Origin of the sequence: Parabacteroides sp. AF48-14, from assembly GCF_003477465.1 — a bacterium.
Classification (GTDB): domain Bacteria; phylum Bacteroidota; class Bacteroidia; order Bacteroidales; family Tannerellaceae; genus Parabacteroides; species Parabacteroides acidifaciens.
Map to the genome: position 1 here is coordinate 1 of NZ_QUDI01000010.1, position 115,343 is coordinate 115,343.

Genomic DNA, 115,343 nt, shown 5'->3' on the forward strand with positions numbered 1-115,343 from the left:
AATATATTCATTCATTTTTCGCCCCTTGTTATGTGGAATAGAACCTTTCAGAAACCTGCCTGTAACCGGATTACGATTTATTTTGATAGGTTCGATATAAAGTTCCATAATATTCAGTTATTCTTATGTTATTCGTCAGACTCTTAACTACAAGTACAATCATCGCAACTTTCGCATAGATTGCCACATATATCACAATGTGTGCCAGAATAGGATAAATCAAACAACTCACCACATCTATCACATTTTTCTATTGTATCAGGGAATACAGGTAGATGTTCCTGTAAATAATATATCACAGAAAAAGCCTGTTCACTATTCAAATTTGGCAAATCATTACAATCAATTTGATCTGGACATTTACCTTTGAGAAAATCAAAGAACTTCTCGATTAACTCTAAAGATGATTTATCTTTCAAATCATCCCGTTTACCTTGAAAATTAATTCTGCTCATATTCGATTTTTTTATTCAAGAAGTTGTTAATAAAGTCATCCACACATTCCTTGGCTTCTTCATCGTCCATGCCGTTCTCATCGCAGTAGTCGAAGATGGCTTGCTTTATCTGGTCCTCGGTATAGGATTGTTGCTTCTGCCACTCGGCGCCGGCAACAAAAGTTTTTTGTAAATCTGACGCCAAACCCTTTCCTGTCCATATGTCATGTTCTTTTTCTTGATAAGCCTTTGCTGCTTGTTGTAATTTAATATCTTGCATGATTCGTTATTTTTTTAGTTTATAACTTCAATTTCACATTTAGGTAAAAAAGCAATGCTCTCAAGCTCTGCCTTTATCTTCTCTGCAGTGTTGTAATCTCTGAAAATTATCGCTTCATCTATGTCGCCAGTTTTTTCAATAGATACTTTTCCACCCCTAAAATGACGAGGAGAATATTTCATGAGATAGGTTCCGTTGAAGAACCTTATTCTATATTTTTCTTTGTTCATGATTCACTCTTACCGATTGAACATAGTGCCCTCATAGTGTCCTTAAAATCATTCATGAGCGTCGAATAACGCTCTTCTGTCACTTCTAATTGCAGGTAATTCCTGAGATACATATCAAAGGCTTTAATTGCTTTCTTCTCTGTTTCTTGCACTGCCAATTCGCAATCTTGTACTGTCGTGCAAAGAGGGATTTCTTTGACTTTTATAGGACCTAAATTTCCAGATGGCAATGTGACGCTGTTATAAACATTATTCTGTCTGTCTTTCACGGCCAGGAAATGAAGAATTTCCCGGTATATTTGATATGTATTCCCGATCATGTTCTTTCGAATGGGGTCCCTTTGACCGCCGCCATCATATCCGTAAGATGCGTGATCGGAAAGTTCAGGATAGATAATTTTCTTGATCGCCAGCAAATGCGCTTCTATCTCGTCTCGCTTTTCGCAGCTATCATCATGATTAGCCAGGAGAGTTTCTACTGTATGATGCAACTCCGGTTGACCAGCCGCAAACCGGCTGATATCCTCCAGGCATCTTGCTATTAATTCAAGTTGCCTTCTGTTTACGGTGATTTGATAAAGATTGTTCTGTTCCATTGTTTTAATATTTGATTGATTTTTAGAATAGCGGAAAGCCTTATTTTATTCTTTCGCCAGATTTTAAAATAAAGACTTCATGATTGGGAGCTCCCCAGGCGGGATTGCCTTTGCCAATAGAGATGCTATTGAGTTTAAATAGCATGGTGCGCTTAGTGTAGCCGTAGCGGAAACGTACAGCATCGTATCGAAGCTCAATGTTACCATCTGCTCTGTTTACCATGTTACAATTTTTCTGTTTGCATAAATCACAGAAGCCTAAGCTAATCCCATAACAACACAGTCTTTTAGCCCAATAGTCTGTTATTTCACGATACTCTTCTTTCTTTTCTCCGCTTTCGATCATGTCGTACCACTGAGCTTTGAGGACCAGATCAAGTATTTTCATCGTCCCCTCCTTTCTTTAACCCATCATCACAGGCTAAATCATCACACATAACCGGCTTCTGGAGGAAAGCACACCATCCGGAACCGGATATATCTTCATCCTCTATTAAGGAGCATTCACCGCAATGATATGGGATTGTTTTATCATGACTGTCTTTTTTTATTTTATAAATTTCTCTTCTAAGCCTTGCTGCCACATAGTGACAGTGTATGCGCTCATTAAATTCGACTCTCTCTTGCAAGTGCCGAATCTGCTCAAGTTGTTCTGTTGCCATAATTGTGTAAATTAAAATGGAGGTTCTTCTCCTCTATACATGTCGAATGGGAGTGTAACTTTTTCATATTCTTCATTTTGATCTGTAATTTTTTTTATCAAATGATTAGAATTATCCCATACCGGAATTTGAGACTCATAACAAGGGACATAACGTCCGTTATTTATGTTATATTTAAACATAGCGGAACCGGTTTCACCCAAGTGCTTGAATTTTACTTTTTGCACATACACTCCTACGGTACCGGCTTCTTTATTCCTTTGAACCGTAATGCCGTAGTCGGTCTTATTGTAAAAATTGGCAGAACCGTTTATGTCGTAAAGGGTCGGAACTTCGAATTGTCCACTGGAGTCCTTATTCATTTTCCTGGGATGAGCGACTAAAAATAGCAATATGTCATACTTTTGAGCGAAGTTTGTAAACTTGTCAAGAGTTTGACTTATATAGTTAGTCTCATTCATCCCAATTGGTATCTGATGTTCTAAACGATTCCAAGGGTCAATAACAAGGGCTTTTATCCCTTTTCTGCGTATCAGATACTTTGCTTTATCAAGTATAGTGTCTACGGAAAATCCTTCTTCCGGGAAAATGAAAAAGAAATTATCGCTCATGTATTGCTTCGCTTGCCTGTACTCGTTAAGTGGCAAACTGGAAGAGTCAAACTTCTTACCTGTGATTTTGCAAATCATTTTGGACGCATGATACTTCAATGGAAAATTTTCAGGAGAAAAATAAGCAAACTTCCAGCCATATAAGATATTAAGCCTCTCTGCTATCTCGTCTAAAAATTCCGACTTCCCATTTCCCGGTATACCGGTCACTATGCACATTCTCTTTGTCTCAAAAGAACATAAAGCGTCAAAGTTCTCAAATCCAATAGTCAGACCTTTTTGAAGACCTTTCTCGTAAAGGTTGTCAAGCTCATCCTCAAAGTCAAAAACAGTGAATACGCCATCTATCTTCAACTCGGATGAATTTTCGACAGCCTGTTTTAAGGCGTATGCGCCCTTTTTAACGAGTAATTCATTCGCATCCTTACAATCTTCTCCGTAAGTTATGATCTTGCATCTTTCAGCCCCAAAACGCCTCACAAGCTCATCTCTTAGTATTATTCCCTTTGCATCTGTATCTGAAGCGATGTAAACGGTCTCCTTGTTCTCGAAATACTCATCCCAATAGTCGTCGAGATAAGAAGTGTTTGCGCTCGCTCCGTTTGGGACACTGATAGTATGCGTAAAGCCACAAGAAATGAACGATAAACAATCAAATTCACCTTCCGTAATAATACACTCAGTCGAATTTTTGATGGCATCAAGGTTGTAGGGAATAAGTTCTGCATTTGGGATAAGTTTAAAATGCTTATTGCCAGTCCTGTATTTCACATTGACAAGCTGACCATTCAAGAAATAATTGAATTGGATCGTATTCATTTTGCAATTATCCTGTGGCATAAACTCCATTCCTTCAGATATTTTCATGATTCTCAAAATATCCTGCGGAATCCTTCTTCCTTCAAAGTACTTTACTGCCTTTTCCGATAATTTGGTCTCATTTTTCCAAGTAGGTCGCACATATTCTTTCTTGATTTTCTTCGGAAATTCTTTTGTGCAACCAGAGAAACCGCAATAATGACATTTGTACAATCCTTGGTCAAGATCAACAGACAATGACTTGTCTGCCTTGTCACTTCTTTTGCTATGGCAAGCAGGGCAAAATGTTTTTATCTTACCTGACGTTCTGCCATAGGGTATTTTGATATTCAATTCATCCCAAGTCATAATACTGTCCAGCTGTTTTTTTCTCGATCATAGGCATATTGTTTGCCAGGACGCTTAGGCGCTGATAGCGGAATTTCTCTTGGATTATTCTTGTCCCCATAGTATTTCTTTCCGTTTTCTATCCATACGCCTTCACCCAGATCATTGTTTTGATCTTGAACAGAGGTGAATATTTCGTCGTTCCAAGCCTCCTGATTGATGTATGTTTCAAGGTTTTTTCGGTATTTCTTTTCTGGGGTAGCCTGGACATACAAGGGAATATGTTTTAATGCCAGTTGTTTTTTTTTCTTTGGCAATTTATCCCATCTGCTACGGGCCACCTTTGACGTTCCCTTCTTTTCATACATCGCCCATACTGTTTCAAAGGCAAATTCGTCAAGAGAATCTTTAGATTCTATATTCTTCTCTACTCTACTCTTCTCTACTCTACGAGACTTTACCGGAATTTCTAAGTATTCTTCCATAATTTTGAGGTATTCTTCCGGAACAATTAGATATTCTTCCGGAATTTTGATGTCTTTTCTTTTTGCTCGTATACACATGTCTATATATCTTGATTGAATAGAGGGTGACGTAATAATCCTCTCACAAGAGAGCAGTTCTTTATCAAAAAGACCCACAGCACAGCAATAGGTTATTATCTCATTCACCACATTTTCTTTCAATCCCCAGTAATCGGCCACGTCAAAGGCAGTACATTCGTCCCACACAAGGAAACAACCTTTTACTCGGTAGATTTCGTTTAATATGTATTCATATACGGCAAATCCATTACATCCTAAATCCTTTTTCAACCTCTTTATTCTGATATCTTGAAATCTGTCGGTGTCGGCATTGTAAAAAGAGAATCCCGTTTTATTATTGTTACCCATCTTTATTGTTTTTATAAATCCATTTCAATATATCCACACAATCAGGGCATGAGCAAAAATAATTATTAGGATCTCCTTTGTTCATATTGTCTCTTTTTAGATAGGGCCTTATTGGCATCCCATCCATGATGGTAGAGAGGCATCTTTCGCATTGATACATGTGTCTCTCCAATATCTTATATTGGAAATCACTTATGTCAATATTTTTTATTGATATAGTAGGAGTATGCATATTCTATTTGATTTTACCACCAGGGAATCCACCCCGGTACTGACACTTCATGTTCTTGGTACTTCTTCTTGTGAGCTTCAACGTCTGCACCCTCTGGGACCATGATAATGGTATTCCGGTCCACTCTGACAGGTTTTGTTTTTCGTTTAGGCTCTGAAGGTATTCCTCCTTCTTGTTCGGGAATCCTAAATGTTTTCATCCTTTTCATCTTTTTCTATTTTTGTAGGCGAAATAAATTGCATAAACTAAATTTAGAGAAGAGCTGAAAAGCAGTATGTTTTGCACCCACTTATCGCAATTAGCTACACGGCTAACTAAATAGGCAATGAATGATAGCCAAAAAACAATTTCTTCAAATTGATATGCTTTCATATTTATATTGTTACTTCTTTTTAAATAGATTACATAGCCTAATAGAGTTCCCTACTAAATTGATTTTTTTCTGCGAACAGGTGATAACCAAATCGCAGAAAGGTGTAGAATGTATGCAATCGTTACACCTTGCTTGAACAATTACTTTCTTTGCCATATCATAATTTAATTGGTAATCCTGCATAAACCCATGCAATTAAACAGCTGTCACGCGCATCTTGATTTAGTCGTTTATCCAATCCGCCTACTATCTTTGAGAGTTCTTCCTGGGTGATCTTCCCGTCTTTCCCTTTCCAGCATTTTCGAAGCGGCTTGATTTCGTCTACTTCTAATCCGATATGTCTTGCCATCTCTGCAATTTTCCTTGCTACCTCATGGTTTCTGCCGGTATTCTGGCCTATTTTAGCGGCTGCTGCCGGTGAAGAGCGTGTAGCGTGCCAATTGCTTTCATTCTTCCATCCAGCTTCAATAACAACTACAACAGATTCTCCCATTTTATCGACAAACTCTGATTTCAGGAATCTTAAATAATCCATAAGCAAGGGAAAAGAAAGTGTTGTAACATTCAGACACCTTGATTTTACATGGAGTTCAGTTATCCCCGATCTGTCACAATCGGGGTCTATTCCTATTACTCTATCTCTTTTAATCATCGTAATTATAATTATCAAAATTATCCGGCTCATAATCCGGCTCCCATCCAAAGTCCATTACTTGCCGTTTAATAATGCTGCATGTTTATTTCGATATCCACCAGTCAGGGATGTAAGGATATTCATTCATCTTTGGTCTCGCTTTCTTTGTTAGCCTTAAAAGGGAATATATCCATTATTTGCGTTTCTGTAACAGAAGCAATGGTATAGTCGGCCAATGCGCCCTTCATCCCGTCTTCCAATACGGCAATGGCTTCTTTCAGGTTGGAGGCTTGAGCCAGCATTTGTACAGCGGTTTTCTTTTCAGCTCCGCTTTTTTCGTCGAGCGTGATGAAGTAGACTTTGATTTTATAGAAACGGTCACCGTTTTCATTGAAGAATATTTCCGATAGCTTTTTCCTCCCTACTGCGGAAACTGTAAATTCACCGGATATAAATGGTCTCATCTCTTCTATTATTCGGGCTTCTGCTTCAGTGAAACTTAACGCATCTACTAAATAGGATTCTGTAGTCCGTTTCTGTATTCCATTCTCCATTACTTTTTCAAAGGAGACTTTGCATTCAAACCAATTTTGCATAATGATTTATTTTTTAATTAAACATTCAATTTTCTTCAAATCTTTCCTTGCAAGCCGGACGGCATTAGCTACCCGGCTCTTGCCTTTATCGTCCACATGATCGATTATCGTTGACACATGACGGAGGAAGGATTTGATCAAGTAGTCGGGTAGCTCGTATTTCATATTATTCTACTTCTATAGGTTTACCATTGACGAGTTTATAAAATGTGTTAGACTTTATAATATCATCATCCACCTTAAATGCTTTAACGTCAAGTATAGGATAAGTTTGTCCATTCCATTCACCTCTTTCTGTCAATACAATCCAACATCCTATTTCTCCTTTTGCTTTGCTGTCATATCCTGTTATGATAGCTATACTGTCTTTGCCTTCTACGATTGCTGCTGACCGATCGCCGGTGTTGGTTGCTGCTGACAGATAGCCGGTGTTGGTCTCCTTGCAATTGTTCCAATCTACTTTATCAAGAATAAATTTTACGCCTGCTGATATTATTCCCTTTAAACCAATTTCTGTATGAATATGTAGTTTAGAACATGCAACTTTGCTATCATTATTATCTTTATCTATCTTCCCATCTCCATCCACTTCACAGTATCTGCTATCAGAAGGAGGATAGTAATTGAAAACATCAAGCGGATTTTCACAGAAATGAAAACCTTTACTGCAGGCTTTTATTTCTCCTTCTTCTTCAAATACATCATTTGTTTTATATTGAAAATTTCTACATTTTAGCTCTTTGTCGAACCCTTTGTATCCTTTAATCATATTCTTTCGTTTATAAGTTCAATAATTAATTCCTTACATTTTAAAAGGCTATCCAAATCTCCATTCCTTAGGAGCTGAATAGCCTTTTCTGTCTTATCATCACTAAGCCTGGTAGGGGCTTGAACGACGTATAAAATCTCAAATTTATCATCCATGATATTTACCTGTCATTTCTTCGTATCCGGGATCGCCAAAGTAGGGGAGATAACAGCCTAAATCTGTTTGCGCCCATATCTTCATTTTGTCCATCAATGAGGATAGTTCTGCGGTGGTCATCGCTGACGTCTGATAATCTACCTGCTGAATCTCCCCGGTTATCCGGTTAGCTTCTTCCCTTGTGCCTAATAAAATTCTTTTGATGTCTCTCTTGCAATCTTCAATGGAGGTGTAGCCGAGATGATCAGCGACAACTTGTACCCACATGTGGAAAAGGTTGTTCTGCGATGGTGTCCTCCGTTTGACTCTCTTTGTTATTTCGAACAGATCAGTGCCAGACATCAATTTTTTGTAATAGATGTCTGCACGTGCTCTGTCGAACTCATTTGTAGGATTGATCAGCATAAATTATTGATCAAAAAGGAGGTTCGTCTTGAGGAGGAGGGGGAAAGTCAGGAGGCATTGGAGGATTATACGCCGGCTGCTGATGCTGATAAACAACTTGCTGTTGCGGTGCCGGCTGCGGTATCCGCTGCTGTCTTGCTTCTATTTTGTACCCTCGTACAGAGTTTATATATTTGGTCTTACCTTCTGCATCAACCCATTTTCTTCCTTGTATGTCAAATGATACGGTTACAACATCGTTTACTTGAAAATTATCAAGATCAGCACATTTGTCACCGCTAAATTCGAACAAAGGGAAGTTTTCGAATTTATCCCGTTCTCCCGTGTATGGGTCAAAACGTGTAGAATCAATTACTATCTCACGTTTTACAAATGGGTTACCACCATTCTTAGATGGTATTTGCTGAATTGGTCCGATATATGCTATCTTACCGGTAATTGTATTTGCCATGATTATTATTTTGAAAATGTTATTGTGTATCCTTGTTTCGCCATCCTAAGAGCTGGGTGAATACTATAGACTTCTCCAGTTTCTTCATCCAGTATGGTTGTTCCGTCCGGTACTGTTTTAAGATAAGACTCTCTTTGTTTTATTTGAGAGTCTATGTCTGCTTTTGCTTTGATTAACCGGATGTATTCGGGATCATTGCAGCTATTGAAATCATACGAAACTCCAACTTCTTTAAGGGAGACCTCGCATCCGTTCCAAGATGCTTTTTTACCGTATTTTTCAGTCTCTGTAATGACCGCGTCTTTAATTCGATCATCATCTATAGCCTTTTTCAGGGCTTCGTATAAGCCCTTCATTTTTGCTATATGTTCTATGGGGTTTACTTCTCCCTCAATAACAGGATATATTAGCGAGTTGGCTAATTCCTGCTGGCCTGCTCTGTTAATTGGCCATATTCCGATCTTCTTTAATTGATTGTCCATTTACTGCATTTTTATATTGTAAATACATATCGATAACTGTCTGGAGCTCAACTTTCCCTATCTTGTAGATAGATTCCATGTAGCGAGCGACCGAGAAATTTGCTTTATTCTCTTTTGCCTCTTTCTCTTTCTTATCAAGATGCTCATAGAGAATTTTCATATTTGCTTCATTATTCAATGTATTCGGATTGAATAATTTTCTCGAATCGAGATTTGTTTTTGATTGTACATTAGAAGCATTGTTACCGTTACCGTCATCGTCGTCATCAATATTAAGATTCAATATTGCTCCGATAGCATATCTCCTTTGATAAGTAATACATGAACCAATTCCCTGTGGATCATTCTTTACAGGTCTCATGGTATAAGTTGAAGCCATCCATTCACCAGAGATGTGCATAAGGATAGTTTCAAGCTCGTTTTCTCCTGTTGGCATCTGTATTAACGATAATCCGCATTCTGAAAGAGGACCTTGCACAACATCTAATATATTTGCCAATGATGCGTATTTACTTTTAAAGAATGGATTGTTGCTTTCTTTCTTTATTTTTCCGACTTTTTGTTGAAATAGACAGAGAGCGCCGGCGATCTCTTTTATAGACTCTGATCTTTCCATATTGTAAATATTTAATTCGTGGACGTTAGGGAATCGAACCCCTTTCTTTCCCGTTTAGGAACGCTCTACCATTGAGCCATACGCCCGGTTGCCGGTCTTTCCCGGCTGTCATGTTTTACTTAATAAAAATACTGTATGAGTATTTGCCTGCTTCCCAGCGGTAATTGTGCCCGGATAGCCGGTCAAAGCATTCCGGGCTGTTAGCCGAAATAATAATAACAATCACTGGTCTTGCACCAGACGTCACCCTTTAATGACGGATTTAGTTAAACATTAATATTAAATACTTATCCTACCGTGCTCCTGCCTACCGGACCATTGCAAATGTCAAGGTCTACCACTTTCAAGATTTGCGGTTGCCGATATGAGGCGAGGGGTACACCTCGGATGTTTTTCTTGTTAATCAATATATTCGCTTAAGATGGCAGCTCCTACAATAGCTCCAACTATGACGGATAGTGTCCAGTGTATAAGATATAGCCAGTACAAAACAATACCAGCAATGGTTATACAACATATTATCATTAGGATGATAAGGATGATCTGTTTCATTTAATTAGTATTATTGCTATTATCGCAAATAAATACGCCCATATACATATCCCAAAAGATATTTCAATCCATCTTGGCAATGTTGTGTAAGACTTGAATGTTAACATTGCACTAATAGCTTCTAAGTATTGCTTCATGTTCTTTTTAGAGTTATTTGTTTACCATTTTCTTTAGCTTCTCGAAAGGAGGGACCCAGTTCAATGGAATTATTTCACAGCATCTAAGCCTGTTTATGCTGTTCTCGTATTCCAATTCCGCCTTTTGCTCAATTTCCCAAGCTACATTCTTGTTATAATTGGGATTATTCCCTGGAGGTCCTTCTCTGGTTTGTTTTGCGAGTTGGAGATTGCCTATAACATTTTGTAAGCCCTTGATCGCATTCGCCGACACCATGAGATTATATTTGTAATCTGATATTTCCATATTTTTGCCCATGATTATTTTTACCAATATAATGTTGAAGCCTCCCAATCCCTCTGATAAGCATCTTCGGGATCTTCCATTTCTTCTAATCCGTCGAAGTCATACTCTCCGTCGGGGTCTTTTAGATAGATGTCTTTCATGTCTTATTTCTTTATATGTTAAGTACGATAAGATTATACCGCACGCAAAAAAGAGACCCAGAAAGGGGTTGTAGAACATCCCGATTCCACTACCAATTGCCATTAATAGGGACATTGATAGGATGATTTTGTTTTCTATTTCCATATATCGTTGATTTTTAAATTTCAGAGTAAGACCGGGGCGATCTTCGCAGAGGGCTCCGGTTGATGTATCATATATATAATTCGTGATTAAACATTGAAACATCATTATATCCTCACGGACGAATGACGTTATACTAAAACCAATATTAAACTCTAAATACATTGTGGAGGACGTTGTATTGAACAACATAAGGCATGTATGAACGGCCATACATATATGCTTTACTACCTGTAGCCCTCCGTTCCCTTACATATCCTCCCGGACGGTAAGGATGAATAATTACAAACATTACAATTCTAATTGCAGTACCCGGAAGCTGATCCGATCAGCAGCATCACGCTATATTCCGGGCTATATTATTAAAGCAGCATTCGATAGATTGTTTAACACCGATCCGGGACAAGTCAACCGGACATCACAACCACGACGTAATATCCAATGCCGCCGACTTTATTACCTTCATTAATAAAGTAGATTGGTATCCTTTCGCTTCAACCCTCTTTCGACGGGTGCTAAGGTGGAAATAAGTAAAAGATCTCTTTTTGTGAGTATCCGGGATTCGAACCCGGTCAGGAACGCTTTCCTTCACCAGCCGAACGCTTTCAGCCTATACCCTTTATTTTGTTATTTTACCTTGCCCTGGCTTATTAGCCTATCGAGGTTTTCAAGTCGGTAAAATTTCTTATTACCACCTATGTTATACACCTCTACTCCTGGTATTACATCTAATTGATCACGGAGGAATCGTGTTGATACGCCAAGGTATGCTGCCGCTTCTTGGGTTGAGAGCCATATCTTGTGGACCGGCTCTATTTTCCCTATTGTTTTTCCTCTTGCCATATCATATATTTTTTACTGGAATATTAACAGGCTTTCTTTGCAACATACATCCGTATTCTGACAATGCTACTTTTCTGATTAAATCCGGCTGTTCTCCTTCTGTTGCGAATCTCAGAGCCAACCTAACTGTTGCCTCAGTAACTCCCACTTGAGTGGCAATTTTTTTAATCACTCCCTTTTCGTACAAAATTCTTGGCTTCGTTACCATATCCTTATTTTAATTATTATATTTGCAAACTGACATTTTCTTTTTCATTATGAAAACGTTTTTGTCATTGATTACGGTGCAAATATCGGGTAAAATATTCTCCAAAACAAGAGTATTGGGTAATATTTTCTCCAAATTAACTAATATTAATTGTTGACGCCATGAATGTGAAAGATAGAATTTTAGAATGCCTTAAATATAAGGGGGTTAGCATAACAAAGGCAGAGTCTTCGTTATGCTGGTCTAAAGGTGCATTGTTAAAGTCAAATAGCATTTCAAGCGACAGGCTTGGAGAATTTTATCTCCAATACCCTGATGTTTCTCCCGAATGGCTTCTTACCGGAGAAGGTCCTATGTTAAAGCAGCCATCTGCTCAAGCCGCATCCGATAATATTATATCTTTGTCTCACTCTAAATCCCCAGATAAAATATATCCCATGTCGGAATTTAACCTTTATGATATAGACGTATCAGCGGGGTTAAGCAGGTTGTTCTCTGAGGAAGGAGATAGAAATAAGGCTTATTTAGGCAGGATTTCTATTCCAAATATGCCTAAATGTGATGGCGCTGTTAAGGTTATAGGGGATTCCATGTATCCACTATTAAAATCGGGGGATATTATAGCATATAGAGAGGTTCACAATATTGAATCAGTGCAATATGGGGAAATATACATATTGCAGATAGAAAATGATTCCGATGTATCTGTCGTGGTTAAATACGTAAAGAAGTCAAGCGAGGGTAACGAATACTTGAATCTGGTGTCGTATAATAAGGAACATGACCCGAAGGACGTGAGGAAAGAAACAATAACTGCCATGGCTCGGGTTATCTTGTGCATACGGCAGTTCAGTATAATGTGATAAGATCGTTCGACATGGGGAACTGGGAGAGAAAACAAGAGAGAAAGATAGATGAGCGAGATAGAAAGAAAAGCGTTCGTGAGATCATAAGTAAGTATTTCTTGGATTTATCGAAGCTTTTTCTCACGGCTGTCTCTTTTGCTGCATTATCTCCAATGATAACAGGGAGCGACGCTCATGTAAATTGGATGATTGTAGTTATAGGTTTTATAGTAAGCTTTATATTTGCAATATCTGGATATAGAATTTTAAAATAGAATAGGAGGTTTTATATGAACGATTTTCTTTTATTATTGATATTGGCGGCATTAGTTGGAGGCGGTTTTTTAGCTTGGACTTTCACTAAGTCCGGAAAGAAATGGCTGGGGAGTCTTTGATATATGGGAAATTGGGAGAAGTTGCAGGATGAGAAACGTGAAGGAAGGGAGAAAGATAAGGTTAGGCGTGAGAAGCTTGCCTGTTTCTTTACGATTCCGCCAAGCTTATTTTGGGAGGTTTGGTTGTCGGCGGTATAAGTCCTTTGTTTATGGATTCATATCAAGAAACAAATCTTTATATTGTGGTGATAGGTACGGTTGCAACGTATATATTTGCAAGGATAGGAAATGAAATTTTAAAATAGCATGTTATGACTCAGTTAGGATTGACTTTTACAGTATTGGCTATTGTAGGGGCTGTTTTTTTGATTTGGTTAAAAACAAAGTCCGGTAAAAAGTGGTTAGAGGAGCTGTAATATGGACTTTATAGGTGGTTGCATTTGAAAACCCCTAAACCTAAGATTTAGGGGTAGTTTATCAGAGTGATTAACAATTTGAATCATGTTTAAAAACATGGTCTATTACTTTCCTGTTCGCTTCGTCTACTTTCTTATGATCGAATTTGATATATATAGATGTCACTTCTGATCCTATGCTATGGCCAAGCGCTTCACTGATCGTTTCTTTTGGGATATCAATTGACGCGGCTATCGTGGCCCATGTATGACGCGACCAATACGATGATAAATCTTTGAAAAGAGGCTCTCTTGCCTTTTTCCCGCCTCGGCCTACTCTTTCTACTTTGCCTATATCTTTCAATGCTATGCCCATCCTATGCAAGAAATTTTTGTAATCCTTGTATTCGTCCATTATATTTAGAAGATAGTTGCCCCCCTTATACCGGTCGATTATCTCCATAGCTTCCGGCTCTACCTTGATGGAATATAGTTTGCCAGTCTTTGCTCTCTTATATTCAAATCTCCCATTATCTATCGCTTCTGGCTTGGCGAGAAAAAGATCAGCAGCATTAACGCCTATCAGGTAGAACATGAGCATGAACATATCTCTGTATCTTACTTGATATTCCTCGCAGGGATAGTCCTTCAATACCCGGAGTTGTTCTACGCTAAGAGACCTCTTTCGTGTTTCCTCTTTCTTTATTTTGAATTTACGAAAAGGATATAGTGTTGTGTATTCATTATCTATGGCATAATTGAATACCGACCTGATATTTCTAAGGTGGATAGCATAAGCGTTTATTTTCATGCCGGATTTAGCCATCCACATTTCAAAACTTTCAAGCCATTTTTTATCAATAGTGTCGAATGTGGCTTTTGGGTCATATTTATAAATCTTGTTCCTTGTAGTGGTATATACGGTCTTGGTCCCTTCTTTCTGCTTTCTCGATATAAACTCGTCGAGGTAGTCGACAAAATATCTTTCTACTGTCTCCGGTATTTCTCTATGCTCTTTATTCAAGATTTCTTTGTTTATCAAATCCCGTAATCTTTTATCTGTTATTGGACCATTAATAGATATGAATAGTTTTTCAACCTGGTTAAGGATATCTGATAGAGCGATATTCTTCAGTTTGAAGTTGGATTCTTTTTTCGTGAATGCCCCGTCCTTGAATGTAGAATCAGTTCCGTAGTACCCTGTCCCTAAAAACAAGTAAGACTTATTGAAGATTCGTAATGCGATCGGATATTTACTGTCTTTCCGCTCTCTTCTCTTATCCAATATGATCGTAGCTTTCATGTGACTAAAAATTTGACTTATTATTTGACTTAGTTTTTAAGTCGTTTTACGCTACAAATGTATGTTTTTTCCAAGTAAAAACGGTTATTTGGAATAAAAAAGGTGTTACTTTTTATCGTAACACCTTGATTATCAGTTGGAGCGGTAGGCGAGGCTCGAACTCGTGACCCTCAGCTTGGGAAGCTGATGCTCTACCAACTGAGCTACTACCGCGTTGGATGGTGCAAAAGTATATAAATCTTTTATTTTTTAGTACCTTTGGCGCAAAAATTTTAAAAGAATTTAGAAGTATGGAGAAACTTACGCTGATTAAGGTGGGAGGTAAGATTGTCGAAGAAGAAGATACGCTTCGCAAATTGCTAAACGACTTTTCACAGGTGGAAGGCTATAAAGTGCTGGTACACGGAGGCGGACGCTCTGCCACCAAGCTGGCTGCGCAGTTGGGTATCGAGAGCAAGATGGTAGGTGGACGCCGGATTACGGATGCGGAAACGCTGAAAGTGGTCACGATGGTTTACGGAGGGCTTGTTAACAAGAATATCGTGGCCGGCCTGCAAGCTTTAGGCGTGAATGCGCTCGGACTGACTGGTGCGGATATGAACCTGATGCGTTCGGACAAACGTCCGGTGGGAGAGGTCGATTATGGTTTTGTCGGAGATGTCAAAGAGGTGAATGCCGATTTGCTGGCATCCCTTATTCATCAGGGGATTGTACCTGTCCTGGCACCTCTCACGCATGATAAACAAGGGCATATGTTGAATACGAATGCCGATACGATCGCCGGTGAAGCGGCAAAAGCTCTGGCGAAACATTTTGATGTAACCCTGATGTTCTGCTTTGAAAAGAAAGGAGTGCTGAGAGATGAGAATGATGACGAAAGCGTGATTCCGGAAATAGACCGTACGGCTTTCAAGCAGTTTGTGGAAGAAGGCGTTATTCAGGGCGGCATGATTCCCAAGCTGGAGAATTCGTTTCAGGCGATCGACGCCGGAGTCAAAGAGGTAATTATCACGCAGGCTTCGGAGATTCATTTGGGAAAAGGTACACGTGTCTTTTAATCTGTTACTATTTTTGTTGCATAAATTATGTTTTGCAACAAAAATAACGCGTGAAATGATAATAAGTAAAATTAATTATTATATTTGTAGCGTAAATAGTTTAAGTGTATTTTTGAAACGAACGTTGGGATAAGGTGCAGGTCTATTTTGAGTAACTAATTTGCGAAGGAATACATAAACATATAAACCTGTACAAAATAGGAAGGGGGAGCTTGTGAGAGTTCCCCCTTTTCTGTTACCTTTGCTACGTGTAATAGAAAGGCGATGGAAAATAGGAATATAATGGTAAACATCCGGAATGTAGTCACCCGCTTGCCGGAACTGCGTTTCGAAGAACCTCTTAACTGGACGATAGAAGAGGGAGAACAATGGGCTGTCATTGGCCCGAACGGTGCAGGCAAGACGCTGATAGCCGATGTCATGCAGCGTAAATTCGCATTAAAAGAAGGAGAAGTGACCTTCGGATATGAAGGGAATGTAAGCGATTTGGTGAAGAGCATTGCTTTCAAAGATATTTACTCCCTGGCCGATTGCCGTAATTCTTACTACCAGCAGCGTTGGCATTCGACGGAAACGGATGATATTCCCACGATAGAAGAGATATTAAGCGAACACGCCGGAACGGAAGATTTCCATAAAGTGTTATCTTTGTTCGGGATAGAAGAGTTTTTACCGAAGAAGCTGCTCTTCCTTTCCAGTGGGGAACTGCGGAAGTTCCTGATCGTGCGAACCTTGTTGAAACGGCCGCATGTGTTGATTCTGGATAACCCGTTTATCGGACTCGATGCGCCTTCGCGCGGAGTTTTGGTGGAAATGCTTCAGCAAATGACGAAGTTGGAGGGCGTACAGGTCATCTTGCTACTTTCTAATCCGGATGATATACCGGAAATGATCACCCATGTTTTGCCGGTCAAACAACGTAGATGCCTGCCGGTTTGCAGTCGTGAAGAGTTTCTACGGCAAACGGACCTAATTGCGGACCTGTTTCCTTCCGAAGGAAAAACGGATCCGGTCCGGATGGCACCGCTTTCGCTTCCGGTGGAGCAGCAGAAGGAGCCTTCCACGCATACCGTTACTTTCCGGATGGAGCATGTGTCTATTAAATATGGTAGCCGGACGATCCTGAAAGAGCTGGATTGGGAGGTGAAGAACGGTGAGAAATGGGCTTTGTTCGGTCCGAACGGGGCGGGCAAGTCAACGTTGCTTAGTCTGATTTATGCCGATAATCCACAATCGTATGCCAATACGCTATACTTGTTTGACCGGAAACGGGGTTCGGGAGAAAGCATCTGGGATATAAAGAAACGTATCGGCTATGTTTCGCCGGAGATGCATCTTTTCTATATGGAGAATGTGCCCACTCTGAATATTGTCGGTTCCGGCTTCTTCGATTCAATCGGGCTGTACCGGAAATGTACGGAGCAGCAACAGAAGGTTGCGCTGGACTGGATGCGCGTATTCGGTATCGAAGAGCTGAAAGACCGTTCTTTCCTCACGCTGTCTTCCGGCGAACAGCGTCTGGCGCTTCTGGCCCGTGCTTTTGTGAAAGATCCCGACTTGATTATCCTGGATGAACCGTTGCACGGACTGGATGTAAGCAATAAGAAGAAAGCGGCTGCTATTATCGAGCAGTTTTGTGCGCGTCCGGGTAAGACGTTGATCTATGTGACGCACTATCCGCATGAGTTGCCGGCTTCGGTGGATAAACATTTTCGATTGGTTAAACACGCTTAAGGTTTTGTCTGATGAAATATAAACTTGTTGCTTTTTGGTTGGTTGTTTTTGGAGCTTTGTTCGCTTTCCTGCAAACGAGTTTCGAGTATCACTTCTATTATATAGAACAGAGTCAGTTGTTCTTGTTCTCGAAAATGTATGCGATGGAGAAACTTGTTTTGCCAGGCGGTTTGTCCATGCTGGTGGCAGAGTTTTTGGTGCAGTTTTTCATCCTGCCTTATGCCGGGCCGGCGATTGTTGCGGCTTTGTTGACTGGTGTCGGTATTTGTACGGCTGGTATTGTCAAGCGGATTGCACCTTCTTCGGCGTTCTTCCTATTATATGTATTGCCCGTATTGGCTTTGCTTTTCATGCATTTTGATTTTAATTACCGGGTGCAGGGGACTGTCTGCTACTTGATGATGACAGCGGCGCTTTATGGGTATATGCGGATACGGAGGGATCTCTTTCGTCTGGTTGCCGGGTGCGTTTTGGTTCCGGTGCTGTTTTGGCTGGCAGGTTCCGTTGCACTGTTGTTTGCCGGGATGGTTTGCCTGTACGAATTGCTTCGTAAAACGCCTAAATGGTACATCTCTTTAATCGGGATGGCTGAAGTTTTGTTGCTGGGGCTTGGCGTGGTCTATTTCTCTTTGATGGGCGAATACCGGTGGGTTTTCGGACCGGATTTGTATTATCATAATACGCTTCATCCTAAAAGTGTTATTTATTATTCCTGGATTTGCATGCCTTTGGTGGTACTTGTCGCTTTCTTTCTTCGGAATAAAAAGGGGCTGCCGGCAAAGAAGCTGATTGCCGGAATCTGTTGCGTGGGACAACTGGCCGTGATTGGCGGTATTCTGTGGTGGGGAGTTCCCAAATTCAGTGACGCAAAGACATTAAGACTGAAAAAACTGGACTACTTTGCCCGTACGGAACAATGGGATAAGACGATAGAAGAATGTAAAGGCAAGCTGACCAATTTCTTGTATATGTGCCATTTGAACATGGCATTGGCAAATAGGGGAGAGCTGTCGGACAAGATGTTCAACTTCGACCAGCGAGGGCCGCAAGGGTTATTGGTCCAGTGGAATAAGTCGGAAAACATATCCTGTATGTTGAGTGATATCTACTTTACGATGGGAGCGACCGCTTCCGCCCAGGAGATGGCTTTTGAAGGATATGTCAGCGCTATGGATGACGGAAATCCCCGTATGCTGAAAAGGCTGGTACAGACAAACTTGATCTACGGCGCTTATCCGGTTGCGGAGAAATACATATCGATTTTGGAAAAGACGTTCGCTTACCGGGATTGGGCCGGTGCGCAGCGTAAATATCTGTATAACGACGAGGCTGTAGAGAATGATCCGGTGTTGGGGCTTCGCAGGCGGATGTTGCCAGAACAGAATACGCTGGCCATGATAGACGGGTTGAACGGAGACTTGGAGCGATTCTTGAAAAAAGGGCCGGCCAATTCTGCTGCTATGCAGTATTTGGGTGCCATGTACTTGCTGGCTAAAGACCTGGAAGGGCTTAAAGCGGTGGTGGAAAAATATTATGGAACGGAATTTCTGCCTGTTCTGCCTTTGCATTTCCAGGAAGCTGTGATCGTTATGTCAGAAAAGGAACCGGATTATTGGAAGCGTTTCAATATATCGGAAACGGTTGTCAACCGTTTTGCCGAGTATAAAAAACAGGTGCTTGCCAACCGGAATAACAGTGCAGCCCTTGCTGGTCTGCTGAACCGCTCGTATGGCAATACTTACTGGTTTTATTTTATGTTTAAATGATGTGTAAGAAGATGGAAAGAAAGAATCTATATGTGTTGATGTTAGCTGCGTTGTTGTCTTGTTCCGACTCGGTGAAAGTGGGGCGGACGTTGGATGAGGCGCCTGCTATTTTCCCTGATTATGCCGGTGTGGTTATTCCGCCTAATATCGCTCCTCTGAACTTCGCTTTGAAAGACATGGATACGGATGCCCGTGCCGTCTTTTCTTTTGAAGGACAGCAGTTCGAAGTGAAAGGAAAGAAGGGCAGCTTTGTGATTCCGGCTTCCAAATGGAAGAAACTGCTGGAATCGGCAGCCGGCAATTCGATCCGTGTAACTGTTCAGGCGAAGCAAGGAAACGAGTGGGTGGCGTATGCACCTTTCTCGATTCAGGTCGCACGGGAAAAGGTCGACTCTTACCTGGCTTACCGTTTGATCGATCCGGGATATGAGTTGTGGAACAAGATGGGAATCTATCAGCGGAATCTGGAAAACTATACGCAAAGCGCCATTATCGAGAATAAGATGAGCGGAAACAATTGTGTGAACTGCCATTCGTTTTGTATGCAGAATCCGGATAAGATGCTGTTTCATATGCGTGAGACTTTTCCCGGGACAATCCTGGTCGATGGCGGAAAGATCGAAAAGTTGAATACAAAGACGAAGGAGACGATGTCATCTTTGGTTTATCCTTCCTGGCATCCTTCCGGCAAATATGTAGCCTTTTCGGTGAACGCAACCAAGCAAGCGTTTCATCTGAACGACAAGAACAGGGTGGAGGTGTATGACGAGGCTTCCGATGTCGTTGTCTATGATGTGCAGAAACACGAGATTGTGACCACATCCAAGATATTCTCGAAAGATGCATATGAGACGTTCCCAACCTTCTCTCCTGACGGGAAGACCCTTTATTTTTGTACGGCGGAGGCTCGCCCGATTCCGCAGGAATATTCGGAAATCAAATATAATCTTTGCTCTGTCTCCTTTGATCCTGAAACACGTGCTTTCGGATCGCAGGTCGATACGCTCTATAATGCGAAAAGCGGCGGAATGAGCGCCTCTTTCCCGCGTGTTTCTCCCGATGGACGTTACCTGTTATATACATTGTCCGGTTATGGCAATTTCTCCATCTGGCATAAGGATGCCGATTTGTATCTGGCGGATCTTTCTACAGGCATAAGCCGTCCGTTGACGGAAGTGAACAGCGATGATGTGGATAGCTATCATTCCTGGAGCAGCAATAGCCGTTGGTTTGTTTTCAGTAGCCGGAGGATAGACGGTTTATACACGCGCCCGTATATCGCTTATGTCGGTGAAGACGGTAAGATTGGAAAGCCTTTCTTATTGCCCCAGAAAGAAACGGATTTTTATCAAGGCTTTATGAAGTCGTTCAATATTCCCGAGTTTATAACCGGCAAAGTGAAGGTACAAGGCCGTGCACTGGCAATTAAGGCAAAAGACGATAAAGGGACGGATGTCCGGTTTGCAAAGTGATCTTATATGAGGATATTCCAATCCTGTTAACATACAAAAGGTGTGTATGTCGAATCTGGCATACACACCTTTTGTTATTATAACTTGAAGTTGTTAGACATTCTTAAATTCTATTCGCCGAAGTCAGGTACAGGACTTGGTATCGGAGTAGCCTTATTGTTATCGTTATTACTCAATGCTTTGTTTGCCTGAATTTCCTTTTCAGGTAGACGCCACAATAAGATAGGATCTCCCGGCTGAATATTAAAGATAGAAGACGCATTCGGATAACCTGCACCACGACGGTCTACACCCTTGTTCAGACGCATAATATCAAACCAGGACATACCTTCGCCCCAAAGTTCGATGCGACGCTGGTGATATATTTCCTCCTGCATATCCTGAGGAGAAGTCGCTTTGCAAGTAAATTCCGGATCACGATATTCCTGAATAAAAGATTCAAGAGTAGTTTTGGCACCCGCCACGTTTCCACTCATTGCTTGTCCTTCAGCCTTTATCAAATACATTTCTTCAATACGCATCAAAGGAATGTCACTGGCATTAGTAGAAGTCCACAATTCACCCTTGTACGGTGCATATTTTACTTGTGTATAAGGGCCGTAGTATGTATTGATAACTTCCATATCATCTTCATTGAGATTAGGAGATTGAGTATTTTCATCTAACCACCAACCTTTACGGACATCTGTTGCAGGAATAGATTCAAACAACATTTTATTGATCTGGCGGCCGCCGCTATACCAGCAATAACCATAGTTGAAAGATCCCATGTGAGACGGGAAGTTACAAATACCAGTTGTTACGACTTCGTCTGTTTCAGCAATTTTGATACCCCACATCCAGGAGTTGTCATCAGCACTGTTGAATGCCGGTCTCTTCATTTGTTCAATTGTATAAGGAGAAGAGGAAGAAAGGCTGATTGCTTTATCCGCATCTTCAGCCGCTGCCGCCCAATTACCCATTGAAAGGTTAATACGTGCACGAATACCATAAGCGACATCTACACTGATATACCGCTTGTCTCTTCTTTTAAGAGGTGAATCTTCCAGAACAGAAATTGCTTTGTTGATATCTTCCATCATCTGTGCATAGACTTGCTCAACCGTAGCACGCGGGCAACCTTCATCCGTTACTGTCAGAGCATTCTTTTCGGTAATGATAGGCACACAAGGATCGGATTTATGATTTGTATAGTTAAACTGATACAACTGGGCCAATACCCAATAGTCAAATGCACGTGCGGCATGAGCCTGTGCTACATAATTCTGGTAGTCAGGATTTTCAGAATCTTCACCCAAGAATGAGATAACCGTATTGGCTGCGTAAATCTGATTGTAAAGAACGCCCCAGTTAATCCGGCTTTCGTAAGAAGTGAAAATACGGTCATCAAATGTCAAGCTATTTCCCATCCAGTTATAACCATTGTCATCACTCAAAAAGTCGGCTCCATTTGTATCCATGAATAACATCAGGGCCGGGTAACCGATATCGTTATGTCTTTCGGTTTCCGTAATGACTGTGGCGAAAAGGCTGAATTGTGTATAGATTGCATTCACACTGGCTTCTGCTTTAGAAGGATCGCTTTCCAGAATCTCATCTTTCTGGTCGGAAGTTACAATGTTTCCTTCCGGAATAGTATCCAAATCGACACAACCTGTAAACACCAATGCCGACACGGCGAGTACAGATAATATATTTTTCGTTTTCATACGCTAATAAATTTCTTCTATCAAATTAATTAAAATGTTAGACTGATACCACCGGAAATTGTACGAATCGGTGTGTAGAGTGCTGTTGTTGCAGAAGTGTAGCTCTGACGTGGATCAAGGCCTTTACGTGCAGAAAGCAAAGCAACATTATCCGCTGCGAAATAAACACGTAATCTGTCTACTAAGAATTTATTTGTGATATTCTTCGGTAGAGTATAACCAAATGTAATATTGTTCAGTGACAGATAGTTTGAGCTGGTGATCCAACGGTCGGACTGGGAGCTTGCATACTTGTCTTCTGCGTCCAGACGAGGAATGTTTGATCCTTTGTTTGTCTCACTCCATGCATTCCGGATATCTGTATGCCAGTTCGTGCCTGCATAAGATGAAGTGCCACCGTGCATGAAACGGGCATAACCGCTATCATAGATCTGGCCACCTAACTGATAAGACATTTGAATAGAAGCATCAAAACCATACAGGCTGACAGAAGTACCAAAACCTCCATAAACGGTAGGAAGTAAATTATCCGTAGCTTCTTTATAGTTTACAGCCATTGAATAATCGTCGGTTGTAATAGCCTTTCCGTCTTTGTCTTTAGCCCAGTATAAGGCTTTACCAGTTTCAGAATCAACGCCTGCATATTTTACCAGATACATACGGTACATGGATTCTCCTTCCGAATAAATACGTGTATTATCAATCAATTCACCTTCCAGGTCCTTATGCAATTTAATAATCTTATTATTGATGAAAGATGCATTCAAATTGACATCCCAGGAAATATTTTTATTTTTGATTATAGAATAAGCCAAGTCGATTTCCACACCTGAGTTCCGCATCGAACCGACATTCATCGGCAATTCCTGATAACCGGCTGACGGACCTACCGGTCTGTAATACAACATATCCGTAGACTGGCGCAAGAAATATTCAATGCTACCGTTTAAACGGTTATTAAGCATACTGAAGTCAAAACCCGCATTGAAAGATGTTGATGTTTCCCAAGTCAGATCGGGGTTACCTTTGTAGTCCAAAGTCCCATCAGCAAACAGACCGTTCGAACCGGTCATTTTGAACTGATCGATGTATGCATAATAATTACCGATCAGGTCATTACCTTGTTGTCCGAAAGATGCCTTAAGTTTCAGCATGTCGATCCAACTGATGTTTTCCATGAACTGTTCTTTCGACATAATCCAGGCAGCACTTGCCGACCAGAAATTACCCCAACGATGATCCGGGTGGAAGCGGGATGAACCGTCACGACGGAAAGACGCACTTACATAATAAGTGTTTTTGTAATCGTAGTTTACACGAGCAATATAACCCTCTGTTGCATATGAATTTCCATAACCGTAACCGATTAACTGGTTGATGGCGTTATTCACATGGAAATCTTCCGGATTATACAAATTCTGACCGGTTGCTTCAATAATTTCTTCGTTCCACTTGTAACCATCGTAACCGATCATAGCGTCAAAGTTGTGATCGTCATTGAAGGTTTTCCGGTAAGTTGCAAGATACTGTTGGTCCAACCCCCATGTACGGCTATGTCCCTGGTAAGCAGTACCTCCATAAGAAGCGCTCTGTCCGGAATAGGCATTACCTAAAAGGTTATAACGTTCGCTATCCAGATTCATACCATAACGGGCCGTGATTGTCAATCCTTCGATTGGGGTAAAATCAGCATACCATGTAGCATTCAGAATATCATGTAAATATTCATCTTTATTATAAATCAAGTCACCTGCCGGGTTTGAGATAGACATGAAAGAGCGGGAACGGTTAGTACTTTCGCCATCGCCATAGTCATACACTTTTCTTCCTTGGTTTGTCATAATCTGACCGTTAGTGTCGCGTACATATAAAGGATAAATAGGAGCAATCATATTTGCCATCAAAAAGGCATTACCGGAAGAAGCAGTAGCAGTCTGATCACCGGGAGAGCGGCTGTTTGAATAAACATAACTCATGTTTGCACCGACTTTCAACCATTCTTTAACCTGGTAATCGCCCTTTGCACGTGTTGAATAACGTGTAAAACCGGAACCATCGATAATACCCTGATCATCCAGGTAACCGAATGATACATAGTAGTTAGCCTTCTCTGTAGAACCTGATATATTAAGATTATACTCTTGACGTGTTTTATTGCTGAACATTTCGTCCGCCCAATTGTCTGGTGTATAATAGTAATCGCCATCGGAATAGCCTAAAGTAGCATTCGGATTCATTTTACCGTCCATACCATAAAGACTTTCTCCATCCGGAATAGTAAAGATTTGATAACCAAGACCACCTTTACTTTTAACCGGCAAGTAAGTATTAGCATATCTGTTGGCTTTTGCAGCATCATATCCCAGATTATAAACACCTGCGTTATAAAGGGATGTATATGCGTTATCCATATACTCAACAACATCAGTCAAAACATCATAGTTCTTAACCATACGTGAGTTTACGCCGATCTTGCCGTCAAAGTTAATCGTAGCCTTGCCGCTTTTACCTTTCTTTGTCGTGATCATAATTACACCATTGGCACCACGTGCACCATACAAAGCTGTAGATGCAGCATCTTTCAATACAGTCATCGACTCGATATCCTGTGAGTTTATGGAAGAAATATCTCCATCATAGGGAATACCGTCGACAACATAAAGAGGATCTGATTTGGCATTAATAGAGCCGACACCACGGATGTTTACTTTGGCAGACTGTCCCGGCTGACCGTTTGAACTTTGAATCTGCACACCGGCAACGGCACCAGCCAATGCATTCGTAACATCAGAAACCTGACGTCTCTCGATCTGCTCTGTTTTTACAACTCCGGCAGATCCTGTAAAAGCTCCTTTTTTTGCAGTACCATAAGCGACAACCACCACCTCATCAATCATTTGGTTATCATTAGATAATACAACTCGAAGGTTCGATTTTACACCGATTTCCTGAGATTTCATCCCTACGAAAGAAACTACCAGAGTCTTTGCAGAACTATGTTTTAATGTAATAAGCTAATAATCAGTTCATTATTAAAACTTACAATATTAATTTACTTCAAAATAGCAAAAACAATAAAAGCATGTAGATTTGATGCTATATTAATTGATTTTCAGTCGATTAGTCGGTGCCATGGAATTAATCGCTCCCATACAATAGTCTATATAAATTGAACTATTATTCTACCTGATTCTTGTTGAACGAGTCGTATAAAAAACTATTTTGCAGAAGCCTGATATCCATTTTTTAGCCAATATTCAAATGCAGGATCTTGGATTTCGATCACATTACCCGGTAAGATATCGATCAGGTCTTTTTCGAGTGTTGCTTTTCTTAGATTTTTGATATTGGCTGATGTGCCTAATTGATATTGTTTCAATACGTCTTTGGATGAAAAATTGACAATACCATCGGCAACTGCAATAAGAAAACTAATTTGACGGGAAGTTAATGAGTCGATTATATTGGTAAATAGCAGGCTTAACTGTCCTATCAAGCTGTTGAATGCTTCGGCTACTATTTCTTCCGAACAGACATCTAAAGTTCGCAACCAGGTCTGCTGGCTCAATTGTTGAGTATAATAAGGATGATTCTTCATTTTATCGGCAATCATACCGCATAATTCATCGGAAATTTGTTTACCTGTGTCTGCAAAGCGTTTAGAAATAAAGGTGATCCAATCTTCCCGTTTTATCTTTTGTAAAAAGAGAATATCTCCGAATTTATAAAATGGCATACTATAATCATTGAAAATATCTAATAACATATGCCGCTTGCTTCCATAAAGGCAATAACAAACAGATGTATGTGTCTGCCAGTGGGCACGAAGCTTACGTTGAAATGCGAGCGAATCCTCATATTCGTTGATATTTTGAAATTCATCGATACAAACAATTATCTTTTTACCTTTATCTTTAGCAATTTGTTGTGGCAGGTCTAATATTTCATCATAGGAGAGTCGGTTTTCTTTAAAGCTGATCCCAAACGACAGTTCATAACTTTGGCTGCCTTCTGAAAGAGAGACAACCGGAGCCATTCGTCCCAAATATTTTTTTACACCGGCAACAAATTCTTCCCAAGCAGAGGTCGATACCCGCATCAAGGCATTGGCATAGGCTGTGTAAAATTGTTCTTCTGTCCGGCAATTAAAGATATCAACCTGGCAAACCAGTATATCTTTATTTTTTTCAGATAAAAGTCTTGCACATTTATTCACCAGAGAAGTTTTACCCCAACGACGCGGGGATATGATGACAGTATTAATAAGACTACTGAAATTCTGGCTTAACAATGCAACTTCATCTTTTCTATCTGTGAAATTCTGCTTGTCGGCAATGCGTCCGTAAACAAATGGTGCTTCCATAGAACAATCATTTTATGTAGAAGCAAATGTAGGCACAAAACTTGAAAAGTGCAAAAATGAAATGAGTTAATTTGAAACCAATCTATTTCAAACTAACTTATTTCATATACTATATACATTAAGGAACAAAAAAGCCGGATTCTATCAGTTAGAACCCGGCTTTTTATGGATTATAATATTATATGTTTTTATGGAAGAGTAATAAGAATAGAACCACCTTCCCTGTATAGTCAAAACCGCCTTGTAAAGCTTCTATATAATAATAAGGCGCCAACTGGAATGTTTTGTCATCAAGCTGCTTGTTATTTGCAAGACTTATTCCTGAAAAAGAGCTTGGATGATAAGCATAAATTGCATTTGAAGGACTACCGTCATAGTTTATACCGATAAAGAACTTATTATAATAAATAATTCCGTCCTTTATCCAGAATTCAATATAGTCGCAAGAGGTAGCTGCAACCGCATTTCCCCATTGACCATCATCATTCTTCAAGCCTTGTTCATATGGTTTGATTACGCGGTAACGGTCAAAACCTTCAGCTTTCCGGATTTCTACATTGTAGGGCTTTTCTGTGAAAGCCAGAATATCTGCAAATGTACCGGTACCTAAAGATACCCAATTGTAATCTTTATTGACAGTTACAGTAACCGTATTACTACCACTAATAGGATCATTTGTGTTGTCCAATGTCAATGTAACTTCCAATTCTTTGCCGATTTCCAATGGAGAAACATTTACTGTTACTTTTGCCATGTTTTCACCGGCAGCAAAAGTGTAACCGGAAACAGTGCAACCAACCAGAGGTTCGTCTTCTACTGTCGCAGTTAGAGCAACAGTTCCGCTTTGTTCGCTACCGGCATTTGCACGTACGACATCTACTGTAAAAGTAGGATCGGCAGGCGAGACTGTAATATCAGCTAAAGATGCACTTACAAAAACTGCGGCGTTTGCTGCATCTGAATATATAGCACTTTCCTGTTCGCTATCGCAGGCCGTAAAAGCCAATGCGATTGATAGAAGAGCTATTGATGTTGATAATTTTGAGATATATTTCATCGCTTTATTCTTTTAATCAATAAATAGAATTTATTTAGTATCACCGACTGGATTCTGATCTTTAGTCTGATCCAGGCTGGCATTCCCGTCAAACTCGGTTTGAGGAATAGTTAATACCCACATATAGCTTTCAGGATCATTGGCATTACGATTAACGAGTAAAGCATCAATCGGCCAACCCATTTCTGCGGTTCGTTTGAAGCCTTGTTTCAAACGGCGGATATCGTAGATACGGCCAAATTCACCCCAAAGTTCTATACGGCGTTGTATGATAATTTCTTCCAATAAAGAACCTGTATAATCAGTGGTCAATTTACCCATAGCTGTTCCGGATTTATGATCACAACTGTATGAAGCATCACGTTTGCTCATCAGGTCCGTTAAGTATCCACGTGCACCTGCGTCATTACCCAAACGACATTCTGCTTCTGCTGCAATCAGATACATTTCTTCAATACGCATCCAAATATAATCACCCATCCAAGTTTGAATTTCAGAAAATTTGAATTTTTCTTGTTGGTATCCCCCAGCTTTATTATTCGCATCTTCGGGATTCCACCATATCAAACGGTCGTCAGTCGTCCCCATTTTTTCATATAATTCTTTGCTAATCTGTTTACGGGCTTTAGCTCCGTACTTATCGGCATCAGCATCCATATGTGTGAAAAAACCGGCATACATACCACTTTGATCAGAAAGAATTTCAGCTCCCCACATAACATTTGGAGCACTTGTACTATTCACACCTTTAAAATCCGAAACTTTAGCGATAGTACATTTACTTGTTGCAATCGCTTCTTCAGATGCTTTTTTAGCTGTATTCCAATCTTCCATTACTTGGGCAATGCGAGCTTGAAAACCTAAAGCTACACAATAATCAATATGGGAAATATGTTTACGAGTAGTACCATTTAGCAGCTCAACTGCTTTATTTATATCACCAACAATCAAATCGTACACCTCTTGCACGGTAGAGCGAGGCTTTCCTTCCGTACCGGCAACGGTCGGTTCTGTGTAAATCGGGCAACAAGGTTCGGATTCATGTCCTTTATAGGTACGTGCAAAACTCTGTGCCAACATAAAATATGAATAAGCGCGTATTGCATAAGCTTGTCCTATGACATAGTTAACTTCCGCTTCCGTACCGGCCATTGTTTCCTCTGCGGAAAGAATATAATTTGCATTGGAAATCCATGTATAATAGCAATTCCATAAATCATATGAACGCCATGTAGTAGAAGTATATCTGCTTTTTACATTATACAGGCAGTCATACCAGAACCAACCACTTCCCTTATCCGCCATAATAAGGTCTTCACCCATCACATCACCCATTAAATTATAAGCACTGATGCCGAAACATTGGTGTGTGTTATCTGTGGGAGACCATGCCGAATACATGGAACGGTAAAGGCCGTTCAGAGGTACTAAAGCTGCATTTGCATTAGCCAATAATCCTGTTCCGGACATTGAATCGGTCGGATTGGTATCGAGTGAACTCTCCAGACAGGATGACAGAGTAGTACAAGCCATCAGACCGACAAACATATATTTGAATATCTTTTTCATCTTGTTTCTTATAAAAATGTTTCTACTTTAGAAGTTAATTTCCACACCAAAAGAATAGGTCTTATTCGGTGCATAAGTATAATCAGTTTCGCCCTTGAAATTATACTGAGGATCCATACCTTGCAGGTGAGAGAATAATGCCAAATTATCGATAGAACCGAATACACGGATATTATTAAGTTTCGCTTTTCTCATCCAATCTTTAGGCAAAGAATAACCTAATGTGATATTTTTAATTGCAAAGTAAGATGCATTAATTAAAAAGCGATCAGTTGCTGTATAAGATCCATTAATTTCTACACGAGGTACATCTGTTATATCACCAGGCTGTTGCCAACGGCGCAATTGGTGTTTATTCCATGTATTTGTCGCATACTGTGCATTCATGGAACCTGTGTACAAACCATCATAAATCTTACCGCCAATAGAATAGGTTGTTAAGATTGCCAAATCGATGCCTTTATAAGAGAAATCTGTTCCGATGCTACCATAAAGATCAGGAATGCGATTCCCTTGATAATATTTACTGGTCGATGCCTTTGAATAATCATCGCTGATACGCTCATTTATGATATTCCCGTTTTCATCTTTGTCATAAACCCAATAAAGTTGAGCACCTGTTGCAGGATCTACGCCAGCTGATTTAGCCATGTAGAATGTATTAATAGGCATACCTTCTTTAATGCTGTAATTTCCTTTTATAATTTCAGGTGCAGTATTAGTCAGTTTCAATACTTTATTTTTTACCGTTGATCCCATGAAAGAAAGATTCCATCTGAAGTCTTCAGTCTGGATAGGTGTTCCTCTCAATTCAAATTCAAAACCTGTATTTCTCATATCTCCAACATTGGCATTGTAACCATTAAATCCAGTAGAAGTAGCCATCGGATAGCTCAATAGCATGTCAACAGTCTTGCGATTGTAATATTCGGCATTAACCGTTAAACGGCTATTTAATAAGGTTGCTTCAATACCTACGTTTAAATTTCCATTCTTTTCCCAAGACACTTCCCTGTTTTCCAAAGAGGAAACCATGCCACCGATTTGATTTGAATTAGGCCAACCTAAATCATATAAACTCTGCCATAAGTAATAATTACTTGTTGCATCGGAATGCAGGATATTATCGTTTCCTTGTTGTCCATAGCTTAACTTTAGGGACAAATTGTCTACCCATTTAATGTCTTCCATAAAGGCTTCTCTTGAAATACGCCAGTTACCGCCAATAGACCAGAATGTACCCCAACGATTATCTTTCTGAAAACGTGAGGAACCGTCTGTACGCAGAGATGCAGAAAAATAATATTTTTCATCATAGTTATAATTGAAACGTCCTAACCATGATTCAATACGATAATTATCGGTGTAAGAGTCTGCAGAGTTAAGTGTCGTACCTGGGCGCAATTCGAGAATGCCGTCGACCAGATTTGTTTTTCCGGCTTTCAGATATTCGTAGCTGTAAGCATAGAATTCGTGACCGACTAATACATCAAAAGAATGCAATCCAAAGGAACGGTTCCATGACAATAGTTGGTTGAAAGTATAGCTTTGCATACGAGTACTGTACTTAGTCAACAAACCTCCTGCTGTAGCTTGGTTGCCATGATACATATTCATATAACTCATTCGTGCTTGATTACGATAGTCAAGACCAAAGTTCACGTTAAGTTTTATTCCCTTGAAAACCCCGAAGTTGTCTTTGTCAGAACCGAAGGTAACACCTGTACGTAGACTTGCTACATCATTTTTTCTATTTGATTTGTCATCCGTCAAACCTCCGACTGGATTATAATCCGTATAACTGCCCGGACGTCCGTTTTCACCATAGTCCAACTGGGGTTTTCCGTCTTCTCCTAAAACATTTTTACCATCCAAGCCTTTTATGTAAACGGGAAATAATGGTGATACAAATTGTGCAGAATACCAAACGTTTGATGTAGAAGAGCCATCATAATCACTATAGTCTTGAACCGAGTTTGATAAAGATGCATTTACATTAGCCTTGAACCAGTCGGTTACATTCGAATTAACATTCACACGAGCATTATAACGCTGGAAACCTGTGTTTATAAGGATACCATCTTCATTCAAATATCCAAGAGAAAACATATATTTCGTTTTATCGGAGCCTCCATTCACTGACAATTGATGTTCCTGTCTGAACGCATTATCACGCTGAACAGCATCCATCCATCGTTCATCCCATGCCGAAGCAGCATCGGCTTGAACCATTCCGGTTTCAGGGTTGATCAAATCATCCCATGTGTAGTTTTTAAATGGATTGTATAATTCACCTCCTAAATTGGCACTCAAACCTGATCTTGCCATCTGTTGAGCCTGTTCCCATGAATAACCGGAGTTAAAAGCATAACCATTGCGCAAAGCTTCATAAGTCAATTGTACAAAGTCCTTTTGATCAACCATGTCATACGGTTGGATAGCACGTGAAGCCCAACCAACTGTTGATCGCCATGTTACTTGTGCTTTACCTTCTTTTCCTTGTTTCGTTGTGATCATAACAACACCATTAGCACCACGTGCACCATACAAGGCTCCGGCAGAAGCATCCTTCAATACGGTCATAGATTCGATATCAGAAGGATTGATAGAACTTAAAGAACCATCAAACGGAATACCATCCACGACATACAACGGATCTTGGGATGCATTAATTGAACCAAAACCGCGAATAACAATAGAGGCTGCCTCACCAGGCTGTCCGGATCCTGAAGTTGTCAACAAACCAGTGGCCTGTCCTTCCAAACCTTTTGTCAGATTTGTAATTGGACGAAGTTCCAACTTCTCATTGCTAATAGTTGAAGCTGATCCTGTGAAAGAACTTTTCTTTGCAGTACCATAAGCGACGACCATTACTTCATCAAGCATCTGATTATCAGATTCAAGAATGATTTTCAAATTAGATTTAACTCCGACTTCCTGGGGTTTCATGCCCACAAAAGAAACTACCAGAGTTTTTGCAGAACTTGGTACATCTAAAGAAAATGTACCGTTAAAATCTGTAACTGTACCTATAGTCGTACCTTTAACAACTATAGATGCACCAATGATGGGCTCATTGTCTTCTGCCGAAATAACAGTACCTGTCACTTTCGACGTCTGAGCGTTGGCCATCCCAATACCTAATAATAGGCAGAATAAAAGGAAAGTTAACCTTTTCATAGACACACTTTTTTTGTTTAACTTATAAATAACTAATTTGCACTATTCTATTTGTAATCTTATACACCAACTATGTATAAATCTTCCTAAGTGATGGCAAATGTAATAATAAATTTATTATAACAACTAAAAACTAACAGTATTTTATAAAAACAAGGTCGTTAATTAACAAAAGAGTGTGCAAAATCGGCATTTTAGGTTGTTTCGCCTCTGCTTATCCTCTATTTGCGGCTCATTTAAAATTATCTATTTTTAACCTCTACCCTCAACGCCAAAACTAAGGGATTTAGAAGCCTGAATATATGGTTGGGGTCTACATAGGTAGAAAATGAATTTGAGATTTGTTATCAAAGAAAGAAGATACGTCGATTTATATTTGCGGGAGCACAAATCTGTTTTTATAGAAATGTAGATATACAATTATAGAAATATGGGATTACGTAGTTACAAACATAAAACGATGCTTGGGGGAAAGTTAACAGAACGACCTATCTGGTCCGGAAAAATAATCTAAAAAATACAAGAACCCCCTTTTTGACCGTTTTTCTATTTCATCCGAAATCTTGATCAATTTTGAATTGACTTTTTTCACGGATTTAATCTTTTTGACTGACAGCAGGCGAAATAAGCTGCCGAGACCATCCCGAAAAGTGTGCAATTTGATTACCGAAAACCAGAAACACCAGCAAAGTGATAAAGCTTAACTCCCGGAGAATCGAATATTTGAAAATAAAACGGACGGCGTTCCAAATATCTCAAGGAAATTTAGGGGCTTTTTTGCCCTAAAGACGGTCCTCTTTTCAATTATGACCGTCCTAATCTCCATTACGACCGTTCTAATCTTCACGAGGTGCCGAGTGCACTACCTATCAGCACGGTCGTAATGGCAAAGAGGACGGTCGTAATTGCTGGAAACGCTCAAAAAAGAGGAAAAAGTCCCTTTTTGAGGTCTAAAAAGTGGATTAACATTTGTTTGGTTTCAGATCTCTTTTTTGCCGGAAAAATACGTTTTATACAATAACCCCCATTTAGGAATCGATATTTATTTAGTAGAACTTTTAAAAATTAAGGCTCATTCTGATATTGCAGGATATTAGATATTGTTTTATTAATTAGTCTTTTACACAAAACATAAAGCTTGATTATCGATCTAATACTACAGGTGTATTTGAAAGCCGCTAAAGAGGTATAATTCTGTAAATGAATAAGTTGGCTCAATTCGTAGTTCTGCAAAGACTCTGGTAATTTCCTTCGTAGGAATGAAGGCCTTGGAAATCGGTGTAAAACCGGTTTTGCACATCGAATTAAGTTCTGATGTGGAATTATTGGACGAAGTGGTGGTGACAGGTTATGGTAACTTTAAAAAATCATCATTTACAGGTGCCGCATCAAGTGTTACTACGGAGAAGTTACAAGATGTACCGTCATTAAGCGTACAGTCTAAATTGGCTGGTGCTGTTTCTGGTGTTCAGATCACTTCTACATCCGGACAGCCGGGTGCTGTGGAATCTGTCCGCATTCGTGGTATGGGTTCTATCAATGCAAGTAACGACCCTCTTTATGTTATTGACGGAGTTCCGATGATGACTGGTAACAGTAACGGCTTCAGCTACGACGATGCTGGAACAAGTATGCTTTCCAATTTGAATAGTAACGACATCGAATCGATGACGGTTATCAAGGATGCAGCAGCTGCTTCTCTTTATGGTTCACGTGCTGCAAATGGTGTAATCGTAATTGCTACTAAAAAAGGTATGGCCGGTAAAACTAAATTTACGGCCAGAGCTGACTGGGGTTTCTCAAACATGGCTATCGATTACCGTCCGATCTTGAATGGTGCCGACAGACGTGATATTCTGTATATGGGTTTCAAAAACTACGGATTAAACAGTGGTATGGATGAAACAGCCGCCACATCTTTGGCAGACAGGAATATCGATTCTTATGCCGCAGAGCCTTGGAGTGGATATACGAACTGGAAAGACGTTTTGTTCCGTAACGGTTCACATCAGAATTATGAAGTGAATGCTCAAGGAGGTAATGACAAAACGAAGTTCTATTCTTCATTATCTTATGCAAAACAAGATGGTATCACTCTGCAATCTGCTTATGAACGCGTAACAGGACGTGCAAACCTGACTCATAAGACAGGACGCATTACTCTGGAAGCTAATTCATTGTATTCATTGTCTACACAGGATGTAAATAATGAAGGAACCAGTTTCGCCAGCCCGATTATGTGTTTGGCTATGACGGCTTCACCTTCTACTTTCCCGTATAACGAAGATGGGACATGGTCTACTAAATTCCCGGCTCTGAACGGTGCTAACCCGCTGCAAACAGCCACTTATAACTATAACAAGAATAAAGTAAACCGCTTCTTAGGTTCGGTTGCTGCTACTTGGAATATTTGGGATAATCTGAATATCAAGGAAGTTTTGAGTTATGACTTCAACCAGAGTAACAGCCGTGCATGGTGGGATCCGCGTTCTAATGACGGACGTACTGCTAAAGGTGTTTACCAGCGCTATATGCAGAACCGTAGCAAGTTCAATACGCAGACTCAGTTGACTTATAACAAGACTATCGCAGAGAAACATAATCTGGATATTCTGTTAGGTTATGAGACGGAAGATTACGAATTGGATTATACTTACTCTAACGGTTCTCAATATCCTTCTTATAAAGAAGAGATTGCAAATGCAGGTCTGACTCGTTCTTCAAGCTTGAAAAAAGGGTATCGCATGGTTTCTTATCTGGGACGCCTCAATTATGATTTCGACAGCAGATATTATGCCAGCGCCAGCTACCGTCGTGACGGCAGTTCTCGTTTATCACGTGATAGCCGTTGGGGAGATTTCTGGTCTGTATCCGGATCATGGAGACTTTCACGTGAAGCGTTTATGGATCTTTGTCTGACATTATCAGCGATGCGAAGATTCGTGTGTCTTATGGTTTGAATGGTACTCAGCCTTCTGATTATTATGCATATATGGGTTTGTTCCAATATGGTTATAACTACAATGGTTTCGGTGGTTCTGCAGAATCTACATTCTTCAATAATGATTTGAAATGGGAAAAGAACCATGCTACAAACGTCGGTTTGGATGTGACTCTATTCAACAGGGTTTCAATTTCTGCAGAATGGTATAACCGCGATACCAAAGATTTGATCATGGATAAACCGATTTCCGCTGCTTTAGGTATTATAGACGGCAACGGCACTGCTTCTAAGCTGCTGAACGTCGGTTCTATGAGAAACCGTGGTTTCGAATTGGAAATCAAGTCTACCAACGTCCAGAATGGAGAGTTAACCTGGACAACTTCTTTGAACCTGGGACATAACAAAAATACGTTGACTAAGCTGAATGGCGAACAAGACCAGGTTATCAGTGGTCCATTGATTCACAAAGTGGGTGAACCTTACTATTCTTTCTATGCATACGAATACGCGGGTGTTGATTCTGAAACCGGTAAAGAATTGTATTATATAAATAAAGATGGTAGCCGTGAAACTACTACGAACTCGGCTCTGGCTAATAAAGTGATTATTGGTAACGTGGATCCGAAAGTACAGGGTGGTTTGACAAACTACATCGGCTGGAAGTTTATCGATTTCAATTTTACATTGACTTATGCTTTAGGTGGACATGCCTACGATTATGCAACTTGGTTGCAGAGCAATGGCGGTACATATAACTATTTAGGTAATGTTCCGTCTTATTATAAGATGGAAGATACATGGCAGAAACCGGGTGACAATGCAAAATTACCGCAGTTTGCTTATGGCAACAAAAACATTCAGTCTTCAAGATGGATGATGTCAACCAACCATCTGCGTCTGAAAAACATGACTGTTGGTTTTACTTTACCGCAGAATTGGATTAGAAAAGCAGGCATCGAAAAACTGAGAGCCTATATCTCCGGTAATAACCTGCTGACATGGAAATCCAAAGATCTTTATGTTGATCCTGAAGTTCCTGTAGACGGGCTTTGCACATTCGAAACTCCGTCTCTCAGAACCGTAACTTTTGGTATCGAACTTGGTTTCTAATTTTAAACAAATCATAAGAACAATATGAAAAAGATATATAAATCATTCACATTGGCACTGGCTGTTTTGACATTCACGGCCTGTGGAAACGATTGGCTGGATCGTGAGCCGTCTGACGGTATTGAAAGCTCTCAGGCTATAACAAACTATAGTGATGCTGTTACGGCTTACTTTGGTATGTATGACGCTTGCAGGGAAACTCCACATATAATAGTTACTATGCTGCCCGTATGTTCTATTACGGTGATGTTCGTGGAGACGATATGCAAGCCAGAGATCAGGGTATGCGCTCTTCTTCATGCTACGAAATGAGATATACGGTGGACAACGCTCCTAATATGTGGAACATTCCTTACAACGTTATCCGTCGTGCAAACCGTCTGATCGAAGCGATCGACAATAAGAAGGTAACTGATGCCAGTGAGGAAGAAATCGGCATGATCTATGCAGAAGCAAAAGTCGTTCGTGCCCTTGTACATTTCGACCTTGTCAGAATCTACGGTCTTCCTTATACGGCAGACGAAGGTGCTTCATTGGGTGTTCCGGTAATGTTGCAACCGTTAGAAAGCGATCAGTTGCCGACTCGTAACACTGTTGCTGAAGTATACACGCAGGTCGTTAAGGATATGACGGAAGCAATCGGAAGCGGCTTCATGGAAACAGGGAAAAATAACGGATATATTACGGTATGGACGGCAAAAGCTCTTCTTTCCAGAGTCTATCTGACCATGAACAAAAATAAGGAAGCTTTGGAACTGGCGGAAGATGTAATTAAGAATTCTCCGTACTCTTTATGGAAAAACACTGAATATGTCGATGCCTGGAACAAAGATAATGGTGCTCATACAAATGAGATGTTGTTCGAAATTATCAACGAAAGTTCTGATGACTGGGGCGATCGCGAAGGTATTGCTTACCTGTACAACGAAGATGGCTACGCTGATGCTATTGTTACAAAGACGTTCAGCGATATGCTGGGACAAGATCCGGACGACGTTCGTAACGGCGTTATCTTGCCTGTGCGGTTTGACGAAGATCTGGCCAAGATATACGGAGAAACGAGAGTATTCGTGAATAAGTTTCCGGCAGACAAATCGGGAGATATGCGTCTGAATAACCTGCCCGTCATCCGCTTGTCTGAAGTTTATCTGAATGCAGCAGAAGCAGCAGCCAAGACCGGCGATAACGCAACTGCCGCAAAATATCTGAATGAGATTGTAAAGAGAGCAAATCCGAATGCCGCAACAATTGCAGATGCTGACGCAACTCTGGCCCGTATCATTATCGAACGTCGCAAAGAGTTGGTTGGTGAAGGACAGCGTTTCTTCGATGCAATGAGAAATAACGAAACGATTGTTCGCTATACAAGCGAATCAGACAAAGGCTTCCACTATTCTCTGGACCCTGAATCTCAGAAATTTGACCGTACTTATTACCGTGCAATCCTGCCGATTCCGGTAAGTGAAACTAACGCAAACCCAAATATTGCCAAACAGCAGAATCCGGGTTATTGAGAATTTCTGGTTATGACAGCCCGACAGTAGGGCTGTCGACAGGGCAAAGTTGAAGATTAAATAATATTTAAAAATAGGAAGAAGAGGTGTGCCGATGACACGGTACGCCTCTTTTTTATGCCCTAATGTTAATTTAGTACTACTGTTTTTGACGAATATATATTCTATTGATACACAAAATATAACAAACTTTTAGTTTGTCTCATACGAAAGAAAGAACTTATTATTGTTCCTTCGTGTTCTCATTCAGAAAATAATGTGTATTATGGAAAAAGTTATTTACAATCTGGTGTTCAATCGGAAAAAAAGATTGAATGCGGAAGGAAAAGCTTTGATTCAGGTAGAAGCCTATCTGAACAGGCAAAAAAAGTATTTTTCAACAAAAATCTATGTGAAGCCCACTCAGTGGGATAGCAAGCGGAAAACTGTAAGAAATCATCCTAATATGGATGAACTTAATCAGTACATTAAAGATTATATTTCTTATTTGGAACGGATCGAATTGGACATGATCCAGAGCGGACGCCCGTTTTCTTTGAAATATTTGAGGGAAAGGGGTGATTATGATTCTTCTTCTTTTATTTCTTTTATGAAAAATGAGATTGAACATAGTAATCTCAGGTTGTCAACGTTGAAAAACCATCTCTCGACTTTACAGGTGTTATGCCAGTTTCAGCCGGAGGTGGCTTTTGATGATCTTACATTTAATTTTCTTTGTGACTTCGAGCATTTTCTTCTCGAACACAGCTACCACAGGAATACGATAGCCAAGCATATGAAGCATTTGAAAAGATATGTCAATCTGGCTATAAATAAGGATTTGTTTGATTTGCAGAGATACCCGTTTCGCAAGTATAAGATTAAATATATGGAAAGCAAGCGTGGTCATCTTACTCTGGAGGAGTTGGGATTGTTGGAGAAAGCTGCCTCTAAATTGCAACGAACACTCAGGCGGACACTCGATATGTTTCTGTTTAGTTGTTACACCGGGCTTCGTTTTTCCGATATCGTGAATATCACACCGGATAATTTTCATTTGATCGATGACAAATTATGGTTGGTTTATTCTTCTGTAAAAACAGACGTGAATGTCCGTTTGCCTTTATTCTTATTGTTTGACGGAAAGGCGCTTGCCATTTATGAACGCTACCGCAGGCGTTATTCCAAGACTCTGTTTGGCGTATCCGCTTCGGCTAACTCGAATGTGAATAAGCAATTGAAGCGTATCTGCCGATTGGCGGAAGTAGATAAAAACCTGTCTTTTCATATGGCGCGTCATACAAATGCGACCTTGTTATTGTATAATGGGGCGAATATCACGACGGTTCAGAAGCTGTTGGGACATAAAAGTGTAAGGACGACGGAGATTTATAGCGATATTATGGATATGACTGTAATCCGTGATCTGGAAAATATCAGTCTGAAGTAGCCTGTTCCCGTGCTTGAAGCGGGGTTGCATTAAGCTTGGCCGCATAATCACGAACTTGGATAAGGCTTGCTTTTTTGCTGTCTCACGTCAAGTGCGGGAACAAGGCGTTTTTAGCCTGAAATGGATCTTGTTTTTGACAAATTGATAGTATTTTGTGCTCGCGCACGTGGTGTGTTGCTGTGTGTGCTTACTTTTTATCATATTTTTCTGCTGTCAAACATCAAAATTATCTTGAATTTTTACGGCGTTTATACTTTGAAAAGTAAATAAAATATACGACTTTTGCCAACATGATGAGTCAACCGTTAGCAGAGAGGTTACGTCCGAAAACGTTGGACGATTATATTGGACAGAAACACCTGGTGGGTCCGGGGGCTGTTCTAAGAAAGATGATTGATGCGGGACGTGTCCCTTCTTTTATATTGTGGGGACCTCCGGGTGTTGGAAAGACAACGCTGGCGCAGATTATTTCAAATAAGCTGGAAGCACCGTTCTATACATTGAGCGCAATCAGTTCAGGCGTGAAGGATGTGCGTGAAGTGATAGAAAAAGCAAAGAGTAATCGTTTTTTCAATACCGTTTCACCGATCCTGTTTATAGATGAAATACATCGTTTCAGCAAGTCGCAGCAGGATTCCCTGCTGAATGCGGTAGAGACAGGGGTGGTCACATTGATCGGAGCTACAACGGAGAATCCTTCATTCGAGGTGATCCGTCCGCTGCTTTCACGTTGCCAGGTATATGTGTTGAAATCCTTGGAAAAGGACGATTTGCTGACTCTGTTAAATAAGGCGGTTACGGAGGATGTGGTACTGAAGGATATGAACATCGTGCTGACTGAAACGGACGCCGTGTTGCGCTATTCCGGAGGTGACGCCCGGAAATTGCTGAATATCCTGGAGCTTGTAGTAGCTGCGGAAGAAGGTAATGAAAAGATTGAAATAACGGATGAGAAGGTGGTGGAACGCTTGCAGGAGAATCCGGCGGCGTACGATAAAGGAGGAGAGATGCATTATGACATTATATCCGCTTTCATCAAATCCATCAGGGGAAGTGATCCGGATGCGGCTGTTTACTGGCTGGCACGTATGGTGGCCGGTGGGGAAGATCCGGAATTTATAGCCCGTCGTCTGGTTATTTCAGCATCGGAAGATATCGGATTAGCGAATCCGAATGCTCTATTGTTGGCAAATGCTTGTTTTGAAGCCTTAAAGAAAATCGGCTGGCCCGAAGGACGGATTATTTTAGCGGAAACGACCGTCTATCTGGCATGCAGCCCTAAAAGTAATTCGGCTTATATGGCGATCAATGACGCGTTGGAACTGGTGAATCGCACGGGAAACCTTCCCGTTCCCCTTCATTTGCGTAATGCGCCGACTAAACTGATGGCTGAATTGAATTACGGGAAAGACTACAAATATGCACATGATTATGAAAATCATTTTGTCAAGCAGGAGTTCCTTCCAAAAGAGATTTTGAACGAACGGCTGTGGAAAGGACAGGAAAATCCGGCCGAACACAAACTGATCGAACAGATGAGACGTTTGTGGGGTGATCGGTACTAAGGTTTTCAATTTAATTTGTACATTAGCCGTCTGTTTTTGGGAAATTAGTTACTTGAATTATATAACATTAAAAAGACATTGGTATGAAGAAGCACAATTTTTATGCAGGTCCCTCTATCTTGAGCGAGTTTACAATTAAAAATACGGCTGCAGCTGTAGAGAACTTTGCGGGTATGGATTTATCCCTTCTTGAAATCTCCCACAGAAGTAAAGAATTTGTTGCCGTAAATGACGAAGCGCGTGCATTAATCAAAGAGTTACTGGATGTTCCTGCCGGCTACGAAGTAGTCTTTTTGGGCGGTGGCGCCAGTCTGCAGTTCTGTATGGTGCCTTACAACCTTTTAAAGAAGAAAGCTTCTTACATTGATACCGGAACGTGGGCATCCAATGCGATCAAGGAAGCAAAGTTGTTCGGCGAAGTGGACGTAGTTGCCTCCTCAAAAGATGCAAACTATACGTATATTCCTAAAGATTATACGATTGCAGAAGATTCCGATTATTTCCATTATACATCCAATAATACCATTTACGGTACGGAAACACGTAAGGATCCGGACGTAAAGGTTCCATTGGTATGTGATATGTCGTCTGATATTTTCTCCCGTCCGATCGATGTCTCCAAGTATGACATTATTTATGCCGGTGCACAGAAGAATCTGGCTCCTGCCGGTGTAACGCTGGTGATCGTACGTCAGGATGCTTTGGGACATGTGGATCGTCCGATACCGACTATGCTGAATTACAACACGCATATTAAAAAGGATTCCATGTTCAACACTCCTCCCGTATTGCCTATCTACGCTGCTTTGCAGACATTGAAATGGTATAAGGAACAGGGCGGTATCGCTGCTATGGAAAAGAAAGATATGGAAAATGCAGCTATCCTGTATGACGAAATCGACCGTAATAAATTGTTCAAAGGTACGGTAGCCGTAGAAGACCGTTCCATCATGAACGTATGCTTCATCATGAACGACGAATACAAGGAACTGGAAGACGAATTCAGTAAGTTTGCAACTGCCGCCGGTATGGTCGGAATCAAGGGACACCGTTCTGTAGGCGGTTTCCGCGCTTCTTTGTATAACGCAATGCCGAAGAGCAGCGTTGAGGCTTTGATCGCATGTATGAAAGAATTTGAAAGAAAGCATTAATTATGGCAAAGATATTAGTAGCAACAGATAAACCTTTCGCAGCAGTAGCTGTGAAAGGTATCCGCGAAGTCGTGGAAGGTGCAGGTGACGAACTGATCCTGTTGGAGAAATACGGTGAAAAAGCAAAACTGCTGGAAGCTGTTAAAGATGTGGATGCCATCATTATCCGTAGTGATATTATCGATGCCGAAGTCTTGGACGCAGCAAAACAGTTGAAGATCGTGGTACGTGCCGGAGCCGGTTATGACAACGTGGACTTGGCTGCCGCAACAGCCCACAATGTTTGCGTGATGAATACACCAGGACAGAACTCGAATGCCGTAGCCGAATTGGCTTTCGGTATGATGGTAATGGCTGTCCGTAACTTCTATAACGGTACTTCCGGAACAGAATTGAAAGGAAAGAAATTAGGTATCCATGCGTATGGTAATGTAGGTCGCAATGTGGCTCGCATTGCGAAAGGTTTCGGTATGGAAATCTATGCTTTCGACGCTTTCTGTCCGGCATCTGCTATCGAAGCGGATGGAGTGAAGCCGGTTGCTTCCCAAGAGGAGCTTTATGCAACTTGTGATGTTGTCTCTTTGCATATCCCGGCAACAGCCGAGACAAAGAATTCCATCAATTATGCTCTGGTCGGCAAGATGCCGAAAGGCGGTTTATTAGTGAATACGGCCCGTAAGGAGGTGATCAACGAAGCTGAGTTGATCAAGCTGATGGAAGAACGTACAGACCTGAAATATATGACCGATATTATGCCGGCAGCCAACGAAGAGTTTGCCGCCAAGTTTGCCGGTCGCTATTTCTCCACTCCAAAGAAGATGGGTGCACAGACTGCCGAAGCCAATATCAATGCCGGTATTGCTGCCGCTAAGCAGATCGAAGGTTTCTTGAAAGAAGGATGTGAAAAGTTCCGCGTTAACAAGTAAAAGAAAGGAATCATACCATGGCACGAATCAAACCTTTTAAGGGTATCCGCCCTCCGAAAGATTTAATTGAACAGGTTGCATCCCGTCCTTATGATGTGTTGAACTCGGCAGAAGCACGTGAAGAAGCGAAAGGAAATGAGAAATCGCTCTATCATATCATCAAACCGGAAATAGATTTTCCGGTCGGAACGGATGAACATGATCCTGCCGTCTATCTGAAAGCCGCTGCAAATTTCAGCATGTTCCAGGAAAAAGGCTGGCTGGTTCAGGATAAGAAGGAGTGTTACTATGTATATGCCCAGACAATGAACGGTAAAACGCAATACGGTCTGGTTGTCGGCGCTTATGTGCCCGATTATATGAATGGCATTATTAAGAAACACGAACTGACGCGTCGCGACAAGGAGGAAGACCGCATGAAGCATGTCCGTGTGAACAATGCCAACATCGAACCGGTGTTCTTTGCTTATCCCGATAATGCCGAACTGGACAGGATTGTTGCTAAATATACATCCCGCGCTCCGGAATATGATTTCGTGGCAAAAGATGATGGTTTCGGACATACGTTCTGGATTATTGACGATGATGCCGATATCGCCCGCATTACAGAACTGTTCGGTGAGATGCCTTCCTTGTATATTGCCGATGGCCACCATCGTTCTGCCGCCGCCGCTCTGGTCGGTGCTGAAAAAGCAAAACAGAACCCGGCTCATAAGGGAGACGAAGAGTATAACTATTTTATGGCTGTCTGCTTCCCGGCAAACCAGTTGACCATTATCGACTATAATCGGGTGGTAAAAGACCTGAACGGCTTGTCGGAAGAAGAGTTCCTGGCTAAGTTGGGTAAGAACTTCATTGTGGAAGAGAAAGGCACGGATATTTATAAACCTGCTGCTTTGCATAACTTCTCGCTCTATTTGGGTGGAAAATGGTATTCGCTGACCGCTAAGCAGGGCACGTATAACGACAGTGATCCGATCGGAGTACTGGATGTAACGATCTCTTCCAATCTGATCCTGGATGAAATCTTAGGCATAAAAGACCTTCGTTCGGACAAGCGTATCGACTTCGTCGGTGGTATCCGCGGTCTGGGAGATTGAAACACCGTGTGGACAGTGGCGAGATGAAGGTGGCTTTGGCCCTTTATCCCGTTACGATGAAACAGTTGATGGATATTGCCGATACCGGTAATATCATGCCTCCTAAGACGACCTGGTTCGAACCTAAACTGCGTTCAGGTTTGGTTATCCACAATTTAGAATAAACAGGGTTCGGCTTACTGGTCTGTCTGGACCTTGTGAACGAACAAATTATACCGAGGCTGTATGCGACTCTTTGCATACAGCCTTTTTTATTTGCTCATCCGGAGGCTTTTGTGTAAGTTTGTGGAAATAAGAGGATGAATATGGGAACAATAAAAAATATAGTATTCGATTTGGGAGGCGTCTTGATCAACCTGGACCATAGCCAGGCTGTACAGCGCTTTAAGGAGATAGGAGTGGAGGATGCCGAACAATTGCTCGATCCTTATGAGCAAAAAGGTATTTTCCTGGAAGTGGAGAACGGAACGATCGATGCCGATGAGTTCTGCCGGAAACTTCGTGAACATACGGGAAAAGACCTTACCTATGAAGATATCAGGCATGGCTGGCTGGGGTTTATTGCCGATACGCCTCAGTATAAGCTTGATTATCTGTTGGCGCTCCGTGAGCGTTACAATGTCTATCTGTTGAGCAATACCAACCCTATTATCCAGGAAGGATGGGCACGGACAACCGGATTTACTCCCGCAGGCCGTCCGATCGGAGACTATTTTGACCGGATGTACACGTCATATGAAGTAGGGGTGACAAAACCCGACCGGAGAATCTTTGATATATGATCAAAGATTGCGGCCTCATCCCGTCGGAAACACTTTTTGTGGATGATGGTAAAAGTAATATTGAAGTAGGACGCTCACTCGGCTTTGCCACCTACCAACCCCGGAATGGGGAAGATTGGCGGGCGGCTGTCGATGCGCTGTTGAAATAACAGCTGGTCCGCATTAGCGAAACCATCTTCCCATGATGCTGTAGAGTCTTTCTATATCTATCGGTTTGGGGATATGTTCGTTCATGCCGGCTTCCAGGCTAAGCCGTACGTCTTCGGCAAAAGCGTTGGCAGACATGGCTATGATTGGTAAATTCCTTATATCCTTACGGTCGAGATGGCGGATTTGTTTCGTCGCCTCGAGTCCGTCCATGACAGGCATTTGTATATCCATGATGATGAAATCGTAATATCCTTCCGGGGAAGCGGCGACTTTGTCTACGGCTTCCTGGCCGTCGCAGGCTGTTTCGACTTCAGCATGGGTTTCCTTCAGCAATTCATAGGCGATCTCACGATTCAGTTCGTTGTCTTCCACTACCAATATCCGTTTACCGGGGAAAGAGGTGATGACAGAAGGGATAATAATCGTGGTCTCCTGTTCATCTTTCTTGTTCGTCGCAAACTTTTTCATCAGGTGGAACAGTTTGGATTTCATGATAGGTTTGCTGATGAAACCGTTGACCCCAGCCTTCAACGCTTCGATTTCGTAGCCGGAGTAATCGTAGGCCGATATGATAATGATGGGGACATCCGGTCCCACATATTCCCGTATTTTACAAGCCGTTTCAATACCGTTCATGCCGGGCATCATCAAATCTATGATAATAGCAAAATAGCTGTTCCCGTCAATGATCTTCTGTACGGCATCCTGTCCGGAAAGAACCCATTCCGGTTTCATTCCCAGCTCAGACAGATTTTCACAGGCTATCTCGCAGGAGATATCGTCGTCATCCACGACTAATACAGGCAAGTCGACCAATATGTCGTTAGTGTATTCATCTGCGCCTCCCAGTTTGATGTGAATATCCATGGTAAACGTGGAGCCTTTTCCATATTCGCTTTCCACATGGATATCTCCGTTCATCATCTGGCGATATGCCGGCTGATGGCCATGCCGAGGCCTGTACCTTGGATATTCCGGGTAGCTGTGTCGTTCGAGCGTTCGAATGGTTCGAATACTTTTTCCAGGAAATCGGGTTTCATACCTATGCCGTTATCCGAGACTGCTATTTCGAATTGTCCATAACCGTTATAGACGGAAGGTTTCTCTTTTACCGATAGTTGTATTTGCCCGCCTTCCGGGGTATATTTGATTGCGTTGGTCAACATGTTCAGTAAAGCCTGCTGTATGCGCTGTACGTCGCCTATCAGGCATTCATGCTTTACCTTGGTAACATGTATGAGTAATTTTTGATTCTTTTCCTCAAAGGCTTGCTGTACCATTATGAACAAGCTGTCCAGCAGTTCGTCGAGTTTGAATGACTCCTCCGTCAACATGATCTTGCCGCTTTCTAACTTCGACATGTCCAGGACTTCGTTAATCAGATTCAACAGAAGTTTGGAGGATATGGTTATTTTTTTCAAACAGTCGGCTATGCGGTTCTGGTCATCCATGTGCAGGCTGGCTATTGCCGTCATACCCACAATGGCATTAATGGGTGTGCGTACGTCGTGACTCATTCGTGACAGGAAATCGGATTTGGCACGATTGGCAGCCGTTGCGCTTTCCAAGGCTTCCTGCAGCAGTTGCTTCTGCTTTCTTTCTTCCTTGATTTCCGTTATGTCGGTCCGGGTCATCAGCCAGATGTTCTTTTCCTTGTCGAAATAGCTGAACCGCATTTTCTTTTCCCGGTTCACGCCGTTTTCTATCATGGTGCCGTAGACTGTGTATTCGCCGTATTGCCGTAGTATCGGATCCACATGGGCTATGCTTAGCTTTCGGGTCATTTCCTCACACAATTCCGGTGCCATATACTGGCGGTTGTATTCGGCTACCACACCGTCGTAATCGCTGCTGGCGATGGGAGGAGGGCTGTCGCTTCCCGAACCGGAAGTGTACATGACATAGTTGTTTTTCGAAGCTTCGATATAAATTACATAATCGTATTCCGATTGTACGGCTGTTTCAATGATTTGTGATTTTCTGAAATCGTTGACATTGCGACTGAGCAGGACAACCCTGTCCGGCACGCCTTCTTTGTCGACAAGGATATCGATAAAGGCTTCGCGCCATTCGAAACCGAAAAGCTCATTGCAGAAACGCATATCGAATGTCTTATGGAAGCATCCTTCTGTTATCATTTGATGAAAAGCATCCAGTGAAACCGTTTCGTCCCATAGGTTACGGTCTGGTGGATAGACGTCTTTTCTCAGTATGTTGATAAGGCTGGTGTAATCCTGTCTGGTGTTTTCCAGTTCAGGGTGCATGCAATCTTTCTGTGTTTCGACACTTCCGTCTTCCAGATAGATGGTCCGGATAGTGTTCATAAGATATTGGTGGTTTGCCAATGGGTTTGCACCGGCTTTTTTATCCTTGCTGTTTACTTGTCTCATTCTCCTTTGTGTTTCCTCAATTTATCTGTAATCAAAAACGTTACAAAGATAAATAAAAAATATGTGCGGTAGTGTAAAAGGCTTTATTATTCAATCGCATTAGCCGTCTTTCGATATATTCACCGTCCTTATAAGTTGCGACCTGTTTGATAGATAGTCCGTATCTAAGAATATTTGAATCAAAAGAGCAGGCTTCGTAGGGGCAGTTCGCGAACTGCCCGGGTAGCGACGATGGATATATTTGTTGACATGGAGGGCGGTTCGCGAACCGCCCCTACGAGGTCTGTTTGTTTCAGTTCTGTCAAATAATGCGCTTTCCCAATTTAGAAAAGGCTCCATGCTACTGTCAGCCCTGCCATGACGATGGCGACCATGCTCATCAATTTGATCAGGATGTTGAGGCTGGGGCCGGAGGTGTCTTTGAACGGGTCGCCGACCGTGTCGCCTACGACAGTTGCGCGGTGGGCGTCGCTGCCTTTACCGCCGTGGTTGCCTTCTTCTACGTGTTTCTTGGCATTGTCCCAGGCGCCGCCGGCATTTGCCATAAAGATAGCTAACACGAAACCTGTACTCAAGCCGCCGATCAACAGCCCTACCACTCCGGTAACGCCGAAAATCAGTCCTGTAATGATCGGAGCAATAATAGCCAACAGGGAAGGAACAACCATCTCTTTTTGTGCGCCTTTGGTTGAAATGGCAACGCAGCGGGCATAGTCCGGCTCTGCTTTCCCGGTCAGTATTCCCGGTATTTCGCAGAACTGGCGGCGTACTTCTTCCACCATATGCCCGGCGGCACGTCCGACTGCGTTCATCGTGAGCCCGCAGAACATGAATGCCATCATGGAACCTAAGAACATACCGGCCAGCACTTTCGGGTTCATCAGTGTGACATCGTAATAGACCATGAAATCGGAGAAAGAGGCTTTCGATACTTCGATAGCCCTGCCGTCTGCAAATTGCAGGACCGTTTCACCTAACCGGAGTAATCCTATTTTTATCTCTTCCACGTAGGATGCCAGCAAGGCCAGACCCGTTAAGGCTGCCGAGCCGATCGCGAATCCTTTGCCTGTTGCGGCGGTAGTGTTGCCCAACGAGTCGAGCGCATCCGTACGTTTGCGCACTTCTTTACCCAGGCCGGACATTTCCGCATTGCCTCCGGCATTGTCGGCGATAGGTCCGTAAGCGTCCGTAGCCAATGTGATTCCTAATGTCGAAAGCATACCTACAGCTGCGATACCGATGCCATACAGCCCCATGCCGATATTGTTGAAGTCGAATCCGGATGCGAAGAGGAAAGAACAGATAATACCTACAACTACGGCCAAAACCGGGATTGCTGTAGATAACATACCCAGTCCGAGCCCGGAGATGATAACGGTTGCCGGTCCGGTCAGTCCGGCTTCGGATACCCGTTGGGTAGGTTTATAAGATTGGGATGTATAGTATTCGGTCGATTGCCCGATCACGATGCCGACCAGTAGCCCGACGATAACCGAACAACTGATCCAGAACCAATTATCCAACCCTAACAGATAAAGAATCGCGAAAGTCGAAATGGCTATTAATACGGAGCTGAGGTTCGTGCCGATCGCCAATGCTTTCAACAGCTGACGGATGCTTGCGTTCTCATTCGTGCGGACGGCAAAGATTCCGATGATCGACAGTACGATCCCTACCGCTGCAATCAGCATCGGTGCCACGACCGCTTTGTATTGCATCTCCACATTCCCGGAAGCCACAAAAGCCGCAGCCCCCAAGGCGGCGGTAGCCAGGATGGAACCGCAATAGGATTCATAGAGGTCGGCGCCCATACCGGCTACGTCTCCCACATTATCCCCCACGTTGTCGGCAATAGTCGCCGGGTTGCGCGGGTCATCTTCCGGGATGCCGGCTTCCACTTTCCCGACCAGGTCGGCGCCTACATCGGCCGCTTTCGTATAGATACCGCCTCCGACGCGGGCAAAGAGCGCCTGTGTGGAAGCGCCCATCCCGAAGGTCAGCATGGTGGTTGTTATGATTGTCAGTTTATGCGTGGCATCCATCGCGTCTGCCGGAATACATATATTTAACAGTATATACCAGAACGAAATATCCAGCAGGCCGAGCCCTACGACTACCAATCCCATTACGGCACCACTACGGAAAGCGACTTGCAGACCGCTGTTCAACGAAGAACGGGCGGCATTAGCGGTACGGGCGGAAGCATAAGTCGCTGTCTTCATCCCCAAGAATCCGGCCAATCCGGAAAAGAAACCTCCGGTAAGGAAAGCAATCGGCACCCATTCATTCTGTACCCCGAATCCATACGCCATGATGGCGAATAAAACCACCAGGGCGAGAAATACCGAAGCGACAACCTTGTATTGCTGTTTCAGGTATGACATAGCCCCTTTGCGGACATGCTGGGCTATCTTTGCCATTAACTCGGTCCCTTCACTCTCTTTCATCATCTGCCTGAAAAAAAAGCAGGCAAATACCAGAGCAAGTATAGATGCTACCGGTATGATCCAAAAAATAGGTGTAATCATAGCAATGAGATTTAAATTTAATATGGTTTTAATCGTTTTGACACTTAGAGCCTTACGGTACTTTATTGTCCTCCCGTAAATATAACGAAAATAAAGAAGCGGAGAAACTTTTTCGGAAATAATAATGTTTCATTCTAAAAAAAACAGCATATTTGTCACAGAATAAGAATTAAAACGCAAATGACGGAAGAAACGAACCATAAGACCTATAAACTTGGCTTGGCTCTGAGTGGCGGAGGAGCGAAAGGTTTTGCCCACATCGGAGTTTTTAAATTGCTGGAGGAGTGCGGTCTGGAGCCGGATATCATTGTCGGGACAAGTGTCGGTTCGTTGATGGGGGCTTTATTCGCCGACGGCTATACGGCCGACGAGATAAAAGAACTGTTTACCGGCCGCGAGTTTTCGGAATTCGCCCAGTTGCAGATCCCGAAATCGGGACTGTTCGACAGCAAACGGTTCCGCCATTTCCTCCGGCGTCATTTGAGGGCTAAAACGTTTGAAGAACTGAAAACCCCTTTGGTTGTCATGGCTACCGATCTCGATAACGGGGAGAGCCATGAGTTCCGTAGCGGTCCCATCGTCGAGGCGGTGACGGCTTCTTGTAGTATTCCGATTATCTTCAGCCCGGTTGTGATAAACGGAGTGCATTATGTAGACGGAGGTCTTTTCCATAATTTCCCGGTTTCCATCATACGTGAGGAATGTGAGCGTATCATCGGCGTGAACGTCAGTCCGCTGATACCGCAAAAATATAAGCAGACGCTCTATCACATTGCCGAGCGTTCTTATCATTATATGTTCCGGGCCAATACACTGGAAGACCGTGAAATGTGTGATGTATTGATTGAAGCCGAAGAATTCGGCATGTATAAAACGTTTGACCTCGAGAATGTGGAACAGATCGCCAATATCGGATATGCGGCGGCTGTCCGGGCTTTCGAGATCGTGATAAAAGAAAATAAGTATGAAACCTTGGTAAACGCAATTATGGCGAGACGAAACAATGCCTTAATGCCGTAGTCGTTCCGGAACGTTCCTGTGTTTACCAAATTAAACTAAGTAGACAAATAGCGCAATGAAACAGACGAATAAGATAGTCATATATCAGGTCTTTCCACGTTGGTTTGGAAATCTGAAATCATCCTTGGTGAAGAACGGCAGTAAAGCCGAAAACGGAGTTGGAAAATTTTCAGACTTTACGCCTCTTGCTTTATCTAAAATAAAAGAATTGGGCACTACCCATGTGTGGTACACCGGAGTTATCGAACATGCGACGAAAACCGATTATACGGCTTATCAGATACAGAGAGACCATTCGGCTGTCGTTAAAGGAAATGCCGGTTCGCCTTATGCAATCAAAGACTATTACGATGTCGATCCCGACCTGGCAGGCCAGGTGCCTGACCGGATGGGGGAATTTGAGGCATTGGTCAAGAGGACGCATGATGCCGGCCTGAAGGTGATACTCGACTTTGTACCCAACCACGTAGCCCGCCAATATCATTCGGATGCTAAGATGGCGTATGTGGAAGATCTGGGACAGAAAGACAATACCTCGAAAGCGTTCGATCCGAACAATAACTTTTACTATGTACCGGGGCAGACTCTCTCGTTGCCGTTCGGAGCACAGCAGGAAGATTTCGAATACAGTGAATTTCCCGCCAAGGTGACAGGCAACGACCGTTTTGATGCTTGTCCGGGACGGAATGACTGGTATGAGACGGTCAAGTTGAATTATGGCATAGATTACCTGAACGGCCGTACTCCGCATTTTGATCCGGTACCCAACACCTGGGTGAAGATGCTCGATATCCTGTTGTTCTGGGCAGGAAAAGGTGTGGACGGTTTCCGTTGCGATATGGCGGAAATGGTCCCGGTGGAGTTCTGGAACTGGGTGATCCCGAAGGTGAAGCAAGCGCATGACGTCTGCTTTATCGCTGAAGTCTACAATCCGGCAGAATACCGTAATTATATCCAGAACGGGCATTTCGATTACCTCTATGACAAGGTCGGGCTTTATGATACGGTACGGGCCGTCATGTGTAACCAGGCTCCGGCAAGTAATATTTCCACTTGCTGGAAGTCGCTTGAAGGAATCCAGCAGAATATGCTGAATTTCCTCGAAAACCATGACGAACAGCGTGTCGCCTCTTATTTCTTCGCCGGCGATCCGCGTCCGGGTATCCCGGGAATGATCGTGTCGGCCATGATGAATACCAACCTGTGATGATCTATAGCGGGCAGGAATTGGGAGAGCCGGGTATGGATGACGAAGGGTTCAGCGGGCGTGACGGACGGACGACAATCTTTGATTACTGGAGTGTCGCCAGCCTGCGTAACTGGATCAATGAAGGCGCTTTCGACGGAGGAAAGCTGACTGCCGAGCAACGCCAATTGCGTGAAGCGTATGCCAAGATTTTAAATATTGCCAAATCGGAGCCGGCCATAACGGAAGGCGTTTTCTACGACCTGATGTATGCAAACCTGAGCAATCCGTATTTTAACCCGCATCGCCAGTTTGTTTTTATGCGTAAGTATAAGAATGAAGTCCTGTTGGTAGTCGTTAATTTCGACAAGGCGGAGCAGACGGTGCGCGTCCAGATTCCGAACGGGGCTTTTAAGGCTCTTGATTTCGAAGACAACAAGGCGGCAGTCCTGACCGATTTGATGACGGGAGAAAGCACTGTCAGTACGCTGACGGCAGCCTGGCCTTACCAGGTGGTCTTGCCGGCCTATTCAGGTCGTTTACTGAAATTTACATATTGAATTGATAATGGATAATTGACAATTGATAATTACTTTTTTGATAATTGTCAATTGTCCATTGTTCATTGTCAATTGTTTTGTACCTTTGCACCCACAATTCAAATCTATTTACTTAAGATAAATATTCGGAATAATGAGTGCACAAACTCCTTTCTTGGTGTTTTCGGGAACCAACTCCCGGTATCTTGCAGAGAAAATTTGCAAAAGTCTTGGTTGTCCACTGGGGCAGATGAACATTCAACATTTTGCCGATGGAGAGTTCTCCGTTTCTTACGAAGAGTCTATTCGTGGCCGCGATGTTTTCCTGGTACAATCAACGTTCCCTAACTCGGATAATCTGATGGAGCTTCTCCTGATGATTGATGCGGCTAAACGTGCTTCTGCACATTCTATCATCGCAGTAATTCCTTATTTCGGTTGGGCCCGTCAGGACAGAAAGGACAAACCGCGTGTATCTATCGGTGCGAAGCTGATTGCCGATATGTTGAGTACGGCCGGTATCAACCGTTTGATCACAATGGACTTGCATGCTGACCAGATTCAGGGATTCTTCAATGTCCCGGTGGATCACCTGTATGCATCTTCAGTATTCCTGGATTATATTAAGACATCTTTGCCGATGGATAACCTGTGTATCGCTACACCGGATGTCGGCGGTACGAAACGTGCCAGCAGCTACTCCAAGTATCTTGGTTTGCCGATGGTTATCTGCCACAAATCCCGTTTGCGCGCCAACGAAGTTGCAGAAATGCGTATCATCGGTGAAGTGGAAGGATTGGACGTTCTTTTGATTGATGACATGGTGGACACTGCCGGTACGATTACGAAAGCAGCGAACCTGATGATGGAAAACGGAGCTAAATCCGTACGCGCTATCGCCAGCCACGCTGTTATGTCTGACCCGGCTTCCACACGTGTAGACGAATCAGCTTTGACTGAAATGATCTTTACCGATTCTATTCCTTATGCAAAGAAGTGCGAAAAGGTAAAAGTCCTTTCAATAGCCGATATGTTTGCCGAAGCGATCCGTCGCGTATGCAGCGGTGAGTCTATCAGCTCTTTGTATGCTATTTAATTAGTTTCAATATTATAAAAAAAGGCTGCGATCTTAGGATGTGCGGCCTTTTTTATTTCCGTATAATTGCTAACTTTGTGAGCATGAAAAAGGGCGATGCCCTTCTCGCTTAATTCTTTAGACCATGAAGAAAAAACGTTATCTCTTGAATCTCCTCCTCTTGTCAGTCTGTACATTCGGCTATGGACAACAGGATTCTGTTGTTCCTTTCAAAGATGCTTACAAACGTATTTACAATGTGACGAAAGTTACAGGTGTCAAACCTGTGATAGACGGAAAACTGGATGAACCCTTCTGGATGGAGCAGGGGGAATGGTCCGACCGTTTTGTGCAGATTATTCCTTATGAGCGTGAAATATCACCTTCTCCTACGCGGGTAAAGCTCTTTTATGACGATAAATATATATACGTAGGCGTGTATTGTAAAGATGCTGTTCCCGGAAAGATGAACCGTTTCATCGGGAACCGCGACGACAACAGTATGGGAGACCTGATCAGTGTGGCTTTCGATACATACCATGACTACAGGGCTGCCCCGGAGTTCAATATTAACCTGGGCGGGAATAAGACCGACCTGATTGTGACGGATAAGTTGAATGTGAACCGGAGCTGGAACGCTGTTTGGGAAGGTAGGACGCATGTAAACCTGCCGGATTCGAGTTGGACGGCCGAATTGCGCATTCCCTTCAGCCAGCTTCGCTATAACCAAGCGTCGGCCGACGGTATCTGGGGGCTTCATGTTCGCCGCATTATCAGGCGGAATAACGAAGTGCAGAACTGGAGTATGATCCCCTTGAAGAATAACGGGCATGTGTTCTCTTTCGGGGAAATGCACGGCATGACCGATCTGCCGAAACCGCGCGGAATAGAGTTCCTGCCCTATGTGATGGGTAAATACCGGAGCGAGCCGAAGATTCCCGGCAGCCCTTACCAGGAGGGGCATAGCTGGGGCGGTAATATCGGTCTGGATGCCAAATTTGCGTTGTCCGACTTTACGCTGGATATGACGATAAACCCCGATTACGGACAGGTGGAACTTGACCCTTCGGTGATGAACCTGACGGCCTACGAAACGTTTTACGACGAGAAGCGTCCTTTCTTCCTCGAAGGAAAACATATCCTGGACTTTGCCAACGGCAGCGACATGATGTTTTACACGCGCCGTATCGGTGCCGCCCCTTCCTATACGCCTCCCGGCATCGATAACGTCAATAGCTTTGCCAGTCGGAAAGAGAATATCCCCATTATCGGCGCTTTGAAGCTGACGGGGACGAACCGCAAAGGCGTAACGATCGGAGTCGTACAGAGCCTGACAGCGCAATCTTCATCGAAGGTGACGCTTAACGGGATGGAAGATAAAGTCGTGGTCGAGCCTTTGACCAATTACACCGTTGCCCGCGTGCAGAAAAACTGGGAAGGAAATACGCTGTTGGGAGGAATGATCACATCGGTAAACCGTGCATTGGACGAGCCGCATCTGAAAGACTTCATGGTCCGTAATGCCTTTACGGCAGGGATCGATTTTACGCAGTATTTCAAGAACCGCTTATATTATGTTGAAGCCAAAGCAATGGTGAGTTCCCTGAATGGGAGCAAGGAGGCGATTCGTGTATTGCAGCAAAACGCCGTGCACTATTACCAGCGTTCGTCTTCCGCCGATTATCTGGGTGTCGACCCGGAACGGCGTTCACTGAGCGGCACAGGCGGTTATCTGAAATTAGGACGGAAAGGAAATGCCAAATGGGCTTTTGCCGAGACGTTTAGTTGGTCGTCTCCGGGCTTCGACCTCAATGATATCGGTTATCTGAAACAAACCGATAACCTGTCTAATGAAACGGAGATCGCTTACCGGCAGACGGATATCTGGAAGATGTTCCGCTATAATGCTTTTACCCTGACGCAACGGAATCAATGGAATTACGGCGGGACGCCTTTTTATAACCATTTGGCTTTGAAATGGCAGACGATGACGATGAGCCGGTATGAGTTGATCGTGTCGGAAACCTTCTGCTGGAACAATCTGGACAGCCGCCTGCTTCGGGGAGGACCGGACGTGCGGTTCAACCCTTATTTCCTTACCTCTGTCAAGTTTAATACGGATAAGGCAAAACGGGTGAGGCTGACGCTGCAATATGAAGGGAACTATAATCTGGACGGGTATAACCGCCTTAACACATTTACGCCGGAACTGACATTCCGGTTGGGAAACCATATCTATTTGTCCGGACAGTTGAATTATGCCTGGAATACGGACAATATGCAGTTTGTACAGGCTACACCCGAAAGCAGCACAGCGCCTTATGTGACAGCTCACATGGACCAGAAGACGTATGGACTGACAATGAATCTGCAGGTGAACGTAACGCCTGATATTACGATACAGTTCTACGGCTCACCGTTTACTTCTACGGCTAAATTCAAGGATTTCAAGTCGATGACGAATACGACTTCCCATACTTATGAAGATCGTTTCCGTCCGTTGTCGGATGAAGAAATGTCTGTTATAAAGAATAAACCTGATTTCAGCTTTAACGAGTTCCGTTCCAATCTGGTAGCCCGTTGGGAATATCTGCCCGGTTCGACCTTGTATTTTGTCTGGGAACACAGGATGTCGAACCGCGACAGTAAATATCTCTCCGGTTGGGGGAATAACCTGGACCGTATGTTCGGCCTTCCGGCAACAAACACGTTTATGGTCAAGATGAACTATTGGTTTAACTTATAGTCTAAAATAGATCGGAATTGTGTTCCATGTAATAATCGACATCCGCTTATTTTTCTTCGTCGATAATCATGCCGCTACCGAGACAAAGATGGTGGTCTTTGTCGTACACTACGCCGTATTGCCCGGGGGCGATTCCCTGTATTTTGTTGTCCGATTCGATACGATACAGGTCGCCGATACGGCGTATGCGACCGGGCGTGAAGTCCGGCGTATGGCGGATCTTGAACGTGATTTCTTTCTCGTCCGTGAAGTCTCCCCACGGGTCTTCGGTGATAAAGTCGAAGCCATGCATATTGATTGTCTTGCCGTACTGCGTTTCCGGATCGTAACCGTTGGAGACGTAGATGATGTTCCGCTTGATGTCCTTTTTGATGACAAACCAGGGACCGCCGCTCAGACCCAAACCTTTGCGCTGCCCGATGGTATGGAACCAATAGCCGTTGTGCTTACCCAGCACTTTGCCTGTCTCCAGTTCCACGATTTTTCCGGTACGTCTGCCTAAGTAGCGTTCGATGAAATCATTGTAATTGATTTTACCTAAGAAACAGATACCCTGGCTGTCTTTCCGCTTGGCACTCGGCAACTTCTGCTGTTCGGCGATGGCGCGGACTTCGCTTTTCATCAGGTGGCCTATCGGGAACATCAGTTTTTGTATCTGCAGGCGGGTGATCTGGCCGAGGAAATCGGTCTGGTCCTTCACCGGGTCTTTGGCGGTGGAGAGCCATACTTTTCCGTCGATCTCGGTTGTCGTGGCATAATGGCCCGTCGCTATCTTGTCGAAATCCTTTCCCCATTTGTCTTCGAAGCAGCCGAACTTGATGTATTTGTTGCACATCATATCCGGGTTGGGGGTGAGGCCGCGCTTGACGGAGTCGATGGTGTAGCTCACCACGCGATCCCAATATTCATCGTGCAAAGAGACGATCTCAAACCGGCATCCGTACTTCTTGGCTATATAAGAGGTGATCTCGATATCTTCTTCGGCGGGGCAGTCTATATATCCGTCCTTGTCTTCCATTCCGATGCGGATATAGAAAATGGTAGGATCATATCCTGCCTCTTTCAACTGGTGGACTACTACGGAGCTGTCGACTCCTCCCGATACTAATGCTGCAATTTCCATAGATATAATTAAATAAGAATCAGACAAAGGTACGGTAAATTTTTTTATATCTTTGTCTTTTCAGTTAATCTCAATCAATAGAACCGATATGCATATACGTTACTCTGCTTTGTTATTATCCGCCCTGTTGCTGTCGACAGATGTTTATCCGTGTACGGCCTATGTGCTGCCACAAGTTCAGGAAGTACCTGTCTCCAATCAGTGGAAAGGAAAGAAAGTCGCTTTCCTGGGCGATTCGATAACCGATAAAATCCATGTCGGGACGGCGAAAAACTATTGGCAGTATCTTTCGGAACTCTTAGGCCTGGAATCCCTTGTTTACGGCATCAACGGCCACCAATGGAACGGTGTGTTGGGACAGGCAGAGAAATTGCAGACGGAGCGGGGAGACGACATCGACGCGATCCTGATTTTTGCCGGAACGAATGACTATAATGCCGGTGTCCCTTTAGGCGAGTGGTACACCGAGAAGGACGAACCGGTCGAGGTGTCCGGCCCCAAACAGGAGGTACGTAAACGGCGGACGCTGCAAATGGACGGACAGACGTTCCGGGGGCGTATCAATCGCGTCATGTCTTATCTGAAAACGAACTATCCGACCAAGCAGATTATCCTGCTGACACCGATACATCGCGGATATGCCAGGTTCAGTGACAATAATATCCAGCCGGACGAATCCTACCCGAACCGGATCGGCCTGTATGTCGATGCGTACGTCGACGTGATAAAGGAAGCCGCCAATGTCTGGGCCGTTCCCGTTATCGACCTGAACAGCATCAGCGGACTTTATCCCGTAAATGATTCCCATACCCGCTACTTCCACAAAGAAGACACGGACCGCCTGCATCCCAATGCCGACGGGCATTACCGGATGGCAAAGGTGCTGATGTACCAACTGTTGGCTTATCCGGCTGACTTCGAATAGGGGATAGCTCTTGCCTTTTACATATCGATATATCCCTTCAACGCATTTACATAATCTTCGAACGCTTGCCGGCCGACGGACGTGATCCGGCAAGTTGTCCGGGGTTTCTTTCCGACGAAGCTCTTTTCAACTTCGATGTAGCCGGCTTCGCTCAGTTTGTCTATCTGTACACTCAGGTTGCCGGCGGTGGCCTCTGTTTTTTCTTTCAGATAGACAAAGTCCGCCTCCTCCACCGAGAGGAGGATGGACATGACGGCCAGCCGTAACTGCGAGTGGAGTAGAGGGTCTAATTCTTTGAACATGCTTGTTTGGCTTTATGGTTAAGGATATGTCCCGGAATAATCATCATAATTACGAACGATAATCCGAAATAGAGATACCATAAGAGGGTCACCGACTCATCGTGTATCAGCATTGTGAGCATATAAATGCAAAAGACAAATGCAACTATCGGCGAATAAATCATCCAACGCTCCTGAATAATAATGCCCGTAATCGAAACGCCGAGGCCACAGTAAAGCAAGGATAAAGGCAACATGATGATGAAATCTGCCTGCCGGTACAAGAGGATTTCAATTACGCCGGATGTGATAAAAGTAAAAGCAAACATCCAGCCCAGCACACGCCAAACCTGGTTTATTACTTTGTCTGTATAGGTGACGACAGCCGCCGGCTTCTGCCTTTTCTTGTAAGCGATAAGCGGCCATACTCCGAATAAAAACATCCAGCCCCAGGTCCATATAAATGAGTGGGTCAGGGTTATCAGGACGAACAACGCGATGGACAGCCCGGCCGTGCAATATCCCCAATATAGAAACTGGTTTCCGTTGCCGACTTCCATGTTCTGTTTGCTGGAATGAATCATCTGTGTGATAAGCTCCAGACTTTCTTTCTCTGTTAATCTTTTTTCTTCCATGATTTTATCTTTTTTCTTTTTATTCCTTCCACATTCCGTTCAAAGATAATGTGGTTTATGTTATCTCTTTATATTTTTTATTCTATTTTTCTTTTAGCCGGTTGAATTCACTTTCCGAACTGCGCTCTATCGTCTTCTTCGCCACTTTCTTCCCACTGTTGAAACTCCATGAAAGCGAAACCTTGAAGATGCGTCCGGCACTGCCCTCTTTGTAATGGGACTCGGTTTTGTAAGCATCCAGGTTGTTGACGTAATTGTTATAGCGGTTGAAGATGTTGTTGACACCAGCCGTGACGAGCAACCTTTCATTCATGAATTTCTTACGTAGCGTGAAGCCGAGCGTATGACGGGGCGCCACTTCGCTGTTTCCGGAATAGAGGCGGCTTGCTCCTCCGTATTGAATTTCCATATTGTAACCGGCAGGCAGGTAGAAGGTCGCGGTGGCATTGGCAAACATCAGGTAATGTTTGGCTAAAGCGGCCGACTCCGACATCCTGATATCTTGTTTCACACCTATGAAATTGGCAGTCAGGTTACACCAGCGAACCGGTTGGAACGGAAGATTGACGGCTATGAACCAGTGATTTTCCGTGCTATGGTTTTCGGGTGTGATATAGGAAATGTCCGGATCGTTTGCATCCTGTTTGCAAAATTCGCGGATGAGGTTGTGATGCAGGTTCCCGCCCACTGTCACCGTATACCGGTACTGGTACACCCACGTTAAGTTGAAACGGTTGATATAAGTCGGCTTTAGATACGGGTTTCCTATCTGGTAACTGTAGTCCGACAGTTGGATGTGATTGGGACTGAGAGAATGGAACGCCGGCCGCTCGATATTCCGGGAGTATTGCCCGACAAGCATTGACGTTTTCAGACTGTTGAACGCATAGGAAACATTCAGGTTCGGGAACAGGTCGAAATAGTCCCGGCGGATGTTGTCGTTACGGTTCGACGTCCGTGTGTATTCCCCTCTCAGCCCTGCGACGAAAGACCAGCGGCCCGTCCCTGCTGAAAAAGAACCATATCCGCCGATGATGTTTTCCCGGTAGTTGAGGACGTATCCATAAGCGGGGTTTGGTTCCCACAAGTGTCCGGACAAGCTTTCGTAGCACGAGTTGTCGTTCATATCGGTAAACGTATATTTTATACCGGCTTTCAGCGACATCCCTTTTTTGAGGTATCGGGAAAGGGACAGGTCGGATGTGACAATGTCGTAGGTCGCGTCGGCATTACTTCTGTATGTAGTGTCGCTTTGTCCTCCCATAGCTTGCCTGAGGACGAAATAATCATTGTTACCCGTTGATTTCTTACCTGCATAGTCGACAATGAGTTTGATCAGTGAACCCTGGTTGTCCAGTTTATGCAGGTAATTGGCCGTGGCCGTAAATGTGTTGTATTCGTTTCTCTGGAAATATTCACCCATGCTGTTGACCGGGAAATTCCCTTTTACCAGCTCCGTCTGGCTGTAAGAATTCGCCTTTGCGCCCTGTCCGATATATTCGATTTCTGCTCCGAAACTATTCAGGGTATCTGCATCCCAGGCAATACCGAGACGTCCGGTTCCGTAATTCGATCGGTTCTCAAACCGGGACAGGCTGGAGAAGCGGGTGTCGTCTGTCGTATATGAGCGGATGGAATTCATATCGCTCTTATCCTTCGGAGTGAAAATTCCGGAAGCGGCGGCGTTAATATTCCATTTCCCCATGCGTGCATTCAGGCTGGCGGACGGCATATAGCGGTTTAGCGAAGAAGCAACGGCTGTACCCATTAATATGTTTCCTTGCACGCCGTTATCCTGCCTGCGCCGGAGTGCGATGCGGATGACTCCGCCACGTGTACTGGCGTCGTATTCGGCTCCGGCAACCGGTATCACCTCGATCTGCCTGATATCTTCCGATTTCAGGGAACGCAGATAAGAGAGCAGTTCTTCGCCGGTCAACTTGATTTCCCGGTTGTTGACAAACACTTTCGTGCCCGAAGCGCCGTTGATGGATATCTGGTCGTCCGATAGCCATACGCCCGGCGCTTGCGACAGCAGTTCCGTTCCGTCTTTTCCGCTGGTGGGCGAGATGTTGACGATAAAGCGGTCGGCCTTGCGTTCGATTTCCCTTGCCTGTACGACTACTTCTTTCAGGCGTAAGCCGCCGGTTGCAGGATAAAGGTTTCGCGGGTAGGGGCGGATAGCCGGAGCTGTTTTCGTTCCGTTTCATATCCGATGCATTGTATGATTAATGTATAATCCCTCTGTCAGCCTTCAATGCGAAGTTCCCCGCATCGTCGGTTGTCCCTCCGGCTATTTGCCTGTCGCCTTGCAGAAGGACAACAGTCGCATAGTCTATCGCATCTCCTCCGGGATTGTGGATTTGGCCGGAGTAGGTCACCGTGCCTGCCTGGCTGCGGACTTTCCCCGGAAGGATTGCCATAGCCAGCAGGATCAGGAGTAAAACTCTTTTCATGGCTCTATTCGTTGGTCGGGTAATACAATTTCAGGTTGACTGTCTCTTCGTCCTGCTTCGGTTTGCAACTCTTCATTGCGTAGCCTTCGGCCGGCTTTTTGTCTTCCGTAAAATCCATTTTCCAATTATCGTTTTCGTCGTGGAAAACCGATAGTTCGAATTCGTCCCATTCTACATTCTCTAATTTGACGATGGCTGTCCCGTTTTCCGCTTTAGCCATTCCGTAAACCGGTTTGCTCTCTTTTCCCTGTTGGGCCATGACCATGACATTCCCTTTATCACCCCGCACATGACTCACCTTTACAATGATTGTCCGTGCCATTACTGAACTGCAACTGAAAATCAGCGCTAAAATGCTTGCTACTATAATTCGTTTCATCTCTTTACTCTTTTGATTTGTGAATAAATAAGTTTATAATATAAACCATATATGGATTAAAAAAGTGCAAGGAGCTGCGCGTTTCTCACCTGTACGCTGCAAATATAAAATGGTTTATGATGTAAACCAAATAAAAAGAAGAAAATCTTTCAATTATTTTCAAAAACCCTCCGAGATGCCAATCAGGACAGCTTGTTTCCGGTTGTTTTGAGATGATAAAGCGTTGTCCGACTGAAAGTCGTCAGTCATTTAGTTGCTTCCTATGGAAAAAACGTGTAGTTTTGATGAGATAATTCTGAAGACTAATTTTAATTGTAGTATTATGAAAAAAGTATTGACACTATTTATTGCTCTGTTGGTGAGTACAATTGCTTTTGCACAACAGTCGCTTTGGGGAGGTGGAACACTTGTCTCTCCTGAAATCCATGAAAACAATACGGTTACATTCCGTTTCCGTGCACCTAAAGCGATAAAGGTACAGGTGACTGGCGATTTTCTGTCTAATCCTTCCGTTGCCGATTTGAAAGAGGGTCCGGAGGGTGTCTGGAAATATACCACACCGGAACCGCTGGCTCCTGAACTGTATAACTATTCTTTTATCGTGGATGGTTTGAAGATGCCGGACCCCAGTAATATTTATCTGATTCGTGATGTGTCATCGCTGATGAATGTATTTATCATCGGTGGGGGACGCGCAGATTTATATAAGGTGAATGCCGTACCGCACGGAACGGTTTCCCGCCTGTGGTATGACAGCCCGACGTTAGGAACGACCCGTCGGATGACTGTTTATACGCCGGCCGGTTATGAGAAAAGCGGCAAGCGATATCCGGTCTTCTACCTGCTGCATGGCATGGGCGGAGATGAGGAAGCCTGGGTGACATTAGGGCGCGCGACTCAGATTCTGGATAACCTGATTGCCGAGGGAAAAGCAAAACCGATGATTGTCGTTATGACGAATGGTAACGCGGCCTTAGAAGCGGCTCCCGGTGAATCTTCCCTGGGACTGGTGCCGCCGACGACTAAATTGCCTAAGACAATGGAAGGCTCTTTCGAAGCGGCTTTTCCGGATGTCGTGAAGTTTATCGACGCGAACTACCGTACAGTCAAGAATAAGTCCGGCCGCGCCATTGCCGGCTTGTCGATGGGTGGTTACCACTCTTTGCATATCTCCAAACAATATCCGGATTTGTTCGATTATGTCGGTTTGTATTCAGCCGCCATTTGGCCTGGCAAAGATGTGGAATCACCTGTATATAAGGATATGGAGAAAAAGCTAAGCGTGCAGTTTGCCAAGAAGCCGGCTCTTTATTGGATCGCTATCGGCAAGACCGATTTCTTGTATAAAGCAAACACTGATTACCGCAAACTCCTCGACGATAATCATTACCCCTATACTTACTACGAAACAGACGGCGGCCACATCTGGCGCAACTGGCGTATTTACTTGTCGGAGTTTGTGCCGATGTTGTTCAAGTAGTCGATTTCCCGGTAGTAATAAGCCATTCTGTTGTTGACTTTAGTGATAGCAGAGTGGCTTATTTCTGTATTTCAAAAGGAGCTTCTATTTTATTGAAACGGGTATAATAGGGCATCAGGAATTTGATAAAACCCTCTTCTACTTCCCGGTTAGGAAAGCCAAGACGGTAAAGTCCGAATTCTTTATCGTACCCTTTTATTGTCAGATATCCACTTTGGAAGATAACCGGAAGAGGTTCCTCATCACCATAGATACAATTTAGAACATCAACGTAGGTCTCAGCATGTGTCATGCTCTCCAAGTCATAATGGTTGCGTTTTAGTAATTCTACAAGATAGGTAGGTGTACCTGTCTCAAACCAGTAGCTACCGAATTCCAGCTTATCGAAAGTGTTGAGCAAACTGAATGGATTGTAGATGCCGATGGAGTTGTATGTGAAGTGATAACCATCATAGTCCTCTTGTAACCGGCGACTGGCATCTTCGTACGTTATGCCTTGTGCTCTGGCTAACAGATGGATGCTATCGGTGAAGTCGCGGTGTAACTCTTCGTCGGTGATACCGCATAAGGCAAGATAACGACGATCCATAGAAATATCGCTTAGATTATTCAAGTCACTGAAAATGCTTATCTTTCCAAATTTGGTGACACCTGTCAGAAAAGCGAACCGGATGCTGTTGTCCATCGTTTTCAATGCTCCGTAGAAAGGCTTTAGGGTGTTACTGAAACTTTTCTGTAAATCAGGATTGCCGATGGCTTGTAGCATCGGTTTGTCATATTCGTCCACCAAAATGACGACACGCTGTCCGGTCTGTTCACAAGCACGCTGAATAACACCTGCAAAATGGAGAGCGAGGGTTGTTTCGGCAATGCCAACTCCATATGATTGCTCCCATTCCGCCAATGCCTTTTCCAATATCTTATCCAAACTATCAGGCGTGTCATACTTCCCGAGATTTAAGTCCAGGTGTAGTATGGGATATTCCAACCAATCCTGTTCCAGTCTATCCATCTCGAGTCCTTCAAAGAGCTCTTTCTTCCCTTGAAAATAAGCTTCGAGAGTCGAAATTAGTAAGCTCTTGCCAAAGCGGCGCGGACGACTCAAGAAATAATAGCTGCCACTTTTCACCATTTGGTAAATCAAGGCAGTTTTGTCAACATAGAAATACCCGTCTTTACGGATTTTTTCAAAACTCTGAATGCCGATAGGATATATTTTCCCGTCCATATTATTCTTGTCTAATGTGTACAAATATACGGTATTTATTGTTGAGTGCCGTAGCTTATGCTCAATTTGTTTTGTATTCCGAAGGATGGGAAAGGTTATTCCGGTTTTAACTGGGAGAAATATGAACGGTTCATAAAGCGTAAATCGGATAATGTCGCATAGTCTGATCGTGATCCTTTTTTTGTAATTCGAAGATGTAAAAAGTGGCAACAGGAGTAAAAAAGGAGGGGGCTTATTGTAAAAAACGTCCTGAAAACCTCCATTTGAGGCTTCGAGAAGTGTCTTCCCGACGATTGTTTTCCGGTCGAAAAAGCGCTTTCGGACCGGTTATTTTAGTGAAATATGCAATTTTTCCAAAAGACGACCGTCCTAATCGTCACCGCGACCGTGCTAATAGGTAGTGCACTCGGCACCTCGCGAAGATTAGGACGGTCGTAATGGCGATTAGGACGGTCGTAATGGAAAAGAGCTGCCTGTTTACCGAAAAATAACCCCCGAATCCTTGCCATATTCCTGTCCCTTCCCCTTCATGCTTGCAAATATTCGATTCTCTGGGAGTTAAGCTTTATCGGAATGTCGGGAAGTCTCTGTTCCGGTTTGACAAATGTCATCTTTTTTGAACGGGCTGCGCAGACCATCGGTCCGTTTGTCACGAAATGTGCTGTTTCGGTAGCGAAAAGTCAAATTAAAATCGTTCATTTTTTGAGGTGAAATAGAAAAATAGGGGGTTATTGTAAATATGCCAAACAATGTGAAATAGAAAATTGGAGTGTATGTTTGTGAGTCGATATCAACTCTATTTACCCGATAAAAAACAATTGCAAGATGAATTGCGTAAACTGATGGATTATTTGTGAACTACCGAAATATCTGTACCTTTGCAAGACGGCCTTATAAAAATAAAATAATCGCTTATGACTACAATGGTTATGACTGCTTGTACAGGGCAGGAGGCTGAGATGGCGGAAGCTGCTCAGGATAAATTTAATTATGTAGTGGATCAGTTTGCTGATCTGCAAATACTGCGTTATCAGGTTCCGGGGTTTGAGGCCCTTTCATTAAAACAAAAACAACTATTATATCATTTGTCGGAGGCGGCTTTGATGGGGCGGGATATCCTGTTCGATCAGAATTGCCGTTATAACTTGCCGATTCGTAGAACACTGGAAGCTATATATAAAGGATATAAGGGCGACCGGAAGGAGCAGCAGTTTATCGCTTTGGAAACGTACCTGAAACGGGTTTGGTTTGCAAACGGCATCCATCATCACTATGCGGAAGACAAGTTTGTGCCCGGCTTCACTCCTGAGTTTTTCCGGAGTTGCGTGGAGCAGGTGGAGGTGTCGGAACTTCCACTCGCAGAGGGACAGACGGTTGGACAGTTTGTTGCCGGGATCAGTCCGGTGATTTTTGACCCGGAAGTGATGCCAAAACGCTCGGTTCAGAGCGGTGATGCCGACCTGATTCAGGCTTCTGCCAATAATTATTATGGCGAAGGTGTTACCCAGAAAGAGGTGGAAGATTTTTATGCGGAGATGAAAGCCGGAAAAGATACCGTTTCCCCGATTTCATATGGGTTGAACAGCCGCCTGGTGAAAGAGAACGGTAAGCTTGTCGAAAAGGTCTGGAAAGTGGGCGGCCTGTATTCACCGGCAATTGAAAAGATCGTGTCGGAGTTGCAAAAAGCGGTTGCCTTTGCTGAAAACGAAGCGCAGAAAGCAATCATCGAAAAACTGATCGAATATTATCAGACGGGCGATTTGAAAACGTTTGATGCCTATTCTATTTTGTGGGTGGAAGACACGGTTTCGGATGTCGACTTTGTAAATGGTTTTATCGAAACATATGGTGACCCGTTGGGAATGAAAGCCAGTTGGGAATCGACCGTGAACTTTATAAATAAAGAAGCTACGAAGCGGACGAAGGTGATCAGCGATAATGCACAATGGTTTGAAGATCATTCACCGGTGGATAAGCGTTTCAAAAAAGAAAAAGTGAAAGGTGTCAGTGCGAAAGTGATCACTGTTTCCATGTTGGGCGGTGACTGCTATCCGGCCACTCCGATCGGCATAAACCTGCCGAACGCAGATTGGATCCGGCGCGACCATGGCTCCAAGTCCGTGACGATCGAGAATATAACGGAAGCCTACGACAAGGCTTCGCAGGGGAATGGCTTCAGTGAAGAGTTTGTCTGGAGTGATGCGGAGCGTGAGATGTTGAAAAAATATGGTTTCATTACGGATAACCTGCATACCGATTTGCATGAGTGCTTAGGGCATGGTTCCGGCAAGCTCCTTCCCGGTACTGATCCGGATGCTCTGAAAGCATATAGTTCTACGTTGGAAGAGGCGCGTGCCGATTTGTTCGGTTTGTATTATCTGGCGATGCCAAGTTGGTGGAACTCGGACTTGTCCCGGATGCGGATGCCTATAAAGCTGAATACTATAAATATATCATGAACGGCCTTATGACACAGTTGGTACGTATCGAACAGGGGAAGAATGTGGAAGAGGCCCATATGCGCAACCGCAGTTGATCGCCAAATGGGTATATGAAAAGGGGAAGGCGGATCACGTTGTCAAGTTGAAACAGCGTGATGGCAAGACATATGTGCTGGTAAATGATTATGCCAAATTGCGCGAGTTGTTCGGATGCCTGTTGGCGGAAGTGCAGCGTATCAAGAGTGAAGGCGATTTTGCAGCGGGGAAGAAACTTGTGGAAGATTATGGCGTAAAGGTCGATCCGGTTCTTCATGCCGAAGTGCTTGGACGGTATGCCAAACTCAACTTGGCACCGTATAAGGGATTTGTGAATCCGGTGATGAAAGAGATAAAGAGTGACACAGGTGAAGTAACGGACGTCGTACTGGATTATACTGAGGTTATGCCGATCAGATGTTGCGTTACAGCACGGAGTATTCATTTTTACCGTCTTACAATAAATAATAAATGTATGCTGCAAGATGAATTGAAAGAGATAAGAACGCAATTACGCCTGGCAATGAATGGTGTGGTTTCTACCAGTATGCGCGAGAAAGGCATCGTGTATAAGTTGAATTTCGGTGTACCTCTGCCTGAGATCAAGCAGATCGCGGCAATGCACAAACCGGATTCCGAGTTGGCTGAGGCCTTATGGAAAGAGGATATTCGCGAGTTTAAAATACTGGCCTCTCTCTTACAGCCGGCAGACGAATTCTCATTCCAAAAAGCAGTGCAGTGGGTAAAGGAAATCCCCTATTTGGAGATTGCTGAACAGTGCAGTCATAATCTGTTTCATAAGTTGGCCGATGTGGAAAATCTGCTGCTTGGGCTGATTTTTAATGTGAAAGACGAATATGCGCGTACGGTGGCTTATCTTGTCTGGGCTGAACTCTTTAAGGAAGGAAAGGAACTGATCGCACCGGTGAGGGCGGCATTTATCATCGAATGTATGCGTACGGTTGCCTGGACTGATTTCGGGGCATCCTTCAAGGAAAAGCAGGCTGCGGTGAAGGCAATGAAATTTTACGGAAGGCAGTCGGCTGGCCAGGCCCGGCAAATCTTGACCGGCTTCGACGAGTTTCCCGAATTCATGAAGACACCCGAAGGCAGGAAATCTATAATGATTTAAAATTTGAATTTGAATATTCCCGTTAAGGCTTTGCGTTTAAAATAAATGCGCTAACTTTGTCGGTCGCGTGGAGTCGCAACTTGAATATGGATGCAAAAAAATACACAGAGATGCAAGATATGTTCACCATGTATCTTGCTGAGAAAAAACTACGAAAGACTGAGGAACGATCTGTGATACTGGAATGTATATGCAGTTTCCCCGGTCATTTCGATATGTGTATGCTCCATCAGAAACTGGAGGGAATGAACTTTCATGTAAGCCGGGCTACTCTTTATAATACACTTGATGTGTTGGTAGACAGTGGTTTGATTATCCGTCATCAATTGATGTCGCAGTCTATGCAGTATGAGTTACGGATACTGGCCGAGACACATTCGCACTTGATCTGTACCAAATGCGGGGCTATCCGGGAATTGAAAGATGCAACATTGAAAAAAGATGTGGATAACTTGAAGATATCCCGTTTTTCTCCGGAGTATCATGCGCTTTACATTTATGGCGTGTGCAGTAAATGTAAATACCGGCTTCAGCGGAAGAAGTAAGAATATTAACAGCCTATAATATAAAAAGATGAAAGTAGATGTTTTATTAGGATTGCAATGGGGTGACGAAGGCAAAGGTAAAGTTGTCGACGTGCTGACTCCGAACTACGATGTCATTACTCGTTTTCAGGGTGGGCCCAATGCAGGACATACTTTGGAGTTTAACGGCGAAAAGTATGTATTACGTTCTATCCCTTCCGGTATTTTCCAGGGAGGAAAGGTAAACGTTATCGGTAACGGTGTCGTACTGGATCCGTTATTGTTCCAGCAGGAAGCGGAAGCGCTTGCCGCAAGCGGTCACGATTTGACCAAACAACTGTGTATCTCCAAGAAAGCTCATTTGATCCTGCCTACTCACCGTATATTGGATGCTGCTTACGAAGCTGCTAAGGGTTCCGGTAAAATCGGTACGACTGGCAAAGGCATCGGCCCGACTTATACAGACAAAGTCAGCCGTAACGGTTTGCGCGTTGGTGATTTGCTGCATAACTTCGACGAAAAATATGCTGCTGCAAAAGCAAGACATGAAGCGATTCTGCGCTCTCTGAATTATGAATATGATATCACGGAACTCGAAGCACAGTGGTTCAAGGCTTTGGACTACCTGAAACAGTTCCGCCTGATCGATAGCGAACATGTTATCAATAATTATCTGAAAGAAGGTAAATCTGTTCTGGCCGAAGGTGCACAGGGCACGATGCTGGATGTCGACTTCGGTTCATATCCGTTCGTGACCTCCTCCAATACGATCTGCGCCGGTTGCTGTACCGGTTTAGGTGTTTCTCCGCGTAATATCGGCGATGTGTATGGTATCTTTAAAGCTTATTGCACACGCGTGGGTAGTGGACCGTTCCCGACAGAGTTGTTCGACGAAACAGGCAAAAAGATCCGTCAGATCGGCCACGAATATGGTGCGGTAACCGGACGTGAACGTCGTTGTGGGTGGATCGACCTGGTGGCTCTGAAATATGCTATCATGATCAACGGCGTAACGAAGCTGATCATGATGAAGAGCGACGTGCTGGATAGTTTTGAAACGGTTAAAGCTTGCGTTGCCTACAAGATCAATGGTGAAGAGACAACCGAGTTCCCGTTTGAAATTAACGAGGTATCGAACCTGTATATGTGGAACTGCCCGGTTGGAATGCCGATATGACAAAGATGCAGAGCGAAGATGAATTCCCTGAAGAGTTTAATGCTTATATCTCATTCTTGGAAGAAGAGCTGGAAGTGCCTATCAAAATTGTTTCTGTCGGCCCTGACCGCGAACAAACAATTGTCAGATATACGGAAGAATAAGACCTGAAAATAATACAAAATGGCAGAAGACCACATCCCGGAAGGGTGTTCTCCTGCCATTTTTGTTTTTGGCAGGCTTTTTGTTCTATGTTATTTAGTATAACTATATAAATTAGAAGAATATGAGCATGTATTGGATTATATTTATCGGTTTCGCCCTCCTTAGTTGGTTGGTTTCTTCCCGGCTTCAGAATAAGTTTGAGAAGTATTCCAAAATACCGATGCCGAATGGCATGACCGGTAAGGATGTTGCAGAGAAGATGTTGCATGATAATGGTATTTATGACGTGAAGGTGATTTCGACGCCCGGACATTTGACAGACCATTATAATCCGGCTAACCAGACAGTCAACCTGAGTGAATCGGTTTATTATAGTAATAGTATTGCGGCGGCTGCCGTTGCGGCTCACGAATGCGGACATGCGGTTCAGCATGCTACGGCGTATGCGCCTCTGCGTATGCGTTCGGCGTTGGTCCCGGTTGTTAGTTTTGCCTCCAACATCATGACATGGGTTTTGTTAGGCGGAATGTTGCTGTTGCATTCTTTCCCGCAGTTGCTGCTTTTCGGTATTATCCTGTTTGCCATGACGACGTTGTTCAGTTTTATCACGTTGCCGGTTGAAATTAATGCCAGCCAGCGTGCCCTGGCCTGGTTGAGCAATGCCGGGATTACAAATGCTTATACGCATGATAAGGCTGAAGATGCTTTACGTTCAGCTGCTTATACCTATGTGGTTGCCGCTTTAGGTTCGCTCGCTACATTATTATATTATATCATGATCTTCCTGGGAGGAAGGAGCAGGGATTAAAGAGAAAACATTACCTTTGCATTCTGAATAAAAAATAGTGAAATATGCAAAAGCCGTCTATCCCTAAAGGAACAAGAGATTTTTCGCCTGAAGAAATGGCGAAGCGTAATTATATATTCAATACGATTCGTGAAGTTTATCATCTGTACGGGTTTCAGCAGATCGAGACTCCGGCTATGGAGAACCTGTCTACTTTGATGGGAAAATATGGTGAAGAGGGTGATAAGCTGCTTTTCAAAATATTAAATTCCGGTGATTGCTTCTCTGGTATTACAGATGAAGAACTGTTGGAACGCAATGCCGTGAAGTTCGGCGTGAAAGCTTGTGAAAAGGGGTTGCGCTATGACCTGACGGTCCCTTTCGCCCGTTTCGTGGTGCAGCATCGCAATGAGATCACTTTCCCTTTCAAGCGGTATCAGATACAACCCGTTTGGCGTGCCGACCGTCCGCAGAGAGGCCGTTACCGGGAGTTCTACCAGTGTGATGGCGATGTCGTAGGTTCCGATTCGTTGGTAAACGAAGTGGAATTGATCCAGATAATGGACGAAGTGTTCCGCCGTTTCGGTATTCGTGTTTGTATCAAGATGAATAACCGTAAGATTCTTTCCGGTATTGCCGAAATTATCGGGGAAGCGGATAAGATTGTCGATATTACGGTTGCCATAGATAAGCTGGATAAGATCGGGCTGGATAATGTGAATGAAGAACTTCGTTCTAAAGAATTATCCGAAGATGCGATAGCACGTCTGCAACCGATCATCATGCTGAAAGGGACAAACCGTGAAAAGCTGGCAGTGCTGAAACAGGAGTTGGCTGCATCGGAAATAGCGATGAAAGGTGTTGCCGAAATGGAATTTATCTTGGATCGTATCGACAAGTTACCGCTGAATGCTGAACTGGAACTGGACCTGACACTGGCTCGCGGCTTGAACTATTATACCGGAGCAATCTTTGAAGTAAAAGCGTTGGATGTCCAGATCGGAAGTATTACCGGTGGCGGACGTTATGACAATTTGACCGGAGTGTTCGGTATGGATGGTGTTTCGGGGGTCGGTATTTCATTTGGCGCTGACCGTATCTTCGACGTATTGAACCAGTTGGATCTTTATCCTGCCGATTCTTTACAGACAACGCAGTTGCTGTTCGTGAACTTCGGTGAAAAAGAGGAAAACTATTTGCTGCCGTTGATCTCGAAAGTCCGTGCAGCCGGTATTCGTACGGAGTTATATCCTGAAGCTGCCAAGATGAAAAAGCAGATGGGGTATGCCGATACTAAAAAGATCCCGTTTGTCGCCATTGTTGGAGAAAACGAAATGAATGAAGGCAAGATCAACCTGAAAAATATGTTGACAGGCGAACAGAGTCCTGTCACTATAGAGGAATTGATCGGACAATTCTGAAAATAACAGGAGGAGGTGCTGCGATTATATCGTGGCACTTCTTTTTTATATATACAGATCATTATGAAAAATCATTGTTTACTTCTCTCAATCCTTTTACTGCTGTCGTCTTGTACCTTTCAGCCTCGTGCGTCTTGGGTGACAACGACGGAAACTGCTTTCTGGCAGGAACAACCGGATTTGTTGTCTGCTTCGGCCGATACGGTCCGGACAATCGATGTGACTATACATAAAGATAAGCTTCAGCAGACAATCGATGGTTTTGGGGCTTGCTTTAACGAATTGGGCTGGATTTCTTTGAGCCGTCTCAATCCGGTAGACCGCGAGAGTATCATGGAAGAATTGTTCTTTCCGGAATATGGTGCTAATTTTACCATTTGCCGTATGCCGGTCGGGGCAAATGATTTTTCCCGTGACTGGTATTCGTATAATGAAACGGACGGTGATTTTGAAATGAAGAACTTTACGATTGCGAATGATCACCAGACACTGGTCCCTTTTATCCGGAATGCTCAGAAATATAATGCGGATTTGCGTCTTTGGGCTTCTCCCTGGTGTCCTCCTTCCTGGATGAAGCACAATAAACATTATGCTTCCGCTTATACCGGGGAAGCGTATGATGAAAAATACCGGAACGGCTTGCCTGCCGATAAAGTTGGCCATGAAGGGGAGGATATGTTTATCCAGGATTCACTTTATTTGCGGGCTTATGCTCTATATTTTTCCAAATTTATAGAGGCTTACAAGGAGCAAGGTATCCATATCTTTGCCGTTATGCCGCAGAATGAATTTAATTCGGCCCAGATATTTCCCAGTTGCTGTTGGACAGCGGCCTCCTTGGCTGATTTTGTCGGAAATTACTTGGGACCGGCAATGGAGAAACAGCAGGTGGATGTGATGTTCGGAACGATGGAGCGTAAGAATGAGGCCTTGGTGGACACGATCCTGACAGATCCTGCCTGCCGTAAATACGTGAAAGGCGTCGGTTTCCAATGGGCCGGGAAGGGTGCGATAGGAGGAATACATGAACGCTATCCGGAGCTGAAACTTTATCAGACGGAACAGGAGTGTGGCGACGGGCAGAATGACTGGAAGGGCGCTGTCTATTCCTGGAACCTGATGCGGCATTATCTGGATCACGGCGCTTCTGCTTATATGTATTGGAACATATCGCTTGAAAAAGGCGGCATCAGCCGTTGGGGGTGGGCGCAGAATTCTCTGGTTGTGGTCGATCCGGCAAGCAAGACCTATTCTTTTACTCCTGAATACTATATGATGAAACATTTGAGCCATTATGTCCAACCGGGGGCACGCAAGGTGGAAACAGACGGTTCTTTTACCGATCTGCTTGCTTTCGTGAATCCTGATAAAAGTGTTGTCGTGGCATTGGCCAATGAGAGTAATGACAGCCGCACCGTCTCTATCCGGATAGGAAACCGTGTTTATCGACCGGTACTTCCGGCACAATCCGTTTCTACTATTTTAATAGACTGATAGTTGAACTTCCTCGTTCCATCTCTTGTTGTAATGGGGAAGTTCGTTTTTTTGTGGCAGGGTGGTCATCCTGTCAGACATATTTGCATTGTCTGCCTGTCCTGGGTGCAAAATTGGCAGTCTTTTCCCGGATAACAATTTTGGCACAGTATTCGCATAGACATTTACGTGCGATAAGAAAGCACAAGATAAACGTAATATTATTAACAATTAAAAAACATACAACGATGAACATTAGACCATTAGCAGACAGAGTGCTGATTAAGCCGGCTGCAGCAGAAGAAAAAACACTTGGCGGAATCATTATTCCCGATTCAGCAAAAGAAAAGCCTTTAAAAGGTGAAGTTGTTGCCGTAGGTAACGGAACAAAGGATGAAGAAATGGTTGTAAAGAATGGTGATACTGTACTGTATGGCAAGTATGCAGGAACAGAAATCGAACTGGATGGTGAGAAATATCTTATCATGCGTCAGTCTGATATTTTAGCTATTATCTAATTCATTATTAATAACAATACAATTATAAGATATATATTACTATGGCAAAAGAGATTAAATACGATATGGATGCCCGCGACCTTCTGAAGAAAGGCGTGGATGAACTGGCTAATGCAGTAAAAGTAACACTGGGTCCGAAAGGGCGTAACGTGATCATCGAAAAGAAATTCGGTGCTCCTCACATTACAAAAGACGGTGTAACGGTAGCAAAAGAAGTAGAAGTGGCTTGCCCGTTCGAAAACATGGGTGCCCAGTTGGTGAAGGAAGTGGCTTCCAAGACAAATGACAATGCCGGTGACGGTACGACAACTGCTACAGTTCTGGCACAGTCTATTATCGGTGTCGGTCTGAAGAACGTTACGGCAGGTGCTAATCCGATGGACCTGAAACGTGGTATCGACAAAGCTGTTGCTAAAGTAGTAGAAAGCCTCGCTGCACAGTCTGAAGCTGTAGGCGACCAGTTTGAAAAGATCGAACATGTAGCTAAGATTTCTGCAAATGGTGACGAAGCTATCGGTAAGCTGATCGCAGAAGCTATGCAGAAAGTGAAAACAGAAGGTGTTATCACAGTAGAAGAAGCAAAAGGTACTGAAACAACTGTTGATGTTGTTGAAGGTATGCAGTTCGATCGTGGTTATATCTCTCCGTACTTCGTTACGAATACGGAAAAGATGGAATGCGAGATGGAAAATCCGTATATCTTGATCTACGATAAGAAGATTTCTGTATTGAAAGACTTGCTGCCTATCCTTGAACCGGCAGTTCAGAGTGGCCGTCCTCTGTTGATCATCGCTGAAGATATCGATAGCGAAGCATTGGCAACTTTGGTTGTAAACCGTCTGCGTGGCTCTTTGAAGATCTGTGCTGTTAAGGCTCCGGGCTTCGGTGACCGTCGTAAAGCTATGCTGGAAGATATCGCTGTATTGACTGGCGGTGTTGTAATCTCTGAAGAAAAAGGCTTGAAGCTGGAAGGTGCTACAATGGATATGCTGGGTACTGCTGAAAAGATTACAGTAGATAAGGATACCACTATCATCGTTAACGGTGCCGGTGACAAAGCTGCTATCCAGGCTCGTATCGGTCAGATCAAAACACAGATCGAAAATACGACTTCTGACTACGACAAAGAAAAACTGCAGGAACGTCTGGCTAAGATGGCCGGTGGTGTTGCCGTTCTTTACGTTGGTGCTCCTTCTGAAGTAGAAATGAAAGAAAAGAAAGACCGTGTAGACGACGCTTTGCATGCAACCCGTGCTGCAATCGAAGAAGGTACGGTTCCTGGTGGTGGTGTTGCTTACATCCGTGCTATCGAATCTCTGGAAGGTCTGAAGGGTGAAAACGAAGATGAAACAACCGGTATAGAAATCGTTAAACGTGCGATCGAAGAACCGTTGCGTCAGATCGTTGCCAACGCCGGTAAAGAAGGTGCAGTAGTTGTTCAGAAAGTGAAAGAGGGCAAGGGTGACTTCGGTTATAACGCTCGTACAGACAAGTATGAAAACTTGTGTGCAGCCGGTGTAATCGACCCGACTAAGGTAACACGTGTAGCTTTGGAAAATGCAGCCTCTATCGCAGGTATGTTCCTGACTACAGAATGTGTGATCGCTGAAAAGAAAGAAGAAGCTCCTGCAGCTCCAGCTATGAACCCGGGTATGGGTGGCATGGGCGGTATGATGTAATTCTTCCCATAAAGCATAAATCAAAAAGCGGCTGCTTCCCGAAAGGGAGGTGGCCGTTTTCTTTTGTTAATCATGGTTAAAGAGATAAGGGTGGGAGATATGATTACTATTTCTTCGTATCTTTAGAGCAGCTTAAAATTAAACTGTATGAAACGATTATTACCTTTTGTCTTGTGCTTGTTCCTTTTCTCCGCTTGTGATAAGGATGATGAAGAGTTGCCCAGTGTTCCGCAATATGTATTGACCAGTATTGAGTATAGCTTGGAAGAAGGCGATGGTGTCCAGTCTGAATTGGTAGATGGGATGCCGCGTGTGATTGATAATGATACACCTTCAAAAATGACATATACTACTTCTGATGAAGAAGGCTTAAAGAACGAATCACTATTTCAGAGTGATGACGTGAATGCATTCTTACTTGCAGAAGGAGATTCTGTAAAAGTTCCAACGCCGTCTGAGATAGTGGATGGTAAGATTTTTACTACAAAAGGAAATTTGTATACCGATATGGTGCAGTATAGTGCCACAGACCAAGTGCTTGCATCTTCAATTGTGATTTCAGCTTATTGTCGATTAACATATAAGTGGAAACAAAAATGGGATGTTATGACTGTCACTTATGTAGTTACTTTTAAAGATAAAGTTACCGGATCGCAAAAACAATCTAAAGGGAAATGGAAAGGCCGGATTTACAGAGGAGGAGAAAGTTCTTATCATATTGAAGATATAAAAGAATAGAACTTTTCAAAAAGTGACGGGAATTGTCATTCTTTTTTGTCAAAGCGTTTGGTATTTCAAAAAAAACAGTTACTTTTGCACTCGCAATCGAGAGAGATTGTTTCACTGAAAAGTGTTGAAAGGCCCAGGTGGCGGAATTGGTAGACGCGCACGTTTCAGGTGCGTGTGTCGAGAGGCATGCAGGTTCGAGTCCTGTTCTGGGCACTTCGAAAGCGGATAACTTGTAAAAGTTGTCCGCTTTTTTATGCCTTATTGTATAATGCATAATTAAACTTTGATCGATAATTTCTGTCTGTATTGGAATGAAGAGAGGGAGATAACGATTATTTTCTTATATTTACCCCAAATTAGTGAGTAGTAGGAATGCAACAATATATAGAGGAAGAGATAGTAGAACAATTACGTGATCCGGCACATCAACGTGATGCCTTTGCGCAGGTTGTTAACTTCTATGGGGAGAAGTTGTATTGGCAGATACGGAAAATGGTATTGGACCATGACGATGCTAACGATTTATTGCAGAATACATTCCTTAAAGCCTGGACGAATATCGACTATTTCCGGGGAGAGGCGAAGCTGTCGACCTGGCTGTACAAGATTGCGATAAACGAATGCATTACTTTCCTGAACCGGCAGCGTGCGCAGAATAACGTTTCGATCGATGATACGGATGTTTTTTTGCTGGAGCGCCTGAAAGGGGACGAGTATTTTGATGGGGATGCCGCACAGATGAAGTTGCAGGAAGCGATCCTGACATTGCCGGAGAAGCAACGGGCTGTGTTTAACATGAAATATTTTGACGATATGAAATATGAGGATATGTCTGAGATTTTCGGAACTTCTGTAGGCGCTTTAAAAGCCTCTTATCATCATGCCGTGAAAAAAGTAGAGGAGTTTTTAACAAAGGACGTTTAAACCTTTCGTATTACCATTTGTCAAAAGAACATAAAAGAGAGATGATATGAAAATAGAACAAAATAATCTGGACCGTCTTAAAGGGAAAAATCCTTTCACCGTGCCCAAAGGGTATATGGAAGGGTTGACGGCGAACATCATGAGTCAGCTTCCCGAAAGAGAGCCTGAAAAGGAGGTGAAAAAAGTTTCCTTGATGGACCGTGTTCGTCCCTGGTTATATATGGCAGCGGTTTTTGCCGGACTGGGGTTGTTCTTTAAAGTTTTGGTCGGGCCGGAGGATCAGGCGGCTAAAACGGACTCATTACTCGTGAAAACAGAGGTGTCTCCTAAAGTAGTTTCCGCTCTGCAAGCGGCCGAGGACGAAGAGTACTTGGAGTATCTGGAAGAGCAGTATGCCGGTTATATATTGGCAGAAGAAATGGAAGATATCGAATAAAATGAAGAAAAAATAAGTTTGACAAAATATTTTTGTAATAATACTTGTATGAATAAAATATTTTTTATTACATTTGTGGCGTGTTCAGTTGTGTTCTCATTCAGTGCTCACGCTCAAAGTGGGAAACAGCATCGAAATTTTGATAGAGAAGCATTTCTTGCTAAGAAAAATGCTTTTATTACGGCAGAAATGGGCTTGACCCCCGAAGAGGCAGCAGCGTTTATTCCTCTTTGTAACGAACTGCAGGAAAAGATGTTTGAGGCCGGTCGTGAATGTCGTAAACTATCCAAAGATTTAAGGCACAATCAGAATGCTACCGATGCTGACTACTTGAAGGTAATCGATGAGTGTGTGAGCGTGGACATGAAGCAAGCACAACTGGAAAAGGAGTATTACGAGAAGTTTAAAAAGATATTATCTCCTAAGAAGCTTTACAAATACAAGCGTGCAGAAGGAAAGTTCGCACGGGAGTTTATGAGAGACGGAGATAAGAAAGAAGAGATTAAAAAGAAATAAAATATTATCATTATTTGTGTTTTTTGTTTAGATTTAGTTTTGGCGTTTAAGTTAAGGGAGGGGTGGCGACGTGATGTCGGTTCCCCTTTTGTTTTTTATAGCCCTTTCGCTTTTGCCTCATCCCAGATACGGTCCATTTCTTCCAAAGACATTTCTTTCAGCGACTTGCCTTCTTTGATGGTATGATCTTCCAGATAGTTGAAACGGCGGATAAACTTTTGGTTCGTGCGTTCCAGGGCGTTGTCCGGATTGATCTTGTAGAGGCGGGCTGCGTTGATCAGGCTGAAGAACAGGTCGCCGAATTCAGCTTCCATCTTGTCTGCATCCATTTTGTCTATTTCTGCCTTCAGCTCGGTAAATTCTTCGTGTACCTTGTCCCAGACCTGGTCGCGCTGTTCCCAGTCGAAGCCTACGTTGCGCGCCTTATCCTGTATGCGGTGGGCTTTAACGACAGAGGGCAGGGAAGCAGGGACGCCTTCGAGTACGGTTTTGTTACCGCCTTTTTCCTTTAGCTTGAGTTGTTCCCAGCTTTGTTCGACTTTGCCGGCTGTGTCTGCCTGTGCGTCTCCGAAAACGTGCGGATGGCGATAGATCAGTTTCTGGCAAAGGCTGTCGCATACGTCCTTGATGTCGAATGCCTCCTTTTCTTCGCCGATTTTGGCATAAAAGACAACGTGCAGAAGCAGGTCGCCCAATTCCTTTTTAATGTTATTGTTGTCATCTTTCATGATGGCATCACACAATTCGTAAGTCTCCTCGATTGTGTTCGTCCGAAGGCTTTCGTTGGTCTGTTTACGGTCCCAGGGACATTTTACGCGAAGCTCGTCCAGTATGTCGAGCAACTGTCCGAAGGCTTCCATCTTTTCTTGTTTCGTAGCCATTATAGATAATGTATTAATGTGTCAATGTGCCAATATGCCAATTGGAAAGTGTCTCTTCTTAATTGCATATTGCACATTGATCTATTGGCAAATTATTTCCCTTGTTCCTTAAATACTTTCAACCCGTTTTGCAGGAACTGGACGTATTTGGATACGTCTTCGTTGAATGCATAAGACGGGCCGAGCGGTTCACCGTCGGCATTCAGCAGGACGTAGAACGGTTGGGCGTTCGCCCCAAACTTGCTGCGTTGCAGATAGCTCCACTTGTCGCCAATGGTTTTCAGCTTACGCGTCTTGCCATGTTCCTCGATTGTGATCGGCTCGGGCAACTTCGTCTTGTCGTCCACCATCAGGGTGATTAGGACATAATCGTTCTCCAACAGCTGTTTTACTTTCGGATCGGTCCACACAGATGCTTCCATCTTACGGCAGTTCACGCAACCGAAACCGGAGAAGTCGATCATAACCGGCTTGTTCAGCAGTCTGGCACGCGCCATGCCGGACTCGTAGTCGTCGTAGGCAGCATGCACTTCGCTTTCATATAAGTTGAAATCCTGCGTGTACAAAGGAGGAGCGAACGCACTGATCGCCTTCAACGGAGCGCCCCAAAGACCCGGAACCATATAAACAGCGAAACCGAACGAGATGATCGCCATAAACAGGCGCGGCACGGATACATACGGCAGGTCGCTGTCGTGGCTGAACTTAATCTTGCCCAACAGATAGCAACCCAACAGCGCGAAGATTACGATCCAAAGCACGATAAACACCTCACGATCTAACAAGCGCCATCCGTAAGCCAAGTCCGCTACAGAAAGGAACTTCAACGCCAATGCCAGTTCGAGGAAACCCAATACGACTTTAACCGAGTTCAGCCAACCGCCGGACTTCGGCATACTTTGCAACATATTCGGGAAGATCGCGAAGAGGCTGAACGGAATGGACAAAGCCAATGCAAAGCCGAACATACCGATCGCCGGCCCGACAGCCGTTCCCATCGAAGCCGCCTGTACAAGCAACGTTCCGATGATCGGACCCGTGCAGGAGAAAGAAACCAGCACCAGCGTAAATGACATAAAGAAGATACTGATAATACCGGTTGTCGAATCCGCCTTCGTGTCTAACTTATTCGTCCAGGAAGAGGGCAACACCATTTCGAATGCTCCGAAGAAAGAGATGGCGAATACCACTAACAGCAGGAAGAATATGATATTGAAGATCGCATTTGTCGACAAGTCATTCAACGCGCTTGCCCCGAATATCCCCGTAATCAGCAATCCCATCACTAAATAAATCACAATAATGGAAAGCCCGTACGTCACCGCGTCGCGGATCGCTTTCTTGCGGTCCTTCGTCCGTTTGAGGAAGAAGCTGACCGTCATCGGAATCATCGGCCATACGCACGGAGTCAGCAGGGCGATCAAACCACCCAGGAAGCCGGCGAAGAAGATAAACAGCCAGGACGTGTCGGTGGCGGAAACTGTCGTGTCGCCGAATGCTTTCATCTGGTCGATTACCGGCGTCCAGAGAGCAGCGTCGTTGGTCAGTTCGTTGGATATTTTGGCCGGAGAATTATCAACCGGTTTTTTGTCTACAGCCGGAGTAGAAGCCACCGGTGTGGTGACATCTTCCGTAATCTTTTCGCTATCGGGCTGTGCGGCGGCGGTCTTTTCCTGATCCTCCTGGATCGTTTCGGGCGCCGTTTCGGCTGTAGCCGTCATCTTTATATTTTTCTTGTCGAACGAGAACTCCACGCGGTCGGGCGGCAGACAAGTCTCGTCGTTACAAGCCATGAACTCAACCTCACCTTCTGCCTTGAACTTGGCGGGGTCGGTCACTTTAATCTTCTGCGTGAACGACACTGTGCCCGGATACCAACGCAGGTTCATGGCGAACAGTTCGTCGTAGACGACAGTCGGTTTGACGGACGAGGTCGGCTTGCCGATCAGCTCGGCTCCGTTCAGCGTCTCGAACGTAAACGAGGTCGAGACCGGTCCGCCTTCCGGCAGATCCTGGTCGTACAGGTGCCAGCCCTTTTCGGCGGTAGCGGTAAATACGATTTCCTTTTCGGCCGAACCGGTGTCTTCCAGTTTGATCTTCCATTTCACAGGCTGGAGAATCTGTGCCTGCACGGTCAGTGCGACAAGCACTAACATCAAGGTACTCATGAGCTTCTTCATACTATTCTTTCTGTTTTTATTTATTTTGCCAAAGATGTGAACTTATCGGGAATGCGCGTCTCGAAACGCATCTCTTCACCCGTCGCCGGGTGGATAAAGAAGAGCCGTCGGGCGTGAAGCATCAGCCGTCCGGTGGGATCTGTCTCTGCTCCATATTTGTAATCGCCGGCTATGGAGTGACCGATAGACTGCATTTGTGCACGTATCTGGTTCTTGCGGCCCGTCTCGAGGTCGAGCTCAAGAAGGGAATAAGAGCCGTTGCTGTGCAGCAGGCGATAGCGTGTGATCGCCTCTTTGCCGTCGCCTTCAGCCGTGACGTAGACCTGCATCTGCGCATTTTCCGTCAGGTTCGAAACGATCAGGTCCGCGTCTTTTTCCGGCCGTCCTTCCACTACGGCTACATATGTGCGTGCCGTGATGGCTGCGTTCCAGTTTCCTTGCAGTTCCTTTTGTACCTGCTGGTTCTTGGCAAACATCATCAATCCGGATGTGTCGCGGTCGAGACGGTGAAGGACGAATATCTTGTTTCGCGGGTCCGACTTCTTCACATACTCGCTGAGCAGGTGGTAAGCCGTCCGCTCTTTCACGCGCGTACTCGACACCGAAAGCAGTCCTTCCTTTTTGTTTACCACGATCAGGTCGTCATCCTCCCAAACGATCGTGAGCAGCGGATTGTTGAACTCCACTTTCCCCCGTTCGTAACTGATTGTCACTTCGTCGCCCGCGGCGAGCGGCGTGTCGAACTGGGAGGTCACCTTTCCGTTGACCGAAATCTGTCCGTGAGCGAGCAGTGCCTTGACGGAACTCTTGCTCTGTTCGTTTAAAAGACTGAACAGGAAAGGGAGCAATGTGCCCTCTTCTTTCACCGTTACTTTGCGTCCGCGCGGGACTCTGTTCTTATCTGTGCCTCTCTGCTGTGAGCGTTTTATCATATTCCTTATTATATATAGATAGCTCACAAAGATACTGGCTTTTACGCAATGCTGCAAGTGGGACGGCGGGAAATAGAATATTACGCTTTTTCTTTATATATGTTAACCGTTTCTTCGGTATAGTTTGTATCTTTGTATAGCATCCATTAGTTGTCCGCCGCCCGGTGAACGATCGTCCGCTTGGCGGTGAACGATCGTCCGGCGGCAAGCGAACGATCGTTCGCCACCAAGCGGACAACTAACGGACAACAAGGAAAGAGCTAAGATACCATAGAGAAAGAGCTAATAGATAACGTGAAAACACTTAAAAGATAAACAAAATGTCAGCAGAGTACAAGTTGGTCCGCCGTCCGAGTATGGGGAAAACGGACATTAAACAACCTCTTTATCCCCGTTTTGCCCCCTGGAAAACAGTTCGTTTGAAAGATTTGATCACCAGCGCCCGCGGACGTTCGTCCTTCTCGTCGGCAGATATCACAGGAATGTTGCAGTTGGTACAAGACCTGATGGTCGACGCGCTGATGTTCGGTCAGAACATCGAGTTGGAAGGCATCGGGACGTTCAGTGTCTCGCTGAAAGCCCGTCCGGTGTTGGATAAGAAGGAGATACGTGCCGAGTCGGTGCATTTCCAGGATGTGACGTTCCGCTCGGCAACCGAACTGCGCGACCGCCTGCGTACGATGCCTTTGGAGCGTTCGCAGCAGAGCGAACGGGCCGGCTTCTCGTCCGAAGAGTGTGAGGCGCGCACAATGGAATACCTGAAGACGCATCCCTATATTTCCGGCAAAATCTATCGCGGGCTTTGCCGCTGCGGAAAGACGAAAGCCGCCGCCGACCTGAAACGGATGACGGCGGAAGGGAAGCTGGAGCGGACGTTTGTGGGGAACGCATATTTGTTCCAGCCGATTCCGGCCGAAGCGTAGAGCAATGGTTTTGGATAAACTTTAAGTCTTTGAATTTTGGTTTATGGGTGACTTAATGTAGAACAAATATTATTTAGGTTATACTTATCTGTATTATTTTTGTACTTTTGCACCCCAAAGGAGAGGCTTTGCCTGAATCTAAATAAAGATAAAATAAGAACAAGACAATATGGAAATTGCAAGTAAGTACAATCCCGCAGAAGTAGAGGGTAAGTGGTATCAGTATTGGTTGGATAACGGCTTTTTCAAGTCGAAACCCGATGGCCGTGAGCCGTACACAATCGTCATTCCGCCCCCAAACGTCACAGGCGTGCTTCACATGGGACACATGCTTAACAATACCATTCAGGATATTCTGGTTCGCCGCGCCCGCATGCAGGGAAAGAACGCTTGCTGGGTGCCGGGGACGGACCACGCTTCCATCGCGACGGAAGCGAAAGTCGTGAACCGTCTTGCACAGCAGGGGATCAAGAAGGCCGACCTGACACGCGAAGACTTCCTGAAACATGCCTGGGAGTGGAAAGAAGAGCACGGAGGCATCATTCTCAAACAGTTGCGCAAACTCGGCGCTTCCTGCGACTGGGACCGCACGGCCTTTACGATGGACGAACTGCGCTCCGAAAGCGTAATCAAGGTCTTTGTCGACCTGTTCGAGAAAGGACTGATCTATCGCGGTGTCCGCATGGTCAACTGGGACCCGCAGGCGTTGACCGCCCTGTCCGACGAAGAGGTTATATATAAGGAAGAACACAGCAAGCTGTATTACCTTCGCTACAAGGTGGAAGGCGATGCCGAAGGACGCTATGCCGTCGTGGCAACGACCCGTCCGGAGACAATCATGGGTGACACCGCCATGTGTATCAACCCGAACGACCCGAAGAACACTTGGCTGAAAGGCAAAAAGGTGATCGTTCCGCTGGTAAACCGGGTGATTCCTGTAATCGAAGACGACTATGTAGACATCGAGTTCGGTACCGGTTGCCTGAAAGTGACTCCGGCGCACGATGTGAACGACTATATGCTGGGCGAGAAATATAACTTGCCTTCTATCGATATCTTCAATGACAACGGTACGATCAGCGAAGCCGGCGGCCTGTACGTCGGTATGGACCGTTTCGACGTCCGCAAGCAGATCGAGAAAGACCTCGAAGCTGCCGGACTGATGGAAAAGGTGGAAGCCTACGAGAACAAAGTCGGTTTCTCCGAACGTACCAACGTGCCTATCGAGCCGAAGTTGTCCATGCAGTGGTTCCTGAAGATGGAACATCTGGCACAGATCGCACTCGAACCGGTGATGAAGGACGACATCAAGTTCTATCCGCCGAAGTTCAAGAACACATACCGCCACTGGATGGAGAACATCAAGGACTGGTGTATCAGCCGCCAGCTTTGGTGGGGACACCGCATCCCGGCTTACTTCCTGCCCGAAGGCGGCTACGTGGTAGCCGAGACTCCGGAGAAGGCTTTGGAGATGGCAAAGGAAAAGACCGGAAACAAGGCGCTGACGATGGCCGACTTGCGTCAGGATGAAGACGTGCTGGATACGTGGTTCTCTTCCTGGTTGTGGCCTGTCTCCCTGTTCAACGGTATCAACGAGCCGGACAACGAAGAGATCAACTATTACTATCCGACCAGCGACCTGGTGACAGGACCGGACATCATTTTCTTCTGGGTGGCCCGTATGATTATGGCGGGTTACGAGTACCGGGGCAAGATGCCGTTCAAGAATGTTTATTTCACCGGAATCGTGCGTGACAAGTTGGGCCGTAAGATGTCCAAGTCGTTAGGCAACTCGCCCGATCCGTTGCTGCTTATCGAACAGTACGGGGCCGACGGTGTGCGTATGGGCCTGATGATGGCTGCGCCTGCCGGAAACGATATTCCGTTCGACGAAGCGTTGTGCGAACAGGGACGTAACTTCAACAATAAGATATGGAATGCCTTCCGCCTGATCAAAGGATGGACGGTAGACGAGAATATACCGCAGCCTGAAGCATCGGCTACTGCCGTTAAGTGGTTTAAGATGCAGCTCGATAAGACGATTGCCGAGATGGACGACCTGTTCGGCAAGTATCGCCTGAGCGAAGCGATGATGGCTGTTTACAAGCTTTTCTGGGATGAGTTCTCTTCCTGGTATTTAGAGATGGTTAAGCCGGGTTATCAACAACCTGTTGATAAGTCTACCTACTTATCAACACTTGGTTTCTTCGATGCCCTGCTTCGTCTGCTTCATCCGTTCATGCCCTTTATCACAGAGGAATTGTGGCAGGCGTTGGAGCCGCGTAAGGAAGGCGAGAGCCTGATGGTGGCTTTGATACCGGAGGTTGCTCCTGTTGATAACGCTTATCTGGAAGATTTCGAGATTGCAAAAGAAATTGTGGGTGGAGTGCGTACGATACGCCTCCAGAAAAATATACCGAATAAGGAAGCTTTGGAATTGCAGATGTTGGGCGAGCATAACGACCACTTCAACGCTGTGATTGCCAAGATGTGTAACCTGTCGTCCATATCCCGTACGGAAGAGAAAGCAGCCGGTGCTGCTTCTTTCCTGGTGCGTACGACGGAGTATGCAGTTCCATTGGGTAATATGATCGACGTGGAAGAAGAGTTGGCTAAGCTTCAGGACGAACTGAAGTACCAGCAAGGCTTCCTGACTTCTGTCATGAAAAAACTAAGTAATGAAAGTTTTGTAAGTAAAGCTCCGGCCAAGGTGATCGAGATGGAACGAAAGAAACAGGCCGACGCGGAAAGTAAAATCAAGTCTATCGAAGAAAGTATTGCCGCTTTGAAGAAATAGGCTTCAACAAATACATAATCAGATGAAGCATCTCCTCTGGTTAACCTTATTGTTATTGGCGCAAGCTTTTGTCCCGTTGTATGCAAACAGCGGGGCGGATAGCTTGCGTTCTGTTTTAATGGCCCTTCCGGCAAAGGAAAGGCTGGATCGCCTGCATGAATTGGCTGCTCAGAATTATGCTAAAGATGAGTGCGTGTGTGTCAAATGGTTTTATGACGAAGCGATTGCCCAGCGGAACGACAGTTGTTTGGCAAATGCGCTTTATTTCCTTGTCCGGCATTATTATGCGAATAAGCCGGATAGTATGCGTTATTATATAGCAGAGGCAGAACCTCTTTTTATTAAGGAAAAGCGGTACGAAGATTTGTGCCGGATGAAGGCTTGGAATATCTATTCGTTATCGATCGAAGGTAATCAGGAGTCTGTAATGCCTGCAATCCATGAGTTGGTCGAATTATCCCAAAAGCTGAATTACCCGGAAGGGGAAGAAATGGCGAATCAGGCTTTGGCCAATTATTATATGAAGCATGGATTGAAGGATGAGGCGGTTTTGTTGTATAAGGAGATTCTTTCCGGCATGGAAAATAGGGGCGCTCCTGTTATCAAGCGGTTTAATATACTTCGTAATTTATTGAATGAAGATATTGATCCGGATGATCGCACCATGTTTCTGGAACGAATGAAAAAGAGCTTGCAAGAGTGCGAGGATAAGGGACTGACTCAATTGAATGAAGAGACTTCTCTCGACTATGGTTGGTATGTTTATTATCGAAACCTGGCTACCGATGCTTATTTGGAGGAAGATAAGGAAAAGGCAAGGATCAATCTGGAAAAAGCAGAAGAACTGGCAAACCGGAATGACTGGCCAAGAGAAAAATATACGTTGGGTAATATCAAAGTCTATTATTATCAACTGGTCGGACGGTATAATGAGGCCCTTGTCTTAATCGACAGCTTACTCGATTATTTCAAAATGACGAATCGGCAGAGTGCTGTCCTGGAAATGCTTGAAAATAAAGGGAAAATATATTATAAGTCCGGTTTGGGGATGAAGGCGACAGAGACATATCTGAACTATATCGCCTTAAAAGATTCGGTCACATCGAGCCAGTATTACAGCGAACTTGCCAACTGGCGTTCGCAGCATGATTTGGATAAACTGGAGCTGAAGAATAAACAGATGGAACTGGATGTGTCCAAAGCCCATTCACAGATGATGATGATGGGAGGCGGGCTGATTCTTCTGTTGTTGGTTTGCGGTACGCTCGGTTTTATTACCTATTCCCGTCATAAGTACAGTAAGCAAATGCAGTTGGCTAAGGAGAAAGCCGAAGAGGCGGATAATATGAAATCGGCATTTCTTGCCAATATGAATCATGAAATCCGTACGCCGCTGAATGCTATAGTCGGTTTTTCCCAGGTGCTGGTCGATGAGGATGAGGCGGAAGTGCGGCAGGAATATCTGAAAATTATCCAGAGCAATAATGAATTGCTGCAACGCCTGATCAACGATGTGCTCGATTTGTCGAAAATAGAGTCAAATACGATGACTCTTTCTTACTTCAATGTCTATTTGCCGGAAATGATGGACGAGATTTACCGTTCAACGCTTCTGCGTATGCCAGAGGGTATTACGCTGGAATTAAAAGAGTGTTCGGCTATAAATTTTTATACAGATCGTATGCGTCTTACGCAAATTATTACTAACTTGCTCAACAATGCGATAAAGCATACGGAAAAAGGGTTTATTCGTTTCGGGTATGAAACGTTGGAAAACGATCTCCGGTTCTATGTCGAAGATACAGGCGAAGGGATACCCGAAGATAAACTGGAAAGTATTTTTAGTCGTTTTGTCCAATTAAGCGATTGGAGTAAAGGGGTTGGATTAGGGCTTGCAATTTGTAGGGGGTTGATATTGAAAATGGGAGGAACGATTACCGTGAAGTCCAAGTTAGGTGAAGGTTCTATGTTTTCAGTAACGCTTCCTGTTCACGATCCGCCCGAATAAGCGTATTTAAGAAAAATAGAAAACTGATGAAAAAGCATTTATTGGGGGTAATATTGATACTATTGGGTAATATTTGTTGTATAAACCGGGTTTTTCCCGCGAACCGGCAATCGGTAACGGATATGGATACGGTTTTCTTGCAACAGATGTATGATTCTGTAGTGAGGCATGTCGAATATGCTGATCGTCTGACCTATACCAAACATTTCCTGGATGAAGCCAGGAAGAGGCAAAATGCCCACTATGAAGCAACAGCTCTTTTCTTGCTTGTCAGATATTATTACTCGAGTGAAATCGATAGTATGGTCTATTATATGCAGCAGGCTATTCCTTTATTGTACGAACAAAACAGATTGGAAGAAATGTTCCGGATGAAAGCCTGGTATGCTTATGTCCTGGTAAGGGCGAAAAGTAATAAAGAGGCTTTGGATAGCATCAATTCATTGAAAAGGTTGTCTGTGGAATTGGACTATCCGGATGGTGCCGATATGGCTAATCAGGCATTGGCGGATTACTATTTGTCCAATAATTTGGATAAGGAGGGATTGGCATTGTATGAAGAGGTGTTGGCCGGGATGGTGATGAGAAATGCGCCTTTGGTCAAACGTGTGAATATAATCCGCCAATTGTTGAACAAGTCTTCCGATATGAATAAGAAATTGGAATACCTGAATATGTTGAAGGGATATCTTGACCAGTGTGATGCGGAAGGGATAGAACAGCTGGATGACGAAAACCCCATTTATGCGCTTAAATATATAATGAATCGTAGTTATGCCCAAGCTTATATCTCATTAGGTCAATATGATATGGCCTTGACGCATATTCAACGGGCTGAAGCGATATTTAAGAAATATAAAATGGGAAACAGGGTGTTGGAAGTTAAGACACTTTATGCCCATTTTTACAAGCATACGGGTGATTATGATAAAGCCATAGCATTGTATGACGAGTTGTATGAACATTACAAGCAAGCCAATTTTATGTCTTCCTGTATTGATCTTTTAGCGAATAAAGCAGGGCTTTTAATGGAGGCGAAACGTTATCAGGATGCAGCTGTCACCTATCGGCAATATGCGCTACTGAATGATTCATTGTCATCGACCAAATACTACAAGGAACTGGCCGATATGAGGACACAGCATAATGTCGATAAACTCGAACTGGCGAACAAGCAAATGGAGATGGAGGCCTTAAAGGGGCGTACGCAGCTGCTTTATCTCTGGATTGGTGTGGGTGCACTTGTTCTTCTTTGCTGCCTGTTGATATTCCTTGTGCATCTGCATCGCCGTCACGGCGCCCAGCTGAAAAAGGCCAAGGAGAAAGCAGAAGAATCCGACCAGTTGAAATCTGCATTCCTTGCTAATATGAATCATGAGATCCGTACGCCGTTGAATGCGATTGTAGGTTTTTCCCAGGTGTTGATTGACGAAGAAGATCCGGAGATGCGGCGGCAGTTTGCGGGGATTATCCAAAATAATAACGATTTATTGCAACGCTTGATCTCGGATGTGTTGGACATTTCGAAAATCGAGTCGAATACTATTTCGCTTAGCTATGAAGAACACGACTTACCGGCTCTTATGGATGAAATATATAACGTTATTCATATGAGAATGCCTGAAGATGTTGAACTGCAACTTGCGGAATGTCCGCCTTGCGTGCTTTATACGGATCGTAATCGCCTGACACAGGTGCTGACAAACCTGTTGACGAATGCTATTAAGCATACGGAAGAAGGTTATATCCGTTTTGGGTACAATCTGACTGATTCCGAAGTCTGCTTTTTCGTGCAAGATACGGGTGAAGGCATTCCGCAAGAGCAACTGGATCATATCTTTAGCCGTTTTGTACAGCTTGACGACTGGAGTAAGGGTGTCGGGTTAGGGCTGGCAATCTGTAAAGGCTTACTTGAAAAAATGGGCGGTACCATCAGTGTGACTTCGAAAGTTGGCGAAGGTTCTGTCTTTTACGTAAAATTACAGCGGAAATGAATTGATTAATTTCAGCTAAAGACCTTATTTCTTTCTTAAATGTTATCGTGCACACCAAAAAAAAGCTATATTTGCTGCATATAACACAAACACATAATTTAATATCATGGAGAAATCAAGAAGATCCTTTTTTAAGAAAGGGCTGGCAGGAGCTATCCTGTTAGGTACGGCAAGTATGGCTAAAGCCGGGTTGCCCGATCCAGTAAAGCCTAAGGCTGCAAAGGCAGTCAATCCTTTCCATTTGGGAATGGCGGGATATACATTTGTGAACTTTGACTTGGAAACTACGTTAAAAACTTTGCAGCGTCTGGATATTCATTATCTTTGTATCAAGGATTTCCATTTGCCGCTGGACAGCACTGACGAACAGATCAAGGCTTTCCACGACAAATGTGCTTCGTATGGTGTGACCGGATATGCCGTCGGTCCTATCTATATGAAGAGCGAGGCTGAAATCGACCGCGGTTTTGAATATGCAAAACGTGTAGGAGTGAAGACGATAGTGGGTGTACCTAATTACGAACTTTTACCTTACGTAGACAAGAAAGTAAAAGAGTATGACTTCAACTATGCAATCCACTTGCACGGACCTGATATCAAGACTTATCCGGATGCAACGGATGTTTGGGAACATACAAAAGACCTGGATCGGCGTATCGGTATGTGTCTGGATGTCGGCCACGATTTGCGTAATGGTTGCGATCCTGTTGCCGACCTGAAGAAATATCATACCCGTGTGTTCGATATGCACATTAAGGATGTGACGGATTCTTCCAAAGCCGGACGCGGTATCGAAATCGGACGCGGAAAGATCGACTTCCCTGCGCTGATCCGTATGATGCGCGAAGTGAACTATACAGGAATGTGTAGTCTTGAGTTCGAGAAGGATATGAAAGATCCTTTCCTCGGTATCGCTGAATCTATCGGCTATTTCAAAGCCGTTTGTGATATGGCATGATAGGAATTGTGAATTATGAATTATGGATTATGATTCATGACTTGTGATTCATGGTTCATAATTTATAATTCATAATTGTAAAAGATGAGAACACTGTTGTACCTGTCAATAGTCTGCTTGTTGTCGGCATGCAGTACTATTGAATACATTGGAATAGAAACTTATAATCCCGCCGAGGTAACTTTCCCTAAAAGTGTCGGCAAGGTGTTGGTTGTCAATAACGCCGTTCCTCAACCAGACAACGCCGGCTATACCTATAATTTGTATGGAACCGTGCAGGACACAGCTCGTGCCCGTGCAGACAGCGCTTTGTTCGACGCTTGTCGTTCATTGGGAAAATCAATTGTCGATGTCTCTTTTTTTAATGATGTCCTGCTTTATCATGACGGAACTCGCCGGGATGGTAAACATCTGGTGGATGAAAAGTTGACTCCCGAAGCGGTAAAAGAGCTTTGTGAAGAAACAGGTACGGATGCTATTATATCCTTCGACCGCTTGTTGTTCCAGATGGAGAAGGATGTGGTTGCTTTTGCCGAAGGATTTGTTGCAGGCGGTGTCGATGTCCATATTTCCGGTGTTGTCCGTAGTTACCTGCCGGGCGTGATAATCCGTTGGCGACAGTCTATATGGAAGACAGTGTTTTTTGGTCGGAGAGTGCCGACAATATGGAATTGCTGAAGCTCTACTTGCCCTCTCCGGATGAAGCTCTCCAGGCTGCCGGACAGTATATCGGTGCAAAGGTGACTCCAAACTTCGTCCCTCACTGGGAAAATGAAACCCGCTGGTTCTTTAAAGGAGAAGGTGCCCGTTGGAAAGAAGCGACGGCGTATGCCTTGTCTGACAAATGGGAAGAAGCCGCTTTCCGCTGGCGACATATCTATACAAATTCTTCGAGTTGGAAGGAACGGGCAAAGGCTGCTTCTAATTTAGCCTTGTATTATGAAATGAATACGCAGTTAGCGGATGCCTTCGAGTGGGCGACTAAATCATATAATCTTTTTAATAGTAAGAAGGGCCAGGATTACAAATATACGAAAATGCAACAGCTGTATCTTGAGGCTCTTGGCGGGCGTATCCGGTCCGATCAAAAACTAAATAAGCAATTTGGACAATAATAGTCCGATATTCTCTGAATTATTATTACTTTTGGCAGACGTTTCGATTAAAGAATAAATAATAAGATATGAGTGCAAACAATGCAAAGATCCAGGCTGTCATAGAAACGACCTTCAATTCAGCTATCAATAAGCTCGCTGCGAACGAAGCCGGTAACTGTTACAGTGATCTGTATGTGCAGGTAGATGCTGAGAGCGGAGAACTGCTGATTTATGATGAAGAAGATGCGCTGGTAGAAAAGACTATCATTTTTGATTGGGTGAATGTGGCGTGTGACGACGAACAGTTCACTCAGCAGGTCGCTGCAACCTTGAAAGCCGTGCTTGCTGTTCTGGTTACCAAAAAAGCATTTGATAACCCCTGTTTCCTGAAACCGTTTTCAGTAAGCCTGACGGATGAGGATTTCTCTGTTATTGAGGAACTTCTCTTCCTCGATGATGAAAATCTGCGCTTGGATGATCCTCTGTTGAAAGATTTAGATGCAGATTTAGATGATTTTTTAGCCAAACTTCTTTCAGATGTCGAATAGACTTACTATATTTGCGCCCGCATTCAAGAATTAAATGTTGCCGAAATAGCTCAGTTGGTAGAGCAACGCATTCGTAATGCGTAGGTCGCCGGTTCAAGTCCGGCTTTCGGCTCACAAAATCAAGCAGTTATCTTTTTAGGTAACTGCTTTTTTTATGCCTTTTTCTGTGTTTTTCGTGGGTTGTTTAAACCGGTGTTTAAACCAGCGTTTAAACCATGAGTACAACAATTAGTGTCGTATGCTACAAGTCTAAGGTGTTGAAAAACAATGAGTCGCCTTTGATGTTGCGTGTCTGTAAAGACAGAAAAATGAAGTATGAAAGTCTTGGAATTTCCCTTAATCCTAAGTATTGGGATTTCAAAGCGAATAAACCAACAGCCAAATGTCCCAACAGGGAGTATATTGAAAAGTTGATTGCAGAGAAAAAGAGAGCCTATGCAGATAAAGTTATAGAGCTAAAAGCAATGGCAAATGAATTTACAGAAGGTAAAGACTTATCACCATATAAAAGAGAGAGCTCCATCATTTGGTTTTGCCACATGAATATATATTTTTGTAGAAACAAATGAGAAAAGATGAGATCAACAGCTGAATACATAAATCTCTTACGTGACTATATGAAGATGAATGCATCTAAGTACAGCATTACTCGTATGGGAATATTTGGTTCTGTTGCCAGAGGAGAGCAAACGGAAGATAGCGATGTTGATGTTTATTTAGAAACTTCAAAACCTAATATGTTTGCCTTGGTACACATAAAAGAAGATTTACAAACTTTATTCGGTTGTAATGTCGATATAGTCCGATTGCGTGATCACATGGATACTCTGTTGAGAAACAGAATTGAGAAGGAGGGAATTTATGTGTGATGCTATAGATAAAATAATCTTGAATTTAATTTAAGGGCCAACGCCCTTCTAAGGCGTAGGCCGTCGGTTCTCTTGACAAAGTAATAGTTATTGTCGTTAAAAGTGAAACAAACAGACCTCGTAGGGGCGGTTCGCGAACCGCCCTCCGTGTCAACAAATATGCCCATCGTCGCTACCCGGGCAGTTCGCGAACTGTCCCTACAAAGCCTGCTATTTTGATTCAAATATTCTTATGTTTGTACCTTTTGCAAATTGAAAAATATACATTAACCCCCTGTTTCGACTGTTTTTCTATTTCGTCCGAAATCTTGATTGATTTTGGTTTGACTTTTTTCACGGTTTTAACCCACTCGGGTGACAACAGAGAATATGAGATGCCGAGCCTATTCCAAAAAGCGTGCAATTTGATTGTTGATAACCGAAAACAACAGTAAAGTGATAAACCTTAACTCCCGGAGAATCGAATATTTGCGAACGAAGGCGGACTGCGTTCCAAATATCTAAAGGAAATTTTGGGGGGGGGTTGCCGTGAGGTGCGCAGAAAATTCCCTTGAAGTAACGCTTCATCGCTCTGAAGGTTGACTTCGTACTATATGAAGTCCGACTTCAGGGCAATAAAGTTCCGGATCAGAGTGATAAAGTCCCTCTTCATGGCGATAAGGTGCCTGATCATAGGAAAAAGCTCCTTTTTGGCAGCTGAAAAGTAGGTTGACATTTGTTTGAATTAGGGGATCTTTCGAGCTCAAAAAATGCGTTTTTTACAATAAGTCCCCCTGCCGCAGGCTCTCTTTTGCCGTTTCGTTTTAACGAACGGTTTTAGAGCTTAGAGGCAAAGCCTCTTCCTCTGTGGGCTTTAGCCCCTTTAATAGAGATTGCCTGTAGATATTTGAAAGGGGTTTAAACCCGCAGAGGAATCCGGCAAAGCCGGGAACTTAGCAACCCGTTGATTGAAATCAACGGCAAAAGAGAGCCTGCGGCAGGGGGGCTTATTGTAAAAAACGCATTTTTCAAGTCCAAAAGACATCCGAAACAGAACAAATGTTAATCCGCTTTTTTGACCTCAAAAAGGGACTTTTTCCGCTTTTTTGAGCGTTTTCCGCAATTACGACCGTCCTCTTTGCCATTGCGACCGTGCTAATGTATAGTGCACTCGGCACCTCGCGAAGATTAGGACGGTCGTAATGGCGATTAGGACGGTCGTAATTGAAAAGAGGACCGTCATAAGGGCAAAAAAGCACCTGAATTTCCTTGGGATATTTGGAACGCCGTCCGTTTTGTTTTCAAATATTCGATTCTCCGGGAGTTAAGCTTTATCATATTGTCGGCGTTTCCGCTTTTGGGTAATCAAATTGCACGCTTTTGGGAACGGACTGCGCACCTCGTTTTTCCTATTGTCAGAAAGGGGAGCTTAAACCGTGAAAAGAGTCAATCCAAAATCGATCAAGATTTCGGACGAAATAGAAAAATAGTCGAAAATGGGGGTTATTGTAATTTGTCAGGTTTGCAGAAGATTCAAAACTTGCCATATATAAAACAAACAGGATTCTATACCTGTGGAAACAGCAATAAAAATAATTTCATTTTTATTCACTCTATATGCAATATTTGTCTACCTTTGCCAAAGAAGTGTTAATAGTAACAACTAAAACAATTAATTATGAACAAATTTATCAATCCCTTCTCGGATTTTGGCTGGAAGAAAATTTTCGGCAGCGAAGTAAGCAAAGATCTCATTATCAGTTTTCTAAACGAAGTGATTCAACAGGAAGTGATTGTCGACATCACATTCCGGAATGTCGAGATGCTCGGTTTGAAGCAGGATCAGCGACGTGCCGTTTTTGATATCTTCTGCGAAAACGAAAAAGGAGAAGTCTTCATTTGCGAGATGCAGAAAAGCCGTCAGAAGTATTTTTCCGACAGGGTGTTGTATTATGCTTCGTTCGCCATTCAGCAACAGTCCATGATTGTAAAGGAAAAGTTAGAAAAAGAACCGGACGAAAAAATCCGTAAACGGTGGAACTATCAGATCAGTAAAGTTTATGTCGTCTGCATCCTGAACTATGTAATGGAATCGTCATTGCCCCATAAATATCGTTGGGATGTAGTGCGTATGGATCGGGAACTGAAAGTCCCGTTTAGTGAAACACTGAATGAAATCTATCTTGAAATGCCAAAATTTGTATTACCTTTGCATGAGTGCGACACGCTTTATAAGAAGTGGTTATACGTTTTAAATAACATCGAGATCATGGAACGATTACCCCAAGAACTGAACAATCAGATATTCCGCAAGCTGAAAAGCATCGTGGAGGTAGAGCGCATGACCCCCGACCAACGCCTGGAATATGAATTGAGCCTCTCCGTCGAGCGCGACCTTTCTGCTGCCCTTGACACAAGTTTTGAAGATGGGATGGAGAAAGGCTTAGCAGAAGGTAAAGCAGAAGGCAAAATCGAAGAACAACGTCTTATTGCTGCCAATTTTAAAAAACAGGGGATCAATATTGAAACGATTGCGCAATGTACCGGTTTGTCGGTAGAGGAAATTAATGGATTGTGATTTATCAATGCTAACCAATTGAATCAGCCGGGTTGTTGCTTGTTCGATAACCCGGCTGATTTGTTTATTTCCTTATGTGCAGTGGCAGTGTGTCATATCTAATAAACCGGACGCAGATAACGCAGAATACGTAAATGAACGCTCTCCCGAAGAGCAGTGGTTTCAGGAATATGTTGCATAAACGGTATTGTTTCGTCCTGTAACCCATCTGTTTTGGAAAATTATGGGCGTTTTCCCTTGTTGATTCGGAAAACCTATTTACCTTTGTAACGATTCCGTAGTGGGCAGCGGCCCACGGAGCGCGGGATCAATTACATATTGTAAGCATTTTACGAAGATTATTCCAATCTTAAAATCTGGTAAATTTTAAACACACCGGAATAATGGACAGTAAATGCTTGCGCTGGTTACGTATAAATTCATCTCCCATTGTTATGGGAAGAGAGTGTTATATCGTATAAGGCGCGGGCTATTGTTCTATTATTGGTGTGTGGGCTTACCAGAGCCTTAAGATTAGTAATAGACAATTGACCCGCGTTTTTTTATGCCCGTTCATAATCATTCGCGGGGGGTTGTTTTTCCCCTTCGTGAAATTAGTTGTTGGATTTTTAAACACTATTTTATTAACAATTAATTATTAATGATTATGAACAAGAGATTTTCTACTCTTTTGGCTGCCGCTCTGGTAGCTGGTGGATTGTCCTTTAATGCGAATGCTGCTGCTTACGGTGCAGATGACGTTAAGGATGGTTCTTTTATTCATTTAGGAGCTTCGACCGATGTTCTGTCTGTCAATGACGATAGCGAATTTGGTCTGCAAAGCACTTCGACCTGGACCGGCAATGTCGACAAATTGCTTGGTACATTGTGGCAGGTAAAGAAAACGCCGCATGCGACATCAGCCGGTGTCCAATACACCTATTCTTTCGTAAACCGCTTGTCAGGCCAGATGCTTTCCATCAAGTTGCAGTCTGTTGATGGTGTAAAACGTGAGAACATCAAGGCTAACGAAAAGCAGGGACAAACCGATTGGGCTTGGGATCAAACCGCCGGTCTTTATTGCGTAAAGAACTTCGGGGCAGACAAGGACTCTGTTTTCCAGTTGGGTTTCACGGATAAAGGTATCCAGTTAAGTGTTAAAGCGGGTAATGCTGCTCCTTCTGTTGCTCCTACTTCTCCGACTAAGGCTTTGACTCAGGTTGCAGTTTCCACAGCCGGAGTTACATTGAATGCTTCTGACTTCAACGCATTGGTAAAAGCAAATGCCGGTCGTTTGTTCTTCACTGACGAAAATGTGTCTTCTACAGAAAAGAATGTGTTGACGGCTAACAAGTGGGAAGCGGTTGATGCAAAAATGACTGATGGTGCATATGCAAGTAGTGGAACGTCTGTTCTTTTCCTAACTAACGGTAAAGAATATAAGAACCGTCTGAACGATGCTATGACTGCCGCAGATAAAACACAGAAAGAATATCTGTTGGTGGACTATAACTTCTACGATCCAAGCAAAGAATTCAATGTATTGAAAGTTGATACAATTGCTGTAGAACCTACTTCTGATGCAGTTTCTAATTTCGATAAACGTACAGTTATAGCAAAACATCATCCGGCAACTGCAGCATTCACTGTAACTTATTACATTCCGAATGATTCTATGGTAATTGCTCCGGCTTATGTTCAGACTTCTATTCCTGTGGCAACTACTTTGGATGCTATGCATACTGCGTTGCCTACAGATGGAAAAATTGACGCTGTTAAAATAGTTGTCGACTATTTGAAAGCAGGCGTAACATTATTCTCTACTAAAGATAAAGCAACCGAATTCCCTGGAGGAACGAAATTTGCAGAGGTAAAGCAATTTACAGAGGCTGGAGCTTCTGGTTCTGCAAAAACAGGACAAGATTTGATTGACGCAGTAAAGAAGGCTATTAAGGAAATTACTTATTCGAAAGACGCTGCTGAGAAGAAAAAACAGGAAGCTTATGTAGCCGCAGTAAATAAATATTTGACTGCTCTTGACGGCTTGGTTATTACAACCGTATCTAAAAGTGATGCAGTAGCTCTTGTTTCTACTTCTGCTATCAAAGACGGTGCAAACTACGCAGATGGTTTGAACTCTCTGACAGTTGCTGCTGTTTCTCCTGCTAAGCAAGTCGTAATCCGTAAACTATCTAACACGAAAGTTCTGACTATCGGTCAGATCACATCTACTACAGAAACTCACGGCAACTTGATCGCTACAATCAAAACATCAGACAAAGACGCCACAATCGGTGGTGACGCTGAAATCGCTGAAGGTCTGTATTATGTGATCGATGCAATGAAAGAAGAAAGTGCCAGTGTTGCTAACAAATATTATGGGTTGTACTTTGACGAAAGCCCGGTTAATGCTGCTAATTATGTAGCAAAAGCTCAGGCATTCAATCCGTATGTTCAATTCGTAGTTTCTAAGGCTGCCGGTGTAGACAAAGGTAATTACACTATTGAAAACCGTGCAACAGCAGATGCTAAATGGCAGGGTGTAACTAACGTTGTAGACAAAGACAACAACATATTTGCTATCAATGGTGACACCATCCAATTAGTTGCCGCTGACGACGTAGACGAAGACAACGCTTATATCGGCTTCAAATATATCACAGCAAACGATGCAAAGAACAACAAGTTCACCATCACTTCTGCTGCTGACGTATTGGCCGGACAGACGATCGTAATGGTAAAAGACTCCAGCTTGAAGATTGCTGAAGGCGAAATGCTGTTTACTTTGACTCCGAGTGCAGAAGCTGAATATGGTGTAAACGAAGACTTGATAAATGTATCTTACACGATCTACAATGATGCCGACTCTACTTACTTAGTAAAGAAAGACGGTAACTATCGTTTCATCCACGAATCCAACATTGCTGCTGATGATATCACAGAGTTCTATATGATCGCTGTCGATACTGATTCTACTTACGTTTTGGCTGACGGTTTAAACGCTGCTACTAAAATGGTTATCAGTACTCAGTACAAGACTATCTCTGCTAAAGGCTTAGGCGAACGTAACGACATGTTCATCGTTAAACCGCAGTCTGCTCCTGCTTCTTACAAATCTCTGCCGAAACACGTACGTATCCAGGCCATCAACGGTGACTATGCTGCCGTTAATGCTAAGAACCAGGGTATCGCTGTCCGTGAAGGTGATTTGAAGGCTGATGCTTATGATAACTTAGACTTTATCTTCTGGTTGGATACAGCTCATTATGAAAATGCTGCTCCTTACACTTACTACATCACGAAGGGTGTTAAGGCTACTGAAGAAGTTGCTGCAAGCAGACTGTACATGTGGAACTCCGTGGACTCTGCTGCTGCAAAGGATGCAAACAAAGAACTTCCGTATGTCTATGGTGCAGGTGCAAACCGCGTAATGTTCCGCACTGCTTCTATCATGGCTCAGGATACACTGTTAGTTCCGACTATGGATGCTGCTGCTAAGATCGACACTGTATCTATCGCTGCTAAGCCTGCCGGTTCTGCCGATGGCTTGAAGCACAATGTTAAGGCAGGTGTTAAGAACTTCCAGTTCAGCTTCGAATTTGCAAGCAAAGATGCAGATAACGAATACAACATCGTATGCCAGAATAACAACGGTAAGAACTATGTTCATAACATCAACGGTGTATTGGCAATGGGTCCGAAAGAAGACGCAGTTGTAGTAAACGTTCTTAACGTAACTCCGGAAGACGAAGCTGCAACAGGTAACGAAACGATCAACGCTGAAGGCGTAACAGTTATCGCTGCTAACGGTGGTGTTCAGATCATCGGTGCACAGGGCAAGAAGGTTGTTATCACGAACATCTTAGGCCAGACAGTTGCTAACACAGTTATCACTTCTGACAACGCAACCATCGCTGCTCCTCAAGGCGTAGTCGTAGTTGCTATCGAAGGCGAAGAAGCTGTAAAAGCAATCGTAAAATAAGAATGAATTTGTAATCAAATAATTCTAAAATGTTTGGTCGCGCGGTTTTGTAGAGACGGACGGCCGTCCGTCTCAATCAATACCAATTACCCTGTGACAGGCAAACAAGCGGCCGGATTTAATATTAATAATACTAAAGTAATTGAATTAAAAGTTCAATGTAGCCTGTAGCCCTGTGAAGGACGAAAGCATACAAAAGATTAGTCCCGGAAGATGGTAACACTTCCGGGACTTTGTCGTTTTATAGGGTTGCCGCTTCTTTGTCCCTGTACTTGACGTGCCGTATCCAGAACTATAATAAGCCCCCCTTCTCGAATCCGTCTCATATCTTATTATTTTGATAGTCGTTATCTATTCTTTATCTTTGTCATCCAATATAAAGATATAGGAGAATATGAACCCTTTAGATATTATAGCCAAATACTACCCGGTGGACTCGGAAGTGTACCGGATATTGGTTATTCATAGTAGAAGCGTGGCTGATAAGGCCTTGGCCATAGCCCGGATGCATCCGGAGATGAATCTCGACTTGACTTTTGTGGAAGAAGCGGCGATGCTGCACGATATAGGTATTTTCCGTTGTAACGCTCCCGATATTGCTTGTTATGGTGATGCCGAATATATTTGCCACGGCTACCTCGGCGCCGAGCTGATGCGGGCGGAAGGTTATCCCCGCCATGCCCGTGTGTGTGAGCGGCATACCGGAACGGGTATTACGCTGGCGATGATCGAAGAACGCAACTTGCCTCTTCCGCATCGCGACTTTATGCCGGAAACCCTGGAAGAACAATTGATTTGTTTCGCCGATAAGTTTTACAGTAAAACGAAACTGGATAAAGAGAAGTCTGTCGAAAAGGTTAAACAGGGGCTTTCCAAGTATGGGAATGACACTGTTATGCGGTTTGATAACTGGTGTAAACTCTTTTTAGGGGAATAAAAAGGGATTGGCTCACTAAAAAGTTATACATTTGCCCGCTGTAACACACTGCAAATAACGACGGAATGTTTTTGAAATACAAATGCCTGATTATTTTGTTGTTTTTCCTCACCGGAAACCTGATGACTGAGGCGCAGGAACTTATTGCTCCAACCGACACGGTACTGGCTGTTGTGGGCGATACGATCGTGCCTGCCGACAGTGTGGCTGTATTGGATACCGTTCCGAGAAAGCAGGCGGGGCTGGATGCGCCGGTTTCGTATGAGGCAAAAGACTCGATCATTATGACAGGTAATAACTGGGCCTATCTGTTTGGGGAAAGCAACGTAAAATATCAACAGATCGAACTCCAATCCGAGAATATAGAGATGAATATGGACAGTAGCCTCGTGTATGCTACCTTCGGCCTTGACTCGATCGGGGAAGAATTCGGCTATCCGCTTTTCAAGGATGGCGACCAGCAATACGAATCCAAGACGATGCGCTATAATTTCGGTACGAAAAAGGGGTATATTACGGATGTAATCACGCAGCAGGGCGAAGGATATGTGACTGCCGGACGTACCAAAAAGATGGATAATGATGTCCTGAATATGGTGGGCGGACGCTATACGACTTGTGATGAGCACGACCATCCCCACTTCTATATCCAGATGACAAAGGCGAAAGTCCGTCCGAAAAAGAACATTGTGACCGGACCGGTTTATATGGTGTTCGAGGATGTGCCCCTTTACCCGATCGGCTTGCCGTTCTGTTTCTTCCCGTTCTCCAGTTCGTATTCTTCCGGTGTCATCATGCCGACGTTCGGTGATGAAAGTTCGCGCGGTTTCTACCTGCGTGACGGGGGATATTACTTTGCATTGAGCGATTATATGGACTTGGCTTTGACCGGTGAAATCTATACGAAAGGTTCATGGGGGCTGTCGGCTCGTTCTTCTTACCGCAAGCGGTATAAGTTTTCGGGTAGTTTCAACGCCTCTTACCTGGTTACCCGTTTGGGAGACAAAGGACTTCCTGATTATAGCCTGTCGAAAGACTTTAAATTGAACTGGACGCATTCGCAGGACCCGAAAGCAAACCCTTACCGGACGTTCTCGGCCAGTGTGAACTTCGCGACCAGTAGCTACGACCGTAATAACCTGAACAGTTTCTATCCCGGTTCGCAAGGGTTTGCAGATGCGAACCAGAATACGAAAGGTTCCAGTATCAGTTTGACGCAACGTTTCCCGAATAACCCGTTCAGCCTCTCGGCTACCATGAATGTGAACCAGCGTTCCAAAGACTCGACGATCTCGCTGACGCTGCCCGATATCACGATTACCATGAGCCGTATCTTCCCGTTCAAGCGGAAAAGCGCTGTCGGCAAGGAACGTTGGTATGAAAAGATTTCCATGAGTTATAACGGTTATCTGCGTAACAGCATCGATACGAAGGAAGACAAACTCTTTAAGTCGAGCCTGGTAAAGGATTGGCGGAACGCTATGCAACACCAGATTCCGGTCAGCGCAACCTTTACATTGCTCAAATATCTGAATATCTCTCCGTCGCTCAGCTATACCGAACGCTGGTATACCAATAAAGTGGAAAAGGCCTACGATATGCAAAAGAAGGCAGTGGTGGACCGCGATACGACTTACGGTTTCTATCGTGTGTTCGACTATAGCACGTCTGTTTCTGCTTCTACAACTTTGTACGGTTTCTACAAGCCGTTGCCGTTTTTAGGAGATAAGATTCAGATGATACGCCATCGCTTCGAGCCTTCCGTTACATTGAGTTATACGCCGGATTTCGGAGCTGCCAAATATGGCTTCTGGAAGGACCTCACTTATGAAGACCAGTACGGCCAGGAACAGCATGTTTCTTATTCGCCTTTTGAGCGCGGAATGTTCGGTACGGCTCCAAACGGAAAGTCGGGGAGTGTGAGTTTCCAGCTGGATAACAACCTCGAAATGAAGATTAAGTCGGATCGCGATTCGACGGGTGAGCGCAAGATCAGCCTGATCGATAAGCTGTCGTTGGGTATGAGCTATAACATGGCCGCCGATTCATTCAAGTGGAGCGACTTGAGTGTCGGTCTGCGCCTTAAATTCTCCAAGAGTTATACTTTGAACCTGAACGGTACGTTCGATACCTACACATACGGGTATGACGATGCGACAAAGACGGTTCGCCGTCTGGATATCCCGCGTTGGAAAGCCGGTAAGGGCATCGGTCGTCTGCGCCAGACGGGAACGAGCTTCTCTTATACATTTAATAACGATACGTTCGGTAAGTTGTTCGGCAAGAAAGACAAGGACGACTCCAACAATCCTCCTGCCGATCCGAACGCCACGAACGATCCCGAATTTGAACAAATCTCTCCGGGAGAGGAGGGCGACCAGCAAGCAAAAACGGAAGGCGGCCGCTTACGGGGTGCGAAGAAAGAGACGGGCGAGTATGATTCGTATGGCTATATGATCAATAAGGTGCCTTGGAGCCTTTCGTTCAGCTATAGTATGCAGTTGCGTTATGGTGATTTTAATCCGAGTAAAATGGAATATAATTATAAGTTGACGCATGCGTTGAGCTTTAACGGTAATATCCAGCCGACGAAGAACTGGCGTTTTAACTTCAATGCGACGTACGACTTCGATACGAAAAAGATTTCATACATGACTTGTAATATAACCCGCGACCTGCACTGCTGGCAGATGACCGCCAGTTTCGTCCCCGTAGGCCCTTATAAGTCTTATACCTTTAATATTGCTGTAAGTTCGTCCCTGCTGAAAGACCTGAAATGGCGTCAGAGCAGCAACTATCGTGACGGACAGACCTGGAAATAATTTACCATTCTATCGGTGTCTGTCCCGTAGCGATCAGATAGTCGTTTGCTTTGCTGAAGTGTTTGTTTCCAAAAAAGCCGCGGTAAGCGGATAGGGGAGACGGGTGTGCCGATTTCAGTACCAGGTTGTGTGCCGCATCAATGAAAGCTCCTTTCCGCTGTGCATACGATCCCCAAAGTATATAAACGATATGGCTCCGTTCTTCCGCCAGGCGGTGGATGACGGCATCGGTAAATTCCTCCCAACCTTTATTCTGGTGCGAACCGGCCTGATGTGCACGGACAGTCAGGGTTGCGTTGAGCAACAGGACGCCCTGGTCCGCCCAGCGTAACAGGTTACCGGTCTGTGGAACCGGCTTGCCTAAATCGCTTTCAATCTCTTTGAATATATTGATGAGTGACGGCGGGAACGGTGTCCCGTCCTGGACGGAGAAGCAAAGTCCGTGTGCCTGTCCCGGTTCGTGGTAAGGGTCTTGTCCGAGAATGACCACTTTGACCTTGTCGAAGGGGCAGTGTTCGAACGCGCTGAAGATACAGGGGCCGGGAGGATAGATGGTTCTTTGGCGATATTCGTCTTTGACAAAGGTTATCAGTTGTCTGAAGTAATCTTTTTCAAACTCTGGGTTCAATCGTTGCTTCCAGCTCTGTTCTATCTTAACGTCCATAATTGTAATTGAAAATTGAAAATTATCTTTGTTGTGCGAATATCCGAAATAATTTTCAATTTTCAATTATCAATTTTCAATTAAATAAGGTACATGCCGGCAGCACGGGCTTCCCGGCGCATGTCTTCCGGCCATATACTTGCCTGGATTTCTCCGATATGGGCTTTGCGCAGGTAGAACATACACAGGCGGCTTTGTCCGATACCACCACCGATGCTCAATGGCAGTTCGCCGTTCAGGAGGCGTTTGTGGAAGTATAATTCTTTCTTTTCTTCGGCATCGCATATCGCCAATTGGCGGAGCAATGCTTCTCTGTCGACACGGATACCCATGGATGAAAGTTCCATCGAGCGGTTCAGCACTTCGTCCCAGACAAGCAAATCGCCATTCAATCCGACCTGCCCGTTTTCGGCAACTGTCGACCAGTCGTCGTAGTCCGGAGCACGTCCGTCATGTTTCTTGCCGTTGCTCAGCTGGCAACCGATGCCGATGATAAACACGGCCCCGTATTCCTTTGTGATCGCATCTTCCCGTTTTTTCGGGGTGAAAGTCGGATACTTTAGCAATAGCTCTTCGGAGTGGATGAAATGAATATGCTGGGGAAGCGTCGGACGGATTTCCGGAAACATTTCGTAAACCAGATATTCGGTGCGTACCATTGCAGCGTAGATGCGGCGTACAATTTCTTTCAAAAAGTCTACATTCCGTTCTTCCGCACCCATTACACGTTCCCAGTCCCACTGGTCTACATATAAAGAATGGAGGTTGCCCAATTCTTCGTCGGAGCGGATGGCATTCATGTCGGTATAGATTCCGTATCCTTTTTCGATTTGGTAGTCGGCGAGTGTCAGGCGTTTCCATTTGGCAAGCGAATGGACAATTTCCGCTTTGGAATCATCCAAATCTTTGATTGGAAACGTGACTGCGCGTTCCGTGCCGTTCAAGTCATCATTGATACCCATCCCTTTTAAAACGAACAACGGGGCGGTGACACGCCGCAACCGCAATTCGGAAGACAGGTTTTGCTGGAAAAAGTCTTTAATCTTTTTGATACCCATCTCAGTCTGCGATAAGTTCAATAAAGCCCTGTATCCTGCGGGTTTAATTAGATAGCTCATATGTTTGTTGTGCTTTGTGTTTGTAAATAATGCGTGGCAAAGATAATGATTAATGGCAAAATAGCAATCGTATGCCTTGTTTTATTTGCAAAATGGAAGTGATTATCTATTGGAGGGTTGCAAAATATCAAAAGTAATCTTTTTTTGCCCGTTCGTTTGTTTTCCTGCAAGATTATGTCTACTTTTGCGCTGTCTTTGGCTGGGTAGCTTAGCTGAATAGAGCGTCAGATTCCGGTTCTGAAGGTCGTGGGTTTGAATCCCACCCTGGTCACACGAGGGTTTCCGAGTTTTCGGAAGCCCTTTTTTATGGCATACACGTAAACATTTCTTTTTTATTTATGTTTTATAAATGAATAACTAATTAAGAAAGAACAAAGATTATGGTAGCAATTTATAGATTCCTTTTCCCTTCCAAGCCGGAAGGAAATGCTTTTTCCCTGTTTTTATTGGCTTTACGTATCCTTTTGGGGGTGTTATTCCTTTCGCACGGTGTGCAGAAATGGGCTAACTTTGAGGTGTTGTCGACCTCTTTCCCGGATCCGTTGGGAGTTGGAAGTACGGTTTCATTAGGGTTGGCGATTTTTGGAGAGGTGGCTTGCTCTGTCGGCTTTATTTTTGGAGCGCTTTACCGCCTGGCCCTGATTCCGATGATTTTCACGATGGGGATGGCTTTTTTCGTGATACACGGGAATGATCCGTTTGCGGCAAAAGAGTTGGCGTTTATCTATCTGGTCATATTCATCCTTATGTATATAACAGGACCGGGTAAATTCTCTGTCGACCGTATCCTCTCGTCGGCTTTGGTACGGAAAAGGCGTTGGGAGAGGACTGCTTGATTATTTCGGGAATAAGACACGATTATGATCCAAAACGGAATGGATAGTCCCGGCTAATCAGTTTTCTTTGATTTTAAAGTAATTTAATGATATTGGAATAAACCTTTTAAGTCTATGAGTTGTCTTATATATAGAAAGGCAAATAATAGTGTTTAGTTTTTAAGGTTATATGAAGAACATCAGGTTATTATTTTTTATGGGGATTGTCCTCTTTCTCGGAGGGCAATCCCTTTATTCCCAGACTAAGAAAGAAAGGAAAGAGCAGAAAGCGAAAGAGATAAAAGAAATGATAGATGAGCAGCGGTTTACGATAGATGTAGACCGCGCACTGCCAATGGGAGGGCGTACAGTGAACCTGACGACTCCTTACTCTTTTGAGATGCGCGGTGATTCGGCGATTTCTTATCTTCCTTATTTCGGAAGAGCGTATTCTTTGCCGTATGGTGGAGGCGACGGGCTGCGTTTTGAAGAATCAATTACCGATTATCAATCAACCTCGAGAAGAAGGGAACCGCTCGAATTAAATTCGTAACCCGTACCAAAGAAGATACTTTCCGTTTTGACGTGCAGGTGTTTTCTAACGGTTCTGCCATTATAAGCGTAACGCCGACAAACAGGCAGAGCATTACCTACCAGGGAGAAGTCGCTCCGAAGAAGAAGGAGTGAACAGACGTCCTTGCCGCGCATTTCGTTCTAAGATACGTTTATTTACCTTTGCCGTAAATTCAAAGTTTTTGAGTCCCCAATCCGGTGCGATCAGCAACTCTTTGGGGGATTGCGATACAAACCTCTCTACACAATAGAGGGGTTTAATCGTTCTATGAAGTCGATGACCAGTTCGATGTATTCGTCCGCGGTGTAGAGGTGGAACTGTTCGGGGTGCTCGGCCTGTTCCTTCGCCATGCGCGTGTTGCGGATCAGTTGCAACTGGTGCAGTTTCAGCGTGGTAAGCGGCAGCGTGGAAAGGACATCGGCATGATGCAGGATCTCGTCCCGGCTTTCTCCCGGCAGGCCTAATATCAGGTGGGCGCCGGTATAAATGCCTTTGGCTGCTGTCCGGCGGATGGCGTCTTCCGATTCGGCATGCGTATGGCCGCGGTTGATGCGGACGAGCGTACGGTCCAGTGTGCTTTCCAGGCCGTATTCGATCATGACGAATTTTTCTTTGGACAGAGCGGCGAAATAATCCAGCAAAGCCTCCGGCATACAGTCCGGGCGGGTTCCGACAATCAGTCCCCTGACATCCGGATAGGAGAGGGCTTCCTCGTATTTGGCGATCAGCGAATCCAATTCATCATATGTGTTTGTATAGGCCTGGAAATAGGCCAGGTATTTCATATCCGGATATTTGCGGGAAAAGAAGCGGACACCTTCTTCCAGCTGTTCCGTCACGCTTTTCTCCGTATGGCAGTATTCCGGGCTGAACGTCTGGTTGTTACAATACGTGCAGCCACCGAAACCTTTCGTCCCGTCACGGTTGGGGCAGGTGAAACCGGCGTTGATCGATATCTTTTGCACTTTGTGGGGAAAGACTTCCCGAAGGAAGTCGCCTAAGTCCCGATATGGTTTGCTGTTTTCCATGCCGGCAAAGGTAATTTATAATGGTTAAAGGGCAATATCCGGTGGTTAATAATTTGATAAAATGATATCTGGGAGCCTCTGTTCTACACAAATATCCTTTATTAGTCGGCAGTTTTCTGTTAAATCCAGCGAGAATGTACTAACTTTGCAATCTGTTCTATTTGAAACATTAAGAAAACAATAAGAGTATATATGAGACGATTTGGGTTTGGAGCTTTACTTGCATTCATGTTAGCCGGTAGCTTGTCTGCGCAGAATGGAAGTAAACGTGTCGATTTAAAAGAGATTACGGACGGAGAGTTCCGCCAGGTTACTAATATCGGTGAGATGCGTTCGCTGCCTGACGGCGAGCATTATACGGCGATGAACGATGCCCGTAACATGATTATAAAATATTCCTATCGTACAGGTGCGCCTGTCGATACACTGTTTAATGCAGCAAAGGCACGCGAATGTACGTTCGATACGTTCGAGGGATATACGATCAGCAGCACCGGGCACCATATCCTGGTATGGCGTGATACGGAGCCGATTTACCGCCGCTCGTTCCGGGCAAATGTCTACGATTATGACGTGCGCCGTAATTACGTGAAACCGATCTCCGATTCCAAGAGCAAGCAGATGATTCCGACTTTCTCGCCGGACGGACGGATGGTTGCCTACGTGAGCGATAACAACATCTGGATCCGTAAGTTCGATTTCGATACGGAAGTACAGGTGACGAAAGACGGTGAGCTGAATAAGATTCTGAACGGTATCACCGATTGGGTGTATGAAGAAGAATTTGCCGTGACGAACCTGATGGCCTGGTCGCCGAACAGCGAGCAGTTGGCATTCGTTCGTTTCGACGAATCGGAAGTGCCGGAATACTCGATGCAGATGTTCGGTACAGGACTCTATCCCGGTTATTACGACTACAAATATCCGAAGGCAGGCGAGAAGAACTCGAAGGTGACGCTGCATGCCTACGATGTGACGACGAAAGATACAAAGACGCTGAAAGTCCCGGTGGAAGAGGATAGCTATATTCCCCGGATTGTCTTTACCAATAATTCGGACCAGTTGGCCGTGATGACGCTGAACCGCCATCAGAATGTATTCAATATGTATTACGCCAACCCGAAGAGCGGTGTGTTCCGCCTGATCCTGCGTGATGAAAACAAGGCCTATGTCGATTCGGAATGGTTGAACTCCATCCATTTCTATACGAACAGTTTCTCGTATGTAAACGAACAGGATGGTTATGCACACATCTACCTGTATTCACCGACAGGCGTCATGCAGCGCCAGGTAACAAAAGGGAACTGGGACGTGACCGCTTTCTTAGGTTACGACGAGGCTACAAAGACGGTTTATTATGAATCGGCGGAAGAAAGCCCGATGCGTCGCGCTGTCTATAAGGTCGACGCAAAAGGCGTAAAGACCAAACTGTCGACCGGGGAAGGTACGAACAACGCAACGTTCAGCGATAACTTCGCTTATTATGTAAACCAATATTCCAATGCCAATACGCCGGTAAAGATTACGGTAAACGAAACGAAGTCGAACAAAGTGTTGCGTGTCTTGCAGGACAACGCCCGCCTGATCGACAAGCTGGCCGGTTACTCGTATGCGAAGAAAGAGTTTATCAAAGTGCGCACAGCTTCCGACTATGAGCTGAACGCCTGGATCGTGAAGCCGGTGGACTTCGACGAATCGAAGAAATATCCGGTCCTGATGTTCCAGTATAGCGGTCCGAACTCCCAGCAGGTGTTGGATAAATACAGTTTCGACTGGGAACAGTATTTGGCTGCCAACGGTATTATTACGGTTTGTGTGGACGGACGCGGAACTGGTGCCAGGGGCGAAGCCTTCCGTAAATGTACCTATCTGCGTATGGGCGAACTGGAGTCGAAAGACCAGGTCGAAGCTGCGCAGGCATTAGGCAAACTGTCGTTTGTCGACAAGAGCCGTATGGCGATCTGGGGATGGAGCTTCGGCGGATATAACACGCTGATGTCCATGAGTGTTGGTAACGGCACTTTCAAGGCCGGCATTGCGGTAGCACCTCCTACCGACTGGAAATATTATGACTCTGTCTATACGGAACGTTTTATGCGCACGCCGAAAGAAAACTTTCAAGGATATGCCGCTACTTCCCCGATCCGTCTGGCGAAGGATTTGCAGGGAAAACTGCTGCTGATCCACGGTACGGCCGACGATAATGTACACTTCCAGCAGACGATGGATTATGCGGAAGCACTGGTGCAAGCCGGTAAACAGTTTGAAATGCAGGTTTATAAAGATCGTAACCACAGTATTTACGGAGGAAATACCCGCTATCACCTGTACACCAGAATGTCTAATTTCTTATTCGATAATTTATAACTTATAATGTCAGAACATTTGAGAAAGCCGGATTGGTTGAAGATCCGGCTGGGGGGAAATGAGCAGTTCACACGGACAAAAAGTATCGTGGAATCTCACTGCTTACATACGATTTGTACCAGCGGGAAATGCCCGAATATGGGAGAGTGCTGGAGCCGGGGGACGGCAACCTTTATGATTGCGGGTGATATTTGTACCCGCTCCTGCCGTTTTTGCAATACGCTGACCGGCAAACCGCTTCCGCTGGATGCGAAAGAACCGGCGAATGTGGCGGAAAGCATCCGGCTGATGCAGCTGAAACATGCCGTGATCACTTCGGTGGACAGGGACGATTTGCCGGATTTGGGTGCACAGCACTGGGTGGATACGATCCGTACCATAAAAGAGGTAAACCCGGAAACGACTGTCGAGGTCCTGATCCCCGATTTCCAGGGACGTCTGGAACTGGTGGACATGGTGGTGGAAGCGGCTCCTGAAATTATATCCCATAATATGGAAACGGTTCGCCGGATCAGCCCGGAAGTGCGTAGCGCTGCCAAATACGATGTGAGCCTTTCGGTGCTTGCACGCATTGCAGGACAAGGCGTTGTCGCTAAAACCGGTATCATGGTCGGCCTGGGCGAAACGACGGAAGAAGTGTATGAGTTGATGGATGACGTGCGGGCCGCCGGAGTCTCTGTCTTGACAATCGGACAGTATTTGCAGCCCAGCCGAAAAAATATTCCGGTAAAGGAATACGTCACTCCTGAACAGTTTGAGACTTATAAATCAATTGCTTTACAAAAAGGGTTCAATAAAGTGGAGAGCGCTCCGCTGGTCCGTTCCTCTTATCACGCCGAAAAACACGTATGATGGTGAGAACATTTCTTTATACAGTTTGTTATGTTATAAAGGGAAAAAAGGGGGAATGGGTATGAATAAAGTGAAGAGGAGCCTGGATAACCAGGCCATTGGCTTAGTGCCACTGCTGCTGTTTATGTTTTTGGATAATTATTTTTCATACTTATTATCCTTCATAATCGGTGTTACTTTTTGTTTTGTATGTATTTTTTTATTTCAAATACTTAGTAAAGATAAGGTCTATCAGTTCCTGTTATTACCGGCCGCAACGACATTAGTTCTTTATTCGATTTTTCTTTGTATCAGGCTTGAGCCGGTGTTGTTTATTTATTCTCCGTTAATAACTGAAGTATTGTTGGTTGTCGTATTGGCGTTTCTCGGATTTGCCAAACGGTCGATCTTGCGCAAGATCCGGACCTCCAAGCATCCGACCTACAAACGGACGTTGATGCGTACTACGTTGAATGAATTCTTTTTTGTTGCCCAGCTTGTCCAGAATCTCTATACATTGCACTTGTTTATCATCCTGGTGTACAGTATCCTGCCGGATACGATGCAGGGTGTGCGTATGGAGCGTTTCTTGTACAGGGAGCTTGGGATCGTGATCGGGGTGTTCCTGATCTTGTATGAACAGATAAGGATTTCGATGATGCAAGGCAGTCTTCGCAAGGAAATGTGGCTGCCGGTGTTGAATGACGGGGGAAAGGTGATCGGCTGTATTGCCCGTTCCGTGAGCCGTTCTTTGCCTAAAAAGTATTACCATCCGGTTGTACGTGTGGCAGTCATCTACCAGGGAATGCTGTATCTGGTGACGAGAGGAAAGAAAGCATTCGTATCGCCGGATACGATCGATTATCCGTATTACAGTTATGTTTTGTTTCGCCATAGCATAGAAAGCACGGTGCGGGAAACGATCGGTGAGTTAGGGGAAAAAGAGGATATGATGCCCCGCTTCTTGATTCGTTATACATTCGAGAACGAAAAGGTGAAACATTTGGTCAACCTCTACGTTATCTGTGTACGTTCTGAAGAGATAATGAACCAGATCAAACAGCCGAACGGTAAGCTCTGGACCACTAAACAGATAGAAGCAAACTTAGGCTCGGGTGTTTTCAGTGAATACTTCGAACAGGAGTTCGACTATTTGCAGAATACGGTTCTACTGGCGGAAAACTTCTGTTGTGGAGATTGTTAACGGTGTCCCAGTTCTATAACTTCCAAGTCCTTGATTTGTTGTCCGTCAATAATGAAACGTATCAGCGTCCTTACCTGATGGAACCCGCTCTTGCCGGCCGCGCCCGGATTCATGTACAAACAATTCAGGCTTCTGTCGAAAGCGACTTTCAGTATGTGCGAATGTCCGGCAATGAAGAGGTTGGGGCGCGTGTCGTATAGCTCTTTGCGGATAGCCGGGTTATAACGTCCCGGATAGCCGCCGATGTGCGTCATCATCACGTTCACTTCCTCTGCCTTGAAGTGGGCGACTTGCGGATATTGTAAGCGGAGCGACTGACTGTCTATATTACCGTAAACAGCGCGGAACGGTTTTAAGGCTGCCAACCGGGCAGCCAGGCCGTCCGAACCGATGTCTCCCGCATGCCAGATTTCATCGCATTCGGAGAAGTATTCCGCATATTTGTCGTCCCACCAGGCGTGGGTATCTGAAAGAAGTCCTATTTTAAGCATAACAATTTCTTTTATCTCGCAAAAGGATGTAAAACTGTAACTGTGTACTGATCACATTACAGTTTTAACAATTTCAATCCTTAATCCCAGTGCTTCAATAATTCGATAAAAAGTGCTTACACCAGGTTCAATGATCCCCTTTTCAATTCTGGATATATATGATTTACTTGCACCAATGCGTTTGGCAAGTTCTTCTTGCGTTATCTTTTCTTTCCTACGTACATCATGGATAACTTGTCCTACACAATAAGAATAGGCTTCACGCCGAAAGTTTTCACGTTCGGCACTACCAATTTTGCCGAACTTCTGATCCATTACTGCATCAACGCTTGTTAAATTTGCTTCCATAATATTCTTCTTTGATTTTTAATGCTTTACTAATCTCTTTGGCTGGTGTCTTCTGTGTTTTCTTTTGGAAGCCGTTAAATAAGATAACAATCCTACCAGCATCAAAACAAAAGAACACACGGTAAATATTACTGTTGTATTCAGCTCTAAGTTCGTACAATCCATCTTTGATATGCTTAACAAACTTCTCAGATATACGATCTTTCACTTTCAACATATCAAGTACATAGTATATCTTTCTGGCTTCATTCTCATTAAGCGTGTCCATGAAATCCCAGAAGTAATCTTTGTATGTAACTATTTCTCTTTCACCATCCATTCCACAAAGGTAGACAAAGTTTCAATATGTTGTAACTTTTAATCCGGATTTTATGTCTCTACTTCTGATTAACGTTGCAGACGTTAAAAAATAGGTTTCAAATTGCATCATTTTATCTCGCAAAAGTATTTATATTTACCGACCGAAGATAATAATACGATGGAGAATTCACATAAATATTTCAAACGGGATATCAGTTGGCTGTCTTTCAACTATCGCGTTTTACTGGAGGCGGAAGATGATGCGCTGCCTATCTATGAGCGTATCAAGTTCCTTTCTATCTATTCGTCCAATCTCGAAGAGTTCTACGAAATAAGGGTTGCCGAGCACCGAGGCGTGATCATGAAAAAGAATTTCACCGATGAGAGCGGTGCTGAGGCGGAAGAGATACTGGCCGAAATAACCGAAGAAGTGAACCGCCAGCAACGGGAATATTACCGTATCTTTTCAAAAGTATTGCAGGAGCTGAACCGGCAGGATATTTATCTGTACCAGGACAGCAATCCGGAACCGTTCCATGAAGAATTTGTGCACAACTTCTTTAACGAAGAGGTCTTCCCTTTCCTTTCGCCGGTGATGATACAGGCGGGAGATATCCGTACGTTCATACGCGACCGCCGTCTTTACCTGGTTATCCGGATGATAAAGAAGAGTAAGCGGATGGCAGAGCCGGATTATGTGCCAGAGTATTATTATGCCTTGATGAAGATCCCGTATGCGAAAGTTCCCCGTTTTATCGAGTTGCCGTCGCATGAAGGGAAGCATTATATCATGTTTATCGACGATATTATCAGGGCTAACCTGTCCAGCATCTTTCCGGGGTATGTGGTGGAAAGCTGTTACAGTATCAAGATTTCGCGG

At 44.0% G+C, this 115,343-nt stretch carries 83 protein-coding genes, 4 tRNA genes and 13 pseudogenes (1 of these 100 running past the window's edge); 56 read left to right on the forward strand and 44 right to left on the reverse strand.

The features are described from left to right. Positions 1-143: 143 nt before the first annotated feature. The 18 genes from DW083_RS21965 to DW083_RS06480 form a co-directional block, all read right to left on the reverse strand. Entirely contained in the window at positions 144-455 is a 312-nt protein-coding gene (locus DW083_RS21965; protein ID WP_147382102.1) for a hypothetical protein, read from the reverse strand. Beyond that, positions 442-714, reverse strand: a complete 273-nt coding sequence (locus tag DW083_RS06395; RefSeq protein WP_122331831.1) for a hypothetical protein — start codon at positions 712-714, stop codon at positions 442-444. Before DW083_RS06395 ends, DW083_RS21965 begins: the two co-directional genes overlap by 14 nt. A gap of 14 nt (positions 715-728) precedes the next feature. After that, positions 729-944: a hypothetical protein gene (locus DW083_RS21970; RefSeq protein ID WP_147382103.1), complete on the reverse strand. Its 216-nt coding sequence runs from the start codon at positions 942-944 to the stop codon at positions 729-731. Next, the gene (locus DW083_RS06400; protein ID WP_122331832.1) at positions 941-1,540 is read right to left on the reverse strand and encodes a hypothetical protein; all 600 of its coding nucleotides are present in this window, start codon (positions 1,538-1,540) and stop codon (positions 941-943) included. Before DW083_RS06400 ends, DW083_RS21970 begins: the two co-directional genes overlap by 4 nt. A gap of 40 nt (positions 1,541-1,580) precedes the next feature. Further along, complete coding sequence (locus DW083_RS06405; RefSeq protein ID WP_233551806.1) at positions 1,581-1,928, reverse strand: hypothetical protein; 348 nt, start codon at positions 1,926-1,928, stop codon at positions 1,581-1,583. Continuing rightward, complete coding sequence (locus tag DW083_RS06410; RefSeq protein WP_122331833.1) at positions 1,915-2,202, reverse strand: hypothetical protein; 288 nt, start codon at positions 2,200-2,202, stop codon at positions 1,915-1,917. The genes DW083_RS06405 and DW083_RS06410 overlap by 14 nt, the downstream gene beginning before the upstream one ends. Positions 2,203-2,213: 11 nt before the next feature. Further along, positions 2,214-3,980, reverse strand: coding sequence for a DnaB-like helicase C-terminal domain-containing protein (locus DW083_RS06415; RefSeq protein ID WP_233551813.1), 1,767 nt, complete (start codon positions 3,978-3,980; stop codon positions 2,214-2,216). Next, the gene (locus tag DW083_RS06420; RefSeq protein WP_122331835.1) at positions 3,977-4,852 is read right to left on the reverse strand and encodes a DUF4373 domain-containing protein; all 876 of its coding nucleotides are present in this window, start codon (positions 4,850-4,852) and stop codon (positions 3,977-3,979) included. Before DW083_RS06420 ends, DW083_RS06415 begins: the two co-directional genes overlap by 4 nt. A gap of 762 nt (positions 4,853-5,614) precedes the next feature. After that, positions 5,615-6,109 carry a hypothetical protein gene (locus DW083_RS06430; protein WP_147382104.1) on the reverse strand — a complete coding sequence of 165 codons (495 nt, stop codon included), beginning with the start codon at positions 6,107-6,109 and terminating at the stop codon, positions 5,615-5,617. A 122-nt stretch (positions 6,110-6,231) separates the two neighbouring features. Next, complete coding sequence (locus DW083_RS06435; RefSeq protein WP_122331838.1) at positions 6,232-6,687, reverse strand: DUF4494 domain-containing protein; 456 nt, start codon at positions 6,685-6,687, stop codon at positions 6,232-6,234. Positions 6,688-6,853: 166 nt separating this feature from the next. Beyond that, positions 6,854-7,456 carry a hypothetical protein gene (locus DW083_RS22220; RefSeq protein ID WP_199659148.1) on the reverse strand — a complete coding sequence of 201 codons (603 nt, stop codon included), beginning with the start codon at positions 7,454-7,456 and terminating at the stop codon, positions 6,854-6,856. Between the two features lie 147 nt (positions 7,457-7,603). Continuing rightward, complete coding sequence (locus tag DW083_RS06445) at positions 7,604-7,954, reverse strand: recombination protein NinB (RefSeq protein WP_233551816.1); 351 nt, start codon at positions 7,952-7,954, stop codon at positions 7,604-7,606. A 73-nt stretch (positions 7,955-8,027) separates the two neighbouring features. Then, on the reverse strand, positions 8,028-8,468 hold the full coding sequence (locus DW083_RS06450) for a DUF3127 domain-containing protein (protein WP_122331840.1): 441 nt from the start codon (positions 8,466-8,468) through the stop codon (positions 8,028-8,030). 5 nt (positions 8,469-8,473) lie between these two features. Then, complete coding sequence (locus tag DW083_RS06455) at positions 8,474-8,950, reverse strand: hypothetical protein (RefSeq protein ID WP_122331841.1); 477 nt, start codon at positions 8,948-8,950, stop codon at positions 8,474-8,476. Continuing rightward, positions 8,910-9,566 (reverse strand): ERF family protein, encoded by a 657-nt coding sequence (locus tag DW083_RS06460; protein ID WP_122331842.1) that lies wholly within the window; start codon positions 9,564-9,566, stop codon positions 8,910-8,912. The genes DW083_RS06455 and DW083_RS06460 overlap by 41 nt, the downstream gene beginning before the upstream one ends. A gap of 702 nt (positions 9,567-10,268) precedes the next feature. Next, positions 10,269-10,541, reverse strand: coding sequence for a hypothetical protein (locus DW083_RS06470; RefSeq protein WP_147382105.1), 273 nt, complete (start codon positions 10,539-10,541; stop codon positions 10,269-10,271). 909 nt (positions 10,542-11,450) lie between these two features. Next, positions 11,451-11,666 carry a DNA-binding protein gene (locus DW083_RS06475; RefSeq protein WP_122331844.1) on the reverse strand — a complete coding sequence of 72 codons (216 nt, stop codon included), beginning with the start codon at positions 11,664-11,666 and terminating at the stop codon, positions 11,451-11,453. Position 11,667: 1 nt separating this feature from the next. Further along, positions 11,668-11,874: a hypothetical protein gene (locus DW083_RS06480; protein WP_122331845.1), complete on the reverse strand. Its 207-nt coding sequence runs from the start codon at positions 11,872-11,874 to the stop codon at positions 11,668-11,670. Positions 11,875-12,035: 161 nt separating this feature from the next. Between DW083_RS06480 and DW083_RS06485 the strand changes: the two genes are divergently transcribed. Both DW083_RS06485 and DW083_RS06490 read left to right on the forward strand, forming a co-directional pair. Continuing rightward, the gene (locus DW083_RS06485; protein WP_122331846.1) at positions 12,036-12,737 is read left to right on the forward strand and encodes a S24 family peptidase; all 702 of its coding nucleotides are present in this window, start codon (positions 12,036-12,038) and stop codon (positions 12,735-12,737) included. Positions 12,738-12,751: 14 nt separating this feature from the next. Next, positions 12,752-12,994, forward strand: a complete 243-nt coding sequence (locus DW083_RS06490) for a DUF6722 family protein (RefSeq protein ID WP_122331847.1) — start codon at positions 12,752-12,754, stop codon at positions 12,992-12,994. A gap of 546 nt (positions 12,995-13,540) precedes the next feature. Here the strand turns inward: DW083_RS06490 and DW083_RS06500 are convergent. Further along, positions 13,541-14,752: a site-specific integrase gene (locus DW083_RS06500; RefSeq protein WP_122331848.1), complete on the reverse strand. Its 1,212-nt coding sequence runs from the start codon at positions 14,750-14,752 to the stop codon at positions 13,541-13,543. A gap of 137 nt (positions 14,753-14,889) precedes the next feature. Next, positions 14,890-14,965: transfer RNA gene (locus DW083_RS06505), tRNA-Gly, on the reverse strand. Between the two features lie 77 nt (positions 14,966-15,042). Here DW083_RS06505 and argB point away from each other — a divergent pair. The 4 genes from argB to DW083_RS06525 all read left to right on the forward strand — a co-directional run bounded on the left by argB (position 15,043) and on the right by DW083_RS06525 (position 20,782). Continuing rightward, entirely contained in the window at positions 15,043-15,810 is a 768-nt protein-coding gene (gene argB / locus DW083_RS06510; protein ID WP_122331849.1) for an acetylglutamate kinase, read from the forward strand. Positions 15,811-16,074: 264 nt separating this feature from the next. Beyond that, entirely contained in the window at positions 16,075-17,544 is a 1,470-nt protein-coding gene (locus tag DW083_RS06515) for an ATP-binding cassette domain-containing protein (protein ID WP_122331850.1), read from the forward strand. Positions 17,545-17,555: 11 nt separating this feature from the next. Then, positions 17,556-19,310, forward strand: coding sequence for a DUF6057 family protein (locus tag DW083_RS06520; RefSeq protein ID WP_122331851.1), 1,755 nt, complete (start codon positions 17,556-17,558; stop codon positions 19,308-19,310). A gap of 11 nt (positions 19,311-19,321) precedes the next feature. Then, positions 19,322-20,782, forward strand: coding sequence for a PD40 domain-containing protein (locus DW083_RS06525; RefSeq protein WP_122331852.1), 1,461 nt, complete (start codon positions 19,322-19,324; stop codon positions 20,780-20,782). 110 nt (positions 20,783-20,892) lie between these two features. Here the strand turns inward: DW083_RS06525 and DW083_RS06530 are convergent, their stop codons facing one another. The 6 genes from DW083_RS06530 to DW083_RS06555 form a co-directional block, all read right to left on the reverse strand. After that, positions 20,893-22,491: a RagB/SusD family nutrient uptake outer membrane protein gene (locus DW083_RS06530; protein ID WP_122331853.1), complete on the reverse strand. Its 1,599-nt coding sequence runs from the start codon at positions 22,489-22,491 to the stop codon at positions 20,893-20,895. A gap of 29 nt (positions 22,492-22,520) precedes the next feature. Continuing rightward, a complete protein-coding gene (locus DW083_RS06535) occupies positions 22,521-25,502 on the reverse strand; it encodes a TonB-dependent receptor (protein ID WP_122331854.1) in 2,982 nt (993 codons plus the stop codon). Between the two features lie 206 nt (positions 25,503-25,708). Next, positions 25,709-26,854: an ATP-binding protein gene (locus DW083_RS06540; protein WP_122331855.1), complete on the reverse strand. Its 1,146-nt coding sequence runs from the start codon at positions 26,852-26,854 to the stop codon at positions 25,709-25,711. Between the two features lie 178 nt (positions 26,855-27,032). Beyond that, the gene (locus DW083_RS06545; protein WP_233551827.1) at positions 27,033-27,911 is read right to left on the reverse strand and encodes a hypothetical protein; all 879 of its coding nucleotides are present in this window, start codon (positions 27,909-27,911) and stop codon (positions 27,033-27,035) included. A 30-nt stretch (positions 27,912-27,941) separates the two neighbouring features. Continuing rightward, positions 27,942-29,480 (reverse strand): RagB/SusD family nutrient uptake outer membrane protein, encoded by a 1,539-nt coding sequence (locus DW083_RS06550; RefSeq protein ID WP_122331856.1) that lies wholly within the window; start codon positions 29,478-29,480, stop codon positions 27,942-27,944. A 27-nt stretch (positions 29,481-29,507) separates the two neighbouring features. Beyond that, a complete protein-coding gene (locus DW083_RS06555) occupies positions 29,508-32,660 on the reverse strand; it encodes a TonB-dependent receptor (RefSeq protein ID WP_233547664.1) in 3,153 nt (1,050 codons plus the stop codon). A 1,259-nt stretch (positions 32,661-33,919) separates the two neighbouring features. On the opposite strand from DW083_RS06555, the pseudogene DW083_RS06560 reads away from it, so the two are divergent. The 8 genes and pseudogenes from DW083_RS06560 to DW083_RS06595 all read left to right on the forward strand — a co-directional run bounded on the left by DW083_RS06560 (position 33,920) and on the right by DW083_RS06595 (position 45,330). Continuing rightward, positions 33,920-36,714 (forward strand): annotated as a pseudogene (locus DW083_RS06560) (SusC/RagA family TonB-linked outer membrane protein). 24 nt (positions 36,715-36,738) lie between these two features. Beyond that, positions 36,739-38,228: pseudogene (locus DW083_RS06565) on the forward strand (RagB/SusD family nutrient uptake outer membrane protein). A 265-nt stretch (positions 38,229-38,493) separates the two neighbouring features. Beyond that, a complete protein-coding gene (locus DW083_RS06570) occupies positions 38,494-39,657 on the forward strand; it encodes a site-specific integrase (RefSeq protein ID WP_122331857.1) in 1,164 nt (387 codons plus the stop codon). A 290-nt stretch (positions 39,658-39,947) separates the two neighbouring features. Next, positions 39,948-41,222, forward strand: coding sequence for a replication-associated recombination protein A (locus tag DW083_RS06575; RefSeq protein WP_115499104.1), 1,275 nt, complete (start codon positions 39,948-39,950; stop codon positions 41,220-41,222). An 83-nt stretch (positions 41,223-41,305) separates the two neighbouring features. After that, positions 41,306-42,373, forward strand: coding sequence for a 3-phosphoserine/phosphohydroxythreonine transaminase (gene serC, locus DW083_RS06580; RefSeq protein ID WP_122331858.1), 1,068 nt, complete (start codon positions 41,306-41,308; stop codon positions 42,371-42,373). A 2-nt stretch (positions 42,374-42,375) separates the two neighbouring features. Continuing rightward, complete coding sequence (locus DW083_RS06585; protein WP_115499102.1) at positions 42,376-43,299, forward strand: NAD(P)-dependent oxidoreductase; 924 nt, start codon at positions 42,376-42,378, stop codon at positions 43,297-43,299. A gap of 17 nt (positions 43,300-43,316) precedes the next feature. Continuing rightward, positions 43,317-44,563, forward strand: a pseudogene (locus tag DW083_RS06590) (DUF1015 domain-containing protein). A 141-nt stretch (positions 44,564-44,704) separates the two neighbouring features. Continuing rightward, positions 44,705-45,330 (forward strand): annotated as a pseudogene (locus DW083_RS06595) (HAD family hydrolase). 13 nt (positions 45,331-45,343) lie between these two features. On the opposite strand, the pseudogene DW083_RS06600 reads toward DW083_RS06595, so the two are convergent. Both DW083_RS06600 and DW083_RS06605 read right to left on the reverse strand, forming a co-directional pair. Further along, positions 45,344-47,655 (reverse strand): annotated as a pseudogene (locus DW083_RS06600) (response regulator). A gap of 389 nt (positions 47,656-48,044) precedes the next feature. Further along, positions 48,045-50,249: a sodium-translocating pyrophosphatase gene (locus DW083_RS06605; RefSeq protein WP_122331859.1), complete on the reverse strand. Its 2,205-nt coding sequence runs from the start codon at positions 50,247-50,249 to the stop codon at positions 48,045-48,047. A gap of 180 nt (positions 50,250-50,429) precedes the next feature. Here DW083_RS06605 and DW083_RS06610 point away from each other — a divergent pair, with 180 nt between their 5' ends. From DW083_RS06610 to DW083_RS06625, 4 genes and pseudogenes are all read left to right on the forward strand, one after another. Then, the gene (locus DW083_RS06610) at positions 50,430-51,269 is read left to right on the forward strand and encodes a patatin-like phospholipase family protein (protein WP_122331860.1); all 840 of its coding nucleotides are present in this window, start codon (positions 50,430-50,432) and stop codon (positions 51,267-51,269) included. Positions 51,270-51,324: 55 nt separating this feature from the next. Continuing rightward, positions 51,325-53,015 (forward strand): annotated as a pseudogene (locus DW083_RS06615) (alpha-amylase family glycosyl hydrolase). Between the two features lie 133 nt (positions 53,016-53,148). Further along, positions 53,149-54,090 (forward strand): ribose-phosphate pyrophosphokinase, encoded by a 942-nt coding sequence (locus DW083_RS06620; protein WP_115501193.1) that lies wholly within the window; start codon positions 53,149-53,151, stop codon positions 54,088-54,090. Positions 54,091-54,214: 124 nt separating this feature from the next. Next, positions 54,215-56,815: a DUF5916 domain-containing protein gene (locus DW083_RS06625; protein WP_233551829.1), complete on the forward strand. Its 2,601-nt coding sequence runs from the start codon at positions 54,215-54,217 to the stop codon at positions 56,813-56,815. A 46-nt stretch (positions 56,816-56,861) separates the two neighbouring features. Here the strand turns inward: DW083_RS06625 and mnmA are convergent, their stop codons facing one another. Further along, on the reverse strand, positions 56,862-57,938 hold the full coding sequence (gene mnmA, locus DW083_RS06630) for a tRNA 2-thiouridine(34) synthase MnmA (protein ID WP_122331890.1): 1,077 nt from the start codon (positions 57,936-57,938) through the stop codon (positions 56,862-56,864). An 88-nt stretch (positions 57,939-58,026) separates the two neighbouring features. On the opposite strand from mnmA, the gene DW083_RS06635 reads away from it, so the two are divergent. Then, entirely contained in the window at positions 58,027-58,863 is an 837-nt protein-coding gene (locus DW083_RS06635; RefSeq protein ID WP_122331861.1) for an SGNH/GDSL hydrolase family protein, read from the forward strand. A 17-nt stretch (positions 58,864-58,880) separates the two neighbouring features. Here DW083_RS06635 and DW083_RS06640 read toward each other — a convergent pair whose 3' ends face one another. The 3 genes from DW083_RS06640 to DW083_RS06650 form a co-directional block, all read right to left on the reverse strand. After that, positions 58,881-59,165: a transcriptional regulator gene (locus tag DW083_RS06640; protein WP_122331862.1), complete on the reverse strand. Its 285-nt coding sequence runs from the start codon at positions 59,163-59,165 to the stop codon at positions 58,881-58,883. Then, on the reverse strand, positions 59,150-59,779 hold the full coding sequence (locus tag DW083_RS06645; RefSeq protein ID WP_115501196.1) for a hypothetical protein: 630 nt from the start codon (positions 59,777-59,779) through the stop codon (positions 59,150-59,152). Before DW083_RS06645 ends, DW083_RS06640 begins: the two co-directional genes overlap by 16 nt. 82 nt (positions 59,780-59,861) lie before the next feature. Then, positions 59,862-61,718 carry an outer membrane beta-barrel family protein gene (locus DW083_RS06650; protein WP_233551831.1) on the reverse strand — a complete coding sequence of 619 codons (1,857 nt, stop codon included), beginning with the start codon at positions 61,716-61,718 and terminating at the stop codon, positions 59,862-59,864. A 13-nt stretch (positions 61,719-61,731) separates the two neighbouring features. Between DW083_RS06650 and DW083_RS22610 the strand changes: the two genes are divergently transcribed. Beyond that, a complete protein-coding gene (locus DW083_RS22610) occupies positions 61,732-61,938 on the forward strand; it encodes a hypothetical protein (protein ID WP_233551843.1) in 207 nt (68 codons plus the stop codon). A 69-nt stretch (positions 61,939-62,007) separates the two neighbouring features. Here the strand turns inward: DW083_RS22610 and DW083_RS06655 are convergent, their stop codons facing one another. Together DW083_RS06655 and DW083_RS06660 are read right to left on the reverse strand one after the other, a co-directional pair. Beyond that, positions 62,008-62,235: a carboxypeptidase regulatory-like domain-containing protein gene (locus tag DW083_RS06655; RefSeq protein WP_122331863.1), complete on the reverse strand. Its 228-nt coding sequence runs from the start codon at positions 62,233-62,235 to the stop codon at positions 62,008-62,010. Between the two features lie 4 nt (positions 62,236-62,239). Next, entirely contained in the window at positions 62,240-62,614 is a 375-nt protein-coding gene (locus DW083_RS06660; protein WP_122331864.1) for a DUF2141 domain-containing protein, read from the reverse strand. 322 nt (positions 62,615-62,936) lie between these two features. On the opposite strand from DW083_RS06660, the gene DW083_RS06665 reads away from it, so the two are divergent. After that, positions 62,937-64,094, forward strand: a complete 1,158-nt coding sequence (locus DW083_RS06665; protein ID WP_122331865.1) for an esterase — start codon at positions 62,937-62,939, stop codon at positions 64,092-64,094. A 61-nt stretch (positions 64,095-64,155) separates the two neighbouring features. Here the strand turns inward: DW083_RS06665 and DW083_RS06670 are convergent. Further along, a pseudogene (locus DW083_RS06670) lies at positions 64,156-65,322 on the reverse strand (AAA family ATPase); the annotation flags it as partial. 914 nt (positions 65,323-66,236) lie between these two features. Between DW083_RS06670 and DW083_RS06675 the strand changes: the two are divergent. The 14 genes and pseudogenes from DW083_RS06675 to DW083_RS06740 all read left to right on the forward strand — a co-directional run bounded on the left by DW083_RS06675 (position 66,237) and on the right by DW083_RS06740 (position 79,259). Then, a pseudogene (locus DW083_RS06675) lies at positions 66,237-68,267 on the forward strand (dihydrofolate reductase). A gap of 7 nt (positions 68,268-68,274) precedes the next feature. Next, a pseudogene (locus DW083_RS06680) lies at positions 68,275-68,957 on the forward strand (DNA alkylation repair protein). 60 nt (positions 68,958-69,017) lie between these two features. After that, entirely contained in the window at positions 69,018-69,476 is a 459-nt protein-coding gene (locus tag DW083_RS06685) for a Fur family transcriptional regulator (protein WP_115500640.1), read from the forward strand. Between the two features lie 28 nt (positions 69,477-69,504). Then, positions 69,505-70,775 (forward strand): annotated as a pseudogene (locus tag DW083_RS06690) (adenylosuccinate synthase). 122 nt (positions 70,776-70,897) lie between these two features. Further along, positions 70,898-71,584, forward strand: a complete 687-nt coding sequence (locus DW083_RS06695; protein WP_115500617.1) for a zinc metallopeptidase — start codon at positions 70,898-70,900, stop codon at positions 71,582-71,584. Between the two features lie 44 nt (positions 71,585-71,628). Further along, entirely contained in the window at positions 71,629-72,984 is a 1,356-nt protein-coding gene (gene hisS, locus DW083_RS06700; protein ID WP_115500618.1) for a histidine--tRNA ligase, read from the forward strand. A gap of 63 nt (positions 72,985-73,047) precedes the next feature. Then, on the forward strand, positions 73,048-74,478 hold the full coding sequence (locus DW083_RS06705; protein WP_122331891.1) for a glycoside hydrolase family 30 beta sandwich domain-containing protein: 1,431 nt from the start codon (positions 73,048-73,050) through the stop codon (positions 74,476-74,478). A gap of 227 nt (positions 74,479-74,705) precedes the next feature. Next, a complete protein-coding gene (locus tag DW083_RS06710) occupies positions 74,706-74,975 on the forward strand; it encodes a co-chaperone GroES (RefSeq protein ID WP_005636683.1) in 270 nt (89 codons plus the stop codon). Between the two features lie 41 nt (positions 74,976-75,016). Beyond that, complete coding sequence (groL, locus tag DW083_RS06715; RefSeq protein WP_115500620.1) at positions 75,017-76,654, forward strand: chaperonin GroEL; 1,638 nt, start codon at positions 75,017-75,019, stop codon at positions 76,652-76,654. Between the two features lie 147 nt (positions 76,655-76,801). Further along, positions 76,802-77,392, forward strand: coding sequence for a hypothetical protein (locus tag DW083_RS06720; RefSeq protein WP_147382106.1), 591 nt, complete (start codon positions 76,802-76,804; stop codon positions 77,390-77,392). Positions 77,393-77,514: 122 nt separating this feature from the next. Next, positions 77,515-77,596, forward strand: a tRNA-Leu gene (locus tag DW083_RS06725). A 159-nt stretch (positions 77,597-77,755) separates the two neighbouring features. Then, positions 77,756-78,307, forward strand: a complete 552-nt coding sequence (locus DW083_RS06730) for an RNA polymerase sigma factor (RefSeq protein ID WP_122331867.1) — start codon at positions 77,756-77,758, stop codon at positions 78,305-78,307. Between the two features lie 46 nt (positions 78,308-78,353). Next, complete coding sequence (locus DW083_RS06735; RefSeq protein WP_122331868.1) at positions 78,354-78,743, forward strand: hypothetical protein; 390 nt, start codon at positions 78,354-78,356, stop codon at positions 78,741-78,743. Positions 78,744-78,791: 48 nt separating this feature from the next. Beyond that, on the forward strand, positions 78,792-79,259 hold the full coding sequence (locus DW083_RS06740; RefSeq protein ID WP_115500624.1) for a hypothetical protein: 468 nt from the start codon (positions 78,792-78,794) through the stop codon (positions 79,257-79,259). Positions 79,260-79,354: 95 nt separating this feature from the next. Here the strand turns inward: DW083_RS06740 and mazG are convergent, their stop codons facing one another. The 3 genes from mazG to DW083_RS06755 all read right to left on the reverse strand — a co-directional run bounded on the left by mazG (position 79,355) and on the right by DW083_RS06755 (position 83,252). Further along, on the reverse strand, positions 79,355-80,140 hold the full coding sequence (mazG, locus tag DW083_RS06745; protein ID WP_115500625.1) for a nucleoside triphosphate pyrophosphohydrolase: 786 nt from the start codon (positions 80,138-80,140) through the stop codon (positions 79,355-79,357). Positions 80,141-80,232: 92 nt separating this feature from the next. Next, positions 80,233-82,320, reverse strand: a complete 2,088-nt coding sequence (locus DW083_RS06750) for a cytochrome c biogenesis protein CcdA (RefSeq protein WP_122331869.1) — start codon at positions 82,318-82,320, stop codon at positions 80,233-80,235. Positions 82,321-82,340: 20 nt separating this feature from the next. Then, positions 82,341-83,252: an RluA family pseudouridine synthase gene (locus DW083_RS06755; RefSeq protein ID WP_115500627.1), complete on the reverse strand. Its 912-nt coding sequence runs from the start codon at positions 83,250-83,252 to the stop codon at positions 82,341-82,343. A 320-nt stretch (positions 83,253-83,572) separates the two neighbouring features. On the opposite strand from DW083_RS06755, the gene DW083_RS06760 reads away from it, so the two are divergent. From DW083_RS06760 to DW083_RS06825, 14 genes and pseudogenes are all read left to right on the forward strand, one after another. Beyond that, positions 83,573-84,175 (forward strand): DsbA family protein, encoded by a 603-nt coding sequence (locus DW083_RS06760; protein WP_122331870.1) that lies wholly within the window; start codon positions 83,573-83,575, stop codon positions 84,173-84,175. 169 nt (positions 84,176-84,344) lie between these two features. Then, positions 84,345-86,972: a valine--tRNA ligase gene (locus DW083_RS06765; protein ID WP_115500629.1), complete on the forward strand. Its 2,628-nt coding sequence runs from the start codon at positions 84,345-84,347 to the stop codon at positions 86,970-86,972. Between the two features lie 22 nt (positions 86,973-86,994). Beyond that, positions 86,995-88,980 (forward strand): HAMP domain-containing sensor histidine kinase, encoded by a 1,986-nt coding sequence (locus DW083_RS22225; RefSeq protein WP_199659149.1) that lies wholly within the window; start codon positions 86,995-86,997, stop codon positions 88,978-88,980. Positions 88,981-89,006: 26 nt separating this feature from the next. Continuing rightward, complete coding sequence (locus DW083_RS06775) at positions 89,007-90,974, forward strand: tetratricopeptide repeat-containing sensor histidine kinase (protein ID WP_122331871.1); 1,968 nt, start codon at positions 89,007-89,009, stop codon at positions 90,972-90,974. 106 nt (positions 90,975-91,080) lie between these two features. Next, positions 91,081-91,932, forward strand: coding sequence for a sugar phosphate isomerase/epimerase (locus DW083_RS06780; protein WP_115500631.1), 852 nt, complete (start codon positions 91,081-91,083; stop codon positions 91,930-91,932). An 84-nt stretch (positions 91,933-92,016) separates the two neighbouring features. Then, positions 92,017-93,047, forward strand: a pseudogene (locus DW083_RS23550) (DUF6340 family protein). Positions 93,048-93,115: 68 nt separating this feature from the next. Continuing rightward, positions 93,116-93,577: a hypothetical protein gene (locus DW083_RS06790; RefSeq protein ID WP_115500633.1), complete on the forward strand. Its 462-nt coding sequence runs from the start codon at positions 93,116-93,118 to the stop codon at positions 93,575-93,577. Positions 93,578-93,616: 39 nt separating this feature from the next. Then, positions 93,617-93,689: transfer RNA gene (locus DW083_RS06795), tRNA-Thr, on the forward strand. Between the two features lie 103 nt (positions 93,690-93,792). Further along, positions 93,793-94,146 carry an Arm DNA-binding domain-containing protein gene (locus DW083_RS06800; RefSeq protein ID WP_122331872.1) on the forward strand — a complete coding sequence of 118 codons (354 nt, stop codon included), beginning with the start codon at positions 93,793-93,795 and terminating at the stop codon, positions 94,144-94,146. A gap of 6 nt (positions 94,147-94,152) precedes the next feature. Beyond that, entirely contained in the window at positions 94,153-94,446 is a 294-nt protein-coding gene (locus tag DW083_RS06805) for a nucleotidyltransferase family protein (RefSeq protein WP_122331873.1), read from the forward strand. A gap of 1,657 nt (positions 94,447-96,103) precedes the next feature. Then, the gene (locus tag DW083_RS06810) at positions 96,104-97,003 is read left to right on the forward strand and encodes an Rpn family recombination-promoting nuclease/putative transposase (protein ID WP_122331874.1); all 900 of its coding nucleotides are present in this window, start codon (positions 96,104-96,106) and stop codon (positions 97,001-97,003) included. A 646-nt stretch (positions 97,004-97,649) separates the two neighbouring features. After that, a complete protein-coding gene (locus DW083_RS23480) occupies positions 97,650-100,964 on the forward strand; it encodes a DUF6383 domain-containing protein (protein WP_305036242.1) in 3,315 nt (1,104 codons plus the stop codon). A 394-nt stretch (positions 100,965-101,358) separates the two neighbouring features. After that, a complete protein-coding gene (locus tag DW083_RS06820) occupies positions 101,359-101,901 on the forward strand; it encodes an HD domain-containing protein (RefSeq protein ID WP_115501176.1) in 543 nt (180 codons plus the stop codon). 65 nt (positions 101,902-101,966) lie between these two features. Beyond that, entirely contained in the window at positions 101,967-104,723 is a 2,757-nt protein-coding gene (locus tag DW083_RS06825) for a putative LPS assembly protein LptD (protein ID WP_122331876.1), read from the forward strand. Position 104,724: 1 nt separating this feature from the next. Here DW083_RS06825 and DW083_RS06830 read toward each other — a convergent pair whose 3' ends face one another. Next, complete coding sequence (locus DW083_RS06830) at positions 104,725-105,387, reverse strand: uracil-DNA glycosylase (protein ID WP_122331877.1); 663 nt, start codon at positions 105,385-105,387, stop codon at positions 104,725-104,727. Between the two features lie 80 nt (positions 105,388-105,467). After that, positions 105,468-106,505, reverse strand: coding sequence for an aspartate--ammonia ligase (gene asnA, locus DW083_RS06835; protein WP_122331878.1), 1,038 nt, complete (start codon positions 106,503-106,505; stop codon positions 105,468-105,470). 197 nt (positions 106,506-106,702) lie between these two features. Between asnA and DW083_RS06840 the strand changes: the two genes are divergently transcribed. From DW083_RS06840 to DW083_RS06850, 3 genes and pseudogenes are all read left to right on the forward strand, one after another. Further along, positions 106,703-106,776, forward strand: a tRNA-Arg gene (locus DW083_RS06840). Between the two features lie 109 nt (positions 106,777-106,885). Next, positions 106,886-107,341, forward strand: coding sequence for a DoxX family protein (locus DW083_RS06845; RefSeq protein WP_115501172.1), 456 nt, complete (start codon positions 106,886-106,888; stop codon positions 107,339-107,341). Positions 107,342-107,510: 169 nt separating this feature from the next. Continuing rightward, positions 107,511-108,007: pseudogene (locus DW083_RS06850) on the forward strand (DUF4251 domain-containing protein). Here the strand turns inward: DW083_RS06850 and DW083_RS06855 are convergent. Further along, positions 107,967-108,922, reverse strand: a pseudogene (locus DW083_RS06855) (TIGR01212 family radical SAM protein). The pseudogenes DW083_RS06850 and DW083_RS06855 sit on opposite strands and share 41 nt — an antisense overlap. 192 nt (positions 108,923-109,114) lie before the next feature. Between DW083_RS06855 and DW083_RS06860 the strand changes: the two are divergent. The 3 genes from DW083_RS06860 (at position 109,115) to DW083_RS06870 (ending at position 113,324) form a co-directional block, all read left to right on the forward strand. Continuing rightward, positions 109,115-111,289: a S9 family peptidase gene (locus DW083_RS06860; protein WP_122331879.1), complete on the forward strand. Its 2,175-nt coding sequence runs from the start codon at positions 109,115-109,117 to the stop codon at positions 111,287-111,289. Positions 111,290-111,295: 6 nt separating this feature from the next. Next, on the forward strand, positions 111,296-112,141 hold the full coding sequence (gene lipA, locus DW083_RS06865) for a lipoyl synthase (protein WP_122331880.1): 846 nt from the start codon (positions 111,296-111,298) through the stop codon (positions 112,139-112,141). A 61-nt stretch (positions 112,142-112,202) separates the two neighbouring features. Next, a complete protein-coding gene (locus tag DW083_RS06870; RefSeq protein WP_122331893.1) occupies positions 112,203-113,324 on the forward strand; it encodes a hypothetical protein in 1,122 nt (373 codons plus the stop codon). Here DW083_RS06870 and DW083_RS06875 read toward each other — a convergent pair. Genes DW083_RS06875 through DW083_RS06885 form a run of 3 tightly spaced genes read right to left on the reverse strand, consistent with a single transcriptional unit; the run spans position 113,321 to position 114,482 of the window. Next, a complete protein-coding gene (locus tag DW083_RS06875) occupies positions 113,321-113,815 on the reverse strand; it encodes a metallophosphoesterase (protein WP_122331881.1) in 495 nt (164 codons plus the stop codon). The genes DW083_RS06870 and DW083_RS06875 overlap by 4 nt on opposite strands. Before the next feature lie 51 nt (positions 113,816-113,866). Further along, entirely contained in the window at positions 113,867-114,163 is a 297-nt protein-coding gene (locus DW083_RS06880; RefSeq protein WP_122331882.1) for a helix-turn-helix domain-containing protein, read from the reverse strand. After that, positions 114,138-114,482 carry a type II toxin-antitoxin system RelE/ParE family toxin gene (locus DW083_RS06885; RefSeq protein WP_122331883.1) on the reverse strand — a complete coding sequence of 115 codons (345 nt, stop codon included), beginning with the start codon at positions 114,480-114,482 and terminating at the stop codon, positions 114,138-114,140. The genes DW083_RS06880 and DW083_RS06885 overlap by 26 nt, the downstream gene beginning before the upstream one ends. A gap of 159 nt (positions 114,483-114,641) precedes the next feature. Between DW083_RS06885 and DW083_RS06890 the strand changes: the two genes are divergently transcribed. Then, on the forward strand, positions 114,642-115,343 hold the 5' portion of the coding sequence (locus DW083_RS06890; RefSeq protein WP_122331894.1) for an RNA degradosome polyphosphate kinase. It continues 1,368 nt past the right edge of the window; the window shows 702 of its 2,070 coding nt (coding positions 1-702); its start codon is at positions 114,642-114,644; the stop codon falls past the right edge of the window.

Excerpts from the sequence above, each read along its gene's own strand:
- DW083_RS06435 (WP_122331838.1), bottom strand. The coding sequence starts at position 6,687 with ATGCAAAATTGGTTTGAATGCAAAGTCTCCTTTGAAAAAGTAATGGAG.
- DW083_RS06655 (WP_122331863.1), bottom strand. The coding sequence starts at position 62,235 with ATGAAAAGAGTTTTACTCCTGATCCTGCTGGCTATGGCAATCCTTCCG.
- DW083_RS06825 (WP_122331876.1), top strand. The coding sequence starts at position 101,967 with ATGTTTTTGAAATACAAATGCCTGATTATTTTGTTGTTTTTCCTCACC.
- DW083_RS06515 (WP_122331850.1), top strand. The coding sequence starts at position 16,075 with ATGGAAAATAGGAATATAATGGTAAACATCCGGAATGTAGTCACCCGC.
- DW083_RS06575 (WP_115499104.1), top strand. The coding sequence starts at position 39,948 with ATGATGAGTCAACCGTTAGCAGAGAGGTTACGTCCGAAAACGTTGGAC.
- DW083_RS06645 (WP_115501196.1), bottom strand. The coding sequence starts at position 59,779 with ATGGAAGAAAAAAGATTAACAGAGAAAGAAAGTCTGGAGCTTATCACA.
- DW083_RS06735 (WP_122331868.1), top strand. The coding sequence starts at position 78,354 with ATGAAAATAGAACAAAATAATCTGGACCGTCTTAAAGGGAAAAATCCT.
- DW083_RS06540 (WP_122331855.1), bottom strand. The coding sequence starts at position 26,854 with ATGGAAGCACCATTTGTTTACGGACGCATTGCCGACAAGCAGAATTTC.
- DW083_RS06860 (WP_122331879.1), top strand. The coding sequence starts at position 109,115 with ATGAGACGATTTGGGTTTGGAGCTTTACTTGCATTCATGTTAGCCGGT.
- DW083_RS22220 (WP_199659148.1), bottom strand. The coding sequence starts at position 7,456 with ATGATTAAAGGATACAAAGGGTTCGACAAAGAGCTAAAATGTAGAAAT.
- DW083_RS06775 (WP_122331871.1), top strand. The coding sequence starts at position 89,007 with ATGAAAAAGCATTTATTGGGGGTAATATTGATACTATTGGGTAATATT.
- DW083_RS06765 (WP_115500629.1), top strand. The coding sequence starts at position 84,345 with ATGGAAATTGCAAGTAAGTACAATCCCGCAGAAGTAGAGGGTAAGTGG.
- mnmA (WP_122331890.1), bottom strand. The coding sequence starts at position 57,938 with ATGGAAATTGCAGCATTAGTATCGGGAGGAGTCGACAGCTCCGTAGTA.
- DW083_RS06790 (WP_115500633.1), top strand. The coding sequence starts at position 93,116 with ATGAGTGCAAACAATGCAAAGATCCAGGCTGTCATAGAAACGACCTTC.
- DW083_RS06455 (WP_122331841.1), bottom strand. The coding sequence starts at position 8,950 with ATGGACAATCAATTAAAGAAGATCGGAATATGGCCAATTAACAGAGCA.
- DW083_RS06625 (WP_233551829.1), top strand. The coding sequence starts at position 54,215 with ATGAAGAAAAAACGTTATCTCTTGAATCTCCTCCTCTTGTCAGTCTGT.
- DW083_RS06550 (WP_122331856.1), bottom strand. The coding sequence starts at position 29,480 with ATGAAAAAGATATTCAAATATATGTTTGTCGGTCTGATGGCTTGTACT.
- DW083_RS06885 (WP_122331883.1), bottom strand. The coding sequence starts at position 114,482 with ATGGATGGTGAAAGAGAAATAGTTACATACAAAGATTACTTCTGGGAT.
- DW083_RS06845 (WP_115501172.1), top strand. The coding sequence starts at position 106,886 with ATGGTAGCAATTTATAGATTCCTTTTCCCTTCCAAGCCGGAAGGAAAT.
- DW083_RS06400 (WP_122331832.1), bottom strand. The coding sequence starts at position 1,540 with ATGGAACAGAACAATCTTTATCAAATCACCGTAAACAGAAGGCAACTT.
- DW083_RS06410 (WP_122331833.1), bottom strand. The coding sequence starts at position 2,202 with ATGGCAACAGAACAACTTGAGCAGATTCGGCACTTGCAAGAGAGAGTC.
- DW083_RS06810 (WP_122331874.1), top strand. The coding sequence starts at position 96,104 with ATGAACAAATTTATCAATCCCTTCTCGGATTTTGGCTGGAAGAAAATT.
- DW083_RS06620 (WP_115501193.1), top strand. The coding sequence starts at position 53,149 with ATGAGTGCACAAACTCCTTTCTTGGTGTTTTCGGGAACCAACTCCCGG.
- DW083_RS22225 (WP_199659149.1), top strand. The coding sequence starts at position 86,995 with ATGAAGCATCTCCTCTGGTTAACCTTATTGTTATTGGCGCAAGCTTTT.
- DW083_RS06415 (WP_233551813.1), bottom strand. The coding sequence starts at position 3,980 with ATGACTTGGGATGAATTGAATATCAAAATACCCTATGGCAGAACGTCA.
- DW083_RS06695 (WP_115500617.1), top strand. The coding sequence starts at position 70,898 with ATGAGCATGTATTGGATTATATTTATCGGTTTCGCCCTCCTTAGTTGG.
- DW083_RS06420 (WP_122331835.1), bottom strand. The coding sequence starts at position 4,852 with ATGGGTAACAATAATAAAACGGGATTCTCTTTTTACAATGCCGACACC.
- DW083_RS06490 (WP_122331847.1), top strand. The coding sequence starts at position 12,752 with ATGGGGAACTGGGAGAGAAAACAAGAGAGAAAGATAGATGAGCGAGAT.
- DW083_RS06880 (WP_122331882.1), bottom strand. The coding sequence starts at position 114,163 with ATGGAAGCAAATTTAACAAGCGTTGATGCAGTAATGGATCAGAAGTTC.
- DW083_RS06395 (WP_122331831.1), bottom strand. The coding sequence starts at position 714 with ATGCAAGATATTAAATTACAACAAGCAGCAAAGGCTTATCAAGAAAAA.
- lipA (WP_122331880.1), top strand. The coding sequence starts at position 111,296 with ATGTCAGAACATTTGAGAAAGCCGGATTGGTTGAAGATCCGGCTGGGG.
- groL (WP_115500620.1), top strand. The coding sequence starts at position 75,017 with ATGGCAAAAGAGATTAAATACGATATGGATGCCCGCGACCTTCTGAAG.
- DW083_RS06750 (WP_122331869.1), bottom strand. The coding sequence starts at position 82,320 with ATGAAGAAGCTCATGAGTACCTTGATGTTAGTGCTTGTCGCACTGACC.
- DW083_RS06610 (WP_122331860.1), top strand. The coding sequence starts at position 50,430 with ATGACGGAAGAAACGAACCATAAGACCTATAAACTTGGCTTGGCTCTG.
- DW083_RS23480 (WP_305036242.1), top strand. The coding sequence starts at position 97,650 with ATGAACAAGAGATTTTCTACTCTTTTGGCTGCCGCTCTGGTAGCTGGT.
- DW083_RS06430 (WP_147382104.1), bottom strand. The coding sequence starts at position 6,109 with ATGATTAAAAGAGATAGAGTAATAGGAATAGACCCCGATTGTGACAGA.
- mazG (WP_115500625.1), bottom strand. The coding sequence starts at position 80,140 with ATGGCTACGAAACAAGAAAAGATGGAAGCCTTCGGACAGTTGCTCGAC.
- DW083_RS06475 (WP_122331844.1), bottom strand. The coding sequence starts at position 11,666 with ATGGCAAGAGGAAAAACAATAGGGAAAATAGAGCCGGTCCACAAGATA.
- DW083_RS06640 (WP_122331862.1), bottom strand. The coding sequence starts at position 59,165 with ATGTTCAAAGAATTAGACCCTCTACTCCACTCGCAGTTACGGCTGGCC.
- serC (WP_122331858.1), top strand. The coding sequence starts at position 41,306 with ATGAAGAAGCACAATTTTTATGCAGGTCCCTCTATCTTGAGCGAGTTT.
- DW083_RS06500 (WP_122331848.1), bottom strand. The coding sequence starts at position 14,752 with ATGAAAGCTACGATCATATTGGATAAGAGAAGAGAGCGGAAAGACAGT.
- DW083_RS06720 (WP_147382106.1), top strand. The coding sequence starts at position 76,802 with ATGAAACGATTATTACCTTTTGTCTTGTGCTTGTTCCTTTTCTCCGCT.
- DW083_RS21965 (WP_147382102.1), bottom strand. The coding sequence starts at position 455 with ATGAGCAGAATTAATTTTCAAGGTAAACGGGATGATTTGAAAGATAAA.
- DW083_RS06730 (WP_122331867.1), top strand. The coding sequence starts at position 77,756 with ATGCAACAATATATAGAGGAAGAGATAGTAGAACAATTACGTGATCCG.
- DW083_RS06780 (WP_115500631.1), top strand. The coding sequence starts at position 91,081 with ATGGAGAAATCAAGAAGATCCTTTTTTAAGAAAGGGCTGGCAGGAGCT.
- DW083_RS06685 (WP_115500640.1), top strand. The coding sequence starts at position 69,018 with ATGGATGCAAAAAAATACACAGAGATGCAAGATATGTTCACCATGTAT.
- DW083_RS06870 (WP_122331893.1), top strand. The coding sequence starts at position 112,203 with ATGAATAAAGTGAAGAGGAGCCTGGATAACCAGGCCATTGGCTTAGTG.
- DW083_RS06470 (WP_147382105.1), bottom strand. The coding sequence starts at position 10,541 with ATGGAAATATCAGATTACAAATATAATCTCATGGTGTCGGCGAATGCG.
- DW083_RS06755 (WP_115500627.1), bottom strand. The coding sequence starts at position 83,252 with ATGATAAAACGCTCACAGCAGAGAGGCACAGATAAGAACAGAGTCCCG.
- DW083_RS06605 (WP_122331859.1), bottom strand. The coding sequence starts at position 50,249 with ATGATTACACCTATTTTTTGGATCATACCGGTAGCATCTATACTTGCT.
- DW083_RS06460 (WP_122331842.1), bottom strand. The coding sequence starts at position 9,566 with ATGGAAAGATCAGAGTCTATAAAAGAGATCGCCGGCGCTCTCTGTCTA.
- DW083_RS06555 (WP_233547664.1), bottom strand. The coding sequence starts at position 32,660 with ATGAAAAGGTTAACTTTCCTTTTATTCTGCCTATTATTAGGTATTGGG.
- DW083_RS06635 (WP_122331861.1), top strand. The coding sequence starts at position 58,027 with ATGCATATACGTTACTCTGCTTTGTTATTATCCGCCCTGTTGCTGTCG.
- DW083_RS06660 (WP_122331864.1), bottom strand. The coding sequence starts at position 62,614 with ATGAAACGAATTATAGTAGCAAGCATTTTAGCGCTGATTTTCAGTTGC.
- DW083_RS06450 (WP_122331840.1), bottom strand. The coding sequence starts at position 8,468 with ATGGCAAATACAATTACCGGTAAGATAGCATATATCGGACCAATTCAG.
- DW083_RS06875 (WP_122331881.1), bottom strand. The coding sequence starts at position 113,815 with ATGCTTAAAATAGGACTTCTTTCAGATACCCACGCCTGGTGGGACGAC.
- DW083_RS06800 (WP_122331872.1), top strand. The coding sequence starts at position 93,793 with ATGAGTACAACAATTAGTGTCGTATGCTACAAGTCTAAGGTGTTGAAA.
- DW083_RS06485 (WP_122331846.1), top strand. The coding sequence starts at position 12,036 with ATGAATGTGAAAGATAGAATTTTAGAATGCCTTAAATATAAGGGGGTT.
- DW083_RS06760 (WP_122331870.1), top strand. The coding sequence starts at position 83,573 with ATGTCAGCAGAGTACAAGTTGGTCCGCCGTCCGAGTATGGGGAAAACG.
- DW083_RS06820 (WP_115501176.1), top strand. The coding sequence starts at position 101,359 with ATGAACCCTTTAGATATTATAGCCAAATACTACCCGGTGGACTCGGAA.
- DW083_RS06705 (WP_122331891.1), top strand. The coding sequence starts at position 73,048 with ATGAAAAATCATTGTTTACTTCTCTCAATCCTTTTACTGCTGTCGTCT.
- DW083_RS06480 (WP_122331845.1), bottom strand. The coding sequence starts at position 11,874 with ATGGTAACGAAGCCAAGAATTTTGTACGAAAAGGGAGTGATTAAAAAA.
- DW083_RS06585 (WP_115499102.1), top strand. The coding sequence starts at position 42,376 with ATGGCAAAGATATTAGTAGCAACAGATAAACCTTTCGCAGCAGTAGCT.
- asnA (WP_122331878.1), bottom strand. The coding sequence starts at position 106,505 with ATGAGCTATCTAATTAAACCCGCAGGATACAGGGCTTTATTGAACTTA.
- DW083_RS06445 (WP_233551816.1), bottom strand. The coding sequence starts at position 7,954 with ATGTCTGGCACTGATCTGTTCGAAATAACAAAGAGAGTCAAACGGAGG.
- DW083_RS06520 (WP_122331851.1), top strand. The coding sequence starts at position 17,556 with ATGAAATATAAACTTGTTGCTTTTTGGTTGGTTGTTTTTGGAGCTTTG.
- DW083_RS06830 (WP_122331877.1), bottom strand. The coding sequence starts at position 105,387 with ATGGACGTTAAGATAGAACAGAGCTGGAAGCAACGATTGAACCCAGAG.
- DW083_RS06805 (WP_122331873.1), top strand. The coding sequence starts at position 94,153 with ATGAGATCAACAGCTGAATACATAAATCTCTTACGTGACTATATGAAG.
- DW083_RS06545 (WP_233551827.1), bottom strand. The coding sequence starts at position 27,911 with ATGAAATATATCTCAAAATTATCAACATCAATAGCTCTTCTATCAATC.
- DW083_RS06570 (WP_122331857.1), top strand. The coding sequence starts at position 38,494 with ATGGAAAAAGTTATTTACAATCTGGTGTTCAATCGGAAAAAAAGATTG.
- argB (WP_122331849.1), top strand. The coding sequence starts at position 15,043 with ATGGAGAAACTTACGCTGATTAAGGTGGGAGGTAAGATTGTCGAAGAA.
- DW083_RS06530 (WP_122331853.1), bottom strand. The coding sequence starts at position 22,491 with ATGAAAACGAAAAATATATTATCTGTACTCGCCGTGTCGGCATTGGTG.
- DW083_RS21970 (WP_147382103.1), bottom strand. The coding sequence starts at position 944 with ATGAACAAAGAAAAATATAGAATAAGGTTCTTCAACGGAACCTATCTC.
- DW083_RS06710 (WP_005636683.1), top strand. The coding sequence starts at position 74,706 with ATGAACATTAGACCATTAGCAGACAGAGTGCTGATTAAGCCGGCTGCA.
- DW083_RS06665 (WP_122331865.1), top strand. The coding sequence starts at position 62,937 with ATGAAAAAAGTATTGACACTATTTATTGCTCTGTTGGTGAGTACAATT.
- DW083_RS06405 (WP_233551806.1), bottom strand. The coding sequence starts at position 1,928 with ATGAAAATACTTGATCTGGTCCTCAAAGCTCAGTGGTACGACATGATC.
- DW083_RS06525 (WP_122331852.1), top strand. The coding sequence starts at position 19,322 with ATGGAAAGAAAGAATCTATATGTGTTGATGTTAGCTGCGTTGTTGTCT.
- DW083_RS06740 (WP_115500624.1), top strand. The coding sequence starts at position 78,792 with ATGAATAAAATATTTTTTATTACATTTGTGGCGTGTTCAGTTGTGTTC.
- hisS (WP_115500618.1), top strand. The coding sequence starts at position 71,629 with ATGCAAAAGCCGTCTATCCCTAAAGGAACAAGAGATTTTTCGCCTGAA.